The sequence below is a fragment of the Variovorax sp. OV084 genome (genome assembly GCF_900111625.1).
In the GTDB taxonomy this organism is placed as follows: Bacteria; Pseudomonadota; Gammaproteobacteria; order Burkholderiales; family Burkholderiaceae_C; genus Variovorax.
In genome coordinates this window covers 168,861-281,731 of sequence record NZ_FOII01000004.1, presented here as the reverse complement: position 1 = coordinate 281,731, position 112,871 = coordinate 168,861, and the positions used below count along the sequence as shown (strand labels likewise).

Annotated in this window: 102 protein-coding genes (2 of these 102 cut by a window edge); 52 read left to right on the top strand and 50 right to left on the bottom strand. The window is 67.0% G+C overall.

Annotated features, from left to right (window positions below; all coding sequences use genetic code 11):
• From BMW87_RS14080 to BMW87_RS14060, 5 genes are all read right to left on the bottom strand, one after another.
• Positions 1-102: the start of an ABC transporter permease subunit gene (locus BMW87_RS14080; protein WP_093053963.1), read on the bottom strand. Its footprint begins 903 nt before the window's first position; only the first 102 of its 1,005 coding nucleotides appear in the window; it begins with the start codon at positions 100-102; the stop codon falls past the left edge of the window.
• Positions 103-165: 63 nt separating this feature from the next.
• Positions 166-1,845, bottom strand: a complete 1,680-nt coding sequence (locus BMW87_RS14075) for a long-chain-fatty-acid--CoA ligase (protein ID WP_093076935.1) — start codon at positions 1,843-1,845, stop codon at positions 166-168.
• 102 nt (positions 1,846-1,947) lie between these two features.
• Positions 1,948-3,372 carry an NAD(P)(+) transhydrogenase (Re/Si-specific) subunit beta gene (locus BMW87_RS14070; protein WP_093076933.1) on the bottom strand — a complete coding sequence of 475 codons (1,425 nt, stop codon included), beginning with the start codon at positions 3,370-3,372 and terminating at the stop codon, positions 1,948-1,950.
• Complete coding sequence (locus BMW87_RS14065) at positions 3,369-3,701, bottom strand: NAD(P) transhydrogenase subunit alpha part 2 (RefSeq protein ID WP_093053957.1); 333 nt, start codon at positions 3,699-3,701, stop codon at positions 3,369-3,371. Before BMW87_RS14065 ends, BMW87_RS14070 begins: the two co-directional genes overlap by 4 nt.
• Positions 3,702-3,721: 20 nt before the next feature.
• Positions 3,722-4,852 carry a Re/Si-specific NAD(P)(+) transhydrogenase subunit alpha gene (locus tag BMW87_RS14060; RefSeq protein ID WP_093076932.1) on the bottom strand — a complete coding sequence of 377 codons (1,131 nt, stop codon included), beginning with the start codon at positions 4,850-4,852 and terminating at the stop codon, positions 3,722-3,724.
• Between the two features lie 441 nt (positions 4,853-5,293).
• On the opposite strand from BMW87_RS14060, the gene BMW87_RS14055 reads away from it, so the two are divergent.
• The 3 genes from BMW87_RS14055 to BMW87_RS14045 all read left to right on the top strand — a co-directional run bounded on the left by BMW87_RS14055 (position 5,294) and on the right by BMW87_RS14045 (position 7,030).
• Complete coding sequence (locus BMW87_RS14055) at positions 5,294-6,007, top strand: response regulator transcription factor (RefSeq protein ID WP_093053953.1); 714 nt, start codon at positions 5,294-5,296, stop codon at positions 6,005-6,007.
• Positions 6,008-6,083: 76 nt separating this feature from the next.
• A complete protein-coding gene (locus BMW87_RS14050; protein WP_093076930.1) occupies positions 6,084-6,518 on the top strand; it encodes a DUF4019 domain-containing protein in 435 nt (144 codons plus the stop codon).
• A 23-nt stretch (positions 6,519-6,541) separates the two neighbouring features.
• The gene (locus BMW87_RS14045) at positions 6,542-7,030 is read left to right on the top strand and encodes an NUDIX hydrolase (protein ID WP_093076929.1); all 489 of its coding nucleotides are present in this window, start codon (positions 6,542-6,544) and stop codon (positions 7,028-7,030) included.
• A gap of 4 nt (positions 7,031-7,034) precedes the next feature.
• Here BMW87_RS14045 and mnmA read toward each other — a convergent pair whose 3' ends face one another.
• Positions 7,035-8,135: a tRNA 2-thiouridine(34) synthase MnmA gene (gene mnmA, locus BMW87_RS14040; RefSeq protein WP_093076927.1), complete on the bottom strand. Its 1,101-nt coding sequence runs from the start codon at positions 8,133-8,135 to the stop codon at positions 7,035-7,037.
• Positions 8,136-8,280: 145 nt separating this feature from the next.
• Here mnmA and BMW87_RS14035 point away from each other — a divergent pair, with 145 nt between their 5' ends.
• A complete protein-coding gene (locus tag BMW87_RS14035) occupies positions 8,281-10,008 on the top strand; it encodes a long-chain-fatty-acid--CoA ligase (protein ID WP_093076926.1) in 1,728 nt (575 codons plus the stop codon).
• Between the two features lie 3 nt (positions 10,009-10,011).
• Here the strand turns inward: BMW87_RS14035 and BMW87_RS14030 are convergent, their stop codons facing one another.
• Genes BMW87_RS14030 through BMW87_RS14010 form a run of 5 tightly spaced genes read right to left on the bottom strand, consistent with a single transcriptional unit; the run spans position 10,012 to position 15,786 of the window.
• Complete coding sequence (locus BMW87_RS14030; protein ID WP_093054262.1) at positions 10,012-11,007, bottom strand: LLM class flavin-dependent oxidoreductase; 996 nt, start codon at positions 11,005-11,007, stop codon at positions 10,012-10,014.
• A 45-nt stretch (positions 11,008-11,052) separates the two neighbouring features.
• Entirely contained in the window at positions 11,053-12,735 is a 1,683-nt protein-coding gene (locus tag BMW87_RS14025; RefSeq protein WP_093076924.1) for an FxLYD domain-containing protein, read from the bottom strand.
• A 45-nt stretch (positions 12,736-12,780) separates the two neighbouring features.
• A complete protein-coding gene (locus tag BMW87_RS14020; RefSeq protein WP_093076923.1) occupies positions 12,781-13,377 on the bottom strand; it encodes a hypothetical protein in 597 nt (198 codons plus the stop codon).
• A gap of 13 nt (positions 13,378-13,390) precedes the next feature.
• On the bottom strand, positions 13,391-15,184 hold the full coding sequence (locus BMW87_RS14015) for a VanW family protein (RefSeq protein WP_256216759.1): 1,794 nt from the start codon (positions 15,182-15,184) through the stop codon (positions 13,391-13,393).
• Positions 15,181-15,786, bottom strand: a complete 606-nt coding sequence (locus tag BMW87_RS14010; RefSeq protein WP_093053937.1) for a DUF6891 domain-containing protein — start codon at positions 15,784-15,786, stop codon at positions 15,181-15,183. The genes BMW87_RS14015 and BMW87_RS14010 overlap by 4 nt, the downstream gene beginning before the upstream one ends.
• Positions 15,787-15,992: 206 nt before the next feature.
• Between BMW87_RS14010 and BMW87_RS14005 the strand changes: the two genes are divergently transcribed.
• Positions 15,993-16,754, top strand: a complete 762-nt coding sequence (locus BMW87_RS14005; RefSeq protein ID WP_256216758.1) for a hypothetical protein — start codon at positions 15,993-15,995, stop codon at positions 16,752-16,754.
• 85 nt (positions 16,755-16,839) lie between these two features.
• Here BMW87_RS14005 and BMW87_RS14000 read toward each other — a convergent pair whose 3' ends face one another.
• Positions 16,840-17,220, bottom strand: coding sequence for a helicase SNF2 (locus BMW87_RS14000; protein ID WP_093076920.1), 381 nt, complete (start codon positions 17,218-17,220; stop codon positions 16,840-16,842).
• Positions 17,221-17,471: 251 nt separating this feature from the next.
• Here BMW87_RS14000 and BMW87_RS13995 point away from each other — a divergent pair, with 251 nt between their 5' ends.
• Positions 17,472-17,948, top strand: a complete 477-nt coding sequence (locus BMW87_RS13995) for a DUF6314 family protein (protein WP_093076918.1) — start codon at positions 17,472-17,474, stop codon at positions 17,946-17,948.
• A 1-nt stretch (position 17,949) separates the two neighbouring features.
• On the opposite strand, the gene BMW87_RS13990 is transcribed toward BMW87_RS13995, so the two are convergent.
• The 5 genes from BMW87_RS13990 to BMW87_RS13970 form a co-directional block, all read right to left on the bottom strand.
• Entirely contained in the window at positions 17,950-18,543 is a 594-nt protein-coding gene (locus tag BMW87_RS13990) for a biotin transporter BioY (RefSeq protein ID WP_093076917.1), read from the bottom strand.
• Between the two features lie 31 nt (positions 18,544-18,574).
• Positions 18,575-19,168, bottom strand: a complete 594-nt coding sequence (locus tag BMW87_RS13985) for an energy-coupling factor transporter transmembrane component T family protein (protein ID WP_093076915.1) — start codon at positions 19,166-19,168, stop codon at positions 18,575-18,577.
• A complete protein-coding gene (locus BMW87_RS13980; RefSeq protein WP_093076914.1) occupies positions 19,161-19,907 on the bottom strand; it encodes an energy-coupling factor ABC transporter ATP-binding protein in 747 nt (248 codons plus the stop codon). The genes BMW87_RS13985 and BMW87_RS13980 overlap by 8 nt, the downstream gene beginning before the upstream one ends.
• Positions 19,908-19,949: 42 nt before the next feature.
• On the bottom strand, positions 19,950-20,786 hold the full coding sequence (locus BMW87_RS13975; protein ID WP_093076912.1) for an isocitrate lyase/PEP mutase family protein: 837 nt from the start codon (positions 20,784-20,786) through the stop codon (positions 19,950-19,952).
• 95 nt (positions 20,787-20,881) lie between these two features.
• The gene (locus tag BMW87_RS13970; protein WP_093076911.1) at positions 20,882-22,585 is read right to left on the bottom strand and encodes a M14 family zinc carboxypeptidase; all 1,704 of its coding nucleotides are present in this window, start codon (positions 22,583-22,585) and stop codon (positions 20,882-20,884) included.
• Positions 22,586-22,697: 112 nt separating this feature from the next.
• On the opposite strand from BMW87_RS13970, the gene BMW87_RS13965 reads away from it, so the two are divergent.
• The 4 genes from BMW87_RS13965 to BMW87_RS13950 all read left to right on the top strand — a co-directional run bounded on the left by BMW87_RS13965 (position 22,698) and on the right by BMW87_RS13950 (position 25,028).
• A complete protein-coding gene (locus BMW87_RS13965; protein ID WP_093076909.1) occupies positions 22,698-23,411 on the top strand; it encodes a YebC/PmpR family DNA-binding transcriptional regulator in 714 nt (237 codons plus the stop codon).
• A 21-nt stretch (positions 23,412-23,432) separates the two neighbouring features.
• Positions 23,433-23,831 carry a GFA family protein gene (locus BMW87_RS13960; protein WP_093076908.1) on the top strand — a complete coding sequence of 133 codons (399 nt, stop codon included), beginning with the start codon at positions 23,433-23,435 and terminating at the stop codon, positions 23,829-23,831.
• A 139-nt stretch (positions 23,832-23,970) separates the two neighbouring features.
• Entirely contained in the window at positions 23,971-24,669 is a 699-nt protein-coding gene (locus BMW87_RS13955) for an HAD-IA family hydrolase (RefSeq protein ID WP_093076906.1), read from the top strand.
• Between the two features lie 5 nt (positions 24,670-24,674).
• Positions 24,675-25,028, top strand: coding sequence for a cupin domain-containing protein (locus BMW87_RS13950; protein WP_093076905.1), 354 nt, complete (start codon positions 24,675-24,677; stop codon positions 25,026-25,028).
• Positions 25,029-25,043: 15 nt separating this feature from the next.
• Here BMW87_RS13950 and BMW87_RS13945 read toward each other — a convergent pair whose 3' ends face one another.
• The 7 genes from BMW87_RS13945 to BMW87_RS13915 form a co-directional block, all read right to left on the bottom strand.
• On the bottom strand, positions 25,044-26,201 hold the full coding sequence (locus BMW87_RS13945; RefSeq protein ID WP_093076903.1) for an NAD(P)/FAD-dependent oxidoreductase: 1,158 nt from the start codon (positions 26,199-26,201) through the stop codon (positions 25,044-25,046).
• Positions 26,198-27,613 (bottom strand): FAD/NAD(P)-dependent oxidoreductase, encoded by a 1,416-nt coding sequence (locus tag BMW87_RS13940; protein ID WP_093053913.1) that lies wholly within the window; start codon positions 27,611-27,613, stop codon positions 26,198-26,200. The genes BMW87_RS13945 and BMW87_RS13940 overlap by 4 nt, the downstream gene beginning before the upstream one ends.
• Complete coding sequence (locus tag BMW87_RS13935; RefSeq protein WP_093076901.1) at positions 27,610-27,990, bottom strand: (2Fe-2S)-binding protein; 381 nt, start codon at positions 27,988-27,990, stop codon at positions 27,610-27,612. Before BMW87_RS13935 ends, BMW87_RS13940 begins: the two co-directional genes overlap by 4 nt.
• 19 nt (positions 27,991-28,009) lie before the next feature.
• On the bottom strand, positions 28,010-28,504 hold the full coding sequence (locus BMW87_RS13930; RefSeq protein WP_007828485.1) for an Lrp/AsnC family transcriptional regulator: 495 nt from the start codon (positions 28,502-28,504) through the stop codon (positions 28,010-28,012).
• Positions 28,505-28,582: 78 nt separating this feature from the next.
• Entirely contained in the window at positions 28,583-29,986 is a 1,404-nt protein-coding gene (locus BMW87_RS13925) for an aspartate aminotransferase family protein (protein ID WP_093076900.1), read from the bottom strand.
• A gap of 162 nt (positions 29,987-30,148) precedes the next feature.
• Complete coding sequence (locus BMW87_RS13920; RefSeq protein ID WP_093076898.1) at positions 30,149-31,081, bottom strand: 2-hydroxyacid dehydrogenase; 933 nt, start codon at positions 31,079-31,081, stop codon at positions 30,149-30,151.
• A gap of 93 nt (positions 31,082-31,174) precedes the next feature.
• Positions 31,175-32,053 (bottom strand): GNAT family N-acetyltransferase, encoded by an 879-nt coding sequence (locus BMW87_RS13915; protein ID WP_093076896.1) that lies wholly within the window; start codon positions 32,051-32,053, stop codon positions 31,175-31,177.
• 222 nt (positions 32,054-32,275) lie between these two features.
• Here BMW87_RS13915 and BMW87_RS13910 point away from each other — a divergent pair, with 222 nt between their 5' ends.
• The 9 genes from BMW87_RS13910 (at position 32,276) to BMW87_RS13870 (ending at position 43,806) form a co-directional block, all read left to right on the top strand.
• Entirely contained in the window at positions 32,276-33,757 is a 1,482-nt protein-coding gene (locus BMW87_RS13910) for an aldehyde dehydrogenase family protein (protein WP_093076895.1), read from the top strand.
• Between the two features lie 216 nt (positions 33,758-33,973).
• Positions 33,974-34,639 (top strand): haloacid dehalogenase type II, encoded by a 666-nt coding sequence (locus BMW87_RS13905; RefSeq protein WP_093076893.1) that lies wholly within the window; start codon positions 33,974-33,976, stop codon positions 34,637-34,639.
• 31 nt (positions 34,640-34,670) lie between these two features.
• Complete coding sequence (locus tag BMW87_RS13900; protein ID WP_093076892.1) at positions 34,671-35,963, top strand: NAD(P)/FAD-dependent oxidoreductase; 1,293 nt, start codon at positions 34,671-34,673, stop codon at positions 35,961-35,963.
• A gap of 71 nt (positions 35,964-36,034) precedes the next feature.
• Positions 36,035-37,657 (top strand): ABC transporter substrate-binding protein, encoded by a 1,623-nt coding sequence (locus tag BMW87_RS13895; protein WP_093076890.1) that lies wholly within the window; start codon positions 36,035-36,037, stop codon positions 37,655-37,657.
• A gap of 10 nt (positions 37,658-37,667) precedes the next feature.
• Positions 37,668-38,624, top strand: a complete 957-nt coding sequence (locus BMW87_RS13890) for an ABC transporter permease (protein ID WP_093053887.1) — start codon at positions 37,668-37,670, stop codon at positions 38,622-38,624.
• A 61-nt stretch (positions 38,625-38,685) separates the two neighbouring features.
• Positions 38,686-39,558: an ABC transporter permease gene (locus BMW87_RS13885; RefSeq protein ID WP_371258809.1), complete on the top strand. Its 873-nt coding sequence runs from the start codon at positions 38,686-38,688 to the stop codon at positions 39,556-39,558.
• Entirely contained in the window at positions 39,558-41,204 is a 1,647-nt protein-coding gene (locus BMW87_RS13880) for an ABC transporter ATP-binding protein (RefSeq protein ID WP_093076887.1), read from the top strand. The genes BMW87_RS13885 and BMW87_RS13880 overlap by 1 nt, the downstream gene beginning before the upstream one ends.
• 11 nt (positions 41,205-41,215) lie before the next feature.
• Positions 41,216-42,304: a tartrate dehydrogenase gene (locus BMW87_RS13875; RefSeq protein ID WP_093076886.1), complete on the top strand. Its 1,089-nt coding sequence runs from the start codon at positions 41,216-41,218 to the stop codon at positions 42,302-42,304.
• A gap of 17 nt (positions 42,305-42,321) precedes the next feature.
• Positions 42,322-43,806: an NAD-dependent succinate-semialdehyde dehydrogenase gene (locus BMW87_RS13870; protein WP_093076884.1), complete on the top strand. Its 1,485-nt coding sequence runs from the start codon at positions 42,322-42,324 to the stop codon at positions 43,804-43,806.
• 15 nt (positions 43,807-43,821) lie between these two features.
• Here BMW87_RS13870 and BMW87_RS13865 read toward each other — a convergent pair whose 3' ends face one another.
• The 3 genes from BMW87_RS13865 to BMW87_RS13855 all read right to left on the bottom strand — a co-directional run bounded on the left by BMW87_RS13865 (position 43,822) and on the right by BMW87_RS13855 (position 48,714).
• Positions 43,822-46,059: a LamG-like jellyroll fold domain-containing protein gene (locus BMW87_RS13865; protein ID WP_093076883.1), complete on the bottom strand. Its 2,238-nt coding sequence runs from the start codon at positions 46,057-46,059 to the stop codon at positions 43,822-43,824.
• A 178-nt stretch (positions 46,060-46,237) separates the two neighbouring features.
• The gene (locus BMW87_RS13860) at positions 46,238-47,497 is read right to left on the bottom strand and encodes an NAD(P)/FAD-dependent oxidoreductase (protein WP_093076881.1); all 1,260 of its coding nucleotides are present in this window, start codon (positions 47,495-47,497) and stop codon (positions 46,238-46,240) included.
• 74 nt (positions 47,498-47,571) lie between these two features.
• Positions 47,572-48,714 carry a saccharopine dehydrogenase family protein gene (locus BMW87_RS13855; protein WP_093076879.1) on the bottom strand — a complete coding sequence of 381 codons (1,143 nt, stop codon included), beginning with the start codon at positions 48,712-48,714 and terminating at the stop codon, positions 47,572-47,574.
• A gap of 419 nt (positions 48,715-49,133) precedes the next feature.
• Between BMW87_RS13855 and BMW87_RS13850 the strand changes: the two genes are divergently transcribed.
• The 7 genes from BMW87_RS13850 to BMW87_RS13820 all read left to right on the top strand — a co-directional run bounded on the left by BMW87_RS13850 (position 49,134) and on the right by BMW87_RS13820 (position 56,522).
• A complete protein-coding gene (locus BMW87_RS13850; protein WP_256216757.1) occupies positions 49,134-49,937 on the top strand; it encodes a transporter substrate-binding domain-containing protein in 804 nt (267 codons plus the stop codon).
• Between the two features lie 10 nt (positions 49,938-49,947).
• Positions 49,948-50,751 carry an amino acid ABC transporter permease gene (locus BMW87_RS13845; protein ID WP_093076878.1) on the top strand — a complete coding sequence of 268 codons (804 nt, stop codon included), beginning with the start codon at positions 49,948-49,950 and terminating at the stop codon, positions 50,749-50,751.
• Position 50,752: 1 nt separating this feature from the next.
• A complete protein-coding gene (locus BMW87_RS13840) occupies positions 50,753-51,562 on the top strand; it encodes an amino acid ABC transporter ATP-binding protein (RefSeq protein ID WP_093076876.1) in 810 nt (269 codons plus the stop codon).
• 88 nt (positions 51,563-51,650) lie between these two features.
• Entirely contained in the window at positions 51,651-52,103 is a 453-nt protein-coding gene (locus BMW87_RS13835; RefSeq protein WP_093053860.1) for an Lrp/AsnC family transcriptional regulator, read from the top strand.
• A gap of 15 nt (positions 52,104-52,118) precedes the next feature.
• Positions 52,119-52,811, top strand: coding sequence for an aspartate/glutamate racemase family protein (locus tag BMW87_RS13830; protein ID WP_093076875.1), 693 nt, complete (start codon positions 52,119-52,121; stop codon positions 52,809-52,811).
• Positions 52,812-53,174: 363 nt separating this feature from the next.
• Positions 53,175-54,938, top strand: coding sequence for a branched-chain amino acid transaminase (locus tag BMW87_RS13825; protein WP_093076873.1), 1,764 nt, complete (start codon positions 53,175-53,177; stop codon positions 54,936-54,938).
• An 18-nt stretch (positions 54,939-54,956) separates the two neighbouring features.
• Entirely contained in the window at positions 54,957-56,522 is a 1,566-nt protein-coding gene (locus BMW87_RS13820; protein WP_093076872.1) for an acetolactate synthase large subunit, read from the top strand.
• Between the two features lie 8 nt (positions 56,523-56,530).
• Here BMW87_RS13820 and BMW87_RS13815 read toward each other — a convergent pair whose 3' ends face one another.
• The 3 genes from BMW87_RS13815 to BMW87_RS13805 are packed head-to-tail and all read right to left on the bottom strand — an operon-like array spanning position 56,531 to position 60,961.
• Entirely contained in the window at positions 56,531-57,997 is a 1,467-nt protein-coding gene (locus BMW87_RS13815) for an aminotransferase-like domain-containing protein (protein WP_256216756.1), read from the bottom strand.
• 7 nt (positions 57,998-58,004) lie between these two features.
• Positions 58,005-59,459, bottom strand: coding sequence for a dihydropyrimidinase (hydA, locus tag BMW87_RS13810; protein WP_093076869.1), 1,455 nt, complete (start codon positions 59,457-59,459; stop codon positions 58,005-58,007).
• 2 nt (positions 59,460-59,461) lie between these two features.
• Positions 59,462-60,961, bottom strand: a complete 1,500-nt coding sequence (locus BMW87_RS13805; protein ID WP_093053841.1) for an NCS1 family nucleobase:cation symporter-1 — start codon at positions 60,959-60,961, stop codon at positions 59,462-59,464.
• Between the two features lie 226 nt (positions 60,962-61,187).
• Here BMW87_RS13805 and BMW87_RS13800 point away from each other — a divergent pair, with 226 nt between their 5' ends.
• On the top strand, positions 61,188-61,958 hold the full coding sequence (locus tag BMW87_RS13800; RefSeq protein ID WP_093076867.1) for a FadR/GntR family transcriptional regulator: 771 nt from the start codon (positions 61,188-61,190) through the stop codon (positions 61,956-61,958).
• A gap of 75 nt (positions 61,959-62,033) precedes the next feature.
• Here BMW87_RS13800 and ssb read toward each other — a convergent pair whose 3' ends face one another.
• Positions 62,034-62,591 (bottom strand): single-stranded DNA-binding protein, encoded by a 558-nt coding sequence (gene ssb / locus BMW87_RS13795; protein ID WP_093076866.1) that lies wholly within the window; start codon positions 62,589-62,591, stop codon positions 62,034-62,036.
• A gap of 108 nt (positions 62,592-62,699) precedes the next feature.
• On the opposite strand from ssb, the gene BMW87_RS13790 reads away from it, so the two are divergent.
• Together BMW87_RS13790 and uvrA are read left to right on the top strand one after the other, a co-directional pair.
• Complete coding sequence (locus BMW87_RS13790) at positions 62,700-64,088, top strand: chloride channel protein (protein WP_256216755.1); 1,389 nt, start codon at positions 62,700-62,702, stop codon at positions 64,086-64,088.
• A gap of 18 nt (positions 64,089-64,106) precedes the next feature.
• On the top strand, positions 64,107-67,223 hold the full coding sequence (gene uvrA / locus BMW87_RS13785; protein WP_093053828.1) for an excinuclease ABC subunit UvrA: 3,117 nt from the start codon (positions 64,107-64,109) through the stop codon (positions 67,221-67,223).
• Positions 67,224-67,242: 19 nt separating this feature from the next.
• On the opposite strand, the gene BMW87_RS13780 is transcribed toward uvrA, so the two are convergent.
• From BMW87_RS13780 to BMW87_RS13770, 3 genes are read right to left on the bottom strand one after another with little or no spacing between them, the layout of a single operon-like run.
• Positions 67,243-67,998 carry a GntR family transcriptional regulator gene (locus tag BMW87_RS13780; RefSeq protein WP_093053825.1) on the bottom strand — a complete coding sequence of 252 codons (756 nt, stop codon included), beginning with the start codon at positions 67,996-67,998 and terminating at the stop codon, positions 67,243-67,245.
• Positions 67,995-69,764 (bottom strand): glycerol-3-phosphate dehydrogenase/oxidase, encoded by a 1,770-nt coding sequence (locus BMW87_RS13775; protein WP_093076864.1) that lies wholly within the window; start codon positions 69,762-69,764, stop codon positions 67,995-67,997. Before BMW87_RS13775 ends, BMW87_RS13780 begins: the two co-directional genes overlap by 4 nt.
• On the bottom strand, positions 69,761-71,248 hold the full coding sequence (locus BMW87_RS13770; RefSeq protein WP_093076863.1) for an FGGY family carbohydrate kinase: 1,488 nt from the start codon (positions 71,246-71,248) through the stop codon (positions 69,761-69,763). The genes BMW87_RS13775 and BMW87_RS13770 overlap by 4 nt, the downstream gene beginning before the upstream one ends.
• Before the next feature lie 181 nt (positions 71,249-71,429).
• Between BMW87_RS13770 and BMW87_RS13765 the strand changes: the two genes are divergently transcribed.
• From BMW87_RS13765 to BMW87_RS13710, 12 genes are all read left to right on the top strand, one after another.
• On the top strand, positions 71,430-72,476 hold the full coding sequence (locus BMW87_RS13765) for a substrate-binding domain-containing protein (protein WP_093076861.1): 1,047 nt from the start codon (positions 71,430-71,432) through the stop codon (positions 72,474-72,476).
• The gene (locus BMW87_RS13760; protein ID WP_093076860.1) at positions 72,473-73,996 is read left to right on the top strand and encodes a sugar ABC transporter ATP-binding protein; all 1,524 of its coding nucleotides are present in this window, start codon (positions 72,473-72,475) and stop codon (positions 73,994-73,996) included. The genes BMW87_RS13765 and BMW87_RS13760 overlap by 4 nt, the downstream gene beginning before the upstream one ends.
• Positions 73,993-75,027 carry an ABC transporter permease gene (locus BMW87_RS13755; protein ID WP_093053814.1) on the top strand — a complete coding sequence of 345 codons (1,035 nt, stop codon included), beginning with the start codon at positions 73,993-73,995 and terminating at the stop codon, positions 75,025-75,027. Before BMW87_RS13760 ends, BMW87_RS13755 begins: the two co-directional genes overlap by 4 nt.
• 11 nt (positions 75,028-75,038) lie before the next feature.
• Positions 75,039-76,019 (top strand): aldo/keto reductase, encoded by a 981-nt coding sequence (locus BMW87_RS13750; RefSeq protein ID WP_093077166.1) that lies wholly within the window; start codon positions 75,039-75,041, stop codon positions 76,017-76,019.
• 46 nt (positions 76,020-76,065) lie between these two features.
• Complete coding sequence (locus tag BMW87_RS13745) at positions 76,066-76,917, top strand: class I fructose-bisphosphate aldolase (protein ID WP_093076858.1); 852 nt, start codon at positions 76,066-76,068, stop codon at positions 76,915-76,917.
• 190 nt (positions 76,918-77,107) lie between these two features.
• Positions 77,108-81,817 (top strand): Ig-like domain-containing protein, encoded by a 4,710-nt coding sequence (locus tag BMW87_RS13740; RefSeq protein WP_093076857.1) that lies wholly within the window; start codon positions 77,108-77,110, stop codon positions 81,815-81,817.
• Positions 81,818-81,962: 145 nt separating this feature from the next.
• The gene (gene atpE / locus BMW87_RS13735) at positions 81,963-82,202 is read left to right on the top strand and encodes a F0F1 ATP synthase subunit C (RefSeq protein WP_012745530.1); all 240 of its coding nucleotides are present in this window, start codon (positions 81,963-81,965) and stop codon (positions 82,200-82,202) included.
• Between the two features lie 155 nt (positions 82,203-82,357).
• Positions 82,358-83,563 carry an ABC transporter substrate-binding protein gene (locus BMW87_RS13730; RefSeq protein WP_093053805.1) on the top strand — a complete coding sequence of 402 codons (1,206 nt, stop codon included), beginning with the start codon at positions 82,358-82,360 and terminating at the stop codon, positions 83,561-83,563.
• Between the two features lie 128 nt (positions 83,564-83,691).
• Complete coding sequence (locus tag BMW87_RS13725; protein ID WP_093053802.1) at positions 83,692-84,612, top strand: branched-chain amino acid ABC transporter permease; 921 nt, start codon at positions 83,692-83,694, stop codon at positions 84,610-84,612.
• A complete protein-coding gene (locus BMW87_RS13720) occupies positions 84,609-85,592 on the top strand; it encodes a branched-chain amino acid ABC transporter permease (protein WP_093076855.1) in 984 nt (327 codons plus the stop codon). Before BMW87_RS13725 ends, BMW87_RS13720 begins: the two co-directional genes overlap by 4 nt.
• Complete coding sequence (locus tag BMW87_RS13715; RefSeq protein ID WP_093076854.1) at positions 85,589-86,344, top strand: ABC transporter ATP-binding protein; 756 nt, start codon at positions 85,589-85,591, stop codon at positions 86,342-86,344. The genes BMW87_RS13720 and BMW87_RS13715 overlap by 4 nt, the downstream gene beginning before the upstream one ends.
• Complete coding sequence (locus BMW87_RS13710; protein WP_093076852.1) at positions 86,341-87,060, top strand: ABC transporter ATP-binding protein; 720 nt, start codon at positions 86,341-86,343, stop codon at positions 87,058-87,060. The genes BMW87_RS13715 and BMW87_RS13710 overlap by 4 nt, the downstream gene beginning before the upstream one ends.
• Before the next feature lie 55 nt (positions 87,061-87,115).
• Here BMW87_RS13710 and BMW87_RS13705 read toward each other — a convergent pair whose 3' ends face one another.
• The 12 genes from BMW87_RS13705 to gtdA form a co-directional block, all read right to left on the bottom strand.
• Complete coding sequence (locus BMW87_RS13705; RefSeq protein ID WP_093076851.1) at positions 87,116-87,727, bottom strand: methyltransferase domain-containing protein; 612 nt, start codon at positions 87,725-87,727, stop codon at positions 87,116-87,118.
• A 160-nt stretch (positions 87,728-87,887) separates the two neighbouring features.
• On the bottom strand, positions 87,888-89,345 hold the full coding sequence (locus BMW87_RS13700) for a SulP family inorganic anion transporter (protein WP_093076849.1): 1,458 nt from the start codon (positions 89,343-89,345) through the stop codon (positions 87,888-87,890).
• Positions 89,346-89,581: 236 nt separating this feature from the next.
• Positions 89,582-90,295: an SDR family oxidoreductase gene (locus BMW87_RS13695; RefSeq protein ID WP_093076848.1), complete on the bottom strand. Its 714-nt coding sequence runs from the start codon at positions 90,293-90,295 to the stop codon at positions 89,582-89,584.
• Positions 90,296-90,457: 162 nt separating this feature from the next.
• Positions 90,458-91,066 (bottom strand): glutathione S-transferase, encoded by a 609-nt coding sequence (locus BMW87_RS13690; protein ID WP_093076846.1) that lies wholly within the window; start codon positions 91,064-91,066, stop codon positions 90,458-90,460.
• 39 nt (positions 91,067-91,105) lie between these two features.
• A complete protein-coding gene (locus tag BMW87_RS13685) occupies positions 91,106-91,996 on the bottom strand; it encodes an acyl-CoA thioesterase (RefSeq protein ID WP_093076845.1) in 891 nt (296 codons plus the stop codon).
• Between the two features lie 90 nt (positions 91,997-92,086).
• Positions 92,087-92,776 carry a hypothetical protein gene (locus tag BMW87_RS13680; RefSeq protein ID WP_093076843.1) on the bottom strand — a complete coding sequence of 230 codons (690 nt, stop codon included), beginning with the start codon at positions 92,774-92,776 and terminating at the stop codon, positions 92,087-92,089.
• A gap of 54 nt (positions 92,777-92,830) precedes the next feature.
• Positions 92,831-94,186 (bottom strand): FAD-dependent oxidoreductase, encoded by a 1,356-nt coding sequence (locus tag BMW87_RS13675; protein WP_093076842.1) that lies wholly within the window; start codon positions 94,184-94,186, stop codon positions 92,831-92,833.
• Positions 94,186-95,166, bottom strand: a complete 981-nt coding sequence (locus BMW87_RS13670; protein ID WP_093053766.1) for a Bug family tripartite tricarboxylate transporter substrate binding protein — start codon at positions 95,164-95,166, stop codon at positions 94,186-94,188. The genes BMW87_RS13675 and BMW87_RS13670 overlap by 1 nt, the downstream gene beginning before the upstream one ends.
• Positions 95,167-95,250: 84 nt before the next feature.
• Positions 95,251-96,228: a Bug family tripartite tricarboxylate transporter substrate binding protein gene (locus BMW87_RS13665; protein WP_093053763.1), complete on the bottom strand. Its 978-nt coding sequence runs from the start codon at positions 96,226-96,228 to the stop codon at positions 95,251-95,253.
• 56 nt (positions 96,229-96,284) lie between these two features.
• Positions 96,285-97,547 (bottom strand): 3-hydroxybenzoate 6-monooxygenase, encoded by a 1,263-nt coding sequence (locus BMW87_RS13660; RefSeq protein ID WP_093076840.1) that lies wholly within the window; start codon positions 97,545-97,547, stop codon positions 96,285-96,287.
• Positions 97,548-97,571: 24 nt separating this feature from the next.
• Positions 97,572-98,276: a fumarylacetoacetate hydrolase family protein gene (locus tag BMW87_RS13655; RefSeq protein WP_093076839.1), complete on the bottom strand. Its 705-nt coding sequence runs from the start codon at positions 98,274-98,276 to the stop codon at positions 97,572-97,574.
• A gap of 66 nt (positions 98,277-98,342) precedes the next feature.
• On the bottom strand, positions 98,343-99,404 hold the full coding sequence (gene gtdA / locus BMW87_RS13650) for a gentisate 1,2-dioxygenase (RefSeq protein WP_093076837.1): 1,062 nt from the start codon (positions 99,402-99,404) through the stop codon (positions 98,343-98,345).
• Between the two features lie 121 nt (positions 99,405-99,525).
• On the opposite strand from gtdA, the gene BMW87_RS13645 reads away from it, so the two are divergent.
• The 6 genes from BMW87_RS13645 to BMW87_RS13620 all read left to right on the top strand — a co-directional run bounded on the left by BMW87_RS13645 (position 99,526) and on the right by BMW87_RS13620 (position 103,601).
• On the top strand, positions 99,526-100,422 hold the full coding sequence (locus BMW87_RS13645) for a LysR family transcriptional regulator (RefSeq protein WP_093053751.1): 897 nt from the start codon (positions 99,526-99,528) through the stop codon (positions 100,420-100,422).
• A gap of 113 nt (positions 100,423-100,535) precedes the next feature.
• Entirely contained in the window at positions 100,536-100,985 is a 450-nt protein-coding gene (locus BMW87_RS13640; RefSeq protein WP_093053749.1) for an acyl-CoA thioesterase, read from the top strand.
• Between the two features lie 97 nt (positions 100,986-101,082).
• Positions 101,083-101,562 (top strand): phasin family protein, encoded by a 480-nt coding sequence (locus tag BMW87_RS13635; RefSeq protein ID WP_093053746.1) that lies wholly within the window; start codon positions 101,083-101,085, stop codon positions 101,560-101,562.
• Positions 101,563-101,708: 146 nt separating this feature from the next.
• Positions 101,709-102,431, top strand: a complete 723-nt coding sequence (locus tag BMW87_RS13630; protein ID WP_093053744.1) for a TetR/AcrR family transcriptional regulator — start codon at positions 101,709-101,711, stop codon at positions 102,429-102,431.
• Positions 102,432-102,436: 5 nt separating this feature from the next.
• Entirely contained in the window at positions 102,437-103,276 is an 840-nt protein-coding gene (locus BMW87_RS13625) for a tetratricopeptide repeat protein (RefSeq protein ID WP_093076836.1), read from the top strand.
• A gap of 67 nt (positions 103,277-103,343) precedes the next feature.
• The gene (locus BMW87_RS13620; RefSeq protein WP_007835415.1) at positions 103,344-103,601 is read left to right on the top strand and encodes an acyl-CoA-binding protein; all 258 of its coding nucleotides are present in this window, start codon (positions 103,344-103,346) and stop codon (positions 103,599-103,601) included.
• Between the two features lie 21 nt (positions 103,602-103,622).
• Here BMW87_RS13620 and BMW87_RS13615 read toward each other — a convergent pair whose 3' ends face one another.
• From BMW87_RS13615 to BMW87_RS13600, 4 genes are all read right to left on the bottom strand, one after another.
• A complete protein-coding gene (locus BMW87_RS13615; protein ID WP_093053738.1) occupies positions 103,623-104,537 on the bottom strand; it encodes a DNA/RNA non-specific endonuclease in 915 nt (304 codons plus the stop codon).
• A 55-nt stretch (positions 104,538-104,592) separates the two neighbouring features.
• Entirely contained in the window at positions 104,593-104,844 is a 252-nt protein-coding gene (locus BMW87_RS13610; protein WP_097200545.1) for a hypothetical protein, read from the bottom strand.
• On the bottom strand, positions 104,841-106,370 hold the full coding sequence (locus BMW87_RS13605) for a S8 family peptidase (protein ID WP_256216754.1): 1,530 nt from the start codon (positions 106,368-106,370) through the stop codon (positions 104,841-104,843). Before BMW87_RS13605 ends, BMW87_RS13610 begins: the two co-directional genes overlap by 4 nt.
• Positions 106,371-106,556: 186 nt before the next feature.
• On the bottom strand, positions 106,557-107,795 hold the full coding sequence (locus BMW87_RS13600; protein ID WP_093076833.1) for a CaiB/BaiF CoA transferase family protein: 1,239 nt from the start codon (positions 107,793-107,795) through the stop codon (positions 106,557-106,559).
• A gap of 253 nt (positions 107,796-108,048) precedes the next feature.
• Here BMW87_RS13600 and BMW87_RS13595 point away from each other — a divergent pair, with 253 nt between their 5' ends.
• From BMW87_RS13595 to BMW87_RS13575, 5 genes are all read left to right on the top strand, one after another.
• Positions 108,049-108,939 (top strand): helix-turn-helix domain-containing protein, encoded by an 891-nt coding sequence (locus BMW87_RS13595; RefSeq protein WP_093076831.1) that lies wholly within the window; start codon positions 108,049-108,051, stop codon positions 108,937-108,939.
• A gap of 110 nt (positions 108,940-109,049) precedes the next feature.
• Positions 109,050-109,970 (top strand): ABC transporter substrate-binding protein, encoded by a 921-nt coding sequence (locus tag BMW87_RS13590; protein WP_093053723.1) that lies wholly within the window; start codon positions 109,050-109,052, stop codon positions 109,968-109,970.
• Between the two features lie 25 nt (positions 109,971-109,995).
• Positions 109,996-111,507, top strand: a complete 1,512-nt coding sequence (locus tag BMW87_RS13585; RefSeq protein WP_093076830.1) for a sugar ABC transporter ATP-binding protein — start codon at positions 109,996-109,998, stop codon at positions 111,505-111,507.
• A gap of 96 nt (positions 111,508-111,603) precedes the next feature.
• Positions 111,604-112,584, top strand: a complete 981-nt coding sequence (locus tag BMW87_RS13580; RefSeq protein WP_093076828.1) for an ABC transporter permease — start codon at positions 111,604-111,606, stop codon at positions 112,582-112,584.
• Between the two features lie 36 nt (positions 112,585-112,620).
• Positions 112,621-112,871: the 5' portion of an alcohol dehydrogenase catalytic domain-containing protein gene (locus BMW87_RS13575; RefSeq protein ID WP_093076827.1), read on the top strand. Its footprint extends 880 nt past the window's final position; 251 of the gene's 1,131 nt are visible here — the first part of the coding sequence; it begins with the start codon at positions 112,621-112,623; its stop codon lies beyond the right edge, outside the window.

Below are 112,871 nucleotides of genomic sequence, written 5' to 3'. Positions count from 1 at the left end.
GGGGTCTCCCGGCACGAGCCGGATGAGGAAGAAGGCGAGCAGTGTCATGCCGATGAAGGTCGGCACCAGCAGGCTCACACGGGTCAGTAGGAATCGAAACATCGACCCGCGAATATGCAAGATCGATGCCGTGGCCCTACCCGGGCCGAACCCTTACTTCAGCGCTTACTTCTTGGCGTCGCGCAGCTCGCGGCGAAGGATCTTGCCGACCGGCGTCTTCGGCATGTCGCTACGAAACTCTACGATTCGCGGCTGCTTGTAACCCGTAAGGTTTGCTCTGCAGTATTCGCGCACCTGCGCCTCGGTGAGCGAAGGGTCTTTCTTCACGATCACGAGCTTCACGGCCTCGCCGGTCTTGTCGTCGGACACGCCGACCGCCGCGCATTCGAGCACGCCCGGAATCAGTGCAACCACGTCTTCGATCTCGTTCGGGTACACGTTGAAGCCCGACACCAGGATCATGTCCTTCTTGCGGTCGACCACCTTGAAGTAGCCGCGCTCGTCGACCACGCCGATGTCGCCGCTCTTGAAGTAGCCGTCGGGCGTCATGACCTTGGCGGTCTCGTCAGGGCGCTGCCAGTAGCCGGCCATCACCTGCGGGCCCTTGATGGCGATTTCGCCGCGCTCGCCGGCCGGCACTTCGTTGCCGTCGTCGTCGAGCAGCTTGAGCCAGGTGCTCGGCAGCGGCAGGCCGATGGTGCCGGTGTAGGCGGTGCTGTTGGTCGGGTTGCAGGTGGTGGACGGCGAGGTTTCCGACAGGCCGTAGCCTTCGCAGATCGGGCAGCCGGTTTTCTCGAGCCAGAGCTTCGCGACCGCGGCCTGCACCGCCATGCCGCCGCCGACCGAGACCTTGAGGTTCTTCCAGTTGACGGTGTTGAAGTCGGGGTGGTTCGCCAGCCCGTTGAACAGCGTGTTGACGGCAGGGAAGCTGTGGATGGTGTGCTTCGACAGCTCCTTCAGCACGCCGGGAATGTCGCGCGGATTCGGAATCAGGATCAGCTTGCCGCCCGTGCGCATGTTCAGCATCATGCCGACCGTGAACGCGAAGATGTGATACAGCGGCAGCGCGCACACGCTGGTGGGCTGCTCGTTGGCCGGCACCTTGTTCATGACCGGCTCGTTCCAGGCCTCGGACTGCAGCACGTTGGCGATCACGTTGCGATGCAGCAGCACCGCGCCCTTCGACACGCCGGTGGTGCCGCCGGTGTACTGCAGCACCGCCACGTCGTCGGGGCCGATGGCCACGGGCTTGAGCGATGCGCTCGCGCCCTTGTCGAGCGCGTCGTTGAAGCGCACCGCGCCCGGCAGGTTGAACTGGGGCACCATCTTCTTGACGTTGCGCACCACGTAGTTGACGAGCGCGCCCTTCAGGAAGCCGAGGCGGTCCCCCATGGAGGCCAGCACGATGTGCTTGACCGGCGTGGCCCCGATGCATTGCTGCAGCGTGGTGCCGAAGTTCTCCATGATGATGATCGCCTTCGCGCCGGAGTCCTTGAGCTGGTGCTCGAGTTCGCGCGGCGTGTACAGCGGGTTCACGTTGACCAGGATCAGCCCGGCGCGCAGGATGCCCGCAACCGAGATCGGGTACTGCGGGCAGTTGGGCATCATGACCGCCACGCGGTCGCCCTTGGCGAGGCCCAGGCCCTGCAGGTAGCCCGCGAAGGCCTTGCTCTGCCTGTCGGTCTCCGCGTAGCTGATGTCCTTGCCCATGAAGCTGTAGGCCGTGCGGTCTGCGTACTTCGTGAAGCTCTCTTCCATGAGCGCGACCAGCGAGGGGTACTGCGAGGCATCGATATCGGCGGGCACACCCTGCGGGTAGCTGCTGAGCCAGGGACGATCGGTCATTGGATTTGTCTCCTCCGGGAAGTCGGACTTGTTGAAAACGAAAACGGCGCTCGAAGTGGCGCCGCGAAGAACTCGCCCGCCGTGCGGGCAGGGACCTTCGGCCTATTCGATGGCCTTGCCCATATCTTCCACTACTTTTTTAGCATCGCCAAAGACCATCATGGTCTTGTCCATGTAGAAGAGCTCGTTGTCCAGCCCGGCATAACCGGCGGCCATGGAGCGCTTGTTCACGATGACGGTCTTCGCCTTGTAGGCCTCCAGGATCGGCATGCCGTAGATCGGGCTGCCCTTGGTGTGCGCGGCGGGGTTCACCACGTCATTGGCGCCCAGGATGATCGCCACGTCGGCCTGGCCGAACTCGCCGTTGATGTCTTCCATCTCGAACACCTGGTCGTAGGGCACTTCGGCCTCCGCCAGCAGCACGTTCATGTGGCCGGGCATGCGGCCCGCCACCGGGTGGATCGCGTACTTCACGGTGATGCCCTTCTCGGTGAGCTTGGCCGCAAGTTCCTTCACCGCATGCTGCGCGCGTGCGACTGCAAGGCCGTAGCCCGGCACGATCACCACCGTCTCGGCATTGCCGAGCACGAAGGCCGCATCGTCGGCGCTGCCGGTCTTCACCGGGCGCTGCTCCTTGGCCGCGCCGCCGGCCGTGGCCGCCTCGCCGCCGAAGCCGCCCAGGATCACGTTGAAGAACGAGCGGTTCATGGCCTTGCACATGATGTAGCTCAGGATCGCACCCGAAGAGCCCACCAGCGAACCGGCCACGATCAGCATCGCGTTGTTCAGGCTGAAGCCGATGCCCGCGGCCGCCCACCCCGAGTAGCTGTTGAGCATCGACACCACCACCGGCATGTCGGCGCCGCCGATCGGGATGATGATGAGCACGCCCATCACGAAGGCCAGCGCCAGCATCGCGAAGAAGGCCGGCCAGCTTTCGGTGAAGACGAACACCAGGCCCAGGCCGATGGTGGCCAGGCCCAGAACGAGGTTCAGCATGTGCTGGCCCGCGAACTGCACCGGCGCGCCCTGGAACAGGCGGAACTTGTACTTGCCCGAGAGCTTGCCGAAGGCGATGACCGAGCCGCTGAAAGTAACGGCGCCGATGGCCGCGCCCAGGAACAGCTCGAGCCGGTTGCCGCTCGGGATCGGGTCGCCCTTGATCGCGATGCCGAAGGCATGCGGCTCGGCCACTGCGGCCACCGCGATGAACACCGCGGCCAGGCCGATCATGCTGTGCATGAAGGCGACCAGCTCGGGCATCTTGGTCATCTCGACCTTGTTGGCCATGTAGGCGCCGAGGCCGCCGCCGAGCACCAGCGCGACCAGCACGTAGGCCAGGCCGTTGAGGTTGCCGCTGGCGAGCTTGTAGATCAGCGCGCCGGTGGTCAGCACGGCGATTGCCATGCCAGTCATGCCGAAGATGTTGCCGCGGATCGAGGTGGTCGGATGGCTCAGGCCCTTGAGGGCCTGGATGAAGCAGATGCTGGCAACGAGGTACAGCAGCGTGACGAGGTTCATGCTCACTTGGCGGCTCCCTCTTCAGCCTTCGGTGCGACGGCCTTCTTTTCTTTCTTCTTGAACATCTCCAGCATCCGCCGCGTGACGAGGAAGCCGCCGAAGACGTTCACCGCGGCCAGCGCCACGGCCAGCACGCCCATGGTCTTGCCCAGCGGCGTGTCGGTGAGTGCGGCCGCCAGCATGGCGCCCACGATCACGATGGCCGAGATGGCGTTGGTCACTGCCATCAGCGGCGTGTGCAGCGCTGGCGTGACGGTCCACACGACGTGGTAGCCGACGTAGATGGCCAGCACGAAGATGATCAGGTTGATGACTGTGTGCGAAACGATGTCCATGTTCTTCTCCTCGGCGGGCGTTATTTCTTCGTGACCTGGCCGTCTTGCGTGACGCGGCAGGCGGCGACGATGTCGTCCTCGAGGTCGATCTTCAGCGCGCCCTCCTTGGTGACGATGAGCTTGAGAAAGTCGAGCACGTTGCGCGCGTAGAGCGCCGAGGCATCGGCCGCCACGAGCGCCGCGAGGTTGGTTTCACCGACGATGGTCACGCCGTGCTTCACCACCGTCCTGTCGGCTTCCGACAGCGGGCAGTTGCCGCCCACGCCGCCCGCGCCCTTGCCTGCGGCGATGTCGACGATCACCGAACCCGGCTTCATCGACTTGACCATGTCCTCGGTGATGAGGGTCGGCGCGGCACGGCCCGGAATGAGGGCAGTGCTGATGACGACGTCGGCCAGCGCCACGCGCTTGGCGACTTCGACCTGCTGGCGCGCGAGCCAGCTCGGGGGCATCGGCTTGGCATAGCCGCCGACGCCGACCGCGGCTTCTTTTTCTTCATCGGTGTCGTACGAGACTTCGATGAACTTGCCGCCGAGCGATTCGATCTGCTCCTTGACGCTGGGGCGCACGTCGGATGCCTCGATGACAGCGCCCAGGCGCTTGGCCGTGGCGATGGCCTGCAGGCCCGCCACGCCCACGCCGAGGATGACGACGCGCGCGGCCTTCACCGTGCCGGCCGCCGTCATGAGCATCGGGAAGAAGCGCTGGTACTTGTCGGCCGCGATCATCACGGCCTTGTAGCCGGCGATGTTGGCCTGCGACGAGAGCACGTCCATGCTCTGGGCGCGGGTGGTACGCGGTGCGGCTTCGAGCGCGAACCCGACGACGCCTGCAGCCGCCAGGCGCTGCAGGCCGGCCGCGTCGAAGGGATTGAGCATGCCGATGACCACGGCGCCGGACTTCAGCAGCGCGGTTTCGGCATCGGTGGGCGTGCGCACCTTGAGCACCATGTCGGCGGAGAAGGCCCCGGCCTGGTCGGTGATCTCGGCGCCTGCGGCCTGGTACGCGGCATCGGTGACGCTGGCTGCAACGCCGGCCCCCGACTGCACCCGTATGGAGTGCCCTGAGGCGACCAGTTTTTTCACCGTCTCAGGTGTAACAGCCACGCGGGTTTCGCCAGCCAGTGTCTCGGCGGGCACGCCTATCAGCATAGAGATCTCCTCAGAGCAAGGGGGCACAGGGAATGCGGGCAGAGCTTACAGCAAGATTACAGCCGCCCGCCGTCGCCAAAACGCTCTGTGGTTTTGACCCCAAAGTGCCGATGAATGCTGTCGGCATCGCTATTCAATTGATAGCAAATTCGGGTATTCGATAGCCGCCTCGCGAAGACCGCGGCACGTGTCCAACCTCGCGCAGGCCGGACTCCAGGCGGTTTGTCCAGCGAGCAGTTGTCGATGTCCACCCATAACGCCTTCCACTCAGGATCTCGATTTGTATTCAACTGCCGTTAACTTCGTTAACAAGTGAACTGAAAACCTCGATTTGCGTGCATTAGTTGCAATTCAAAAACTTTACGTTAGTCGCAGATAGATACACTTCAGCCCAATCGCCAGTTCACAGAGACTGACGAAGGGGAGGAAGAAGGGGATGGAATGCGAATCGCGGTACTCAATGACGGTGTAGATCAATTCAAGCGAATCAATCGAACCATGGCGGCACTCGAGCACGAGTGCCATCCCTACACGGAAGGAAAAGCGCTGTTGCAGGCAATGCGCCGGCAGACCTTCGACCTGCTGATACTCGACTGGAACCTGTCCGACATGGAGGGCCCGGACGTGGTGAGGTCCATCCGTCACGAACTCAACAGCCGGCTTCCCATTCTTTTCGTGACCGACAAGCGTGACGAGGCGGACATGGTCGAAGGCCTCAACGCGGGCGCGGACGACTTCATGGTCAAGCCCACCCGTGCCGGCGAACTCGAAGCGCGTGTGAACGCGCTGCTGCGCCGGTCCTACCCGGCCCAGCACGAGATGGAACTGGTCTTCGGCCCTTACCACTTCTATCCGCCCTCGCGCGTTCTGAAGGTTCGCGGCGTGCAGGTCGAGCTGAAGAACCGGGAGTACGAGCTCGCGCTGTTCCTGTTCCAGAACGTCGGGCGACTGCTTTCGCGGGAGCACCTGCACGAGGCCGTCTGGGGCCTGGGCATCGAGGCGCTGTCGCGCTCGCTCGACACCCATGTCTCGCGCCTGCGAACCAAGCTCGACCTGCGCCCCGCAAACGGCTTCCTGCTGCTGGCCATCTACGGCCTGGGCTACCGGCTGGAAACAATCGAAGCCGATGCCCTGTCCAGCATCAGCGCGCGCTGAGTCGGGAATCTCCGGCACGCTACAGTCTCCAACGGCACCCCGCCGTCATGTGCTTGCGCCACAAGGAATGAGACGAATGAATTCGATGATCCGGTTGCTGCTCGCCGCCACGTTGTTCTGGAGCTGGTTCAGCCCGGCCGCTGCGCAGGAGGTCGAAGCCAGCGACATGGTGCGCGGCGGCATGCTGGCGATCCAGATGATCGACCAGGGCAAGGCCGGCGAACTGTGGGACGGCGCCACCCCGGCCACCCGCAAGCGCGTGACGCGCGCCGACTTCACCAGCCAAGTCGCCAGGAGCCGCGCCCCAATTGGCGCACCGCAGATGCGCACCTGGGTGGCAGTCAATCGCCAGGTCGTGGCCGACGCGGACAGCGAGACGGCCGGCCAGTACGTCAGCGTCGAATACGAGACCCGCTTCACGAACAAGCCTGACGGCACGCTGCGCGAACTCGTGAGCTTTCACCTCGACAGCGACCGCGTCTGGCGCTTCAGCGGCTACGTGCTGAAATAAGCGCCCAAAACACGGTAACTCCCATGGCAAGCCCGCGCTGGAAACCCAACGTCACCGTGGCTGCGGTAATCGAGCGCGACGGGCACTTCCTGCTGGTCGAGGAGCAGACCAGCGACGGCCTGCGGCTCAACACACCCGCAGGCCACCTGGACCCCGGCGAATCCCCGGCCGAGGGCTGTGCGCGCGAAACCCTCGAAGAAACCGCCCACCATTTCACGCCAACAGCGCTCATCGGTGTCTATATGGCGCGTTCCCGCCCGCTGGCCGAGCGCGGCGAAGACACCACCTACATGCGCTTCGCCTTCACAGGCATCCTGGGTGCATTCGAAGAAGGCCGACCGCTCGACGAAGGCATCGTGCGCACCATCTGGATGACGGCGGACGAAATCCGCGCCAGCGTGGCGCGGCATCGCAGCCCGCTGCTGCTGCAGTGCATCGAAGACCATCTGGCCGGCAAACGCCACCCGCTGGATCTAGTCCACGTCGACGAATCGGTGCGGTCAGCGCCCTGAATAGTCAGACGATGACGCCACCGCCAAGGCAGCGTTCGCCGTCATAGAGCACGGCCGACTGCCCCGGCGTCACAGCCCACTGCGGCTCGCCGAAGCGCAAGCCGAACGCAGCGGCATCACCAGCATCCATCTCGCAAGCCGCATCGGCCTGCCGGTAGCGCGCCTTCGAGCCGTAGCCGCCCGGCACCGGCGCCTCGCCGGAGACCCAGCTCGCATCATCCGCCTTCAGCACCGACGACAGCAGCCACGGATGGTCGTGCCCCTGCACCACCCACAGCGTGTTCTTCTCGACGTCCTTGCGCGCCACGAACCACGGCGAGTGGTCGCCCGAGCCGCGCTGCGCGCCCTTCTCCTTCACACCGCCAATGCCCAGCCCCTGCCGCTGCCCCAGCGTGTAGAAGCTCAGCCCCTGGTGCTCGCCCAGCTTGCGGCCGCGGTCGTCCTTGATCGGGCCCGGCTCCTTGGAGATGTAGCGGTTGAGGAAATCGCGGAACGGCCGCTCGCCGATGAAGCAGATGCCAGTCGAGTCCTTCTTCTTCGCGTTGGGCAGGCCGATTTCCTCGGCGATGCGGCGCACCTCGGTCTTGTGCAGCTCGCCCACCGGGAACAGCGTCTTCGACAGCTGCGCCTGGTTCAGGCGGTGCAGGAAGTAGCTCTGGTCTTTCGAGGGATCGAGCCCCTTCAGCAGCTCGTGCTTGCCGGTGGCCTCGTTCAGGCGCACGCGCGCATAGTGCCCGGTGGCGATCTTCTCAGCGCCCAGCCGCATGGCGTGGTCGAGAAAAGCCTTGAACTTGATCTCGGCGTTGCACAGCACGTCGGGGTTCGGCGTGCGGCCGGCCTTGTATTCGCGCAGGAACTCGGCGAACACGCGGTCCTTGTAGTCGGCCGCGAAGTTGACGTGCTCGATCTCGATGCCCAGCACGTCGGCCACGCTGGCGGCGTCCACGAAGTCGATGTTCGACGAGCAGTATTCGCTGTCGTCGTCGTCTTCCCAGTTCTTCATGAAGATGCCGACCACCTCGTGCCCCTGCTGCTTGAGCAGGTGCGCCGTGACCGCGGAGTCCACTCCGCCGCTCAGTCCCACCACGATCCGTTGCTTTGCCATAAGCCCGCCATTGTCCCAGCCCGGCGGTAGGGGCTTCCCGTGTGTGGGAAATCGGGAAAACCCCTGTCGCCGGCTTGTCAGCTACCGCCCCACGATGCGAAAGGCCGGCGCTAAAGTGCCGCAAAGCACAGCGGAGACAAGACGCATGGCCACCCCCTCCCCCGCCGCCCTTTCCGGCGACAACACCCCCTGGACACGCGCCTACCCGCCCGGCATGCGCTGGGACGCCGAACTGCCCGTGAAGCCGGTGCAGCAGATGCTCGACGAGGCCGTCGAGCGCTGGCCCGACCACTCCGCCGTCGAGTTCATGGGCCAGGCCATCACCTACCGCCAGCTCGGCGCCGCGGTCGACCGTGCCGCCAAGGGCCTGCAAGACCTGGGCGTGAAGCCTGGCGTGCACGTCGGCCTCTACCTGCCCAACACGCCTCACTACCCGATCGCCTTCTTCGCCGTGCTCAAGGCCGGCGGCACGGTGGTGAACTACTCGCCACTCGACGCCGAGCGCGTGCTGGCCCACAAGATCGAGGACAGCCGCACCGACATCCTCATTACGCTGGACCTCGTCAACCTGTACCCGCAGATGGCGCGCCTGCTCGACAACTCGCGCCTGCAAAAGCTCGTGGTCGGCAGCCTCGGCGACTACGGCGCGATGGGCGACAAGGTGCAGGCCCAGCTGCAGGGCGCAGGCCAGATCGCTCCCGTGCCCACCGACGACCGGCATGTGCGCTTCACCGAGCTGCTGAAAAGCGAAGGCACGCACAAGACCCACCCGATTGGCGACCTCGCCGAAGAAATCGTGGTGCTGCAGTACACCGGCGGCACCACCGGCCTGCCCAAGGGCGCGATGCTCACGCACGCCAACCTCACGTCGGCCTCGGCGCAGTACTACGAGTCGACCAAGGGCGACCCGCCCATCCTGGCCGAAGGGGCGGAACGCTTCCTGGTCGTGCTGCCGCTCTTTCACATCTTCGCGCTCAGCGCCGCGATGCTGCTCGGCGTGCGCCTGGGCGCGGCGCTGGTGCTGCACACGCGCTTCGATGTCGACGCGGTGATGAACGAGCTCGCGGCCAGCAAGATCAGCGTGTTCCCCGGCGTGCCGACGATGTACACCGCGATCCTCGCGCACCCCAAGGCCAAGGAGATGGACCTGCGCTCGCTCAAGTTCTGCGGCTCTGGCGGCGCGCCGCTGCCGGTGGAGGTGGAGCAGCGCTTCTTCGAGCTCACCGGCTGCCACCTCAACGAAGGCTGGGGCATGACCGAGACCTCGCCCGTGGGCACCTTCACGCCCGCACGCGGCGTGCGCAAGGCGGGCTCGTGCGGCATGCCGCTGCCGCAGGTGCGCATCAAGCTCGTGAGCCTGGACGATCCGGCGAAGGACGTCACCGCGTTCGGCGAGCCGGGCGAACTGTGCATCAAGGGCCCGAACGTGATGAAGGGCTACTGGAACAACCCGAAGGCAACCGCCGAGTCGATGACGGCCGACGGCTATTTCCGCAGCGGCGACGTCGCGAAGATGGACGCCGACGGCTACTTCTACATCGTCGACCGCACCAAGGACATGCTGCTGTGCGGCGGCTACAACGTCTACCCGCGCGTGCTGGAAGAGGCGGTGTACGAGCACCCCTCGGTGGCCGAGGTGTGCGTCATCGGCATCCCCGACGAGTACCGCGGCCAGTCGCCCAAGGCCTTCGTGAAGCTGAAGGAAGGCGCGAGCGAACTGACGCTCGATGCGCTCAAGGCCTTCCTGAAGGACCGCCTCGGCAAGCACGAGATGATCGGCGCGCTGGAGATCCGGCCTGAGCTGCCCAAGACCGCCGTGGGCAAGCTCTCGAAGAAGGACCTCGTGGACGAGGAAGCCCGCAAGCGGGCCTGAGCTTTACTGCTTCGGCGCCTGTCCGAACGCGTTGGCCAGCAGCTCATAAGAGCGCAGCCGGGCAGCGTGGTCGAACACCTGCGAGGTGATCATGAGTTCGTCGGCACCGGTGCGCGCGACGAACGCTTCCACGCCCTTCTTCACCGTCTCGACCGAACCCACCGCGGAGCACGACAGCACCGAGTCGAGCAGCGCGTTCTCCGCGGGCCCGACCTTCTGACGATAGTTTTCCACCGGCGGCGGCAGGCGCCCCGGCCGGCCGCTGCGCAGGTTCACGAAGGCCTGCTGCCACGAGGTGGCGCGGAACTCGGCCTCTTCATCGGTGTCGGCCGCGAACACATTGAAGCCCAGCATCACATACGGTTTCTGCAGCTGTGCCGACGGCTTGAAGGTCTCGCGATAGATCTGGATGGCCTGCATGATCTGCTGCGGCGCGAAGTGCGAGGCAAAGGCGTAGGGCAGCCCCAGGTGCGCCGCGAGCTGCGCGCCGAAGGTGCTGGAGCCGAGGATCCACACCGGCACTTCGAGCCCCGCGCCGGGCACGGCCCGCACTGGCTGCTGCGGCGTCTTCGACATGAAGTCCATCAGCTCGATCACGTCCTGCGGAAACTGGTCCGCGTCCGATTCGAGGTTGCGCCGCAAGGCCCGCGCGGTGCGCTGGTCGGAGCCGGGCGCGCGCCCCAGGCCCAGATCGATGCGCCCCGGGTACAGCGATTCCAGCGTGCCGAACTGCTCGGCAATCACCAGCGGCGAATGGTTCGGCAGCATCACGCCGCCTGCACCGATGCGGATGGTGGAAGTGCCCGCCCCCACGTGCGACAGCAGCACGGCAGTGGCCGCGCTCGCAATGCCCGGCATGCCGTGGTGCTCGGCCAGCCAGTAGCGCGTGTAGCCCAGCTTCTCGCCATGCTGCGCCAGCGAGAGCGAGTTGCGGAACGACTGCGCGGCGTCGCTGCCCTCGGTGATCGGGGAAAGGTCGAGGATCGATAACGGAATCATGGGCGCGATCATGGCGCGAACCGCCCAACGCCGTCGCCCGAGGGGCTATTCGGTTTGGTATAGCGTCGTCACGCTCGCGAAGTCGCGGCCGTTCTGCTCCACGTTCACCTGGAACGGCACGCTCTCGCCCGGCGCGATGGCCGGCAGGTTCTCCACCAGCTTGAAGCCCGTGAGCTGCCCGTTGCGGTCGCGCAGGCTGACCCACAGCCGCACCTTGCCGACGATGCCCGTGCCCGGGTTCTTCACGCTGCCCGTGACTTCCACGCTCTTGTAGTTGAAGCGCTGGCTGAAGTTGAGCAGCACGCTGCCGGTTTCGGCCTTGGTGCCCGTCACCTTCACCTCCAGCGGCTTGCGCGGACCCGGCAATGCCGCGCGGCGCATCGGCTTCCATTCGATGCGAGTCGCGGTGATGCGCTCCATGTCCTCGGGCTCGAGGAAGATCGGAAAGCGCTCGCCCGGATAGAGATACGCCAGCCCCGCGATGTTGGTCGTGCCATGCGCCTTGCTGCCGCTGAAGCGCGAGATCACGCCGCCCGGCGCGAGCACCACTGCATCGGTGCTGCGGTTCACCAGCTCGCCCAGGAACAGCCGCTGCTGGATGTTGTTGCGCCCGTCCACCAGCGGCAGCAGTTCGAGCTGCTTGTCGTCGAAGCGCTCGCTGTCGTCGGCCAGCAGGTCGTCGGTGCCCAGGCGCAGCTCGGGGTTGAAGGACTCGGGGCCGCCCACCGTGCGGATCACGCGGTCGGCGTTCAGCACCGGCGTGCGCGTGCCCGACGACTCGACCGTGCTGTAGCCGATGCGGTAGTCCCATGCCGCAATGGCCGTCGCGCGGCCGAAGCGCGCGATGCTCACGTCCATCGAAGTCCGCGTGCCCGGCTGGATCTCGTTGGCCTGCCCGTAGCCGTGGCCGAAGCCGATCACCTGCCCCGCGTCGTCGTACAGCGTGACCAGCACCTCGAAGCCGCCGAGCACCGTGGCGTCCTTGCGGTCGTTGGCGATGCGGCCCACCAGCCGCACGCGCTCGCCCTGCTGGATGAGCCGCACGCGCGAGAAGGCCATGCGCGGCCCCTGCACCGCGCTGTAGGGCTCGGCCAGCTTCTGCACGCGCAGCTCCTGCCGAGTGACGTTCTTGCCGCTGGGCATGTCGATCAACACGGGCGCACTTTCGCCGGGCTCCAGCACGGACACCGGCAGCATCTCGCTGCGCTCGTCGAGCTTGCTGTCGCCGTCGTAGTACGTGGCGCGAATGCCCGCGCGCGACAGCGACTTGCCGGTTTCGTTGCGCGCCACCACCAGCAGCTTGGGCATGGCCGAACTGCCGCTGCCCACCAGCACCTGGCGCGGCTCGTTGAGCTTCAGGCCATCGACGGGAATGGTGCGGTCGACCGCAGCGGCCACCACGGACCGCGGTGCACCGGACGCGGCGTCGCGGGAGTCGAAGAGAAACAGCCCGACCACGCGAAACACCAGCACCACGCCCAGCAGGATGGCTATGGCTATGCCGACCTTGCGCAGCATCAGCTTCTGCCTCAGAGCCTCTTCAGCCGCGAGCCGGCGGCCGGCTTCATTCTTCACCTGGTTGAGCACGCGCTCCAGCCGGTCGGACACGTTGTCTTCCACCAGCGTGACCGAGCCGCAGTGGTCGCAGGTGTATTCGTTGAGGCCGGTGCGCTTGAGCACGCTGCTGCCGCATTCGCCGCACTTGAGCGTCTGGAGGTCGATGGTCATTGAAGTGCTGCTCCCGTATTGTTTTTCCTGCGGCGCGCCAGCTGACTACCAGTCGAACAGGTCCGCGATGTCGCCGGCCTCGCTGGCGCCAATCAGCGGCGTGAGCCGCTCGATCAGGCGCGCGCGGTGCACCGGGTTGACGGAATCGTCGTCCATGAAGATGTCCTCGCCCGCCTCGTCCCACACGTGGCCGATAGTGCCGAGGCACGCGGCCATCTCGAGGATGTCGGCAAAGATCGGTGCATCGTCTTTCCACACACCCTCGCCATGCCGGGCGAACTGTATCGCGCCTGTGTTCAGGTCGAAGATGAAGGGGTCCGCGCCCTGGTCGGCCACCACCAGCCAGTGATCGGGCCAGTCGGCAATGCGCTCGCCGGTGATGCCGTGCCAGCGGTAGCCGGCCTGCAGCTCCCACAGGCGCGCGAGCGTCGGAATGCTGAAGGGGTTGCCAGCGGTCGGCACCGTGAGGCCCGCATGGCCCACGCGGTCGTTGATCCACTCGCCGAGCGGGCCGACCTGTGCGTAGAAGGTTTCGATGGCGGCCGGCAGAGGGATCTCTCCGCGCCAATGCTCGGCGGCGGATTGCGGCGCCAGCGCGCCATGGGAAGCCAGCGCCGCGCGGGCCTGTTCGATCGATGCCATCTGTCCTCTCCGTTCAGGGGATGCAAGCAGCCTGCAATGCGGCGCGCAGGGCCTTGACGTCGCCCGGTGCTACCTCGCGCACGCCGGTCGAGCCTGCGAGGCCGCATGCGGTCGAGGCCACCACGGGCACCCCGGCCGCCACGGCGCGCAGCACCGCGCGCGGTGCGTGCTCGACGTGCGCGGGCAGCACGACGACGCTGGCGCCGGCCAGCCAGTCGCCTTGCCAGTTCATGTGTTCGATGTGCGCGATGCCGCGCCAGAGCTGCGCGTCATCCGAAGGCGAGCCCAGCACGCGCAGCCGGTACGGCCAGCCTTGCAGCGCCGCGGCAAGTTCGCGCGCGCCCTTGCGTGCCAGTGCGCTTGCGGCGAACACGACGAGCGGCGGCCCCCTGCGTTCGATGAAAGCAGCAGCCTTGACCGGGGGCAGCATCCAGTCGAACCGCGTCAATGCTGCTTGCGGTGCCAGCTTGGCGAGCTGCCGGGCGACATCTGCATGCGGCGTGACCACGGCCTTCGCGCGGGCAAGCGCCAGCGTCTCGGCGCGCACCAGCGACGGATCTGCGCGGAAGTCGCGCAGCGTTCCGTCACCGGGCCAGTGCCGGGCCGCGGCATCGAGCCGATGTTCGATTTCGGCCATCGGCAACGCGCTGGCCAGCACGGTGACGCGGCGCCCGTCGAGCGCACCGATGCGCTGCAGGTGCGGCAGCAGAGCCTGCTCGACCACCAGTTCGGTGTGCTCCGGCGTCAGTCGGCTTGCCAAGGCTTGCGCGAGCCAGCGCTGGCCGTCGATCAGGCTCGCCTGCCTCCGGCCTGCATGCCGCGCCCAGAGCCGCTGCCACAGCGCGCGACGCAAGCTCACGGCCCACAGTGTCTGCGCGGGCACTGCTGTCTCACGGTGCCAGCCGGTCGCGGGCAGACGCCAGAACGCAAGCCGCAGCGGCGCCGGCTGCAGGCGCTGCGCGTGTGGATGTTCCTCTCGCAGGTAGCGAGCGAACTCCGGCGTCCAGCCATCGACCAACACCGCCGCGCGGCCCTCGGGGCCGACGTCGACCTGGGGACGATGGCGAAAGCAGGAGGTCTGTTCGCAACTCAGGCAACCGCGCGCCAATGGCAGTGCTGCGCCCGCGTCGTCATACGTTCGGCGCAGCACGACTGGCGCAGCCGGTGCCGCCAGCGCAGAACGCGCGCGGATGCGCAGCACCAGCTCGCTGTCGGTCAATTCCACTTCGAGCCGCCACGCATGCTTTGCGCGCAGCTTGAGATCGACGTAGTTCCAGAACACCGTCGCATCGACCGCGTCACCGTCGGCCGCGCCGGCCTGCTCGATGCGCGCCGTGTGCCCGTGGCGCTCGACCAGCTCGAAGCCCGCGCGCACCGCCACGGTGGCGAGCGCGTTCGACAGCTGGCAGAGCCCGCCGGCCAGCGTCGGCACCACGCAGCCGCCGCGCAGCTCGCGGCCCTGCACGAAGCCGCGCCATGCGCCCGGCCGCCCCAGCTGGCGCCAGAAGCTCAGCACTTCGCCTGCCGGCACCTCGATGGCATCGAAGGCACGGCGCGCCACGCGCAGGTTCTGCACCTTGCCGGCCACGAGCGGAAATTCTTCGGCGCGGCCGTCGGACCACAAGGGAGTGCGGTATTGCGCGAGCACCGGCGCGTCGGCCAGTGCGCTGTCGCCGCCGTGCCAGCGCCGGGCCGAAGGCCGCAGTGTCTCGCGCAACGCATGGGCCGTGGCCAGCAGCCGCGAGCGCAGCCAGAAATCGATCGCGTCGATGCGGCGCGGCGGCTGCCAGGCCTGTTGCACGCTCACGCGGAGGGGCCGCGCTTGCGCCATTGGCCGAGGTCGGCTTCGATGCGCTGGTCGATGTTGCCGCTCCATTGCACGCCGAAGCCGGCCGCACGCAGCAGCTCGGCGATGCGGTGGCCCACCACCACGGTGTTGGCTTCGCGCTGCTCGATCTCGGGGATCATGCCGCCGCTGAAGGCCAGGTGCAGGCGGCCGGTGCGCACCGCCGCATCGAGGTCTTGCGCGTGATAGAAGCAGCAGCCGCGAATACCCGAGTCCATGCGGCCCGCGGCGCGCCATTGCTCGCGCACGTCGTCGTGGCCATCGGCGAGCGTGTTGCCTGCGCGATGCAGCGCAATGATCTTTTCGCTGCGCAGCTGCGCGAACACGGCTTCGAGCCGGTCGTATTCGGTCTGCGCGGGCCACCCGGCCTCGGCCGCGCGCTTGGCGGCGCATGCACTTGCGGCCTCGGCCTTGACCCAGGCCCGGTCTTCGGCGGTGATCTCATCGGGATCGAGGTACTCGTCGGTGATCAGCCATTCGACATCGGCGTCGGGATAAAAGCCGCTCCACACCAGGTCGTGGATGCGTCCGCGCGTGTCTTCGGGGTCGAGAGTAAGGGCCATGCGTGTTGGGTTGCCGCCTCGGCTGCAACGGGATCATGCTTTCTTTTTTCCTTACGGAAGCGTGCTCGTATTTTCACCCGGCCGCACCACGATGACGCACTAATGCGAAAGCATGAAGTCTTGCGGCCACCCCTTCCGCGCCGCGCAATCATGAAGGATGCGCCGTGGCAAGGCAATGCGCCTTTTGGCGAAGGCAGCTCCGCCACATGGCCGGGGGCCGCACCGGCGTGGTGCTGCCTGCTTGCTGCGCGACTGGCTATGCTCGGCGGCTCTTCATGCTGCAGCGCCATTCATCCATCGACCCGATCGCCCAGCCGGACGACGAAAGGCTGCCCACCGAATGGACCTCGCGCGCGCCGCAGGCCACGGAGCGCGCGCCGAAGTCGGCCGCCGACTGGGCCGCATGGCTGGTCGCGCTCGCGGTGCTGGTGTTCATGGCGGTCTTCGGCTTCCAGGCAATGACCTGGGCGCTGGCCGGTGGCTGGCAATGGCTCTGGCTGGCGGTGGGTCTGCCGTTCTTCGGGGTCTTCTCGGTGTCGGCGGTGCTGCTCGTCGTCACGAGGCTGCGCGAGCGCCGCCGGGTGCGCGTGGCGCTGGAGAACATATCGCTGGAGCGCGGGGAAGGCTTTCGCGTCGGCGAGCCGTTCGAACTGCGGCTGCGCGCGACGGTGCCCATTGCGCGGGAAGGCGAACGCACGGTGGCGCCGGAACGCATCGTCATGCGGCTGATGCGACGGTCCCTCGTCGATGCGCCCGATGGCACGGGGTCGCTGGTCGATGAGTGCTGCGATGAAGCCATCGCGTCCCGGGAGGATGCGCGGGCAGGGCGGCTGCTCTATGCCTGCGAACTCAGCGCAGGCTCCGGATACGGCAACGCCGCGCAATGGTTCGTCGAACTGCACGACCCGACCGACGACGACAACGCGCCTTTCCTCATCGCCGCGCTGCGGCCGCTGCCCGCGCGCTGACCAGGCGCAGCAAGCCAGACGCAAAAAGGCCGGGCCATGCATCGCATGGCCCGGCCTTTTGTCTCAGCCCCTGTCGGGGGAGTGATTACAGCGGCAGTGCGTCACCGCGAGCGGCAGCGCGGGCTGCGGCACGCACCGCGGCGCGGTCGACCGTGCTTGCCACGACCGGTGCGACACCAGCGGCAGCGCCTTCGGCATAAGGGTCAGCGCTGTGTGCAGCGGCAACTGCATCGGCGCGAACGGCGGCACGGCTGGTCGTCGAGACGGTCACGCGAGCGGGGCCTGCGTCGGCGCCGGTGGCATAGGGGTTGGCGCTATGGGCTGCAACCACGGCCTGGCCGGCAACGTCGGCGCGGCTGGCGGCCGAGGTCACTTGGTGCACGCCTTCATACGTTTCAGCGTGTGCGGCACCGGCAGCGGCCAGCAGGGCGATGGAGATAGCGGAGAGGAGCTTAGAGGCGGTCATTTGGATGTCCTTCAATTCGTTTCAGTTCTTTGGATGATTTCGAACCGGTCTTGGGTGGGTCACCGTCCCTCCGGGGGCGGCCACCTCGCTCGGGGCCCTGTTCACCCAGATCGGCTTTGGGGCCGGTCTGTGAGATGAATTGTGCGCCGTTGTCTAAGTAAAAACCCTTAGAGAAAAGAACCACGGCGTTCACGAAGTGGAAACAATCAGCTGCTCCAAAGGGAGATCAGGGCTTGTCGTAGAGTCTTTGCATGAGCGCGCCGGCCCCTGCCTTTCCACCCCCGCCCCCCTGGGGCACTGCGGACACTGTCTTCGACAGGCTGGTGGGTGCATGGGACCTGGAACGAACCATCGAGGGCCAGGCCTCCATGACCGGCACAGCCGTGCTCACGCCGCTCGAGACAGGGATGCTGAAGTACCGCGAAGAGGGCCGGATCCGCCTTGCCGACGGCAAGGAATTCGACGGCCACCGCGAATACCTCTTCGAGCGCGCCCCGGGCGGCTTCGTGGTGCACTTTGCCGAAACCCCGCCGCGCCTGTTCCACGCCATCGGCATCATGCGCGACGGCGATGCGCTCGCCGGTTCGGCCACGCACCTGTGCACGCCCGACACCTACGACAGCAGCTACCGCTTTCTGGCGGACGGCTCCTTCGCCATCCGCCACACGGTCCACGGCCCGCGCAAGGACTACCTCTCGGCCACCGTGTTCAGGCGACGCGGCAAGTAGCTCAGTCGCGGTCGAGCCGCCAGCCCGGCATGCCGCGCATCACCGTCTGCACGAGCATCGCGCAGATGCCGCACTTGATCAGGTCGCCGGGAATGAACACCAGCATGGCCAGCGCGGCCTGCGGCAGCGACATATGGGCGATCAACGAAAGCCCGACGATGCCGAAGCCGTAGACCACGACGATCCCGCCGACCACCGACGACACAAAAGCCCCAACCAGCAGCCCCACGCCCGTGGCCCCGGCCATGCGACGCACGGCAAGGCGCATCAGCAAGCCGCAGGCAAGGGCCCCGAACATCCAGCCGAACAGGAAGCCCCCGGCCGGCGCCACGAACACGCTCAGGCCGCCGCGGCCGCCGGGCAGCAGCGGCAGGCCCAGTGCCACCGCGAGCAGGAACAGCGCAATCGCCAGGAACCCACGGCGCGGCCCGAGCAGGCAGCCCGCCAGCATCACGCCCAGCGACTGCAGCGTGATCGGCACGCCGAACGGCAGGTCGATCTTCGGGATCAGGCCGAACACCGCCATCAGCGCTGCGAACAGCGCGATGTACGACAGGGAGCGGGACGAAGTGAGGGAGCCTGAAGTGGTGGTCATGGCAATCGCTATCTAGGAAAAGGAAGGAAGCTCAGCGCCCGAGCCGCGCGGCCAGCGCATCGGCCACGCGCTCCGCCGTCTGCAGCGTGCGGATGGTCAGCGGCGCCAGCAGCCGCAGGCCGCCGCCGTGGCCTGAACGCGCGCGGTAGGCGTCGTCGAGGCGCTGCCACTGCACATAGAAATTTTCGGCGAAGCGCAGCATCAGGCCAAGGCCCAGTGCGATCCGCTCGGTCGGCACGCCAAGGCGCTGCAGCGGATGCAGCACCGCTTCGAGCACCGCCAGCAGGTCTTCGAAGCGCGTGGTCAGCGTGAGCATCAGCGCGAGCGTGGCCGCGCTGGCAAGGCGCAATGCGCTGGCCACGCCGAGCGGGGTCGTGCCCATCGCCCAGTGGAAGCCGACGATCAGCCCGCCAGCGACCGCCACGCCGACCAGCATGCGCACCCGGCGCCACGCAGGTGGCCCGAGCGAGACGAAGATCAGCAGCACCACCGCACAGGCAACGGCCAGATGCACCGGCCGCTCGACCAGCACCAGCAGCGTGCCGCACACCGACAGCACCGCGAGCTTGACCCACGCCGCAATCGCATGCATCCACGTCGGCTGCTCCGAATAGAGGCTACGCATGGCGACCCCGCTCTGCCGCAGCGCGCTCGCGCACGTTCTCGGCATAGGCCTCGCACACTTCGCGGCCCGGCCCGTCGGCGCGCACCTTGCCTTGTTCGAGCCACAGCACGCGTTCGAAGTCGTAGACGTGTTCGAGCAGGTGCGTGGACACGAGGATCTGGTGGTCGCTCGCCTCGAGCTGCGCGGCCAATCGCGCCTGGCTCAGCAGGTCGAGGCTGGCAAAGGGCTCGTCGAGCAGCAGCGTGGCGGGCTCGCTGATCTGCAAGGCCAGCAGGCACACCTGCTGGCGCTGCCCCTGGCTCAGCTCGCCCACGGCGCGCCCGGCCCAGGCTTCGAGCCCGCGCTGCGCAAGAAAATCGCGCGCCTGCTGCCGCGCCGCCTGCCGTGTTTCACCGCGCGCCGTGAGGCTGAACGCCAGTTCCTCGGCCACGGTCGGAAAGATGATCTGGTCGTCGGGGTTCTGGAACATCAGCCCCACGTGCTTCGACAGCTGCCTGCGGTCGGCCTGCGTGTCGCAGCCATGCACGACCACGCGCCCCTGCTGCGGCTGATCGAGTCCGCTGATGAGGCGGAACAGGCTGCTCTTGCCGGCTCCGTTGTCGCCGATCAGGCCAATGCGCGTCTCCTGCAGGCTGAGCGTCAGCCCCTCGAAGACATGCTGGTTGCCGCGCACCAGCGTCACCGCCTCGAGGCGGATGCTGTGCGGGGAACTGGTTTCGGGCGGGGTCGGCTGCGGCAAGGGGCGCCCACTGTACCCGAACGCGCCATGGGGCCAAGGAGCTCAGGCAGTGGCGGCAAAAAGCCCGTTGATCTCGCCAACCGACAGCATGCCCTCGCCCATCGTGCCGAAGCGGCCATGCTCGAAGGCCTCCTTGGCGATGCGGTCCACAAGCCCCAGCGCCGACTGCAGCGGGCCGCAGCCCAGGCTGATGCGCCGTGCACCGGCGCGTGCCAGGCCATCGGCCGAGGGTGCGCCGGCATAGCCCGCGTACACGTTCACAGGCAGGCTCAGCGCGCCAGACAGCCGCTCGATTTCTTCAAGATTGGACATGCCGGGCACGAAAACGCCGTCCGCGCCCGCCGCCGCGTAAAGCTGTGCGCGGCGCAGCGCCTCTTCGAATCGTGCCACCGGGTCGTTCCAGGGCACGAAGTAGACGTCGGTGCGCGCGTTGATGAAAAAGCGCGCATCGAGCTTGCGGATGGCGGCGATGCGCTCGCACATCACCTCGGGCGCCGCCAGCTCGCGCGTGCCCGGCCGTGTGCCGTCCTCGATGTTGATGCCGGCCGCGCCCATGCCGATCAGCGCGCTTGCCACGTCGCCCACCGCCTGCGTGCTGTCGCCGTAACCCTGTTCGATGTCCACGCTCACCGGCACTCCCGTCACGCGGCAGATGCGCTCGCAGGCTGCGATCAGCTCGCTGACGGGCATGCGCTCGCCGTCCGCGTAGCCAAGCGACCAGGCCATGCCCGCGCTGGTGGTTCCGATGGCGCTTGCGCCGGCGCGCTCGACGATGCGGGCGCTGGCGGCGTCCCAGGCGTTCACGAGAACCAATGGATCAGGGCCGGCGTGCAGCCGGTGAAAGGCATCTGTCTTCTGTTGCGCGTCGCTGGATCGCATGTCTGGTCGTTCCAAAGGAGTTGAAGGATGACCGCAGCCTAGACGCAATGCGCCGCCGGGACTTGGAAAAAACTGCTGTCCGCGCCGCGACCTGCCTACATCAGCCCGACCACCGGATAGCGCCGCCACCCCGGCTCCGCATGGCGCCGGCCGTGCGCAAAGAGAAAGCCCAGCACAGCCTGCTGGTCAGACAGCTTCTCGGGGTTGTCCGCCTTCCACTGCTCGAACTGGCGCTTCAGCGCGGGCTCGTCCTCCAGCATGCGCAGCGCGGTGTCCTCGAAGACATAGGCCGAGAAGTTCTCCTTCTTCTCCAGCACGCTATTAAAGAAGCCCCAGCGGAAGAAGCTGTCGTGGGCTTCGGGCTCCAGCGTCTCGACCGCGTAGCGGGCGTTGGGTTGGTCCAGTGGCACCAGCACGTCGCCCACGCGCGCCTGGAAGCGCTCGGTGTGCGTGGCGAGCACCAGCTGGTCATGGAACATGTGGCCTTCGTAGGCGCTCGCGCGCGAGGTCACGCTCTGCACGCGGTACACCCGGGCTGCATCGAACAACTGGTCCGCTTCCAGGCGCCGCAGCTCGACGCCGTTCCATTGCAGGCGCTCGATCACTTCGCGCCAGGCCTGGGGCACCAGGTAGGCCTTGGGCGCCGCGACCGCCAGGTCTTCCACGCAGCGATCGAAGTGCACGATGTCTTTCTCCCAGGGCTGGCTGCGGTCGTAGGCCAGGCGCTCGTAGTTCCCGAGCCGGCTCGGCGTGCGAACCGCGCGATAGCCCTTGAAGCGAAGGCTCGCCGGCCGGCTGCGGTCGTTGCGCCATGTCAGCGGCCAGCGCGCCTGCTGCGCTGCAGCAGCCTTGGCGTCGCGGCGCAGATTCTGAATCTGCGCCGCATGCGCGACGGTGAATTCCAGCACCACATCGACCAGCGTCCGCATGGAAGCCACGCGGTCGGCAAAGGGCTTGAGCATGTGGGTCTCGGGCATGAAGCCGATGGTGTGGTGCAGCGCCGCATAGCCGGTGGAAAAGCGCGGCAGGTCGAGGAAGTCCTCGATGCCGTCGTCGGGCGTCTCGGCCAGCAGGTTCATGTACGGGCAGGTGAGCCAGCCGCGTTGCGCCATATCGCCGTAGATCGCAGGCAGCATGCTTTCGCGCAGGAACTGCCCGAGCCCGCCGCCCAGCTTGTCGGGCTGGGTCGGGATCAGCGTCATGGTGTAGCTGTAGTCCGCGCCGTTGGAGGTGTGGGTGTCGACCATCACATCCGGGTCCCACGCGGTGAAGAAGCGGTTGAACACCTGCGCGGCCAGGCTGTCGCACTTGATGAAGTCGCGGTTCAGGTCCAGGTGCCGGCCGTTGCCGCGGAAGCCGAAAGATTCGGGCCCGAGCTGGTTCACGCGCGAGGTGTTCTGCCGGTTGATACAGCCGTCCACGTTGTAGACGGGAATGAACAAAAACACCGTGTCGCCCAGCGCCGCCAACCGCCCGGGCTGCGTGCAGAAATCGCGCACCAGCGCCATGCAGGCGTCGATGCCCTCGGGCTCGCCGGGGTGGATGCCGTTGTTATTGAAGAACACCGGGCGGCGCTGCTGCTTGAGCGTGTCGCGATCGAACACGCCGTCGGCAGTGACCACGCCGGCGTGAAGGGGAACGCCGGTGTCCGACACGCCGATCTCGCCCCAGCGCAGCACGCCGGGAAATTGCCCGGCCAGCCGCTCGTAGAAGGCGATGCATTCGGCCCAGGTGGTGGTCTGGTTGCCGTTGCCGGACTCGAACGGCGTGGGGTACTGGTTTTCGTGTGCAGCAGTCATGGGAAGAAGGCTACAGTAGTCGCCCCGATCCGGTCATCCAGCCCTTCTTTCTGCAAAGCCAGGAGCCTGCCAGACACGGCCGCACGCACAACACACATTCAAGGAAACAGACATGGGCGCCCAATGGAAAGCGAAACACAAGGATCTGGCGGCCAATGCCAAGGGCCGGCTGTTCAGCAAGCTCGCCAAGGAAATCATGATGGCCGCGCGCAACGGCGCCGATCCGGCCTCCAACTCGCGTCTTCGGCTGGTCGTGGAGCAGGCGCGCAAGGCCTCGATGCCCAAGGACACGCTCGACCGCGCCATCAAGAAAGGCGCGGGCCTCACTGGCGAGGCCGTGCATTTCGAGCATGTGATGTACGAAGGCTTCGCGCCGCACCGCGTGCCGGTGATGGTCGAGTGCCTGACCGACAACGTGAACCGCACCGCGCCTGAAATGCGCGTGCTGTTCCGCAAGGGCCAGCTGGGCACCTCGGGCTCGGTGTCGTGGGACTTCGACCACGTCGGCATGATCGAAGCCGAACCCGCCAAACCCGACGCCGACCCCGAAGTGGCCGCCATCGAAGCCGGCGCCCAAGACTTCGAACCGGTCAGCGAAGGCCACCCCGCGGTCTTCCTGACAGACCCCACCGACCTCGACCTCGTGAGCCGCGCGCTGCCGGCCCAGGGCTTCACCGTGCTATCGGCCAAGCTGGGCTACAAGCCCAAGAACCCGGTCGATCCGGCGAGCCTGAGCGCGACAGACCTGGAAGAAGTCGAAACCTTCCTGGCGGCCATCGACGCGAACGACGACGTGCAGAACGTGTTCGTGGGCCTGGCGGGCTGAGGCAGCTTCTTCATCGGCCGCATGCTCGCGGGAAAGTGCCTCTGCGGCGCCGTCCACTACAAGGTGGCGGATGAATTCGCCTACGCCCTGAACTGCCACTGCTCGGACTGCCGGCGCGCGACCGGCTCGGCCTTCAAGCCCTTCGCGGGCATCGAGCGCGGCAAGCTCGCCATTACGCAGGGCGAAGACGCGGTGATGATCTACGGCAAGAAGGACGCGGGCGATATTCACTGCGCAAAGTGTGGCTCGCTGCTCTATTCGGTGGTGCGCGACGGCCAGTTCGTGCACGTCACCCTGGGCACGCTGGTCGATGCGCCAGCGATTCGCCCGACCGCGCACATCTTCGTCGACTCGAAGGCGCCGTGGTTCACGATCACGGACGACCTGCCGCAGCACAAGGGCCACGTCGGCGAGAACTGAGCGCTGCCGCGCAAGAAGATGCCACCGCGGCGCCGACAACCGCATCCTGTGCCGTGACGCGGCCCAAGTTCGGGCCCGCGCCCGCAGGGTGCGCACCTATGCTCGATGAAGTCCTCTTCTTCATCCTCGGAGCTTTTCCATGTCCCTGCAAGATTTCAAGGTCCTCACCTTCGACGTCGTCGGCACGCTGATCGATTTCGAGGGCGGCATGCTCGCCTACCTGCGCAGCGCGGCGCCCGATGCCGACGTGAGCGACGACGACTTCCTCGCCGCCTACCGGCGCGCGCGTGCCGACGGCAATGCCGGCTGGTACCCCGACGACCTGGAGCGCTGCTGGCACGCCGTCGCGCCGGCGCTTGGCTTGCCCGACACCGACGCCATCGCGCAGGGCCTGCGCGACTCGGTCGCGCAATGGCCGGCGTTCCCCGATTCGGTGGAAGCGCTGAAGCGGCTCGGCAAGCGCTTCAAGCTGGTGACGATGACCAATGCGCAAGCCTGGGCACTGGCGCATTTCGACAAGACCCTGGGCTCGCCCTTCGACATGCTGCTGAGCTGCGACGACGCGCTGTGCGAGAAGCCCGACGCGCGCTACTTCGCCTATGCCCGCGGCCGCTTCGAAGGCGCTTGGGGCTACAAGCAGGCCGACAACCTGCACGTGGCGCAAAGCCAGTACCACGACATCGGCATCTCCAAGCAATTGGGCATCACCACCTGCTGGATCGAGCGACGGCATGCACAAAAGGGTTCGGGCGGCACCATCGAGTCGAAGCACACCGTGCCCGACTACCACTTCCACACGCTGGCCGAACTGGCCGATGCGGTCGAGGCCGGACGTTGAGCACCATGGGCATCACCATCCTTCGCCAGTCGGCCACCATCGGCGGCCTGCAAGACCAGGGCACGCCCGCACGCCCCCTGAGTCAGCCACCCTGCCGGCTGAGCGGCATCGACGTCGAGCTCGCCGGCGCAGGTGACAACAAGAGCGGCATCTGGCAATGCGAGCCCGGCCGCTTCGAGCGCCAGCTGGCCAACGCCGAGGTCATGCACATCCTCGCCGGTGCCTGCACATTCACGCCGACCGATGGCGCCGCGCTGGAGATTCGCGCGGGCGACACGCTGTTCTTTCCGGCGCACACCACCGGCGAGTGGCATGTGCACGAGACCCTGCGCAAAGTCTTCGTCGTGATGGCGCAGTAGCGGGCAGCAGCGGCCTCAGGCCGCCTGCTTCGTCAGCTCATTCGCGAACCGGCCGATAGAGAAGCTCTCGATCGGCGTCGACGTCTGGCCGGTTGCGATCAGCTCGGCCATCGTCTCGCCCACGCCCGGGCTGATCGCAAAGCCCTCGCCATTGAAGCCGAAGGCATAGTGCAGGCCCGGCACGCGGGCACTCGGGCCCATCACGGGTTGCCAGTCGGCGGTGTAGCCCTCGATGCCGCTCCACACGCGGATCAGTTGCACGTGCTCGAAGGCCGGCACGAAGCGGCGCAGCTCGCGCAACTGGCGCAGCACGTTGTCGGGCTTCACGTAGGCGCGGATGTGCTGCGCATGCGCCGGCCCCTTGAGCCCGCCGCCGAAGACGATGTTGCCGCGCGCGATCTGCCGGAAGTACAGGCCCTCGTGCTCGATGGGCGAAGAGATGCCGATCGACGGCCCGATGGCGTAGGGCAGCGGCTCCGTCACGCCCATCTGCGGCCCGCGCGCATCCATCGGCACGGCTTCGCCGAACTGTTCGGCCATGCGGTTCGACCACGCGCCGCAGGCTACAAAAAGCTGCGCCGCGCGAAAGCGCCGGCCGTCCGCCGTGTGGGCGACGAAGCCCGCGCCATCGCGCTCGACCTGCATCACCTCGGCCTGCTCGACGATGTTCGCGCCCGCGCGCCGCGCGGCGCGTGCGAAGGCCGGGCCGGCCAGGCGCGGGTTGGCGTGGCCGTCGTTCGGCGACAGCGATCCGCTCACGATGCCGGGCGCGAAGATGCCCCAGCGCCGGCGCAGATGCTCCGCATCGAATAGTTCGAGATCGAGGCCGAGCGGCCTCACGTCTTTCGCGTGCTGCTCCAGCACCGCAGCCTGCTGCTCTGTGTAGCAGACGCGCAGGTGGCCGTAGGGCACGAACTCCAGGTCTTCGCCGAGCAGTTCCTTCACGCGGCCCCAGACGGCGCGCGCACGGTTGGCCAGCGGCATCTGCGCCAGCGCGCGGCCCTGCCTGCGCACATTGCCGAAGTTGGTGCCGCTGGCCTGGCGGCCCACGAGCTCGCGTTCGAGCAGCGTGACCGACAGGCCATGCTGGCGGCGCAGGAAGAAGGCGGCGGTGGTGCCCATCAGGCCGCCGCCGAGCACCAGCACGTCGGTGGTGGTCGTCGTATCGCTCATGCCTGCACCTCGCGCGTGTTCATCATCAGCGGCTTGACGGGTGCCTGCGAGCGCAAACGCCCCACCAGTTGCACCGGCACGCCGCTGGCCTGCGCCACGATCTCGGCCGAGGCGTGGCCGCAGAAGCGGCCCTGGCAGCGCCCCATGCCGACGCGGCTGAAGGCCTTGGCGCGGTTGACTTCATGGCTGTCCATCTCGTTGACGCAGCGGCGCAGTTCGCCTGCCGTCACCGCCTCGCAGCGGCACACGACCGCGTCGTCGGGCAGTGCCGCAGCCTGTGCATGCGGCCATGGAAAGGCACGCGCCAGGCCTTCGCGGAAGCGATTCATCTGCGCCAGCGTGCGACGCAACGCGGCGGACTCGGCGTCGTAGAGCGCACGGCCCGGTGCATGGCCGAGATCGGCCAGCGCGGCGAGCGCTGCCAGTCGGCCGGCCGCTTCGGCACCATCGGCGCCGAGGATGCGAACGCCGTCGCCCGCCAGGTACACGCCCTTGGTGCTGCTGCGGCCATCGGCGTCGATGCGCGGCAGCCACTGCCGGCTCAGCGGCTCGAATTCGAAGTCGCAACGAGCAATGTCGGCCAGCTGCGTTTCGGCGCGCAGGTGCCAGCCGAGGCCCACGGCATCGCACTCGAAGCGCTGCTCGCGCCCCTGGGCATCGCGCACGGCCACGGCCTGCACGCCCAGGCTGTCGTCGCCGTCGATGCGCTGCGGCGCCACGCCCTGCAGCACCGGCACGCCCGCGCGGCGCAGGCCGCGAATCAGCGCGAGCCCGCGCAGTGCCAACCGCGGTCTTGCAAGCAAACCGGCCACGGCGCCCCAGGGCTTGGCGGCCGGTGCGGTGTCGAGCACCGCTGCCACCCGCGCGCCGGCCTGCACGTACTGCGAGGCCACGAGGTACAGCAGCGGGCCGCTGCCCATGAAGACGACGCGCGAACCTATGGCGCAGGCCTGCGCCTTCAGCGCGATCTGCGAAGCACCAAGGCTGTAGCAGCCGGCGCGGTGCCAGCCCGCCACGGGCATCAGCCGATCGGTCGCGCCGCTGCACACCAGCAAGGCATCGAAGGGCAGCGTCTGCGGCTCGCCGGCATGCACGACATGCAGCGCGCCTTCGCTCACGTTCCAGGCCAGCGTGTCGCCGCGGTAGTCGACATGGTCGCGCAGCGCGTCGAAGTCGCTGTGCAGCGCCTGCGCTTTTTCGGCCTCGGTGCCGTAAAGCTTGGCATAAGGGCGCTTGAATCCCTCGGGCTGGCGGCGGTAGATCTGGCCGCCGTCGCGCCGGCTTTCGTCGACGACGATGGGCCGCACGCCAGCGCGCACCAGCGCCTGCGCGGCGCGCACGCCGGCGGGGCCGGTGCCGACCACGACGATGCGTGGCGAAGCAGAAGGAAAAGAAGGAGGCGCCCCGCTCATGCCCCACCCTCCGGCGCATGGCGAGCCAGCGACTGCTGCAGGTCCGGTGTCGGCAACCAGTGGTCCGCCGGCGGGCGCGTGAACACCGACATGCCCTCTTCCACCGGCGTCGAGCAGGCGCGCAGGCGCTCGCCGGCCGGTGTCCACACCCAGCAGTCCTGGCAGGCGCCCATCAGGCAGAAGCCGGCGCGCGGCCCGTCGCCGAACTCGCTGTCGCGCACGCGTCGTCCGTTGCTCAGCAGCGCCACCAGCAGCGTGTCGCCGGCCAGCGCGGTGCGGGCTTCGCCGTCGATGTGCAGGGTCAGCGCGGGCCGGTCGGTTTCCGCGAGCCGCACGAAGCGGGCTGGCGGCTGGAAGCGAGGCTTTGGTTCAGGCATGGACGGTCGAAGGCGCCGGTCAGCGCTCGTGAGGAAAAAGCCGTTCGATCGGACAGTGCGTCTTGATGAACGGCGACTTGATGACGATGTAGCTGAAGTACTTCGCGATGCCGATGTTGCGTTCGAGCAGCCCTTCGATCACTTCCTGGTAGTGATTCACGCCGCGGGTGAGAAAGCGCAACAGGTAGTCGTAGCCGCCGCTGACCAGGTGGCATTCGAGTACCTCGTCGACCTCGCGGATCGCAGCCTCGAAGCGCACGAAGTCCTCGCGGTGGTGGTCAGACAGCGTGACCTCGGTGAACACGGTCAGCGTGTCGCCGAGTTTCTCGAGCCGAAGGTGCGCGCCGTAGCCGGCGATGTAGCCGGCCTGCTCCAGCCGCTTCACGCGAATGAGGCAGGGGCTGGGCGAGAGCCCCACCGCATCCGCCAGGTCGACGTTGGTCATGCGCCCGTTCTTCTGCAACTGGGCCAGGATGCGAAGGTCGAGTCGGTCGATCTTGAAAGCTTCTGACATGGCGGTGCCTGATAACGAGAGAAAGCCCGATTCTGCGTCGTTGGCCGCCGGTCTTGCGGGCTTTGCGTGCCTGTTCGCTCAGGCCGCCATCGCGGCGCGGACGTCGGGTGCTTCCAGCACTTCGTCGAGCGTCTTCTTCAGCCGCGCGAACATCTGCGCAAACTCGTCCTCGGTGAAGGTGAGCGCAGGCGCAAAGCCGAGGATGTGGTCGCCGAATGAGCGGAACACCAGGCCGTTGCGGTAGCCGGCGGCGAAGATGCGGTCGGACAGCCCCAGCGCCGCATCGAAACGGCGCTTGCTGGCCTTGTCGCTCACCAGCTCCAGCGCGCCCAGCAGGCCGCGGTGGCGCGAATCGCCCACCAGCGGATGCGCGAGCAGCGCATCGAGCCCGGCGGCAAAGTGCGCCGCGCCGCGCTGGCCGTTGGCAAGGATGCCGCCTTCCTCGTAGAGCCGCAGCACTTCGAGCGCAACAGCGGCGCCGACCGGGTGCGCCGAATAGGTCGCGCCGTGGCCGACGGAGGCGCCCTCGGGCGCGCCGTCGGCGATGCCGGCGTAGACCTTCTCCGACATCATGGTCGCGCCCATCGGCACGTAGCCGGCCGTGAGGCCCTTGGCCATGGTCATCAGGTCGGGCTCCACGCCTTCGGCTTCGCAGGCGAACATGGGACCGGTGCGGCCGAAGCCGGTGATGACTTCGTCCACGACGAAGAGGATGTCGAGCTCGCGCGCGGCCTCGCGCATGGCCTTCAGCCAGCCCTTGGGCGGCACGATGACGCCGCCCGAGCCTTGGATGGGTTCGCAGAAGAAGGCAGCCACGTTGTCCGCGCCCAGCTCGGCCACCTTGGCGCGCAAGGCCGCGACCGACGAGGCGATCAGCGCCTGCGGGTCGGCGCCGTCGGCATGGCGATAGGCGTAGGGCGACGCAATGTAGTGCTGCGTGGGCAGCGGCAGGTCGAAGCCGCGATGAAAGGCCGGCAGCGCCGTGAGGCCCGCGCCGGTGGACGACGAGCCGTGGTAGCCGCGCTCCAGCGAAATGAACTGCTTTTTCGACGGCCGGCCGGTCGCGTTGTAGTACTGCACGATGAAGCGCACGGCGGCATCGACCGCCTCGGAGCCACCCAGCGTGAGGTACACGCGGGTCAGCGAGGCGGGCGTGATCTGCACCAGTTTTTCAGCAAGGCGGATGGCCGGCTCGCTGCTGAAGTGGAAGTAGCCGGTCGCGTACGGCAGCTTGCGCATCTGCTCGGTGGCGGCCTGCACCACGCTCTCCTGCCCGTAGCCCACGTTCACGCACCACAGGCCCGCAAAGGCGTCGAGCAGTTCGTGGCCGTTGCCATCGGTCAGCCAGGCACCACGGCCCGAAGACAGCACGGTGGGGCCGCGCTGCTCGTGCACGCGCCAGGGCGAGACGGGGTGGATGAGATGCGCGCGGTCGATTGCGTCGAGCGCGGCTTGGTGGGGCAATGCGGTGGGGTGCGTCATGGCAGTGTTGGAGGGAGCGAGAGCGAAGGAGCTTTCGATGCCCTCAGCTTAGGCGGCGCACCGCACGAGGTGGTGCTGCTTTGGGGGTGCCGCACAAAGCAGGCTGCGGTTGTGTGCATGGCACGCAGCAGATCGTGCGGTCGGTCTTCCTTCTTCCCGTCTTCAATACCCACGCGCGCGATCGACCAGCCCGAGCATCGGCTCGCCGGCTTCGAAGCGCTCGAGGTTGTCGAGCACCACTTCCGCCGCGCTCAGCGGCTGCGTCATGCTCGCGATGTGCGGCGTGAGCTGGATGCGCGGATGGCGCCAGAAGGCGTGCTCCAGCGGCAGCGGCTCGGGGTCGGTCACGTCGAGCACCGCATCGCCGATCTGCCCGCTTGCGAGCGCGGCCAGCAGGTCGGCATCCACAAGCTGCGGCCCGCGCCCCACATGCACCAGCCCGGCGCCCGTGGGCAGCAACGAAAACAGCCGCGCATCGAGAAAGCCGCGTGTCGAATCGGTCAGAGGCAGCAGGCACACGAGGATGTCGGTGCGCGCCAGAAAGGCCGGCAGCTCATCGGCGCCGGCATGGCATTGCACGCCGTCGACCTCGTGCCGCGAACGGCTCCACCCTGCGCAGTCGAAGCCCAGCGCAACAAGCTGCGCCAGCACGGCCTGCCCGAGCGAGCCCAATCCGAGCACGCCGATGCGCCGTTCACCAGCGGGCCGCACGGGCAGCGGCCTCCACAGGCCCTCCTGCTGCTGGCGCCGGTATTGCGGCATGTCGCGATGCAGGCCAAGCACAGCATGCGTCACGTACTCGACCATGCCGCGCACGATGCCGGGCTCCACCATGCGCACGATTGGCAACGAGGCCGGAAGCGCTGCGAAGTCGAACTGGTCGACGCCCGCGCCGGAAGAAAACAGCACTTCCAGATTGGGAAAGCGCGTTGCCAGATCTTCCGGCGGCTCCCAGGCTGCGAGGAAGCGCACCTGCGCTGGGTCGCCGATGTCGGGCCAGATGCGGAAGTCGATGTCGGGGGCGCGGCGGCTGAACACTTCGGCCCACAGGCGGCCTCTTGCCGGGTCGGATTTGTAGAGGAAGGTAGTTTTCATGATTGACTGGACTCAGCTGGGAACACGTTCAGGGTGCGTGCGAATGACACCGGGTACTCCCGTCGGCGTGATCGCACCCCGAACAGCAAGCGCTCATCCAACAGCCTGAGTAACGATGGCAAAGAGCGAAGGACCACCCGCCGGAGTGACAAGCGGCGCACCACGCACCATCGTCGTAGGCGCATCCACACGCAGCAGCCCGATGCTCTCCAGGCACTCAGACAGCCCACTGTCGAAGTCGATGTCGATGCGCGTGAAGTGCCCGGCATTCACACTGGCCAGATGCGCGACCAACGCCTTCGCACCGTCGACATCAGGCGCAACCACCGGCCCGATCGAATGCCCGCGCCCGAAGCGACGCAGCATCGCAAAGCCGCGCGGTTCGTTGTCATGGTCGAGCACCACGCAGGCATCGGCGGTGGACAGCAGGTCGGCAATCAATGCATCGCGCGGCATGCCACGCGCCGCCGCGTCGAGGGCCTGCAGCGCTGCTGCCTCGTGAACACCGGCAGGCCGCAGACGCCAGCCTGGCTGCAAGGCCACCAGCGGCGCCGACTGCGCGATGCCCTGGTGCTGCCGCAATTCGCCGGTGCGCACGAACCCCAGCCGCTCGTAGAGGCCGCGACCTTCGGCGGTGGCATGCAGCAGCACCGTGCGGTCTTCCAGGCCGTCGAGCAGTGCGCTCATCAGGCGATGCCCGATGCGCCGCCCCTGGCAGGCTGGCGTCACGACCACGAGGCCGAGGGTGGCGTGGCGTTCGCCCCAGAGCCAGCGCAGGGCACAGCCGATGATCTCGCCGTCGCGCTCGGCCACGATGCCCTCGGCATGCGCGAACACCTGCGCCCAGTCCGCCAGCCGATGCGGCCAGCGCAACAGGTCGGTCAGCGCCTGTGCGAACGGCAGGTCGGCAGGCGTCATCGGTCTCAGCACCACGCCGTCTCCGGTGGGTGCATTCGGGGTCTGATCGGGCATTGAAAGGTCTCGGTAGCGAAGAGGATGTTCCTTCCATCTTGGACGACATCGGCGCACGGTGCCAGACCGAAATCGACGTTCACTGCAACTTGCAAGCTTCGGCTGCAACGTGCCCGGGTTTTGCAATTCGCTGCGGTGCGGTGCCTGCGTACGCATACAAATGCTGTGCCAACCTGCCTAGGATCGATCGCCGCTCTTGCGGTGTTCTCGCAACCTACGCCCATGCAAGCCTTCGACCCGCGACAGATCCACGTGCCTTCGGGCCATTTCATCGGTGGGCGCCTCGTGCCCGACGCCGGCCGTATCGTGGTGCACAGGCCCTCCGATGCGCAGGCGCATGCCGAGCTTCCACTGGCCGACGCCGACACGGTGGACGCCGCCGTGCGCGACGCATGGAATGCCTGGCGCCACAGCGACTGGGCACGCCGTGCACCGCGTGAACGCGCTCGCGTGATGCGCCGCTGGGCTGAACTGATCGAGGCCGATGCGGCAAATCTCGGCCCGCTGGAAGCCGTGTGCTCCACGCGGCCGGTGCGCGACGCCATCGCGTGGGACGTTCCATTCACGGCCGAGGGCCTGCGCTTTTTCGCCGAGTACGCGGACAAGCTCGGCGGCGAGGTCGCGGCAACGCGCCACGACCACCTCGGCATGGTGGTGGCCGAGCCCTACGGCGTCATCGGTGCGATCACGCCGTGGAATTTTCCGCTGGTCATGGTGTCGTGGAAGGTCGGCGCGGCGCTCGCGGCCGGCAATGCGGTGGTGCTCAAGCCATCGGAGCTCACGCCCTGGTCGGCGCTGCGGCTGGCCGAGCTGGCCATCGAGGCCGGCGTGCCGTCCGGGCTCTTCAACGTCGTGCAGGGTGATGGCCGCATCACTGGAGACGCGCTCTCGCGGCACCCGCTGATATCGAAGATGACCTTCACCGGCTCCACCCGCACCGGCGCCGCCATCATGGCCGCTTGCGCCATGACCGGCCCCAAGCCGGTAACGCTGGAACTCGGCGGCAAGAGCCCGCAACTGGTGTTCGACGATGCACCCGACATCGACCGCCTGGCCGGCATGATCGCCGGCGCCATCACCGGCAACGCGGGGCAGGTGTGCGTGGCCGGGTCGCGGCTGATCGTGCAGCGCGGCATTGCCGAGGCGCTGGTGGAGCGCATCGCGGCGCGCTTCGCGGCGATGCGCCCGGGTGCGACCTGGGACGACACGGCCACGCTGCCGCCCATCATCTCGACGCCGCAGGCCGGCCGCATCCTGGAGATCGTCGATCGCGCGCGCGACGCCGGGGCCACCGTGCGCTGCGGCGGCGGCCTGTTCGACGGCGGGCCGGGCGGCGCCTACTTCCAGCCCACGCTGATCGAGGGCGTTGACGGCGCCAACCCCGCGGTGCGCGAAGAGATCTTCGGACCGGTGCTCACGGTGCAGACCTTCGCCGACGAAGAAGAAGGCCTGGCGCTTGCCGCGCACGAGCACTACGGGCTGGCCAGCGGCGTGCACACCGCCGACATCGGCCGCGCGCTGAGGGCGATGCGCGGCATCAGTGCCGGCACGGTCTGGATCAACCGCTACGGCCGCAGCGCCGACTTCGTGATTCCCACCGGGGGTTATCACCAATCGGGCATCGGCAAGGACCTGGGGCGCCAGGCGGTCGAGGCCAACCTGCGCTTCAAAAGCGTGCTCATCGACTTCGCCGCGACGCACTGAGGTGCGCCGCCGCACGCATGGAGGGCAGACCGCATGGCATGCCGCCACGCCCCCTTCAAACCGCAGCTTTGTCGCGGCGGGCAACGTTTTTCCCTACAACTCCGGAGCGGCTGCGTGCTGCAATCAATTCGTAATGAGCTTGTCGCAATTGCCATCCAAAGCAAGCGACCCGACCCGGCCGGCGACCGGTTTGAATGAACCCAAGGATTCGAGACCATGACCTTCAAGCCCAAGTACGTGACCTTCGACTGCTACGGAACGCTGACGCGCTTCCGCATGAAAGAGATGTCGCATGATCTCTTCGCCGATCGCATTCCGGCCGAGCACATGGAGCAGTTCATCGCCGACTTCGCGGCCTACCGCTTCGACGAGGTGCTGGGCGCCTGGCAGCCCTACGAGGTGGTGCTGAAGAACGCAGTGCGCCGTCTGTGCCGCAAGTGGAAGATCCAGTACTTCGACCTGGACGCGCAGAAGATCTACGACGCGGTGCCCACCTGGGGCCCGCACGCCGACGTGGCCGCCGGCCTGGCCAAGGTCGCGAAGGAAATCCCGCTGGTGATTCTGTCGAACGCATCGGACGACCAGATCCAGAAGAACGTCGCGATGCTCGGCGCTCCCTTCCACCGCGTCTACACCGCGCAGCAGGCCCAGGCCTACAAGCCGCGCCTGACCGCCTTCGAATACATGCTCGATTCGCTCGGCTGCAACCCGGAAGACGTGCTGCACGTGTCGTCCAGCCTGCGCTACGACCTGATGTCGGCGGACGACCTGGGCATCGTCAACAAGGTGTTCGTGAATCGCGGCCATGGGCCGGGCAACCCGGCGTACCGCTACACGGAGATCCAGGACATCGGCGGCCTGCCCGGCGTCGTCGGCCTCTGATCTTTCTTTCTTGCAGCACCAGCTCCACGCCATGAAGCTCGACTCCTACTGGACCGATTCGGCGCCAGCCTTCGCCCCCGAGGCACATGAGTTGCCGGCGCAGGTCGACGTAGCCATCGTCGGCGGCGGCTTCACCGGCCTGTCGGCGGCGCTGGCACTGGCCCGGCGTGGTGCCCGCGTCGCGGTACTGGAGGCCGGTGAGCGCGTGGCGGCAGAAGCCTCGGGGCGCAACGGCGGGCACGTCAACAACGGGCTGGCCGTCGACTACGCCGATGTGGCGGCCAAGGTCGGCGTCGAGCGCGCGCGCGGCTGGTATCACGCTTATGACGCGGCAGTCGATACGGTGGCGCGGCTGGTGCGCGACGAGGCCATCGACTGCGACTTCATGCGCCACGGCAAACTCAAGCTCGCCACGCGGGCGAACCAGATGGCCGCGCTCGAACACAGCGCCCGACGCCTGGTCGACGACGGCGTGGACTGCGACGTCGAACTGCTCGACGCGGCGCGCGTGCGCGCCGAGGTGCAGAGCGAACGCTTCCACGGCGGCCTGCTCTACAAGCGCAGCGGCCAGATGCACATGGGCCGCTTCGCGCACGGACTGGCGACGGCCGCGCAGCGCAACGGCGCACAGATTCACACCGCCACCGAGGTCAGCCGCATCGAACGCATCGGCCAGGGCCATGCACACCGGTTGCACACCGGGCGCGGCGTGGTCACGGCGCAGCAGGTGCTGCTGGCCACGGGCGCGACGCGCCATGGCGGCTACGGCAGCTTCGGCTGGCTGCGCCGGCGCATCGTGCCGATCGGCAGCTTCATCGTCGTCACCGAGCCGCTGGGCGCCGAGCGTGCGCAGGCGCTGCTCGCGGCGCGGCGCACCTACACGACCATCGCGAACATCCACCACTACTTCAGGCTCACGGCCGACCACCGGCTGGTGTTCGGCGGGCGCGCGCGCTTCGCGGTCTCCAGCCCGCAGTCGGATGCCGCGAGCGGCGACATCCTGCGCGCGGGGCTGGCCGAGACATTTCCGCAGCTCGGCGCGGTGCGGCTCGACTATTGCTGGGGCGGACTGGTCGACATGACACAAGACCGCCTGCCGCACGCCGGCGAACGCGACGGCCTCTACTACGCCATGGGCTACAGCGGCCACGGCACGCAGATGTCGGTGCACATGGGTGAACGCATGGCCGCCGTGATGGGCGGCAATGCGGGCGCCAACCCCTGGCAGGGCCGCGAGTGGCCCGCCATTCCCGGCCACTTCGGCCCGCCGTGGTTCCTGCCGGCGGTGGGCTTCTATTACCGGCTCAAGGACAGACTGGCCTGAGGGCTTGCAGTCATCTCTTTCGTTCGTTTCCGATTTTTCTTCCACCCCACGGCCCCTCAGGAGCACCCACCATGAGCGACAGCAGCAACAAGAGCTTCGAAAACCTCGTCGGCCCCGACGAAAGCCTTCGCGTGATGGCATCGCTGCGACGCGGCGCCTCGCGGCGCGACATCCTGACGATGCTGATGGCCGGCGGCATGCAGGCCACGCTGGCCGGCAGCCTGGCGGGCATGGCGGTGTCGGCCCACGCGCAGACGCCGCGGCGCGGCGGGCGCATCCGGGTGGCGGGGGCCACCGCTGCCGCGACCGACACGCTCGATCCGGCCAAGCAGTCGAACCAGACCGACTACTCGCGCTGCAACATGATCTACAACGGCCTGACGACGCTCGACGGCAGCCTGACGCCGCAGCCCGCGCTGGCCGAATCATTCACCACCAAGGATGCCAAGACCTGGGTGTTCACGCTGCGCAAGGGCGTGCTGTTCCACGACGGCAAGGCGCTCTCGCCCGCCGACGTTGTCTTCTCGGTGATGCGCCACAAAGACCCGGCCGCGGCCTCCAAGGCCAAGGTGCTCGCCGACCAGATCGAGAGCGTGAAGGCCACGGGCCCGAACGAAGTGACGGTGGTGCTGAGCGCGCCCAACGCCGACCTGCCGGTGATCCTGGGCACCTTCCACTTCCACATCGTCAAGGACGGCACCACCGACTTCAACACCGGCATCGGCACCGGCCCCTACAAGCTCAAGGAGTTCAAGCCCGGCATCCGCTCGCTGGTGGTGCGCAACGAGGCCTACTGGAAACCCGGCAAGCCGTACCTCGACGAGATCGAGTTCGTCGGCATCGGCGACGAGAGCGCACGCGTCAACGCGCTGCTGTCGGGCGGCATGGACCTGGTGGGCTCGGTCAACCCGCGCTCGGTGGAACGCGTGAAGGGCACGCCCGGCTTCGGCATCTTCGTGACCCAGTCGGGCCAGTACTCCGACCTGGTGATGCGCAAGGACGCGGGCCCCGGCGCCAACCCGGACTTCGTGCTCGGCATGAAGCACCTGTTCGACCGCGAGCAGATGAAGAAGACCATCGCGCTCGACTACGCAGTGGTCGCCAACGACCAGCCGATCGACCCGACCAACCGCTTCTACTTCGGCGGCCTGCCGCAGCGCCCCTTCGACCTGGACAAGGCGAAGTTCCACCTGCAGAAGGCCGGCGTCACCGGCAAGGTGCCGGTGGTGGCGTCTCCCGCGGCGCTCTACTCGGTGGAGATCGCGCTGATGCTGCAGCAGACCGCGCAGCGCGCAGGCCTGGAGCTCGACATCAAGCGCATGCCGGCCGACGGCTACTGGTCGAACCACTGGCTCAACAGCCAGGTGGGCTTCGGCAACGTCAACCCGCGCCCGAGCGCCGACGTGCTGCTCACGCAGTTCTTCCAGTCGGGTGCGGCCTGGAACGAGTCGCGCTGGAAGAGCGAGAAGTTCGACCAGCTGCTGCTGGCCTCGCGCGCCGAGACCGACCTGGCCAAACGCAAGCAGATGTACGCCGACATGCAGACCATGATCCACCAGGACGCCGGCATCGGCATTCCGCTTTTCCTGGCGAGCATCGACGGCCACACTTCCAAGCTCAAGGGGCTGTCGCCGATTCCGCTCGGCGGCCTCATGGGCTACAACTTTGCCGAGAGCGTATGGCTCGAAGCATGAGCCCGCGGACATGAACCGACAGATCCTCAAGCTGCTCGGCCAGCGCATAGCGCTGGCGCTGCTGTCGCTGCTGGCGGTGTCGGTGATCGTGTTCTCGATCACCGCGGTGCTGCCCGGCGACGCAGCCCAGGAGCAACTCGGCCAGGACGCCACGCCGGAAGCATTGGCCGCGCTGCGCGCGCAGATGGGCCTGGACGTACCCGCGCCCAAGCGCTATGCGCAGTGGCTGCTCGGCATCGCGAAGGGCGATCTCGGCCGCTCGGCCACCACGCAGATGCCGGTGTCGGAGCTGGTTGCCAGCCGCCTGCCCAACTCGCTGCTGCTGGCTGCTGTCACGGCACTGTTCTCGGTGCCGATCGCGCTGGCGCTGGGCATCGCCTCGGCGGTGTGGCGCGGCTCCTGGTTCGATCGCCTGGCCTCGACCTCGGCGGTGGCGGTGGTGTCGGTGCCGGAATTCCTGGTCGCGACGCTGGCGGTGCTGGTGTTCGCGGTCAAGCTGCGCTGGCTGCCGGCACTTTCCTTCGTCAGCGACATCGATTCGCTGGGCCAGATGCTGCAGGCCTTCGCGATGCCGGTGCTGGTGCTGTGCTGCGTGATCGTCGCGCAGATGATGCGCATGACGCGCGCCGCCGTCATCGACCAGCTCGAGGCGCCCTACATCGAGATGGTGCGGCTCAAAGGCGCCTCGCCCATGCGCATGGTGCTGGCGCACGCGCTGCCCAACGCGGTAGGCCCGATCGCCAATGCGGTGGCGCTCAGCCTGTCGTACCTGCTCGGCGGCGTGATCATCGTCGAGACCATCTTCAACTACCCGGGCATCGCCAAGCTGATGGTCGACGGCGTATCGCAGCGCGACATGCCGCTGGTGCAGACCTGCGCAATGATCTTCTGCTGCGCCTACCTGATCCTGGTGACCGCTGCCGACATCTGCGGCATCGTCGCCAACCCGCGGCTGCGGCACCGCTGAAGAAGAGGCAGCAAGCATGGAATCGTCCACCTCCCCCTCCTCTTCTCCGGCTGTGAACGCCATGGCCTCCATCGCGGCCGCGCCGCTGCCCGAGCCGAAGCGCGGCCGGTTGCACTGGCTCGCAGGCTTCGGCGTCTCCGGCCTGCTCGGCCTCGCGGTGCTGCTCTTCTGGATGCTCGCTGCGATCTTCGGCCCCTGGCTGCTCTCGTACAGCACGGCATCCACGGGCACCTCGAACGTCTTCATGCCGATCGGCGCGGCGCATTGGCTCGGCACCGACTACCTCGGCCGCGACATGCTGGCGCGCGTGATCGAAGGAGCGCGCTACACGGTCGGCGTCGCGCTGCTCGCCACGCTCGTGGCCAGCGGCACCGGCACCGTGCTGGCGCTGCTGGCAGCAGCCAGCGGCCGCTGGATCGACGCAACGCTCAGCCGCTGCCTCGACACCCTCACGGCAATCCCGAGCAAGATGTTCGCGCTCATCATGGTGGCGGGCTTCGGCTCCTCGGTGCCGATGCTAGTCTTGACCGCGGCCATCATCTACGTGCCCGGCGCCTACCGCATCGCGCGCTCGCTGGCCGTGAACATCAACGCGCTCGACTACGTGACCGTGGCGCGCACGCGCGGCGAAGGCACGCTCTACATCATGCTGCGCGAGATCCTGCCCAACATCGTCGGCCCGATGCTGGCCGACCTGGGGCTGCGCTTCGTCTACACCGTGCTGCTGCTGGCGAGCCTGAGCTTCCTCGGCCTGGGCATACAGCCGCCGGCCGCCGACTGGGGATCGCTGGTGCGCGAGAACATCGGCGCGCTGGCCATGGGCGGCGCCTCGGTGATCGTGCCGGCGCTGGCCATCGCGAGCCTGACCATCGCGGTCAACCTCGTCATCGACAACCTGCCTGGCGGCGCCGCCCGCGAAAAAGGAACACGCTGATGGGAGCACCACTCACAGTCCAGGGCCTCAGCATCTGCGCTGGCGCAAGCACGCTGGTCGACAACCTGAGCTTCTCCGTGCAGCCCGGCGAGGTGCTGGCGCTGATCGGCGAGTCGGGCTCCGGCAAGACCACCACCGCGCTGGCGCTGATGGGCTATGCGCGCCACGGCTGCCGCATCTCGGCGGGCAGGGTGCAGATCGGCGACACCGACGTGCTGGCGCTCGATGCCCGCGCACAGCGCGCGCTGCGCGGGCGCACCGTGGCCTACATCGCGCAGAGTGCGGCGGCATCCTTCAACCCCTCGCGCACGATCATGGACCAGGTGGTCGAGCCGACCGTGATCCACGGCCTGTGCAAGCGGGCCGAAGCCGAGGCGAAAGCGGTGCAGCTGTTTCGCGAACTGGCGCTGCCCGATCCGGAAAGCATCGGCACGCGCTATCCGCACCAGGTGTCGGGCGGCCAGCTGCAGCGGCTGATGGCGGCGATGGCGCTGATCGGCGACCCCGACCTCGTGATCCTCGACGAGCCGACCACCGCGCTCGACGTGACCACGCAGATCGAAGTGCTGCGCGCCTTCCGCCGCGTGGTGCGCGAGCGCCGCGCCACCGCGGTGTACGTGAGCCACGACCTGGCGGTGGTGGCGCAGATGGCCGACCACATCCTGGTGCTGCGCAACGGCCGCATGCGCGAGATGAACGCGACCGGGCAGATCCTCGCCGCGCCGGCCGACGAATACACGAAGAGCTTGCTGGCCGCCGCGCGGCCGGTGCCGCGTGCTTCAGCCGGGGCCACCGACGACGGCCGCGAACTGCTGCTCGAAGTGCGCCAGCTCTCGGCCGGCTACGGCCCGGTGGATGCGCAGGGACGCCCGGCCAAGCCGATCCTGCAGGACATCGACCTGAAGCTGTACCGCGGCCAGGCAATCGGCGTGATCGGCGAATCGGGCTCGGGCAAGACCACGCTGGCGCGCGCGGTGGCGGGCCTGCTGAAGCCCAGCCATGGCAGCGTGCTGTTCCACGGCCGCGAACTGAAGCCCACGCTGCAGCAGCGCGAGCGCGACGAACTGCGCCGCATCCAGATCGTGTTCCAGATGGCCGACACGGCACTGAACCCATCGCAGACCATCGAGCGCATCCTGGCGCGGCCGCTGGAGTTCTACAAAGGCCTGCGCGGCGAACCGCTGCAGAGGCGCATCCGTGAACTGCTCGACCTGGTGAAGCTGCCCCAGACCGTGGCCGGTCGCCTGCCGGGTGGCCTCTCTGGCGGGCAGAAGCAGCGCGTGAACCTGGCGCGCGCGCTCGCGGCCGACCCCGACCTGATCCTGTGCGACGAAGTCACGTCGGCGCTCGACACCGTGGTCGGCGCGGCGGTGCTGGACCTGATGGCGGAGCTGCGGCGCGAACTCGGCGTGTCTTACCTCTTCATCAGCCACGACCTGCACACGGTGCGCGCCGTGTGCGACGAGATCGTCGTGATGCAGCATGGCCGCAAGCTCGCGCAGGTGGCGCGCGCCGACTACGACCGCGGCCCGCACCACCCCTACTACGAGCTGCTGGCGCGCTCGGTCCCCGAGTTGCGCCAGGGCTGGCTCGACGAGATGGACCGCGCGAATCACGTGGACCGCGCCACGGCCCTCACATCATGAGAAAGACCGAAATGACACCGACCTTCCGCATCGCGCTGATTGCCGGCGACGGCATCGGCAAGGAAGTGATGCCCGAGGGCCTGCGCGTGGTGCAGGCCGCCGCGGAGCGCTTCGGCTTCGAGCTCGACTGCCGCACCATCGACTGGGCCAGCGCCGACTACTACGCAGCGCACGGCCAGATGATGCCGGACGACTGGAAGGAACAGCTCAAGGGCGTCGACGCACTGTTCTTCGGCGCCGTCGGCTGGCCCGCGACCGTGCCCGACCACGTCTCGCTCTGGGGATCGCTGCTGAAGTTCCGCCGCGAGTTCGACCAGTACATCAACCTGCGTCCGGTGCGCCTGTTCGAGGGCGTGCCCTGCCCGCTGGCCGGCCGCAAGCCCGGCGACATCGACTACCTCGTGGTGCGCGAGAACACCGAGGGCGAATACACCTCCCTCGGCGGCGTGATGTACGAGGGCACCGAGCGCGAAATCGTGATCCAGGAATCGGTCTTCTCGCGCCACGGCGCCGACCGCGTGCTGCGGTACGCCTACGAGACCGCGCGAGCGCGCAAGCGCAAGCACCTGACGGTGGCCACCAAGAGCAACGGCATCGCGATCAGCATGCCCTGGTGGGACGGACGCGCCGACGCGGTGGGCCTCGACTTTCCTGACGTGACGGTCGACAAGCAGCACATCGACATCCTGTCGGCGCGCTTCGTGTTGCAGCCCACGCGCTTCGACGTGGTGGTGGCGAGCAACCTGTTCGGCGACATCCTCTCCGACCTCGGGCCCGCGACCACCGGCACCATCGGCCTTGCGCCGTCGGCCAACCTGAACCCCGAGCGCAAGTTTCCGTCGCTGTTCGAGCCGGTGCACGGCTCGGCGCCCGACATCTACGGCCAGAACATCGCCAACCCGATCGCAATGATCTGGTCGGGCGCGCTGATGCTGGACTTCCTCACGCAGGGGCAAGGCGCGGGCCGCGCGGCGCACGACGCGATCCTGGGCGCGATAGAGGCGGTGCTGCGCGACGGTCCGCGCACGCGCGACCTCGGCGGCTCGGCAAGCACCACCGAAGTGGGCATCGCGATTGCAGAGCGCGTCGCGGCGGCCTGAAGAAAGACTTTACGACCATGACGACACTCGAACTCGAACACAAAGACCTGATGCCCGGCCGCCAGCTCATCGGCGCCGATTGGCGCGAGGCTGGCGACGCCCGCCGCCTCGACGTGACCAACCCCGCCACCGACGCCGCCTTCGCGAGCGTGCCCGACGGCACGGCCGCCGACGCACGCGCAGCCGTCGATGCCGCGCACGCAGCCTTCCCAGCTTGGCGTGCGGTGCCTGCCAAGCAGCGCGCGCAGATCCTCAAGCGCTGGAACGACCTGATGCTGGCGCATCAGCAAGACCTGGGCCGCCTGGTTTCGCGCGAACAGGGCAAGCCGTTGGCCGAGGGGATCGGAGAGATCGCCTACGCGGCCAGCTACGTCGAGTGGTTTGCCGAAGAAGCCACGCGCGCCAACGGCGAAGTGATTCCCGCGCCGGTAACGGGCCGCCGCATGCTCGCGTTGAGAGAGCCGGTGGGCGTGGTCGCGGCGATCACGCCGTGGAATTTTCCGGCCGCCATGATCGCGCGCAAGATCGCACCGGCTCTCGCGGCGGGCTGCACGGTGGTGTGCAAGCCGGCCGAAGACACGCCGCTGACCTCGCTGGCCCTCGTGAAGCTGGCGCAGGAAGCGGGCGTGCCGGCCGGCGTGCTCAACATCGTGACCGCATCGCGCGAACGCACGCCCGAGGTGGTGGACGTGTGGCTGGCCGACGCGCGCGTGCGCAAGATCAGCTTCACCGGCTCCACGCCTGTGGGCAAGCACCTGGCGCGGGCTTCGGCCGACACGCTGAAGAAGCTCTCGCTCGAGCTCGGCGGCAATGCGCCCTTCATCGTGTTCGACGACGCCGACATCGACGCCGCGGTGGAAGGCCTGATGGCCTCCAAGTTCCGCAATGGCGGCCAGACCTGCGTGTGCCCGAACCGCGTGTTCGTGCAGGCCCGGGTGCACGATGCATTCGTCGACAAGCTGGCCGCGCGGGTCGGTGCGCTGCGCGTGGGCCCGGCTACCGAGCCAGACTCGCAGATCGGCCCGATGATCAACGCGCGCGCGGTCGACAAGATCGAGCGCCATGTGCGCGATGCGGTCTCCAGGGGCGCGCGCATCGTGGTCGGCGGCGAGCGGCTGCGCAATGCGCGCTGCGACGGCCCCAACTACTACGCACCCACCGTGCTGGTGAATGCCGACTCGACGATGGAATGCAGCTGCGAGGAAACCTTCGGCCCCGTGGTGCCCGTCACTCGCTTCGAGACCGAGGCCGAAGTGATTGCCGCCGCCAACGACACGCCCTTCGGGCTCGCGGCGTACTTCTATTCGACCGACGTGCGCCGCATCTCGCGTGTGGCCGATGCACTGGAGTCGGGCATTGTCGGCATCAACGAAGGCGCTCTGGCGGCCGAGGCCGCGCCCTTTGGCGGTGTGAAGGAATCGGGCTACGGCCGCGAAGGCTCGGTGCATGGCCTGGAGGACTACATGCACATCAAGTACGTCTGCCAGGGCGGGCTGGGCTAGACGCTACCGGATCGCCTACTGGGCCAGCGCCGCCACGTCCGCGCTGCCCAGCGCGCCGCTGTAGATGCGGAAGTCGTCGATGCGCCCCTTGAGATACGAATCGCCGGAGAACTGCGAACGCCCCAGCCAGTTCTGCGTTGTCGAGCCGAGATCGAAGGGCCCCAGGCTCATCTGCGCATTGGAGCCGGCCTCGACGCCGTCCACGTACAAGGTGCCGAGCGCGCCGGACACGGTCACTGCAACGTGCACCCACTTGCCGGTCGGCAGCGCCGCCGATCCGTCGATCACCTGCTCGTTGTAGCCGTGGACGGTGGAGATCGCGAAACGCGGCGTGCCGCTGTTGCTGCGGGCGGTCAGCATCATGTAGCGGCGCTCGCCGGAGCCGAAGTCGAAGACCCGCGACCACGTCGCGAGGCTGTCGATGTACAACCATGCGGTGATGCTGAAGTCGGCAAGGTCTTTCGACACCACGCCCGCAGGCAGGGCGACATAGCTGCCGGCCTTGCCGTCGAGCACAACTGCATTGCCTTCGCGTCCGGCAACCCAGGCCGCGCCGCCTTGCAATGCGCTGGCGCCGAACTGGCCGGTCGCGTCGGCAGCTGTGGTGCCGCTCGCTTCATCGAACTTGAGCTGCATCAGCAGCTCGGCCTTGATCGCGGCCCTCTCTTCATTGGAGGCAGCGCTCTCTCCCGACGCGGTTACCGCAACGATCACGTAGTACCAGACTTCTCCGGCAACGACGCTGCTGTCCGTGAACGTGAGCGTGTCGGTGATGTCCGGGGCGATGGTGGCGTACGGCCCGCCGGCGGTGCTCGCGCGCTTGACCGAATAGCTCTGCGCGTCGGGGCAGCCCCACCATGACAGCACCACCTGCGTGCCGCGCACCCGGGCCGTGAGCCCGCTCGGCTTTCCCGGTGCCGCGAGCGGATCGCGCGTGAAGGTCAGCGTGCCGAAGCCCAACTGGTCGCCGTTGCCACCGTCCCCCTCAGGGTACATCTGCGCGACCTGCAGGGCGGTGTAGGGCGTCGCGATGCCCAGGCGATTCGCGTAGTGGTTGTGCACGCTTTCCCATATGCCGCGCCGGTGCCCCTGGCCGGCAGTCGACAGCACCGACTGCGTGCCCTGCTTGTTGATGTTGGTGAAGAAGGGCACGGTATAGAAGTCGCCGTTGCTGTCGCGCAGGTTGGACTTCGCCACGTACTCGGCGCCGGCGAGAAAGCGGTTGTTCTCGTAGCCGTATGTGTCGTCGCCCTGGTTCCACGCCATTTCGTGGAACGCGCCCGCAAGGCCGATGCCCAGGGTGCAGTGCCCCTGGTCGCGCCCGCTCTCCTGCCACTGGCCGAGGTAGCCCGGATGCACCTGGTAGACCGCCTGCAGGCCGGCCCCGTTGCCCTGGCCGGTCTTGTAGTAGCTCATCGCCTCGTCGTAGATGTCCTGCCGGTCGCACAGCACACCGATGGCCAGCATCGCGGCCAGGGTGCACTGGTCCCAGTTGGCCCAGTAGTTGGTGATCTGGGCGCCGTTGTGGTTGGTCAGGAAGCTGTGGTTCAGCGGATAGAACACGGTGAGCATCATGTTCTGGAAACGCGCGAAATCGGCGGCCGCCCAGCCCTCGTAGGTGCGCATGATCTCGGCCGCATTGGCGAACTGGTAGCCGTAGATGCCGGCGGCCAGGAAGCGGTCCGCATTGCCGGTGAGCGTGGTCAGCGTGGACGACCATTCGTTCAGGAAGACCACGGCCAGATCGGCATAGCGCGTGTCCTGCGAGACCTTCCAGCGCAGCGCCAGTTGATAGGCGCGCGCGATGTCGATGTACATCTGCGCGAAATTGGAGTCGTCGCCGCCGCGGATCACGGTGGCCAGCGGGCGCGGCTTCGCACCAAGCTGCGCGCGGCCATTGCCCGTCAATGCGTTCCAGCCGTCGAGCCAGGGTTGCGCCTTGTCATTGACCTTCTGGCGCATGCGCTCGAAGTCGGCTTCGGTGTGCAGCAGGCCGGGGTGGACGAACTTGCGCGCTTCCACGGATGGAGTCGTCGATTCGGGGACAACGACATCGGCAACGGCCACTGCATCGGCCGACGCCGCCGCGGCCGTTCCCTGCTGTGCGGCGCCAGAGCCCGCCGCTACCGAGAAACCACCGCCTCCCCCACCGCCGCAAGCCGTTGTTCCCAATGCGAGGGCGCTTGCCGTGCCAAGAAAAAATACGCGGCGGTCCAGGGAGAAGCCGTTCTTGTCGTCCAACGAATTTGCCATCTGCCGAATTTTTTGTAAAAATTTAATTCAGCAACATGCATGCCATTCGCTTTGCGCCGTGCAACCGCGTGCCATTGGTAGCACGGATGAATGCATTGGACCTGGATTGCGTTGGCGAATCGCGCAATCCCATGACATTGATGTCACAGGCGGCTTGCGACTGCGCCAGAAATGTCGGCTATCGAAGAAAGCGGCCGGGCGCGAACGGCAGTGGATCGATGTCGCAAGGCTCGCCGTGCATCAGCGATGCCAGCAGGCGGGCCGTTCCCGGAGCGGTGTTGAAGCCGATGTGCTGATGGCCGAACGCAAGCCACAGGCCGGGACGCTGCGGGCATTCGCCGACGATCGGCCGGCTGTCCGGCAATGTGGGCCGGCTTCCCATCCAGGCCTCCGGTTCGAGGCGGCTGTCCAGCGGGAAAGCTTCGCGTGCCGCGCGTTCCGCAAGTTCGAGTTGAACGAAGTTCTTCGGCGCATCGCGCTGCGCGAGCTGCACGCCGGTGGAAAGGCGCAGGCCCTGCTCCATGGGCGACAGCACATAGGCGCCGCCGGTGTCGTACACGGGCCGTCCGAGCGAGGCGTTGCCCACCGCGCTGTAGTGCATGTGATAGCCGCGCTCGAACGCCATCGGCACGGAAATGCCGAGCGACTTCTTCGCGAACTCCCGGGTCCACGGCCCCAATGCGAGCACGACCTTCGATGCCTCGTGCACCGAGCCGCTCTCCTCGCGGAGCTGCCAGGCATCGGCTGAATCGGAGTAGCCGATCCCGCCGATCGACGCCTGCATGACCTGCCCTCCGCGCGAGACGAAAAGCCTGGCGTACGCCTCCACGACGCGGCCCGGGCTGTCCACCGAATCGGTGTCCTGGATCCACAGCGCGCGCGGAAAGAGAGGCTTCAGATGAGGCTCGAGGTCCGAGAGCTCTTTCGCATCCAGCACGCGCGTGGCGACGCCGAAGCGATCGAAGGTCTCGCGCGAAAGACGGCTGCCGGCAAAGCCTTCTTCGCTGCGGTAGAGAAACAGCCACCCGTTGGTGCGCAGGCGATGCGCCGCCCCTGCTTCGACGAGCAGGCGCCGGTGTTCCGACGTCGAGAGCCGGATCAGCGCATCCAGCGCGGTAGTGGTCTCCTGGAACACGCTGGCGCGCGCGCTGGCGAGAAAGCGCACGGCCCACGAAAGATTCTTCGCAAGGAACGCGGCGTCGTAGCGAAAGCTCGCCGCGGTGTTCTTCAACAGCTTCGGCAGCACCGACCACAGCCCGGGATGATTGAACGGCATCAGCGAGCTGCGTGCGATCACCCCGGCGTTGCCATACGAGGTCTCGCGGCCCGGCGCCGTGCGGTCGAACAGCGTGACCTCATGCCCTCTGCGTTGAAGCTCGAGGGCGCACGATACGCCGACGATGCCGGCGCCCAGAATGGCAACAGTGTTCTTGTTCATTCCCTCGATTTTCGTCGGCGGCGAGGGCCAAGCCAGGTGCGTAGCGCACTCGGGCTGCGAGATGGACGGATCGATCAGGCGTGCGCAGGCTCGCCCTTGGGCCTTGGCGCGGGAGCGAACGACGCCACGCCCAGGCCCTGGTAGTAGTGGCCGACCTTGGTGGCAAGGAACTGCCCGAGCGGTGCCTGCTCCTGCCCGACGAAACCGTGCGCGGGAAGCTGGCCCTGCCGCAGCAGTTCGAACACGCCGACGACGCCGGCGGCCGTGGTCAGCTCGATGGCGGTGCGGTCCTTGCCGCGCAGCGGCGCTCCGAACACGCGCCCGACGCGCGTCTCCTGCTCGAAGCGGCCATTGCGCATGCCCGAGGCCGATGCAAACAGGATCACCACGTCTTCGCGGCTGTGTGGCACTGCATGCTCGAGCACCTGGCGCAGCAGGTCGCGCCGCTCGATCAGGCGCAGGTCGTGCAGCAGGAAGTTCATCGCGTCGCGATGGCCGGGATAGCGGATGGTCTTGTAGTCGAGATTGCGGACCTTGCCTTCGAGCGTCTCGCACAGCGTGCCCAGGCCGCCTGAGGTGTTGAAGGCCTCGAAGGCTTCGGCATCGAGCGTGAAGGTCTCGTGCCCTTCCATCGGCTGCACCGACACCAGCTGGCCGTTCACGATGGCGTCGCACGGGTTGCAGTACTCGTTGATGACGCCGTCGATGCTCCAGGTGAAGTTGTAGCGCAGGCTGTTGGTGGCATTGCGCGTGAGTGCGCCCACGCGCAGGCGCAGGTCGTAGAGCTCGTCGAAGCGGCTTGCGAGGTAGCCGCCGAGCATGCCGATCACGCCGGGCGCCAGGCCGCTCTGGGGCATGAGGACCGAGGTCGCCGTCTTCGAGATCTCGCGGATGGCCTTGGTTGCCGCCACGTCCTCTGTCAGGTCGAAGTAATGCACGCCGCATGCAGCAGCCTCGGTGGCCACGCGCTGCGCGAGGAAGAACGGCAGGCAGTTGATCACCACCGAGTGCGCGCGCAACGTGGTGCGCAGGTCTTCGGTGCTCTCCACGTCGAGCGCGATGCGCTGCACCAGCGGGTCTTTTTCGTCGCCGCGGCCCGGCCTCACGTCGGCCAGCGTCACGGGCAGGCGGTGGTATTCCGCAATCATGTCGGCCACGGTGCTGCCGACCTTGCCGGCACCCAGAACCAGGACTTTCTCAATCTTCACTTTGGTCATTTCATTTCTCCTGCGGGGCACCGTTGCCCTGTAAAAGAACTGTAAAAGTGAGTCCTGGCAGTTGATAGAGAGCAGATCGGCGAAAGGGCTGCGCGCTTCGTCGATACGACGACGCCGTTCGTCAGCTTGGACTGTCGGCACAGGGGCAATGACTTCCAGGCCTGAAGTCGCCGCGCGCAACGAAGCGCCGCATGCCCGGCCGAAACCGTCGAAACGACGCGCCAGACTGCATATCGCCGAAGACTCTGACGGTATGACGAGAGAAATCCGTCGTCCTGACGATGTGCCGCGTTGCTTGTGACAGTCCGCACTTCTAGACTCGGACTCGGGCTGGGAAGCGATACTTTCCTTTTCTTTTTATGGCGAGCTTCTTGCTTGGAGTGAACGTGCTTACCAAACGAATCCTTTTCCGTGCCCTCGTGGCTGTGACAACCGTCTGCGCGCTGGGCTCGGCCTTCGCGCAGGAATCAGCAGAAAGCTCGCTGGCCCGGGTGCAGCGCACCAAGGTATTGCGCGTCGGCGCCGTCGCAGGCGCCATTCCGTATTTCGCCAAGGACATCACCACCGGCAAGTGGGAAGGCTTCGGCCCCGACTTCGCGGAAAGCCTGGGGCAGAAGCTCGGCGCCAAGGTCGAGTACGTCGAGACCACCTGGGGCAACGCGGTGCTCGACCTGCAGTCCAACAAGATCGACGCCATGTTCGGCATGGCCCCCACGCCGGCCCGCAAGGAAGTGGTGGGCTTCTCCGACACGCTCTTCGACAACACCTACACGGTGGTGTGCAAGAAGGGCATTCCGCAGAAGACCTGGGAGCAGCTGAACTCGCCCGACATGAAGATCGTGGTGGACGTCGGCTCCAGCCACGACCAGCTGGCAACGCGCGTGCTGCCCAAGGCCGATGTCTCGCGCCTGGAAAACTCCGGCGCCGCCACGATGTCGCTGCAGGCCGGCCGTTCCGATTGCCAGGTGCTGGTGATCCTGTTGGCCCAGCCGCTGCTCGCCAAGCGCGGCTCCATCGGCACCATGTACATCCCGCAGCCGGTCTACACCGCCCCGGTGAGCATCGGCCTGCGCAAGGAAACCGACACCGGCATGCAGAAGGCCGTCAACGCCTGGCTGGCCGATGTCCGCGCGAAGGGCGAAGTCCGCAGCGTCATCCTGAAGAACATGGAGAAACTCGCGGGCGTGCCCGCCAGTGCCTTCCCGCCCGAAATCAAGTTCTGAGGACGCCCCGATGGACAGCGTGGAATCTTCGAGCGAGCCGAAGAGCCGCTCCCAGCTCGGCACGGCCCTGCTGATCGTCCTGGCCCTGGCGGGCGCCTGGGCAGCGCTGAAGCACTTCTCGGGCGGGGCCCTGGGAGGCAGTGCAGGCAGCTACGACTGGGACTTCGGCGTGCTCTGGAAATACCGCAGCCTGCTGGTGTCGGGCCTGCTCTACACCCTGCTTTTCACGGTGATCTGCGTGGTGCTGGGGCTGTTCGTCGGCCTGGTGACGGGCCTGGGCCGGCTGTCGAGCAACCCGCTCATCACCGCGCCGCTGCGCGCCTACATCGAAGTCTTCCGCTGCACGCCGGTGCTGGTGCAGCTCGTGTGGTTCTACTACGCGCTGCCGGTGCTGACCGGGCTCGAGATGTCGGCGGTCGTGGCCGCCACGCTGTGCCTGTCGCTCTACGGCGGCGCCTTCTATTCGGAGATCGTGCGCGGCGGGATCATCTCGATCGACGCCGGCCAGACCGAAGCCGCCAAGGCACTGGGCATGACGCGGCTGCAGCTGCTGCGGCGCGTGATCCTTCCGCAGGCGTTCAAGAAGATGGTGCCGCCGCTGATGAACCAGTCGATCATGCAGCTGAAGAACACCTCGCTGCTGTCGGTGCTGGCCGTTCCCGACCTGCTATACCAAGGCCAGGTCATCGCGCACGACACCTACCGGCCGCTGGAGCTCTACACCTTCATCGCGATCGCGTACTTCGCGGTTCTGCTGCCCATCACGATCTGGGCCAAGCGCATGGAATTCGGCTCCGGCCCGAAAGAGGTTTGACATGGCCAGCCCCCTGATCGAAATCGCCAACCTGAAGAAGGCCTTCGGGCAGAACGTCGTGCTGAAGGACATCTCGCTGCAGATCGAACGCGGCCAGGTGGTCGCGATGATCGGGCCCTCGGGCTCCGGCAAGTCGACGCTGCTGCGGTGCATCAACCTGCTGTCGATACCGAACGCCGGGCGCATCACGGTCGGCGAGCAGACCATCGAGTTCGACGGCGCGCGCACCACGCTGCCCAGCGAGCGCAGCCTTGCGCGCTTCCGGGCCTCGACCGGCATGGTGTTCCAGCACTTCAACCTCTTCCCGCACATGACCGCGCTGCGCAACGTGATGGAAGGACCGGTCACCGTGCTGAAGACGCCCAAGGCGCAGGCCGAGGCCGAGGCGCGCGCGCTGCTGGCGAAGGTCGGCCTCCTCGACCGGGCCGACTATTACCCGGACAAGCTGTCGGGCGGACAGAAGCAGCGCGTTGCGATCGCGCGTGCGCTGGCGATGAAGCCCACGGTGATGCTGTTCGACGAAGCGACCTCCGCGCTCGACCCGGAACTGGTCGGTGAAGTGCTCAACGTCATCAAGGGCCTGGCCCGCGAAGGCATGACGATGATCCTCGTGACGCACGAGATCGGCTTTGCGCGCGAAGTGGCCGACCAGGTGATCTTCATGCGCGACGGCGTCGTCGCCGAATGCGGCCCGCCGGGCGTGGTGATCGACAACCCGCAGCAGGAATCGACGCGTGCCTTCCTCGGGCGCTTCAAGGCTTCGTCGGAAGCCGCCAGCAGCAGCAACAACGTCGTCACGGCCGTGGCGTAAGCGGGCGATGGTCCCCGCCATCGAGATCTCAGCGTACGACGGCCGCGACGCGGCGGCACAATCCACTCATTTCCGCTGCAGGGCCGCCATGGACCTACGACTCGACGACCTGGACCGTCACCTGTTGACGCTGCTGCAAGCCAACGCCCGCGAGCCCGCCGCCAACCTCGCTCGCAAGCTCAAGGTCGCCAGGACCACCGTGGTCGCACGCATCGCGCGGCTGGAGCGCGATGGCATCGTCTCGGGGTACGGGGTGCGCCTCGGCCAGCGGCTGGAGCAGGCTGCGGTGCGGGCCTTCTGCGGCCTCAGCGTCAATGCGAAGAGCGCCCCCGTGATCATCAAGGCGCTCGGGCGTTTGCCCGAAGTGGAAGAAGTGTGGGCCGTGAGCGGCCAGTTCGACTACATGGTCCTGCTCCGGTGCAGCAGCCCCGAACAGCTCGACACCCTTCTCGACCAGATGGGACAGATCGACGGCGTCAACCAGACGCAGACCTCGATCGTGCTGAGCCGCAAGATCGATCGCCGCAGCACGGTGGAGTGACGGCAGGCCCCCACGATGACAACGACCCGCGACGCCGGTGCCTTCCTTGGCGTGCTGATGCTCGACACGCGCTTTCCGCGGCCGCCGGGCGACATCGGCAATCCTGAGACCTTCAGCCGCCATGGCATCCCGGTGCGGTTCCAAGTGGTCAGGGGCGCTTCGCCCGAGCGCATCGTGAAGCAGGCCGACCCTGCGCTGCTGCAGCCTTTCGTCGATGCCGCGCGGGCGATGGTCGACGAGGGCGCAGCGATGATCACGACCAGCTGCGGCTTTCTGGCCGCCTACCAGGACACGCTGGCCGACGCGGTGCCCGTTCCCGTCGTCACTTCGAGCCTGCTGCAATGCAGGGGCTTCGCGCGGCCGGGCATCCTGACCTTCGATGCGGCTTCACTGAGCCCCGCCATCCTGGCCATGGCCGGCGTACCGCAGGCGACGCCCGTGCAGGGCGTGGAGCCGGGGTGCGAGTTCCATCGGCGCATCCTCAACAACGAAACGCAACTCGACCTCGAAGAGGCCGGCCGGGATGTGGTCGACGCCGCATGCCGCCTCGTGGAGCTGTCGGCCTCGGTCGAGGACATCGTGCTCGAGTGCACCAACATGCCGCCCTACCGCGAGGCGATTGCGCGCGCGACAGGGCGGCGCGTGCACGACATCGAAACCCTGCTGGTCGCGCGTTGGGCGGGGCGCGGGAAGCCCCACAGCAAATAAAGGCGCGCCGCAAGCCGGCCGCCTCTTCCCCCCCTGAATTCCTGACTGCGGGCACGCCATCGGCGGCAGCCCGGGCAGCGCCGACGGCCGAATTGCGCCACCAATACAGCCCCCACTTTGGTGCCAATACAGTTATTTATAACGATTTGAACCGTAAATGGAATGCCTTCGACAAGGCACCGTACGATCCGCTCGGCTTCAATTGTTTTTATTCTTCAATCTTCTTTTCGAGCAAATCCGGACAATTAATCCTTTTTAATTAATTCGACAAATCACCAATCCCGACAGGGACCTTTTGGCCCAACCGATGCCGAAGGCTGTTTATCGCCTCGGATTTTCCTTTCTTCATCTCCTGGAGATTTTATGGACAGCAATTCCGGTCGATCGATATTTCCAGCACCGCACCCCAGCATCGCGTGGATGGACGGTGAATTTGTCAATTGGGAGCAATGCACTTTGCATGTTCGCACCCAGGCTGGATTTTTTGGTGCAAACATATTCGAAGGGCTTCGGGCTTATTGGGACGAATCCACTCAAAAATCGTACATCTTCCGCCTGGACGACCATCTGAAGCGGCTCGAGCAGTCGATGAAGATCATGCGGATGAAGTCGCGCTTCGATACGCCAACGCTCCGGCAGGCGACGATCGAGTTGCTGAGCCGCTGCGAATTCCAGGCGCACGCGCAAATCAACCTGTCGACGTATTTCAGATATTCCGGCCCCGGCGAGCCATTGGTTGCTACCGAAGACACGGGCGCACACATTACCGCAATTCCGCTGCCGCGCTCCCCGAAGATAGAAAAAGGAGTTGCCGCTGCAATTTCCACCTGGCGCCGAATTTCGGACGACTGCATACCGCCGCGCGCCAAGGTAGCAGCCAATTACCAAAACAGCCGTCTTGCACAAAACGAAGCGCGCGATAACGGTTTTGATATCGCAATCATCCTGAATAACAGGGGCAAGGTGTCCGAAGGCCCGGCGGCGTGCCTTTTCATCATCAGAGACGGCGTCTTGATCACGCCTCCGACATTCGCCGATATCCTGGAAAGCTTGACCCGCGACACACTGATCGTGCTGGCCAGGGAGAAATTGGGGTTGCAAGTCGTGGAGCGCGAAATCGACCGCACCGAATTGCTGATTTCCGACGAAGTCCTGATGTGCGGCACCCTGTTCGAGATACTCCCGGTGACTTCCGTCGATCGCCTGCCCATCGGCGACGGCGAGGTGGGGCCCATCACCCGCCAGCTGCAGGCGCACTACCTGACGACGGTGACGGGCGGATACCCGGAATATTCGTCCTGGTGCACCGAGGTGGCTGCGCCGCCCGCGGCGCTTCCACCCAAGGTCACGCTGACTCACCAGGAGGCCATCGAATGGGTGGACAGCGCCGACAACGCCTACCACGCCTACCCATGGGCCAAGGCGAGCCTGGACGATTTCAGCGGCTACCTGCGGGAGCCGAGCAAGTTTCCATGCAACTTCGCACGCGCGGCGTTCCGCACGAACACGCTGCATTTCGTCTTCGCGGGCTCCGACACCGATCCGCTCGAACTCGCTCGCGTGCGCCAGGGGCTGCGCGAATACCTGAAGACGGTCTCGGTGATGACGGGGATCGAGGAATCCATGAACGTGCTGGTGATCCTGTTCAAGCCCGAAGCACAGGAGCAGGCGCTCGATCACTACCACCAGACCGCCTGGCGCGTGATGCAGGACTGGGTCGACAACGATCCCGAACCGTGGCCGCCCGAGATCCCCACCGACCCCGAGCAGCCGTTCTGGAGCCTGTGCTTCGCGGGCGTTCCGCTCTTCATCAACGTCAGCGCGCCGGCGCACCGGCACCGCAAGAGCCGCAATCTCGGTCGTTCGCTGGCCATGGTCACGCAGCCGCGGGCGGGCTTCGACCTGCTCGCCGGCCCCACGCCGGAAGGCGACAAGGTGAGGCAGCGAATCCGCCGGCAGGTGGAGCTGTACGACGGGCAGCCGGCGCCGGACGTCGTCGGCACCTACCACCGGGGCGACCTCGAGTGGAAGCAGTACGTCTTCACGGACACCAACGACGAGAAGCTGACCCGCTGCCCGCTGCACATCGACGCCGCAGCACCCACGCAGCAACGCCGCACGGGCTGAAGAAAAAAGGAGAACGAATTGAACGGTTCCGATGTCATTTGCGAAACCTTGATCGCCTCGGGCGTCGAGGTGTGTTTTGCCAACCCGGGAACCTCCGAGCTCCACCTCGTGGCCGGCATGGAACGCCGGGCGGACCTGCGCTGCGTGCTGGGCCTTTTCGAAGGCGTGGTCACGGGCGCGGCCGATGGCTACGGGCGCATGACCGACAAGCCCGCCGCGACCCTGCTGCACCTGGGCCCGGGCCTGGGCAACGGGCTGGCGAACCTTCACAACGCCAGGCGCGCCAGGACCCCCATCGTCAACATCGTCGGCGACCATGCGACGCACCACCTGCCCTTCAACGCTCCGCTGACCTCCGACATCGAAAGCCTCGCCAGGCCGATGTCGAACTGGTACGGACGCATCGGCTCCGTGCATGACATTGCCTCGAGCGTTTCCGACGCGTGCCGGGCAGCCAGGTCGCTGCCCGGTGTCGCCACGCTGGTCGTGCCCGCGGAAGTCACCTGGGGCGATGCCGACCCGGTGCAGCCACCGAGTCTCACAAGATTCGCAGACTCACCGCCGCCTCCCGATCGCGAGAAGGAACAGCGGGCAGTGGCCCTGCTGCGCAGCGACCGGAAGACGGCGTTGTTTCTCGGTGGCCGCGCACTGCGGCAGGAAACCCTTGCGCTCGCTTCCGAGATCGCGCGCAAGACCGGCGCCAGCCTGCTGGCCCCCTTTGCGAATGCGCGCATGGCACGCGGGGCAGGAAGGCCCGCCGTGCCGCGCGTGGCCTACGCGACGGACCTGGCCGTGGCCCAGCTGGGGCAGTTCGATGCGATCGTCATGATCGGTGCCGAGCGGCCGGTGGCATTCTTTGCGCATCCGGGCATGCCGAGCCGCCTGCTTCGCGACGATTGCGAAGTGATCGAGCTGTGCGAACCGGGGGGCGATGTTGCTGCGGCCATCGAAGGTCTCGCGGAATACTTCGCTTCGGCCCGGTTGGCCCTGGACGAGCCCCCGCCCGCAAGACGCCGCGACCAGCCACATCTTCCACTAGGCCCACTCACGAACGAAGCGCTCGCGGAGCTGATTGCCCGGCTGCTGCCGGACAACGCCATCGTCTGCGACGAGGCTCTGTCTTCCGTGACGCAGCTTTTTGCCAAGTCGTACGACGCGGCACCGCACGACTGGCTGCAGATTACCGGCGGCTCGATCGGCATCGGGATTCCGCTCGCAACGGGCGCTGCCATCGCCTGCCCCGACAGAAAGGTGATCACGCTTCAAGCCGACGGCAGCGGCATGTACACGCTGCAGGGGCTCTGGACGCAGGCGCACGAGAACCTAGACGCGATCACGATCGTTCTGGCCAACAGGAAGTACGCGCTGCTGATCGACGAGATGCGGCGCATGGGCGTGAAGCCCCCCGAGCACCAGACGCGCGGCAGCTTCGACCTCACCGATCCCATTCTCGATTGGGTCTCGCTGGCAAAGGGCATGGGCGTGGAAGCCGCGCGTGCTTCCACGGCGGAAGAGTTCATCAAGGTCTTCGTCGGCGCGCTGAAGCGCAGGGGGCCTTTTCTTATCGAGGCGGTTCTCTCATGAGAACGCGCTCATAGCGCGGACAGGAACTGCCAGAACCTGTCCGTGTCGCAATAGGCCACGTTGAAACGGAACCAGGCGCTGGCGGTGTCCGATGCGCTGAAGTACATGCCCGGGGCGAGCCAGATGCCCTGCCTGAGTGCGCGTGCCGTCACTTCCCTGGCCTCGGCAGGATCGATCGGCAGGCGCCCCCAGAGAAAAAGGCCTCCGCGCGGGCGATGGAACAGTTCCACGCCGGCAGCGCAGAGCTTTCGCTCGATCTGCGTGTGCACATCCGCCAGGCGATGGCGCAGCCGTTCGAGATGCTGGCGATAGGCGCTGTCGACAAGAATCTGGTGAACGGCCTTTTCCGTGACCGCGGAAGAAGTGAGCCCCGTGACCATCTTCAGGTGCACCAGCGCTTCCAGGGTGGCCGCATCGGCCGCGATGAAGCCCACGCGCAGCAGCGGCGAAATGGTCTTTGAGAATCCGCCGATGTGGATGACCGGCCCGAGGCCCGCCATGGCGGCCAGCATCGGTGTGTCGGGCGGAGCGAGCCCCCGGCTCACGTCGTTCTCGACGATGAGCATCTGCGTGCGCTGCGCAATCTGGAGCACCTTGTAGGCCATCGGCAAGGTGATCGACGTGCCCGTGGGGTTGTGCAGCGCGGAGCTCACGAAGAGGGCCTTGGGCTTGTGCTTCTGCACCAGGGCCTCCAGCACGTCGGTGTCCAGGCCGGCCGGCGTGCGAGGCACGAACAGCAGCTGCACGCGCGCCAGCTTCAGCCGTTCGAGCAGGTTGCAATAGCAGGGGTCCTCGACCACGACGACGTCGCCTGGCTTGAGGAGAAAGCGGATGACGAGGTCGATGGCCTGCGTGGCGCCCTGCGTGATCAGCACCGAGTTGATGTCGGCAGGCACGCCGAAGCGCGCCAGCTCGAAGGCCACGCGCGACCGCAGGCTGGCATCGCCGAAGGGCTGGCCGTACCCGCCGACCTGGCTCTTCATGGTGCGGCTCAGCGATCGCAAGGCCCGACCGAATTCGATGCCGTCGAGCCAGCCCGATGGAAGCCACCCGCAGCCGGCCTTGATGGACGCCGTCTGGTCGGAGAACACCTCCGACAGGAGCCATGCATCGTTGGGGCCGGACGGTGGCACGCGCGGCTGCGGTGCAGGCTCCATCGTGACCTGGCTCGCCACGATGAATCCGGCGCCGGGGCGCGACGCGATCATGCCGAGCGACACCAGCCGCTGGTACGCCTGTGCAATGGTGAAGGTGCTGAGCTGCAGATGCATTGCCATCTGCCGCACGGATGGCAGCTTCTCGCCGGACAGAATCTTGCGCTGCCCGATCGCCTCGGCAATGCCGTCCACAAGCTGGCTGACCAGCGAGCTTGCGCGGCCTTTGCGGCGATCGATGGAGAGCTTCAACCCATGGTCGCTCAGCTCCACTGCGTCCCCACCGGCCATGGCTTGCGCGCAGCGCCGGGGTTCGAGCACAGCCTGCTCAAGGCTTCGCCGCCATTGGAGCGAACTGCTGCTTTGCACGTTTGTCGAGCGCCTGGAAGTTGGCACCAAATGCAGGGCGCGGCAGATAGCGGCCCGCGCCCCGCTCTGCGCGCAGGTCACCGTTGGCATACACCACGCGCCCCTGGCTGATCGTGTGCGTCGGAATGCCGCGCACGGTGCGTCCTTCGAAGATGTTGAAGTCGCCCCTGGAGTGCTGCGTTGCCGCCGAAAGGGTCTTGGAGGCCTGCGGGTCCCACAGCACGAGGTCGGCATCGGCCCCCTGGGCGATCAGGCCCTTGCGGGGATACAGGTTGAAGAGCCTGGCCGCATTGGTCGATGTGACGGCGACGAATTCGCTGGGCGTCAGCCGACCGGAGTTGACGCCAGCGTCCCAGATCACGGCCATGCGTTCCTCGATGCCGCCGCAACCGTTCGGTATCTTGGCGAAGTCGTCCTTTCCGGCGGCCTTCTGGGCCGCGCAGAAGGTGCAGTGATCGGTCGCGGTGGTCTGCAGGCTGCCCGACTGGAGGCCGCGCCACAGAAACTCCTGGTGCGCCTTCGAGCGGAATGGCGGGCTCATCACGTGTGCAGCAGCGCTGGCAAAGTCTGGCGCGCGATAGACGCTCTCCTCGACCACCAGGTGGCCTGCAAGGACTTCGCCGTAGACCCGTTGCCCGGCCGCGCGGGCGCGCGCAATTGCGTCGGCGGCCTCCATGCAGGACACGTGCACGACGTACAGGGGAACGCCCAGCACGTCGGCGATGGCAATGGCCCGCTGGGCCGCCTCGGCCTCGACCGCGGGCGGGCGCGACCGCGGGTGGCCCTCGGGTCCGGTTACGCCCTTGCGGGCCAGCTCCTGCTGGAGAAAGTAGACAAGCTCGCCGTTCTCGGCATGCACCGTGGGCATGGCACCGAGTTCGAGTGCGCGGCGAAAGCTCTTCACCAGGATCTCGTCGTCGCACATGATGGCGTTCTTGTAGGCCATGAAGTGCTTGAAGCTGCTCACGCCTTCTTCATTCACCAGGGTGCCCATGTCGCGGTGCACGCTCTCGTCCCACCAGGTGATGGCGACGTGGAAGCCGTAGTCCGCGGCGGACTTGCGCGCCCATTCCCTCCACGTGCCATAGGCTTCCATCAGGGACTGCTGCGCGTTGGGGATCACGAAGTCGAGGATGGTCGTGGTCCCGCCGGCCAGGCCCGCGGCCGTGCCGGTGAAGAAATCGTCCATCGTGACCGTGCCCATGAACGGCAGCTGCATGTGCGTGTGAGGGTCGATGCCGCCGGGCAGCACGTACTGCCCGGAAGCGTCCAGCTGCACCGCGCCGGCCGGCGCCTGGCGTGCGGCATCGGCGCCGATGGCGGCAATCTGCCCTTCGACGCACAGCACGTCGGCTGTGAACTCCCAGTCGGCGTTGACGACGATCCCGCCTCGGATCAAGAGCGCGTTCGTCATGCTCAAGCCTCCGAAGGCCTGGTCTGTTGCGGCACCGTCGCCTGCTTCTGCAGCCGCATCGACGCAACGTACACGACGGTCGAGATGGCGATGCCCGCGAACCATGCGTAGGTGTAGATCGTCTTGAAGACTTCGGGCACGGTCGGAAAGACGCTCGGCAGCGCCGCATTGAGGAACCCGGGGAGATTGGGCAGGACACCGGCGATGAACGCTGCGATTGCAGCAGGGTTCCACCCGTTCCTGTACCGGTACTCGCCATGGTCGCTGTACAGGTCGTTCACTTGCAGCTGCGTGCGGCGGACGATGTAGTAGTCGGCAATCAGGATGCCGGCGATCGGCCCGAGCAGCGCGGAGTAGCCGATCAGCCACGTGAAGATGTAGCCCTGCGTGGATTCGAGCAGCTTCCACGGCATCATCGCGACCGCGATACCGGCCGTGATGTAGCCCCCCGTGCGGTACGAGATGGCCCGCGGATTCAACGCCGAGAAATCGTAGGCCGGGCCCACCAGGTTGGCCGCCAGGTTGACGCTGACGGTATCGACCAGCAGCACGATCAGCGCGATGAGCACGGCCGCGCCCGTCATGCGGCTGGCCAGGTCGACCGGGTCCCAGATCGCCTTGCCGTAGATCACAACCGTGGCGGAGGTGACGACCACCGCAAGGGCCGCGAGCAGCCCCATGGGAACGGGCAACCCGACCGCCTGCCCGACGATCTGGTCGCGCTGCGATTTCGCGAAGCGCGTGAAGTCGGGAATGTTCAGCGCAAGGGTGGCCCAGAAGCCCACCATGGCCGTCAGCGACGGCCAGAAGACCGCTGCGAACTGACCCGCCTTCTTGCCGCCTTCGACGAACTGCGATGGCTGCTGCAGGATCGGGCCCAGGCCTCCGGCGCGGTTGAGCGCCCACGCCAGCAGCACGAAGCAGATGAGGATCTTCAGCGGCGCCGTGTACGTCTCGAGCTTGCGGATCGATTCGATGCCGTGAATGACGAAATAGAACTGGAGCGCCCAGAAGACGAGGAAACTCGCCAGCTGGAAGAAGTTGATGCCCAGCCAGGCGATCTTCTCGCCTTCGAGCGGATGGCCGATCAGCACGCCGACCAGCGTGTAGATCATCATCCCGCCGAACCAGGTCTGGATACCGTACCAGCCGCATGCCACGAGCGCACGCAGCAGCGCCGGTATGCGGGCGCCCCGGGTGCCGAACGAGGCACGCGCGAGCACCGCGTAGGGAATGCCGTACTTCACGCCCGCATGCCCGATCAGCAGCATCGGGATCAGCACGATGAAGTTGCCCAGGAAGACCGTGCCGACGGCCTCGGACCAGGACATGCCGGACTCGATCAAACCGGCGGCAAGGGTGTAGGCGGGAATGCACATCACCATGCCCACCCAGAGCGCGGCGAAGTGATACCAGCGCCAGGTGCGCTGCTCGGGCCGCGTGGGCGCCAGGTCGTCGTTCCAGAGTCTCGAGTGGGCTTGCAAAGGTTCGCTTGATTTCATGATTTTTCCTTTGAGAGAGTCACGTGGGCTGGGAATCGAGCTTCTTCGATATGTCTACTATTTATCCGTATAAAACATATAAATAGGAGCATTACATAGCAAGTTCGATGCCCGAACAAGCCCGATCACCGGCCTATTGCGCATGTTTTTGACTCAATTGCATTCAATTGCATCGATTTATCATGGGCGATCGGCTCCGCTCGGGAGCTTCCCCAAGGAACAGGGCATGCCCATTGGTCAACGCGCAAGAAAACGCCCCAAGCTCTCGGACCTCGTCGTCGAAGACGTGAAGCGCTGGATCGTTACGGAGCGCAAGCAGCCGGGCGACCGGCTACCGAACGAGAAAGAGCTCGTCGAGCTTTTCGGCGTCTCGAAGAGCACCATGCGGGAGGGATTGAAGGCACTGGAAGTGCGCGGCCTGATCAAGACGCGCACAGGCCCGGCCGGCGGCGCCTATCTCCAGCAGGTCTCGCTGGATCACGCATCAGAGCCGCTGAGAAACTTCCTGCACTTCCACCACCTGGACGGGCATCACATCTACCAGCTGCGCAAGATCCTGGAGCCCGAACTCGCGGTCAGCGTCGTCGGCCGGCTCGACGCGAAGCAACTGGACCTGATCGAGCAGACCATCCGCCTGTGCGAGCAGGAGCCTCGCAACGACATCGAGTTGCGTGCACAACGCGTCGCCGAGCTGGAGTTTCACAACCTGCTGGCGGACAAGTGTCCCAACGCCCTGCTCGCCTTCATGTGCCGCTTTCTCAACGACCTGCTGCGCGACCTCATGGTCTACAAGAATGCGTGGGAGCACCGCCACTTCGGCGAAGCCAACCTGGGCTTTCACACCAGGCTGCTGCAGGCCTTCCGCGATGAAGATGCCGACGCCGTGCACCGCCTGATGACCGAGCACATGGTCGATGCCGAAACGCACATGCACGAAATGGAAGTGCACGTCGGCGTGCAGCAGTTGCTGATGCCCGCGGGTCGGCGCCACGCGTGACTGGCCTGCCCAAATAGAAAGAGCCGCTCCCTTTCGGGAAGCGGCTCTTTGCTTGTGAACCTGCGAAGGTCCGGATCAGAACGGAATGTCGTCGTCCATGTCGTCGAAGCCCGACGACGACTTGGCCGGTGCCTGGCGCGGAGCCGGCGCCGCAGCGCGCGGAGCGGCTGCCGGCGCGCGCGGGGCGTAACCGCCGCCGCCACCACCACCGCCATTGCCGCCTTGCGAATAACCACCGCCGCCACCCTGCGAGTAGCCGCCGTCGTCCTCGGGACCGCCCGACGGGCCGCCCTGGCCCTGACGGCTGCCGAGCATCTGCATCTGGTCGGCGCGAATTTCGGTGGTGTACTTTTCGATGCCGTCCTTGTCGGTCCACTTGCGCGTGCGCAGGCTTCCTTCGACATACACCTGCGAGCCCTTGCGCAGGTACTGGCCGGCGATTTCGGCCAGGCGGCCGTTGAAGACGATGCGGTGCCACTCGGTGGCTTCGCGCATTTCGCCGCTTTGCTTGTCTTTCCAGCGATCGGTGGTGGCCACTGTGACGTTCGCGACCTGGTCGCCGCTCGGGAAGGTACGCATTTCGGGGTCGCGCCCCAGATTGCCGACGACGATGACTTTATTGACCGATGCCATATGCACTGCCCCTGATAAGTAGATGAAGGAGGAGGTTGAGAAGAACCCTCGATTGTGCCCCAAGGCGATCGGCCGCACTCCCGCCAGGTGCCAGAATGGGCCTCTCCGATGAACCGCGAACCAGACTTTTTCGAGCATCTGCGCGCCGAGCTGTCGAACGGCCGCGTCTGGCTCGACCGGGCGATCGTGCTGGGCTACGCCATCGCAGCCGGGCTGTTCGTGGTGGGCTTCACGCTGGCGAGCGACCGGGTCTTTGGCGAATTCCACCACTTCTACGCCGCCTGGCCCTGGGCGGTGCTGCTGACGACACCGCTGCTCACGGCCGGCATCGTCTGGTTCACATTGCGCTTCTTCCCCGGCGCAGGCGGTTCGGGCATTCCGCAGATCAAGGCGGCCCTGAATCCGGCCCTGCCCGAAGAGCGGCGCTTCGTTTTTGCCTCGCTGCGGCTCACGGTCGCCAAGATCGGGCTGGGCGCGGCGGGCTTCGCGGCCGGCCTTTCGATCGGGCGAGAGGGGCCTTCGGTCCAGGTGGCGGCGGGGGTCATGCAGCATGCGCGCCGCTGGCTCTCGCCCAACACCACCATCGATGGGCGGGCGCTGCTGGTGGCTGGCGGAGCGGCCGGTATCGCGGCCGCCTTCAATGCGCCGCTGGCGGGCGTGGTCTTCGCCATCGAGGAGCTGTCGGGCCGGCTCGAGGCGCGCTCCAGCGGCCTGATCATCACGGCCATCGTGCTGGCGGGCCTGGTGGCGGTGTCGGCCTTCGGCAATACCAGCTACTTCGGCGTGATCCGCGTACCCCGGCTGGGCTGGGACGTGCTCGGACCCGGCCTGCTGGTCACCCTGCTGAGCGGCGCGGCCGGCGGGCTGTTCGCGCGGCTGCTGATCGCCTCGCTCACGGGCGCGGCGGGGCGCTTCAACCGCTGGCGGGCGCGCTTTCCGGTGCGGTTCGCGGCCTGCGGCGGGCTGGCCGTGGCCGTCATCGGGCTGGCGACGGGCGGCGTCACCTTCGGCGCGGGCTCCGAGGCGGTCAAGCAGATGCTGCAGGGCCACGACGAGCTCACGCCGCTCTACACCGTGCTCAAGTTCATCGCAACCTGGCTCACGGCCTGGTGCGGCGTGCCGGGCGGCATCTTCGCGCCGTCGCTGTCGATCGGCGCGGGCATCGGCGACGCAGTGGCCCGGCTGGCCAGCAGCGACCAGGGGCCGGCGCTCATCGCCATGGGCATGGCCGGCTTCCTGGCGGCGGTGACGCAGGCGCCGCTCACCGCCTTCATCATCGTCATGGAGATGGTCGACGGCCACTCGATGGTGCTGAGCCTGATGGCCGCGGCCATGCTGGCCAGCCTGGTCTCGCGGATGATCAGCCGCCCGCTGTACGACACGCTGGCCGAGCACATGGTCGGCCGGGCCATGAGCAGTACGGGCAGTACGGGCAGCGGGGGCAGCACCGGGCCGGTGCATCCACCCAGGCCTGCAGAGCCCGGCCACTCGCCATGAAATGCGCGGCGGTCTATCATGTCCGGTTGCCCTCGGACGATCGCCCCCTTGAATTCAATATCCACTGAAGACACCGCAGCCGACGCCGAAAGCGCACGCGATGCGGAGCGCGAACGCGCCACCTACCTCGGCGCAGTGCTCGCGCAGCAGCGCATCAGCATCCGCGGCGCGCGCACCCACAACCTGAAGAACGTCGATCTCGACATCCCGCGCAACAAGCTGGTGGTGATCACCGGCCTGTCGGGCTCGGGCAAGTCGAGCCTGGCCTTCGACACGCTGTATGCCGAAGGGCAGCGGCGCTACGTCGAGAGCCTGTCGGCCTATGCGCGGCAGTTCCTGCAGCTCATGGACAAGCCCGACGTCGACGTGATCGAGGGCCTGTCGCCCGCCATCAGCATCGAGCAGAAGGCCACCAGCCACAACCCGCGCTCCACCGTGGGCACGGTGACCGAGATCCACGACTACCTGCGCCTGCTGTACGCCCGCGCCGGCACGCCCTACTGCCCCGACCACCACCTGCCATTGCAAGCGCAGACGGTCTCGCAGATGGTCGATGCCACGCTGGCCTTGCCCGGCGAGCCGCGCCTGATGATCCTGGCACCCGTGGCGCGTGAGAAGAAGGGCGAGTTCCTCGAACTCTTCGCCGAGATGCAGGCGGCCGGCTACGTGCGCTTTCGCGTGGACGGGCAGACCTACGAATACAACGACCTGCCCAAGCTCAAGAAGACCGAGAAGCACGACATCGACGTGGTCATCGACCGCCTGCGCGCGCGCGCCGACATGCAGCAGCGCCTGGCCGAGAGCTTCGAGGCTGCGCTGCGCCTGGCCGAAGGCCGCGCCATTGCGCTCGAGCTGGGCGCCGAGGGTGCGGCTGATAAAGAGCACCTGTTCAACGCCAAGTTCGCCTGCCCGATCTGCCACTATTCGCTGTCGGAGCTGGAGCCGCGCCTCTTCTCGTTCAACTCGCCCGTGGGCGCCTGCCCCAGCTGCGACGGCCTCGGCCACCGCGAGGTGTTCGACCCGGCGCGCGTGGTGGCCTTTCCTTCGCTGTCGCTGGCCAGCGGCGCCATCAAGGGCTGGGACCGCCGCAACGGCTACTACTTCAGCATGATCGAGAGCGTCGCGAAGCACTACAAGTTCGACGTCGACGCGCCCTTCGAGTCATTGCCGGCCTCGGTGCAGCAGGTGCTGCTGCACGGCTCTGCCGCCGAGGAGATCAAGTTCAACTACACCATGGAATCGGGCAACTTCGCGGGCAAGAAGCTCACGAAGAAGCATCCCTTCGAGGGGATCATCCCGAACATGGCGCGGCGCTACCGCGAGACCGATTCGGTGATGGTGCGCGAAGACCTCGCGCGCTTTCGCAACCTGCAGCCCTGCCCCGATTGCGGTGGCTCGCGCCTTCGCCCCGAAGCGCGCAACGTGTTCCTGGTCGACGAATCGAACCGCCCGGCCGACGGCAGCGAACCGCCGCGCATGGCGATCTTCGAGCTCAGCCGCCTCACGCTGCGCGATTCGCTCGCCTGGTTCCACACGCTCAAGCTGCGCGGCGCCAAGGCCGACATCGCCGACAAGGTGGTGCGCGAGATCGGCCTGCGCCTGAAATTCCTGAACGACGTGGGCCTGAACTACCTGAGCCTGGACCGCAGCGCCGAGACGCTCTCGGGCGGCGAGGCGCAGCGCATCCGGCTTGCGTCGCAGATCGGCTCGGGCCTCACAGGCGTGATGTACGTGCTCGACGAGCCCAGCATCGGCCTGCACCAGCGCGACAACGACCGCCTCATTGGCACGCTGAAGCATCTGCGCGACATCGGCAACAGCGTGATCGTGGTCGAGCACGACGAGGACATGATCCACGCCGCCGACCACGTGATCGACATGGGCCCCGGCGCGGGCGTGCACGGCGGGCGCGTGATGGCGCAGGGCACGTATGCCGAGGTTTCATCCAACCCCGACTCGCTCACCGGCCAGTACCTGTCGGGCACGCGCAAGATCGAAGTGCCGAAGCACCGCACCGCATGGCTGCCCGTGGTGAGCAAGCCTGCATTCAACGAAGGCAAGAAGGCCTCGCGCTTTCCGCCGAGCCCCGCGGCCGAACGCCGCGCCGCACGCGAGGCTGCTCACCTGGCCACGCAGACCGACCTGCAGGAAATTCGCGTCGTCGGCGCCACCGGCAACAACCTGAAGAACGTGAGCGTCGCCTTCCCGGTCGGCCTGCTGACCTGCGTGACGGGCGTCTCGGGCTCGGGCAAGTCGACGCTGGTGAACGACACGCTCTACACGGCAGTGGCGCGCACGCTGTACCGCGCGCACGAAGAACCGGCTGCGCACGAATCGGTCGAGGGCATCGAGTATTTCGACAAGGTCATCAACGTCGACCAGAGCCCCATCGGCCGCACGCCGCGCAGCAACCCGGCCACCTACACGGGCCTGTTCACGCCCATCCGCGAGCTGATGGCCGAGACCAACACCGCGCGCGAGCGCGGCTACGGCCCGGGCCGCTTCAGCTTCAACGTGGCGGGCGGGCGCTGCGAGGCCTGCCAGGGCGACGGCGTGGTGAAGGTCGAGATGCACTTCCTGCCCGACGTGTACGTGCCCTGCGAGGTCTGCCACGGCCAACGCTACAACCGCGAGACGCTCGAGGTTTTGTACAAGGGCAAGAACATCGCGCAGATCCTCGAGATGACGGTAGAGACCGCGCACGAGTTCCTGAAGGCCGTGCCGACCATCGAGCGCAAGCTGCGCACCCTGCTCGACGTGGGCCTGAGCTACATCAAGCTCGGCCAGTCGGCCACCACGCTGTCGGGCGGCGAGGCGCAGCGCGTGAAGCTGGCGCTGGAGCTCAGCAAGCGCGACACCGGTCGCACGCTGTACATCCTCGACGAGCCGACCACCGGCCTGCACTTCGCAGACATCGAGCTGCTGCTGAAGGTGCTGCACCAGCTGCGCGACGCGGGCAACACCATCGTCGTGATCGAGCACAACCTCGACGTCATCAAGACGGCCGACTGGCTGATCGACATGGGCCCTGAAGGCGGCGCCGGCGGCGGCATGGTGGTGGGCGAAGGCACGCCGGAAGACATCGCGGCGAACGAGGCGAGCCATACGGGGCGCTATCTGAAGCGGCTGCTGTAGCCGCTTATCGTCATCACCCTCAGGTCGTCGTCTGCACGTGCAGGCGGCTGGTCTTGCAGCGGTGGAGCGCGCGGTAATGCTCCAGCGGCCGGCCGTTGGCGCCGTAGGCGATCGATTCGATGCGCAGCAGCGGCTCGGGCTGCGGCAGGTTCAGCAGCTGGCAGGTCTCGGCGTCTGGCAGCACCGCATCGATCCAGCGTTCGGCGCGCACCAGGCGCAGGCCGTACTGGCGGCGCAGCACGTCGTACAGCGAGCGGTCGTCCAGGCGCGTGCGGTGTAGGCCCGGCGCAAGGTCGGCGGGCACCACGGTTTCGACCAGCAGGCGCAGCTCGCCGTCCACGCTGCGCAGGCGCTTCAGCGCGACCACCTGCGTGTCATCACTCAACCCAAGTGACGCGGCTTCCTGCTCGGTGGGCGCGCGCAGTTCCTGCGTGAGGATCTGCGTGCGAACCGAGCGGCCCTTGCGCTCCATCTCGTCGGAAAAGCCGAGCACGGTAGAGACGAAATCCTCGTCGCGCTCGCGTGCCGACACGAACGCGCCGCGTCCCTTGATCTTGTAGATGAGGTTGTTGCGCACCAGGTCGGCCAGCGCCTCGCGCACCACGATGCGCGAGATGCCGAACTGCTCGCCGAGCTCGGCTTCGGACGGCAGCTTGGCGCCGATGGGCAGCGCGCCCTGCAGGATCTGCAGTCGAAGCGCATCGCGGAACTGGGCCCACAGGGGCGACTCGGAGTCGCGGTCGAGCACGGTCGAAGTTTCGGTCGAAGAGTTCACGTTGAGGGCTGGCCCAAGGCCTGAGGAGTCATCAATGATGCATCGAAAGACGGCGGCGCATCGGCCACCACCGGCGAAAGCCGCACGCCGTGGCGCTCGCGCAGGGCGGCGGAGCAGGCTTGCAGTTCGTGGTGCGCCTGCGCTGCGTCCCAGCCGAGCGCCTCGGCTGCGATGCCAGCCATTTCAGCCAGCGCGGCATCGGTGACGAGCCCGCGAATCGCCAGCAGCGTGCGGCGGATCACGAGGTCGTCGAGATGGACCACGCCGGTTTCGAGGCAGAGGTACGAGAGTTCGGCAACCGAGTAATCGGGCGCGTGCTGCAGCGGCACGTCGCCCGAGGCACCGAGGCGCTGCGCCAGCGGCAGCGCCTTCGATCCGTAGCGGCGCAGCAGCACCTGTGCGCGCGTGCGGCCCAGGCCGGAGGTGGCAACCATGCGATCGACGAAGCGCTCCGTCGCCTGTGCATCGGCAGGCAGCTCCGCACCGCCGCCGATGGGCAGCAGTTCGGTCGATGCGGTGCGCGGGCGGCCCAGCTGCTGCAGCACTTCGTTGGTGGCTTCTTCAGCAAGTGCACGAAAGGTCGTCCACTTGCCGCCGACGAGGCCGACGATGGGAATGTCGCGCGTCGCATTCGGCGGGTCGAGCACCACCGAATGGTCGCGCGAGATCTGGCCCGGCTTGTCGGCGTCGGAGCGTGCGAGCGGCCGCACGCCGACATAGGTGTAGACCACGTCGCCGCGCCCGAAGGAGAGGTTCGGGAACACCTCGGCCAGCACGTCGAGCAGGTAGTCGACCTCTTCGGGCTCCGTGCCGATCTGATCGGGGTCATCCACCGGAATGTCGGTGGAGCCCACCAGCACGCGGTCGAGAAAGGGATAGACGATGCACACGCGCCCGTCCACCGCCTCGAAGTAAGCCATGCGGCCTTCGAGTGCATCGCGCAGCGCGGGGTGGTCGAGCACGAGGTGCGAGCCCTTCGTGCCCATCACGCGTGAGCCCGCGCCGCCGAGCACGGCCGTGCTTCGGTCGAGCCACGCACCGCTGGCATTCACCACGGTGTCGGCCGTCACGCGCACCAGCGCGCCGGTGATCTCGTCGCGCAGCGTGAGGATGTTGCCCGCGCAGCCCATCACGCGGCAGTAGTTGGCGGCGGCCGAGCGCGGCTGGTCGCGGCAGGCGTCGCCGATGAGTTCGAGGATCAACCATTCGGGGTGGCTGATCCACGCATCGAAGAAGGTGGCGGTCCAGCGCACCGCGGCGCGGAACAGGCTGCGGTCGTTCTGCGGCACGCGGCTGATGCGGTGGTTGGGCATCACGCGCTGGCGGCGGCCCAGCAGGTCGTACAGGCGCAGGCCCGCCGCCACGGCCAGCAAGCCGCGCGTGCGCTGCGGCGGCGTGCGGCCGAAGAACTTGAGCGCGCTGCTCATGAGGCCGCCGAAGAAGCTCGACAGCGGCACCACCGTCTTCAGCGGCTGCACTAGGTGCGGCGCGTTGCGCAGCAGCAGGTTGCGCTCGCGCGTGGCTTCGGCCACCAGCGAGAAGCTGCCGTTCTCCAGGTAGCGCAGGCCGCCGTGGATCATGCGCGAGGGCGCGCTGCTGGCACCCGCGCTGAAGTCGCCCTTGTCGACGATGAGGCAATCGACGCGCTGCAGGCACAGGTCGCGGAACACGCCCACGCCGTTGATGCCGGCGCCGACGATCACTGTCGAGAAATGACGATCCGCCAGCGAAGCCGGACGCACGAAAGGCAGTTGCCAGGCGCTCATTTCGCAGCTCCCGACAGATGGGAAAACACAGGAGACATGGTGTCGATCAGTTCGTTGAAGCCGGCGTTGAAATCGGCATGGGCGCGTGCCTCGGCGGCATCGGGTTCGACCGTGTCGCAGGGTGCGAGCAAGGCGCTGCCCTGCGCGGCGTGGTCGATGCCTTGCGACATGGCGGCGTAGATGGCTGCGCCGCGCGCGCCGGTTTCGTCGTCGGCGCAGCGTTCGACCGGGTGAGCCAGGAAGCCGGCGAGCAGGCGCACGAGGCGCGTGTCGCTCGCACCGCCGCCGAGCACGGTCGATGCGGACACGGGCAGGCCGCAGGCTGCAAGGCGCGCGGTGTGCCGCGCGTGCAGCGCGGCGACCGAATCGACCACCGCGCGCGCCATGTCGCCGCGCGTGTGGTGGCTCTTGAGCCCGACGAAGCCCGCCGTCACGCCGCCACCGCCGTTGACGAAGGGCAGGAAGCGCAGGCCGCCCGCGCCCAGCGGCACCGACATCGCCAGGTCGACGACAGCGCGCGAATCGGGCAACCCGAGCACGCCAGCCAGCCATGCGATGTTGGCCATCGACGACGGGCTGTTCTCCATGTAGAGCCGCTTGTCCTCGCGGCCGAAGTTCACGACGGCGGCAACATCGGGCTTGGGCTCGATCACAGGGCCGATCACCGCGTTCACACACCAGGTGCCGAAGACCGACACCGCGCGGGCACGCCCTTCCGCGCAGATCGCGGTCATCGAGGCGAGCAGGTCGATCGCGCCCATCGCCACGGGGATGCCGGCGGGCAGGCCGCACAGCGCGGCTTCGGAAGGCCGCAGCTTGCCGACGACCTCGCCGCTCGGCACCAGCGGCCCGAAGACGTGCGGCCCGAGGTCCGCGATGCCCGATGCATCGAAGGCCGCCTGCGACCACGTGCCCGTTGCGATCGACACCAACCCGGCAGTGCTTGCATCACTGGCATCGGTCGCGATCTCGCCTGTCAGCAGAAAGCCGAGATAGTCCTTCGCGAACAGCAGCCGGCGCACCGCCCCGCGCTGCACGGCATCAGTGCCCAGCAGCTCGGCCGCGACCACGGTGGGCTGCCCCGGCCACGGCCTGCAGCCGACATCCGCGAACAGAGCGTCGCCATGGCCCAGTGAGAGCGAACGTGCACGCGCATCGGCGCGCTGGTCGGTCGACGCCACGGCCCGCCCGCCCACGAGTTCGTTGCGCGCATCGAGCGCATAGAGCCCCGCGCCGTGGCCCGTGCAGCCGATGGCGCGGACCTCGGCCACGCGGGCGCCGAGCTGATGGGCGACGTCGCGCAGCACGTGGGTCAGGGCCGCGCGGATCGCTGTCGCGGCCACTTCGCATCCCCCTCCAGGCAGCCGGTCGTGCGGCAGTGGCATTCGGGACAGGGCGATGGAGCGGCCGCTCCCGGCTTCGAGGGCCAGGGCTTTCAGGCTGCTCGACCCCATGTCGATGCCGATCAGTATGTTTGGCTTCATGTCATAACAGCTTCGGCGGAATAAAAGCGCGTTGCCAGTAGCGTTTCCCCTAGTTATCCCGTCAAACGGGCAGCGCGTACATTCTAGCCTGTCATAACAACTGTCGTGACGCAGAGGATCAAAGCGCTGCCCTGAAAAGCAGCATTGCAAGCTGAGCCCACCCAACGTGAGGAGACAAAAAATGAGGCGTAATTTCCTGAAGTCCGCCGCGGCAGCCGGCATCGGCCTGGCCGGCGCCAGCGCATTCGCGCAGCAGCAGGCCGCGGCACCCGCCGCGGGCGGCGGACTGCGCGGCAACCCCAGCGACGTCTACGTGATGAACGTGATGGTGTCGGGGGTCGAGTACTGGTTTCCGGTCTACGAAATGATGAAGCAGCTCGGCCGCACGCTGGGCGTTCGCACCCGCTACACCGGCACGCCGGAGTACGACGTGAACAAGCAGCTCGCATCGTTCGAGCAGGAGCTGGCGCGCAAGCCTGCCGGCATCCTGCTGCACCCGATGAACCCCGACCCGTTCATCGAGCCGATCAACCGCGCGGCGGCGATGGGCATCCCGGTCGTCACCTTCGCGGCCGACTCGCCGAACTCCAAGCGCACCTCTTTCATCACGTCCGACAACGACCGCGAAGGCACGCAGGCCGCCGACGCCATCGCCGCATCGCTGGGCGGCAAGGGCGAATACGCCGTGCTGGAGAACCCGGGCCAGGACAACCACGACCGCCGCATCGCCGCATTCGTGAACCGCATGAAGGCCAAGCACCCGGGCATGAAGCTGGTCGGCCGCGCCGCCAGCAACCAGGACCCGAACAAGGCCTACCAGGCGGTGCTGAGCCTGGCGCAAGCCAACCCGAACCTGGGTGCCCTCTTCATGCCCGAGGCCAACTCGGCGCTCGGCGCGGCGCAGGCCAAGGTCGAGACCAAGAAGAACATCAAGGTAATGTGCTGCGACGTGAACGCCAAGATCCTCGACATGATCAAGTCGGGCGACGTGTTCGGCGCCATCAACCCGAACCAGGGCATGCAGGGCTACATGGGCATGATGATGCTGTTCCTTGCGAAGAACCCGACACTCATCGACCCGATGAACGACGCCAAGCGCAACGGCACCAACCCGATGGCCGTGCCCTTCCTGGACAACGGCCTTGCCGTGGTCAGCAAGGCCAACGCCGACGACTTCTACTGGGACAAGTACCTCGCCCGCCGCGGTACCAAGGGAATCGGCGAGTGAACGCAGTGAGCGCATTGCTCGAACTGAAAGGGATCAGCAAGCGCTTCGGCGCTTCGCGTGCGCTCTCGGGCGTGGACTTCTCGCTGCACCGCGGCGAGATCCACGCCCTGTGCGGCGAGAACGGCGCGGGCAAGTCCACGCTGATGAACATCATCGACGGCATCCACCAGCCCGACGAAGGCACGATCTCGCTCGACGGACAGAAGGTCGTCATCGACGGCCCGGCGCACGCCATGCGCCTGGGCATCGGCCTGGTGCACCAGGAGATCGCCCTGTGCGGCGACGCCACCGTGGCCGAGAACATCTTCATGCCGGAGATCAACGCCGGCAAAACAGCGTGGATGAACTACGCGAGCCTCAACGAGCGCGCCGCCAAGGTGCTGCAGCGACTGGGGCAGGACATCGATCCTTCCGCGCTGGTGAAGGACCTGAGCATTTCCACGCAGCAGCTCATCGAGATCGCCAAGGCGCTCACGCTGAACTGCAAGGTGCTGATCCTCGACGAACCGACGGCCGCGCTGACCGACAACGAATCGGCCGCTCTCTTCAGGGTGCTGCACGACCTCAAGACGCAGGGCATCGGCATCATCTACATCAGCCACCGCATGGCCGAGATCTTTGCGCACGGCGACCGCGTCACCGTGCTGCGCGACGGACGCGACGTACACAGCGGCCCGCTCGCCGAGCTGAACGCCGACGACCTGGTGCGCCGCATGGTCGGGCGCGACCTGGGCAACTACTACCCGCCGAAGCAGGAAGAGCCTGCATCGGACGAACACGTACTCGAAGTGACCGACATCGCCGACGGCGAGCGCGTGCACGGCGTGTCCTTCACGCTGAAGCGCGGCGAGATCCTCGGCATTGCGGGCCTGATGGGCGCCGGCCGCAGCGAGCTCGCCGAAACCGTGTGCGGCCTGCGCCCCGCGCGGCGCGGCACCGTGCGCCTGCGCGGCAAGCAGCTCACGATCCGCAAGTACAGCGACGCATTGCGCGAAGGCATCGCCTACCTCAGCGAAGACCGCAAGGCAGCCGGTGTGTACCTCGACCTGCCCATTGCGCAGAACATCGCATCGATGGCGCTGAAGCGCGTCAGTTCGCGCTTCGGCCTGCTTCAACGCTCGGCCGAACACAGGCTGGCCGTGGAGCTCGGCACCAAGCTCAAGCTGAAATCCGACGGGGTCGACATCGACGTGGCGAGCCTGTCGGGCGGCAACCAGCAGAAGGTGGCCATCGCCAAGCTGCTGGCCACCAACCCCTCGGTGCTGCTGATGGACGAGCCCACGCGCGGCGTGGACGTGGGCGCCAAGTCGGAGATCCATCACATCCTGCGCGAGCTGGCCAACCAGGGCGTGGGCGTGATCGTGATCTCTTCGGAGCTGCCCGAGATCATCGGGCTGTGCGACCGCGCGCTGGTGATACGCGACGGCCGGCTGGCCGGTGAAGTGCAAGACAACGAAATGACGGAAGAGGCGCTGCTGCGGCTGGCCTCCGGACTTTGCGAAGAGGAAACGACAGCATGAACTACCCGGCACAACTCGATGCGGGGGCCGCCCCAGGCCTCCAGCCGCGACCACAGACTGGAGGAGGAGGCCCCGTGAAACCCGCCAGCAAACTCGGCAGCATGCGCGAAATGGGCTTGCTGCTCATCATCGCGGCGCTGTGCGTGGGCATGAGCTTCGCGTCGCCCTACTTCCTCACGTGGGACAACGTGCGCGCGATGCTGCTGTCGTTCTCCATCGAGGGCATCGTGGTGGTGGGCATGACGATCCTGCTGATCGTCGGCGGTATCGACCTGTCGGTGGGCTCCGTCGTGTGCTTCGCGATGGTGGTCACGGGCAAGCTCTTCCTCATGGGCTTCGACCCGTGGACGGCGGGGCTGGTGGCCATCGGCGCAAGCGCGCTGATCGGCGCGATGATCGGCGGCTGCGTCACGCGCATCGGCCTGAACCACTTCATCGCCTCGCTGGCCTTCATGGTGATCGTGCGCGGCCTGTGCCTGGCGCTCACGCAGGGCACGCCGCAGTCGCTGTTCTCGCTGCCTGCCGAGTTCAAGTTCATCGGCCAGGGCACGCTCTTCGGCATTCCGGCCGTGATCCTGATCTTCCTGGCGATCGTGGTGGCGAGCGACTTCGTGCTGCGCCGCTCCACCCTGCTGCGCCGTGTGTTCTACACGGGCAGCAACGAGAAGGCCGCGCTGTACTCGGGCATTCGCGTGGGCAACGTGAAGTTCTGGGTCACGGTGCTGTGCTCTGCCTCCGCGGGTCTTGCCGGCGTGATCTACACGGCCCGCTTCGGCGCCGCCACGCCCACCTTCGGCATGGGCATGGAGCTCAACGTGATCGCCGCCGCGGTGATCGGCGGTGCCAGCCTCAAGGGCGGCTCGGGCACGGTGCTGGGCGCTGTGCTGGGCCTGGCGCTGCTGTCGGTGGTGACCAGCTCGCTGATCCTGCTCGACGTGTCGCCTTACTGGCAGGACGTGATCAAGGGCCTCATCCTGCTCGCAGCCGTGACCATCGACCACCTCATGAACACGAGAAAGACCAAGCGATGAACAACGCATCGATGAAGAAGACCACGCTCGGCCCTTCGGGCATCGAATGCTCGGCCATCGGCCTGGGCACCTGGGCCATGGGCGGTTGGATGTGGGGCGGCGGGGACAACGCCGCCGCCGTGCTGGCCATACAGGCTTCGCTAGACGCGGGCGTGAACCTGATCGACACCGCGCCGGCCTACGGCCTCGGGCGCTCCGAGAGCATCGTCGGCACCGCGCTCAAAGGCCGCCGCCACGAGGCCGTGATCGCCACCAAGTGCGGGCTGGTGTGGCACACGCAAAAGGGAACGCACTTCTTTGAAGAAGACGGCCACCCGGTGTACCGCTACCTCGGACGCGAGTCGATCATCCACGAGGCGGAAGAAAGCCTGAAGCGCCTGCAGACCGACTACATCGACCTCTACATCACGCACTGGCAGGACAGCACCACGCCGGTCGAGGAGACGATGAGCACGCTGCTCGAACTCAAGAAGCAGGGAAAGATCCGCGCCATCGGCGTGAGCAACGTGAGCCCCGAGACGCTCGCCGAGTACCTGCGCTACGGCCCGGTCGACGCGGCGCAGGAGCGCTACAGCCTGATCGACCGCGAGATCGAGCAGACGCTGGTGCCGCTGTGCAGCGAGAACAACGTAGCGGTGCTGGGCTATTCGTCTCTGGCGCTCGGCCTGCTCGCCGGCCCCATCGACCCCGAGCGCAAGTTCAACGGCGACGACCAGCGCGCGAGCAACCCGCGCTTCAGCGCCGGGAACCGCGGAAAGCTCAAGGCCTTCTTCGAAGAGATCGAGCCGCTGCGCAAGCAGCTCGAATGCTCGTTCGGCCAACTGATGATCGCGTGGACGCTGGCACGCGGCAGCGTCTCGGTGGCGCTGTGCGGCGCACGCGTCAGCAAGCAGGCCATCGAGAACGCGGGCGCCGGCTCGGTACACCTGCGCGACGACGCGCTGCAGCTCATCGACACGGCGGCCAGCAGGCATCTGCTCGCGCTGGCCTGAACCGTCTTTTCTGTCCCACAACCAAACAAGCAAGGATTTCTTTCGTATGTCGAAGGACAAGACCGCACGCCTGAACCGGCTGCTGAACAACGGGCGCTGCCTGGACATCGCGCTCGACCATGGCGTGTGCAACGAGCCCTCGTTCCTCAACGGGCTCGAGGACATGCCGGCGGTGATCGACAAGCTCGTGGCCGCCGGCCCCGACGCGATCCAGCTCAACTACGGCCAGGCCGACCTGCTGCAGGACCGCCCCGGCCGTGACAAGCCCGCACTGGTGCAGCGCATCGACATGGGCAACCCCTACAACGCCACCGCGCACCGCGTGATGTGGGCCGTGCTGCAGAACGAGCATGACCCGGTGCTGCCGGCCGTGCAGCGCGACGCCGCCTGCGTGGTCGTCAACCTGTTCATGCTGCCCGACGAGCCCGACCTGTTCCGCCAGTGCGTGCAGAACATCGCGCGCGTGCGCGCCGACTGCGACCGCTACGGCATGCCGCTGATGATCGAGCCGCTGGTGATGCAGTCGCCCACGCCCGGCAGCCGCTACATGGTCGACGGCGACGCCGAGAAGATCGTCACGCTGGTGCGCCTGGCGCGCGAGATGGGCGCCGACATCGTCAAGGCCGACCCGACCAGCGACCCGGCCGACTTCCACCGCGTGGTGCAGGCCGCGCGCTGCCCCGTGCTCGTGCGCGGCGGCGGGCGCGAGGACCTGCAGCAGGTGTTCGCGCGCTCGCGCGTGCTGATGGACGAAGGCGCCGTCGGCATGGTGTACGGGCGCAATGTGTACCAGCACGCCAATCCGTCGGCGGTGGTCGATGCGCTGATGGCCATGATCCACCGCGGCGCGAGCGCCAAGGAGGCGTGGGACATCTATGAATCGGGCGGCGTGAGATGAGCTGACGCCACCCGATCAAGGAGAGAGCGAGAGAGGGAAGAAGAGGAAGCAAAGGCTGTACGGCGGGCGACGCATGCGTCGCCCGCCGGGGTGCGTCCTGCGCGCGAGCTTTTGCCAGAAGAAAAAAGACGGAGCGAGTTGGCCGAGAAAAAGGGTTCCCCTGCGGACTTCAAACAACCTGGAGGCAACGATGAAAATCCGGTATTACTTGATGGCGTTCCTGCTGCCGTTCGTCACGCTGCTGACGCACGCGGCAATCACCGGGGTCAGTCCGATGACGACCCTGAACAACATGGCGGCGGCGGTCTCCGCGGCCGTCGCCGACCCGCTCCCGCTGCAGGGGCCGGGCCTGGGTAATCTCACCTACACGTCGGCCGAGCTGTTCAAGCCGGTGTCGATGATCACCAGCCCCGCGCACCCGCTCGATCCGGCGCACAGCAGCGCCTACGAATCGCGCGAGGTGCCCGCCACCTACCCGGGCCGCAAGGACTACGGCATGAACGCGGGCATCATGGTCAACGGCTACTTCCTCACCTCCTTCGCGCCGGACAGCGGCCTGGGCCCGGGCGGCTTCCTGCTGTACGACGTGTCGAACCCGCGCCAGATCCAGCTGGTCAAGAAGATCTACGAACCCGAGGCCCGCACCAAGGAGTTCCGCGAAACGCACTCCTTCGGCACCGCGAAGATCGGCGGCAAGACGTACGTGGTGCTGCCCAGCATCAACGGCGTCGAGTTCTGGGACTTCACCGACGTCAACGACATCAAGCAGGTGAAGAAGCTGGCGCTGCCCGGCGTCAATGGCGGCGACTACGAGAACGTGGCCTGGCAGCTCTGGTGGCAGGCACCCTACCTGTACGTGGCGTCGGCGGGCCGGGGCATCTTCATCGTCGATGCCAGGGACCCCGCGAACGCCGTGATCGCGAACCGCGGCGCCGGCAAGCCCAATCCGGTGCCCACCGGCGAGCTCGGCGGTTTCCGCATCGGCCCGATCTTCACGATGGGCAACCACATGGTGCTGACCGCGATGGAAAGCAACGGCGGCTTCGCGAGCCTGGACATCTCCGATCCGCTCAACCCCAAGGTGCTCGATTCCATCGTGGGCACCACGCCGTTCTACTACGCGACCTGCTTCGACGGCCGAAACCTGCATGCCTCCGCGCGCAACAGCGGCGCCAGGATGTACAGCTACGACCTGAGCGACCGCTCGCACTTCGTGGCCGAGGACAACCGGCTCGTCATCGACGAACAGCTGTACTGCGCCACGCAGGACAACTACGTCATCCAGGGCGCGCAAACCCGCATCCACAAGGTCGACGTGAGCAATCCGCTCAACCACGTGGAGGTGGGCCGAGGCAGCATCCTGCGCGAGGACGACCCGAACTTCACGCATTCGGACAACGGCCAGGTCGCGATGTTCGGCAATCTCGTCTTCGTGGGCAACGACCATGGCTCGGGCAGCGGCTTCGTCGTGCACTCGGTGGACCCCGACACCACGAAGCCCGAGGTCAAGCAGGTCTCGCCCGCCAACGGAGCGAAGCAGCAGGCGCTGACATCGCGCATCGGCCTGGGCATGACGGACAACATACGGCCCGAGAGCGTGAACTCCAACACCTTCATCGTGCGCCCTGTCGGCGGCAACACGCTGGCCGGTACCTACAGCGTGCAGTTGGGCATCATCAACTTCCACCCCGACCAGCCGCTCTCGCCCGGCACCAGCTATGAAGTGTTCCTGCCGGCCAACGGCGTGAAGGACTATGCGGGCAACGCCATCGGCGCGGACTACAAGTCGACCTTCAACACCGGCAACGCGACCGACATCAACCTGATGCACTACTGGACGCTGGCGGGCAACCTCTCCGACCAGATCGGCGCCAACAACGGCACGCCCGCCGGCGGCGACGCGTTCGAGAGCATCGGCATGAACTTCGCGAACCGCACCACCGGTGTGCCGCTGAAGAACGACAGCGTGGCCACCGTGCTCGGCGGCACCGCCTCGCTGAGCTTCTACATGAAGACCACGCAGGCGGGCGGACCCAACTCGTGGACCGCGCCCGGCATCTTCGGGCGCGACCAGTCCGGCGGCGCGGACGACGTGTTCTGGGGCTGGCTCGACAACGGCGGGCGCATCAAGCTGTCGATCGGCAACGATGCGGGCACCACCTCCACCGCAGCGGTGAACGACGGCGGCTGGCACCACGTGGTGATGACGCGCGACGCGGCCTCGGGTGCGCAGGCCGTGTACGTCGATGGGGTGAAGACCACATCCACCGGCCCCACCGGCAACAAGGGCCTGTCGAACAAGTTCAACCTGCTGGGCCAGATCCAGGGCAATGCGGCGCTCTTCAAGGGCACGCTGGCGGAGGTGCGCGTCTACGGCCGCGTGCTCAACGACAGCGAGGTGAGCACGCTGCGCGGCCAGGCCATCATCGGCGACCCCGGCATCGGCGGCGGACCGAAGATCGTCAACGGCCAGCTGGTGTTCAACCCGGCCACGCTGGGCAGCAGCGGCGCGCAGTTCCGCTGGAACTTCGGCGACGGCACGCAGACGGCCTATTCGAGCCAGCCGAACTACACCTACACCTACACGCGCCCCGGCCACTTCACGGTGACGCTGACGGTGAAGGACAGCAGCGGCCGCGAGACCTTCTACACCTACAACCTCACGGTGATCGTTCCGACCACGGCGCGGGCGCCCACGCACACCACCAACATCGCAGGCGACGCGAACTCGGTGTATTCGGTCAACCCCGACAGCGGCACGGTCGCCGCCATCAACGCGCAGACCCTGGCCAAGCTCTGGGAGACCCGCGTGGGCGATGAGCCGAAGACGCTGGCAGTCGGCCCCGACGGACGCATCTGGGTCACGGTGCAGGGCGAGGACAAGCTGGTCGCGCTCAACGCGGCAGACGGCGCCATCTCCGCCACCGTGGCGCTCGCCTACGGCAGCGGCCCCTACGGCGTGGCCTTCACGCCCGATGGCGCGAAGGGCCTGCTGACGCTGGAGAGCAAGTCGGTGCTGATGAGCTTCGACCCGAGCAACGGCGCCACAACCGGTGCGGTCGCGCTCGATGGCGCGCTGCGCGGCATTGCCGTCAACTCCGACTCGCAGGTGGCCTACGTCACGCGCTTCAAGTCGAAGATGACGGGCGGCCAGCTGCACAGGGTGAACCTGCAGAGCATGAGCGCCATGACCACCATCGCGCTGCCGGTGGACACCACCACGGTGGACACGGAGAGCCGTGCGCGCGGCGTGGCCAACTACCTGAGCCAGGTCGTGATCTCGCCGGACGGCAAGCGGGCGGTGCTGCCTTCGAAGAAGGACAACATCGTGCGCGGCAAGTTCAGGGACGGCAACAACCTGGTGCACGACCAGACGGTGCGCTCCATCCTGTCGCAGGTCGACCTGCAGGCGGCGGCGGAGAAATTCGACGAGCAGATCGACTTCGACGACCGCGCACCGGCGCGCGCCGCGCTGTTCTCCGCCTCGGGCGACTATCTGTTCGTTGCGCAGATGGAAGGCAACCGCGTCGCCATCGTCGATCCGTACAGCCGCTCGGTACGCGGCGAGATCAACGCCAGCAGCGCGCCGCACGGCCTGTACCTGGACTCGGCGCGCAAGCGGCTGTTCGTCAACAACTTCCTGGCGCGTTCGGTGTCGGTGCACGACGTGGCCTCGGTGCTGAGTTCGGAGACCAATGCCCCGACCTTCCTGCAGAACGTGTCGACGGTGGCGCAGGAGCCGATGGCGGCCGCGGCGCTGCGCGGCAAGCAGGTGTTCTACAACGCCTCCGACCGGCGCATGAGCAAGGACAACTACATCTCCTGCGCGAGCTGCCATGCGGACGGCGGCGATGACGGCATGGTGTGGGACTTCACCCAGCGCGGCGAGGGCCTGCGCCGCACCATCAGCCTGCAGGGCCGGCGCGGCATAGGCCACGGCAAGCTGCACTGGACGGCCAACTTCGACGAAGTGCAGGACTTCGAGAACGACATCCGCAACGAGTTCGGCGGCACCGGCTTCCTGACGAATGCGGACTTCGCGGCCACCTCCGACCCGCTGGGCGCGCCCAAGGCCGGCAAGAACGCGCAGCTCGACGACCTGGCGGCCTACCTGGGCTCGCTGAGCAAGTTCATGCGCAGCCCGGCGCGCAACGCGGACGGCAGCCTGAGCGTGGATGCGACGCGCGGCCAGACGCTGTTCAGCTCGGCGCAGTGCGTGACCTGTCACTCGGGCGGCACCTTCCGCGACGGCCTGCGGCACGACGTGGGCACGATCCAGGCATCGTCGGGCAAGGGCATGAACCAGCCGCTGGCGGGCGTGGGCTTCGACACGCCGACGCTGTCGGGCACGTGGAACACCACGGCGTTCTTCCACAACGGCCAGGCGGCCACGCTGCAGGACGTGCTCACCAGCGGCCACGGCAACGCCAACAGCCTGCCGGGGGCCGACCAGGTGGCGATCCGCGAGTACGTGCGCTCGCTCGACACCGCACCGGCCGTCGTCGCGCGCATCCGCTCCGACCTGAACCCCACGATGTGCGTGAACATCAAGGGCGCGGCAACCACCAGCGGCACGACCGCCGTGCAATGGCCGTGCGGCAACGCCGGCAACGAGAAGTTCACGGTGAACAGCCTGACGGGCGGCTACGTGCAGTTCGTGGCAGAGCACAGCGGCCTGTGCCTGGCGCAGAACGGCACCGCGACGACGAATGCGCCGGTGGTGCAGCTGGCGTGCACCGCCGGCGACACGACGCAATGGAGCCTGGTCGGCGGGACGGTTCGCAACCGCGCATCGGGTTCATGCCTCGATGTGCCGAACGGCTCGACGACGCAGGACACGGCACTCATCACGTGGACCTGCAACGGCGGCAACAACCAGAACTGGACGCAGCTGCCCTGAGGCTCTGACGCTCCCCTGAAAGCCGGCCGCTTCTTGCGGCCGGCTTTTTTTCGTGCAGCCCATGACCTCCCACGTCATGGACCGTGCGCACCCTCTCTGGGAAAGTACCTCCATCGAATCAATCAACCAACCAGGAGAAAACACCATGACCGGCTTCAACATCCTTCCCCTCGCAGTCGCCCTGCTGATCGGCGTCGCGGCCCTCGGCTCCTGCCTCGGCATCGGGCTGGTCGGCCAGAAGTTCCTGGAAAGCACCGCACGCCAGCCCGAGCTGGTCGACACGCTGCAGACCAAGTTCTTCCTGGTGGCCGGCGTGACCGACGGAGCCTTCATCATCGCCACCGGCATCGGCCTCTGGTTTGCCACCGCCAACCCCTTCGGCTGAGCAGGAACGAGACGGCGCACTGGCACCATTCGTGCTAGCACTGTTGACACCGAATTGTTTACAGTTAAAGTATTTAGCTATCAACGGTTTGATGTCGCCGATGCCGCATGGGGCGGTACCGGTGCGTTGTTTCATCTTTCCCTGCCGGAGAACCCATGAGCCACCTGCCCCCGAAGTCGCCCGCGCTGCCGCGCACCCTGCTTTCGCTGCTGCTGTGCGGCGCAGCCCTCGGTACCGCGGTGTCGGCCGCTGCCGCACCCGTCAAGGTGGGCCTGGCCCTCGACATCTCGGGGCCATTCGCGGCATTGGGCGCCGAGGCGCGCGACGGCTTCGCGCTGGGCATCAAGCAGCTGGGCGGCAAGCTCGGCGGGCAGGACGTCGAATTCGTGCAGGCCGACATGGCCGGCAGCCCCGACCAGGCCAAGCAGCTGGTCGACCGCATGATCCAGCGCGACAAGATCGACATCTTCAGCGGCCCCATCGGCTCCAACGTGGCGCTGGCCGTGGGCCCGACGCTGTTCAACGCCAAGGTGCCGTACCTCTCGGCCAACGCCGGCCCCAGCCAGTTCGCCGGCGCGCAGTGCAATGCCTACTTCTTCGGCACCGCTTACCAGAACGACCAGTTCCACGAGGCCGCCGGCAAGTTCGCGCAAGACCGCGCCTTCAAGAAGATCGTGCTGATCGCCCCCAACTACCCGGCCGGCAAAGACGCACTGGGCGGCTTCAAGCGCCAGTTCAAGGGCCAGGTGGCCGACGAGCTCTACACCAAGCTGGGCCAGATCGACTACGCCGCCGAGCTCGCGCAGCTACGCGCGGCCAAGCCCGACTCCATTTACTTCTTCCTGCCCGGCGCGATGGGCATCAACTTCATCAAGCAGTTCGTGGGCGCGGGCCTGTCGAAGGACATCACGCTCGTGACCAGCGGCTTCTCGGCCGACGAGGACGTGATCGGCGCCGTGGGTGACCCGATGCTCGGCCTGTTCAACACCTCGCACTGGGCGCACGACCTCGACAACGCCGCCAACAAGGCCTTCGTGGCCGCGTTCCGCAAGGAATACAACGGCCGCTACCCGTCGGTGTACGCCGCGCAGGCCTATGACGCGATCCTCGCGATGGACGCTGCCGTGAAGCAGTCCGGCGGCAACGCGCAGAACCGCGAAGCCGTGGTGGCCGCGCTGAAGAAGGCCAACTACGCGTCGACGCGCGGCAACTTCAAGTACGCGAACAACCACTTCCCCATCGAGAACTTCTACCTGCGCGTGATCGGCAAGGATGCGCAGGGCAAGGTCACGAACAAGCTGATCAACACGGTTCTCACGAACTACGGCGACAGCTACGCAGACAAGTGCCCCCTGAAATAGGCTCGCCCCCAGGCTTCGCGCACTTCGTGTCGCTTCTCCTTCCCCCTACCGGGGGCAACACCTGAGGCCCGGCAAAGCCGGTTCCTCGGTGTTCCTCGAATGAAAACGCGAGCAATCCTTGTGATCCTATGAGTGGAATTCTTGTTCTCGAGCAGCTGCTCAACGGCCTCGGCTACGGGCTGATGCTGTTCCTGCTGGCTGCGGGGCTCACGCTGGTGTTCGGCATCATGGACGTGCTGAACCTCGCGCATGGCTCTCTCTTCATGGCCGGCGCATATGTGGCGGCCGAGGCGCACACGCGCACCGGTTCGTTCGCGGCGGCCATCGTCATCGCGGTGGCGGTCACCGTGGTGGTGGCGCTGCTGCTCGAAGCGCTGCTGATGCGCCGCCTCTACACACGCGACCACCTGGCGCAGGTGCTGGCCACCTTCGGCGTGATCCTGGTCGCCGACGACATCGTGACGATGGCCTGGGGCCCGTCGCCGGTGATGGCGCCGACGCCGGCCGCGCTCTCGGGGCCGGTCGAACTGATGGACGGCCTGCCCTACCCGGCCTATCGCCTCGTGATCCTCGTCGGCGGGCTGCTGGTGGCGCTGGCGCTGTACCTGCTGGTGAACCACACGCGCATCGGCATGCGGGTGCGTGCGGGCGCCTCCGACCGGCCGATGGCCGAGCTGATGGGCGTGCGCGTGGGCCGCATCTTCAACGGCGTGTTCCTGCTCGGTGCGGCGCTGGCCGCGCTGGCGGGCGCGCTGATGGGCCCGATCGTCGCGGTGCAGGTCGGCATGGGCGAGGCCATCCTGATTCCGGCGCTCGTCGTGCTGGTGATCGGTGGCATCGGTTCGGTGCGCGGCGCCTTCGTGGCTGCACTGCTCGTGGGCGTGGTCGACACCGTGGGGCGCGCCTTCGTGCCGATGCTGCTGCGTGCCACGCTGCCGCCGGCTACTGCAGCCGACCTGGGGCCGCTGTTCGCCGAAGTCGCGATGTACGCGCTGATGGTGGTGGTCCTCATCTTCCGGCCCTCGGGCCTTTTCTCGGCACGCGCATGAAGTCCTCACGCTACATCGGCCTCGGGCTGCTCGTCGTGCTGCTCGCGGCGTTTCCGCTGGTCGCGCCCGTCTTCGGGCTCGAGTTCTACATCGGCTTCGTGCGGCGCGTGCTCATCGTGGCGCTGGCTGCGGCAAGCCTCAACTTCATCCTCGGCTTCGGCGGCATGGTGGCGCTGGGGCATGCGGGCTTCATCGGCGTAGGGGCGTACACGGTGGTCGCGCTCAGCGACGCGGGCGTGATGTCGGCGTGGGTGATGTGGCCGCTGGCCGCGCTCGTGGCCGGCCTCGTCGCGGCGCTGATCGGCACGGTGGCGCTGCGCACGCGCGGCGTGTACTTCATCATGACCACGCTGGCCTTCGCGCAGATGCTGTATTTCGTGGTGGTGTCGCTGCGCCGCTATGGCGGCGACGACGGCTACACGCTGATGTCGCGACCCACGCTGCTGCCGGGGCTGGACCTGGGCAATGAAGCCAACTTCTACTGGGTGGTGCTGGCAATCGTGGCGCTCGCGCTCTGGTGGCTGCACCGTGCGACGCAATCGCGCTTCGGCCATGCGCTGATGGGCATCCGCGACAACGAGACGCGCATGCGGGCGCTGGGCTATCCGGTGTTCCGGCTGCAGCTGGTGGCGTTCGCGATTGCAGGCGCCATCGCGGGGCTGGCCGGTGCGCTGCTCGCGGGCGGCAACGGATTCGTGAGTCCGGCGACGATGCACTGGACGCAGTCGGCCACGCTGCTGGTGATGGTCGTCATCGGCGGGCTGGGGCGCAGCTGGGGCGGGCCGGTGGGCGCTGTTGTCTGGCTGTTGCTCGAAGAGGCGTTGAAGCAGCACACGGAGCATTGGCATATGCCGCTGGGGTTGTTGCTGATCGCTGTTGCGTTGTGGGCACCCAAAGGGCTTGCCGCCCTCTACAAGCGCCGCCTGCCCCTCACCCCAACCCTCTCCCCAGAGGGGCGAGGGAGTAAGACGACACCATGAGCCTTTTCAGAATCGAAGGGTTGGTCAAGCGCTTCGGCGGACTGCTGGCGACCGACCATGTGAACCTCACCGTGGAGCGCGGCGAAGTGCATGCGCTGATCGGCCCGAACGGCGCGGGCAAGACCACGCTGGTGAACCTGATCACCGGCCTGCTGAAAGCCGATGCCGGCCGCATCCTGCTCGACGAAGCCGACATCACGAAGCTGAAAGATCATCAGCGCGTGGCCGCCGGCATGTCGCGCTGCTTCCAGGTGACGCGCGTGTTCCCCAAAGAAACCGTGCACGACAACCTCGTGCTCGCAGCGCAGGCCCATGCGGGCACCAGCCTGCGCTTCATGGCGCCGCGCGCGAAGGAACGCGACCTCGTCGATCGTGCAGTGGCGCTTGCGGACCGCGTCGGCCTCGGCAGCGAACGCGAGCGCATCGCGGGCACGCTGCCGCACGGCGCGCAGCGCGCGCTCGACGTGGCGCTGGCGCTCGCGGCCGAGCCCAAGCTGCTGCTGCTCGACGAGCCGATGGCCGGCATGGGCCCGGACGAATCGGCGCGCATGGTGGAGCTGATCGAATCGCTGCGCGCATCGATGGCTATCCTGCTGATCGAGCACGACATGGACGCGGTGTTCCGCCTGGCCAACCGGCTCACCGTGCTGGTGCAGGGCAAGGTGCTGATGAGCGGCACGGCCGACGAAGTGCGGGGCCATCCCGACGTGCAAGCCGTCTACCTCGGCACGGAAGCAGAAGGCCATTCATGAGTACGGCATCCACATTGCTCGAAGCGAAATCCATCGAAGCCGGCTACGGCGCCAGCCAGGTGCTGTTCGGCATCGACCTCGACATCCGCCCCGGCGAAGTGCTCGCGCTGCTCGGGCGCAACGGCATGGGCAAGAGCACGCTGCTCAAGGTGCTGACGGGCACGCTCTCGCCGATGCGCGGCAGCGTGCACTTCGGCGGCGCGGCCATCGGCGGCCACAAGCCCGACGCCATCGCGCGGCGCGGCGTGGCCATCGTGCCCGAGGGGCGGCATGTGTTCCCGAATCTCAGCGTCGATGAGCACCTGCGCGCCTTTGCAAGACCGCGCCCGGGCAGCGCGCCGCGCTGGACGCTCGATGCGCTGTACGGCCTGTTCCCTCGCCTGTCGGAGCGCAAGGCCAACGCGGGCAACCAGCTCTCGGGCGGCGAGCAGCAGATGCTGGCCATCGCCCGTGCGCTGTCGACGCACCCGCGCCTGCTGATCCTCGACGAAGCCACCGAAGGCCTGGCCCCGGTGATCCGCGAGGAGATCTGGCACTGCATTGCCACGCTCAAGGCCGAAGGCGAGGCGATCCTGGTGGTCGACAAGTACGTGCAGCGCCTGCTGCCGCTGGCCAACCGCCATGTGATCCTCGAACGCGGGCGCGTGGTGTGGCAGGGCGACTCGGCTGCGCTCGATGCCGACCGGTCGCTGTGGACGCGCTACCTGGGCGTGTAGGGCCTCCGTTCGCCCCCTGGTTCGCGCGGCTTCACGGCGTTCACGGCGCTGTGTCTCATTGCGGACGAAGCGCGAGGAAGTAGACCCACGCTTCCTCGTTGCGGCCGATGCGCTCCATCTCCCAGTGCGTGCGCAAGCCGGCCTCTTCAAGCTGCGCGGCGAACAGGTCTTTCGCCCAGTACACGGTGTGACAGTCGCCATTCGTCTCGCCTTCGCCGACTCGCATGGAGACCAGGAAGGCACCGCCGGGCTCGAGTGCGTCGAAGACCTTGCGCAAGATCGGGCCGATCTGCGCGCGATCGACATGAATCAGCACGCACATCGCGAGGATGGCGTTGTAGGGCCCTCCCAGCGCATCCGTGATGACGTCGAGCAGTTCGCCCTTCTTGCCGCGCTCCGCCTGCAGGTCGAGAAATGCCTGTGCCGCATCGGTGCGCCTGACGACCCCGCCCAGGGACTCGATGAAGTCGGCGTCCCGCCCCGGACCGGAGCCGATCTCGAGCACGGTGCCGCCGGTGGGCACGAACTGCATCATCCGCCGCATCGCGTCCGCGATTTCGGGCTGCAGCGGGTGTTCGGCCACGATCGCGTTGTACTCGCGGGCAGAACCTTCGTAGGACTGGACGGTGCGGTGCGATTTCTCCAGCGCCTGTGCGGAGATTTTCATGAGCAGCCTTTCCGGCCCATCGGACATCCGGCGGGACCTGGATGGAAAGTCTAGGTCCAACGCGCCATCCGGCTCATGGGGAAAATCGCCTAGGCGCTGACCGGTGCCGTGGCGTGCGCGAGCCGCAGCGCGCGGGAAGGCACGGCGCCCGCCTGACCTTTCAGTCGGGCGCGGTATCGAGCTGCAGCACCAGGTCGCGGCTGGCCTGGTTCATGCCGGCCACGTCCACCACGCTGCCGTGCTTGCGCAATCGCTCGACCACTTTCTTCAGCGCGGCCACGGCGGTCACGTCCCAGAAATGTGCTTGCGACACGTCGATGCGCACCGCTGCACCGTCGATCTCGCGCACGTCGAAGGCGTCGACCAGCATGTCGGCGGAAGCGAAGAACACTTGGCCGGTGACGCGGTAGACGCGCGCGCCGTCGGCGTCCTGCGCTGCATGGACATGCAGCAGCCGCGCCACCTTGAATGTGAAGAACACGCCGCTGAGCATCACGCCCGTGGCTACACCCGCGGCAAGGTTGTCGGTGGCCACGGTGACGGCCACCGTGGCGAGCATCACCGCGCTCGACATGCGCGGATGCCGCACCAGCGTGCGCAGCGAGCCCCAGTCGAAAGTCGAGGCCGACACCATCACCATGATCGCGACCAGCGCCGCTACAGGCACCTGCGACACCCAGGGCTTGAGCAGCACCATGAGGATCAGCAGGAACGCGCCCGCGAAGAGCGTGGACAGCCGCCCGCGCCCGCCGTAGCGCACGTTGCTCACGGTCTGGCCGATCATTCCGCAGCCCGCAATGCCGCCGAAGAAGCTGGCCGCGACATTGGCCACGCCGAGGCCGCTGCACTCGCGGTTCTTCGAGCTCGGTGTGTCGGTCAGCTCATCGACCACGCTGGCGGTCATCATCGATTCGAGCAGCCCGACCATCGCGATGGCGAACCCCGGCAGCGCGATGATGCGCAAAGTCTCGAGCGTCAGCGGCACGTCGGGCAGCGCGAACGCCGGCAGCGCGCCGGGCAGTTGCCCGAGGTCGGCCACCGTCTTCAGCGGCAGCCCCAGCCAGTGGCCCACCAACGTCACCACCACGATGCACACCAGTGGCGAAGGCACGATCGTTGTGATGCGCGGCAGCAAATAGATGACGGCCAGCCCGAGCCCGACCATGGCCCAGGTCGCGGTGTTGGCACCGATGAAATGCGGCATCTGCGCCGCGAAGATCAGGATGGCGAGTGCGTTGACGAAGCCGGTACGCACGGACGACGAGACGAAGCGCATCAGCACACCCAGGCGCAGCAGGCCGAACACGATCTGCATTGCACCGGCGAGCACGCCGGCAGCCAGCAGGTACGGCAGGCCGTGCGCATGCACCAGCGGCGCGGCCACCAGGGCCACAGAGCCGGCCGCGGCCGACACCATGGCCGGCCGGCCGCCGGCGAAGGCTATGACGATGCCGATGACGAAGGAAGCGAACAGGCCGACCGCCGGATCGACGCCGGCTACAAAAGAGAAAGCGATGACTTCGGGAATGAGAGCGAAGGTGGCGACGGCACCAGCCATGAGCTCGCGGGGAATGCTGGGGCACCACTCGGTGCGCAGGCGACTGTGGGAAGAAGACATGGAAAAAGAAAAGCAGCCCGCATGCCACCGGCAAGGCGGTGCGGGAGATGGCAGGACAAGGGCCGGCGTGCGACCCGTGCGCGTCGCGTCGGCCGAAGCCGCCGCGCATCACTGCGCTCGCGTCAAGGAGGCGTCGGCCGCGAGCAACCCGACTGCCGGCGGCGAATGGGAAAGCGGGGCATCCTCGGGCACATGGGCGAGATTGTAGAGAGCGGCCTGTCGCCGGCCGCCGGGCTTCACACCGAGCGCGTGATGCCGCCGTCCACGCGCAGGTTCTGCCCGGTGATGTAGCCGGCGCCCTCCGACGCGAGGAAGCCGATGACGGCCGCGATCTCGCTGCTCTTGCCGTAGCGGCCCATGGGAATGCGGCCGCGGAATTCGGCCTTCTCGGGCAGGCTGTCGATGAAGCCGGGCAGCACGTTGTTCATGCGCACGTTGTCGGCTGCGTACTTGTCGGCAAAGAGTTTGGTGAAGGCTGCGAGGCCCGCGCGGAACACGCCCGATGTGGGGAACACCGGGTCGGGCTCGAAGGCGGCGAAGGTGGAAATGTTGATGATGGAGCCGCCGCCCTGCTTCACCATGAGCGGCGCAACGAGGCGCGCGGGGCGCACCGCGCTCAGCAGATAGACGTCCATGCCGCGGTGCCAGTCTTCGTCGGTGATGTCGAGGATGGGTGCGCGAGGGCCGTGGCCGGCGCTGTTGACCAGCACGTCGACGCGGCCCCACTGGGCAACGACCTTGTCTACGAGCCGCTTCAGGTCGTCGTTCGACTGGTTCGAGCCGGTCACGCCGATGCCACCGAGCTCGGCAGCCAGTGCCTCGCCCTTGCCCGACGACGAGAGGATGGCTACACGAAAGCCGTCGTCTGCGAGCTTGCGTGCTGCTGCGGCGCCCATGCCGCTGCCACCTGCGGTGACGATGGCTACTTTTTTCTGTTCTTCAGAAGACATCCGGGATTCCTTGGTTCATGCGGAACCTGCATTTAGCCAAGGAATCGGGGCTCTTGCCATTCAGGCTCTTGTCTTGTTGTTCAGGGCGAGTGCGAATGACACCGGGTACTCCCCTCCGCGAATGTCCCCCGTCGGCGTGAGCGCGCCCCGAACGAACGAAACCTAAACCGCAGGCAAAGTAGCCTGCATCGACGCACGCTGGTTGAACGCCTCGAACCACTTCGCGCTATTCGGCGCTTGAGCGCGCCAATCCACTGCGGGAAACCGGAAGTCCATGTAGCCCAACGCACAGCCGAAAGCGATGGTGCCGATATCGACACGGTCACCGAACGAAGGCGCTGCCGTCTCGAGCCATTCGAGACCGGTACGCACCTTGGCGAGCTGACCGTCGGTCCAGTCGGCCCAGCGCAGCTCCTCGGGACGCAACACGCTCTCGTAGCGAGCGAGCAATGCGGCGCCAGTCATGCCGTCGGCCAGCGCCAGTTCGGTCAGGCGCGCCCAGCGCACGGCGCCGTCGGCCGGAAAGAGCTTGCCCGACTGCATCGCGTTCAGGTACTCGCAGATCACGCGGCTGTCAAACAGCACCTGGCCGTCGTCGGTGATGAAGGTCGGCACCTGGCCGAGCGGGTTCTTCGGAATGATGGTGGCGTCGCGCTTCACGGGGCCGGCCGCGCTGGGCAGCTTCTCGATGCGGTCTGCAATGCCGAGCTCGTGCGCCACGACCATGCACTTGCGCACGAAGGGGGAAGCGGGAGAGAAGAAGATTTTCATGGTGATGAGAGCTTGTGCTTCGGGCTTGCGCTGTCGTGACTACGCCGGCTTCCTGATGCGCAGCATGCCCTCCTGCGCGGCCGAAGCCACGAGCCAGCCGTCGCGCGCATAGAGGCTGCCGCGGCACAGGCCGCGCGCGCCGCCCGCGCTGGGCGAATCGAGCACGTACAGCAGCCAGTCGTCCATGCGGAAATCGCGGTGGAACCACATCGCGTGGTCGAGGCTCGCGGGGCGCACCTGGCCGCTCATGAAGCTCAGGCCGTGCGGCAGCATCGCGGCGCGAAGCAGGCCGTGGTCGGAGGCATAGGCCAGCAGCGCGCGGTGCACCATCGGATCGTCGGGCAGCGGCGCGATGGCGCGCATCCAGATGGCGCTTTGCGACGCCGCCGGGCGCGGCAGCGGCGCCATCAGGTCTTCAGGGTCGACGCGGCGATATTCGATGCCGTGCGGCTGTATTGCCTTGGAGCGCCAGGGCTCGGGCAGGCGGTCGCCGAGGGCGATGCGCTGGTCGAGCTCGCTGACGAGACCCTCGGGGCCGGCCACTTCAGGCATGTCGAACTGGTGCTCGACGCCTTCGTCCACGGTCTGGAACGAGGCCGACATTTCAAAAATGATGCGCTCCTGCTGGCGCGCCACCACATGGCGGGTGGTGAAGCTGCGGCCGTCGCGCACGCGGTCGACGCTGTACTCGATGGGGGCATGTTCGCCCGGCAGCAGGAAGTAGGCGTGCATCGAATGCACCGGGCGCTCGGCGCCGACCGTGAGGCTGGCCGCCATCAGCGACTGGCCCAGCACCTGGCCGCCGAACACGGCGGGCGTGCCGATGTCCTCGCTCTGGGCCAGGAAGCGGTCGCCGCCCAGTGGCTCGAGCTGCATGAGCGCGACGAGTTCGTTGACGAGGTGGGCGGCGGTGGCGGAATCGGTGGTCATCGGGGGAAGGCTGTCAAAACAGGGCAGAAAGCAACCCTGGACCATAGCAAAGGCCGCGCCCGCGGGCTGTCGCGGGCCGGTCAGCGGCTGCTATCTGAAGAAGCAGATGTCCATGAAGCGGGCCCGGCAGCTGTAGTCCGTTCCGCCCTGCACCACCGACAACGGCGCCCCGCCCAGCACCAGCGAGCCGTCGGCGGCGCGGGCCAGCGGCGTCGGCGCGGCCTTGTCGGCAGGGCCGCTGGCCGTTTCCTGCTCCACGTACTTGAGGTACTGCGTCCGGGAGAAGTCGACCGCCTCGTCCTGCTTCAGCACGCCGGCCTCGTAGCGGCGGCCCTTCACGCTGCCGAAGTAGCGCAGCGCCGGCCCGGTGCGGTCGCCGTATTTCACTTCGGTCTTCGCGAAGCCGGTCTGGATCAGGAAGGCCTGGTCGTCAGGCGTCAGGTCGGTGTCGAAGGCCATCAGCACGTACTGGCCTTCGAGGCTCTGGTTGCGCGCCACCTTCAACTCGCCGACCAGGGCGGGCGAGATCTTGGTGCGCCCTTCCCACCGCAGGATGGTGGCCACGCCCGGGTCGCCGTCGAACACGTAGTGGTACTTCTCGCCGGCAATGACGAGCTTGCGGCCGTCCTTGCTCGCAAGAAAGCTCACCATCGCGTCCTTGCCATGAACCGGCTCGCCCTCGGGCGTGCTGGCGCAGCCCCACTGCATCAGGCCGAGCGCGGCGCACGAAAGAGCCAGGAAGCCGCGGCGCGCGGTGATCGACAACGAAAGAAGGTTCACGTTTCGTCCGGGGGTCGAGTTCATCTTGCCCCGGACTCTAGCGCGCCACCGTGCTCAGCGGTCGAGGTCGGCGCCGTCGGCGGCCAGCTTTTTCTGCAGGGCCGGCACATCGACCTTCGCGAAGGCCGTGCTGCCCAGCGACGCTGCCGCCGTACCCGCGGCCTGCCCCATGACGAAGCAGCCACCGCTCGCGCGCGCGGCCGACTGGCCCTCGTGCGTCATCGACGCGCAGCGGCCGGCCACCAGCAGGTTGTCGAGCGTCTGCGGCACCAGCATGCGCCACGGCAGGTGGTTGTAGGCGTTGGCTTCGTCGCGCGGAAAGGCCCATTCGATACGGCCGTCTGCGTGCATTTCCATCGGCCAGGCATTCAGGCCGATGTTGTCGTCGAACTTCGCCGAGCCCAGGATGTCTTCGCGCCCGAGCGCGTAGAGCCCCTGGATGCGCCGCGTCTCGCGAATGCCGACTTGCGGCGCGATCTCCACGATGGACGACTGCGCGAAGCCCGGCACCTCGGCCTTCAAAAACTTGAAGTACTCGCTGATCTGGCGGCGGCCTTCGAGCTCGCCCTCGGTGAGCTCGCGCGCATCGACACCGTTCATCGCGCGGCCCTGGGCGTTGCGGATCTGCGTGACGTTGGCGCGCCATTCGCGCGGGTCCTTGTTGGGCCGCAGGATGGCGCCTTCGCGCGGAAACTTGTAGACGCCCGGCTTCTGCTGTTCGGTGCGCGCCATGTAGTCGTTGATGGCCTTGAACTCGCCCACCGCCTCCAACGCGGCCGGCGCGTCGACCTGGCCGATGCGGAACATGGTGGTCGGGAACAGCCCGCTGCCGTGTCCGTCGCCCACCTCGAAGGGCACGCCGGCAAAGGCCGCCACGTCGGCGTCGCCGCTGGCGTCGATGAAGGCGTTGGCGCGAATGGCCTGGCGGCCCGACTTGGTCTCGACCACCAGCGCCGCGATGCGGCTGCCCTCGCGGATCACCGCGGCCGCGTACGCATGGAACAGCAGCTTCACGCCCGCGGCGTCGAGCAACTGGTCAGCGGCCAGCTTGTAGGCCGAGGTGTCGTACGAGCGCACGCAGATGCGCCCGCCCATGCCGTTCTGCGGCTGGTTCATGCCGTTGAGGCCGGCGATGCGGTCGATCAGCTCGTCGACCACGCCGTGCACCAGCTGCGTCATCTCGCCCTTGCGCTTGCCGTACAGGCCCGCGAAGTTGGTAACGCCGCCGGCCGTCCCCATGCCGCCGAGAAAGCCGTAGCGCTCCACCAGCAGCGTGTTGGCACCGTGGCGTGCAGCGCTCACGGCAGCGGCGATGCCGGCGGGGCCGCCGCCGACCACCACCACGTCGTATTCACCGAAGACCGGCAGCTCGCGCGCCGGTTCATGCAATGTTGTGGGAGACGTAGTCATCACTGGAGCTTGATTCCGCGTGCGGAAATGATCTTGGTCATGATCGCCGCCTCTTCGTTGACGCGCGTGCGCATCCCGTCCGGCGAGGTGCCCACGGCCTGCCAGCCTTGCTCGAAGAGCTTGCGGCGCACGTCCGGGTTCTTCATGACCACTTCGAGTTCGCGGCTGATGCGCGCCTGTGCCGCCTTCGACAGGTTGGCCGGGCCGAGCAGCGCCACCCACACTTCGAGATTGAAGTCCTTCACGCCGGCTTCCGACAGCGGCGGGATCTCGGGCACCAGCGCGCTGCGGCCGCCCGTGAGGCCGATGGCCTTGAGCTTGCCGGCCCTGATCTGCGGCATGGCCACGCCCGGCGGGATCAGGCCCATCTGCACCTGGTCGCCCAGCATCGCGGTAATGACCTGCGGGTTGCCCTGGTAGGGCACGTGCTCGGGCTTGAAGCCGGGCACGCGGGTCTTGAGCAGTTCCATGCCCAGGTGCCCGACCGAGCCGATGCCCACCGAGCCGTAGTTCCACTTGTCGCCGGCCTTGCGGCCCTCGTCGAAGAAGGCGGTGCCGGAGGGCAGGTTGTTCTGCGCCACCAGCACGAGCGGCGCGGTCGCGATCAGCGACAGGTAGGTGAAGTCTTTCACCGGGTCGTACGGCAGCCTGGCGTACAGCATCTTCGACGACGTGAGGTTGCCGTTGATGACGATGCCCAGCGTGTGGTCGTCGGTGGCCTTGGCCACTTGGTCGGCCGCGATGTTGCCCGAGGCGCCGGCCTTGTTGTCGACCACGATCGGTTGGCCCAGCGCCTTCGACAGCGGCTCGGCGATGGTGCGCGCCGCGATGTCGGGCGTGGAGCCGCCCGGGAAGCCCACGAGCAGGCGGATCGGCTTGGTCGGCCAGGCGGCGTTCTCTGCATTGGCGCTCAGCGGCAGCGCGGTGGCGGCGGCCGCCAGACCGCAGGCAATCAGGAGAGCTCTCTTGGTGGCTTGCATGAAAAGAAGTGTGAAAAAGTTGTCAAAAACTAAAGAGGGCCAGCTTAACTGTCGAGCAAGACACCGGGCAAGCCACGCCCCCCGCTATTCGAGGCTGATGTTGCCCCTGCGCACCAGCTCGCCGTACACCTTCGACTTGGCCTCGGCATTGCGCTCGATTTCCTCTGGCGACCAGGCCAGCGGCTCGAAGGCGAAGGTGTCGAAGCGGGCGCGGATCTCGGGGTCGGCGATGACCTTGGCCACGTCGGCATTGATCTTCGCCTTGATGGCTGCCGGCACACCCTTGGGCGCGAGCAGCGACACGAACGAATTGACCTCCAGCGAGGCCGGGCCGCCGGCCTCGGCCATGGTCGGCACGTCGGGCATCTGCGGGATGCGCTTGGGCGCCGCGATGGCCAGGTAGCGCAGCTTGCCCGCCTTGTAGATGCCCTGGCTCGACGGAATGCTCGCGAAGCTCCACGGCACCTCGCCCGCGCCCACGTTGGAGAACAGCTGCGACACCTCGCGGTACGGCGCATGACGCATGTGGATGCCGGTGAGCGCCTCGAGCTGCTGCGCACCCAGGTGGCCCGGGCTGCCCACGCCCCACGAGCCGTAGACGATGCCGTCGGGGTTGGCCTTGGCGGCGGCAATCAGGTCGCTCATATTCTTCCACTTCGAGTCGGTGCCCACGGCCACGAAGAAGGGCGTGCGAAAGAGCGATGCCACCGGGTCGAAGTGCTGCAGCGTCACGAAGTTGCGCGACTTGTACAGGTGCGGCAGCGCGGCGATGTGCTCGCTGTCGAGCTGCAGCAGCGTGTAGCCGTCGGGCGCGGCGCGGCGGGCCTGGTCGATGGCGATGAAGCCGCCGCCACCGGGCTTGTTGTCGATCAGCACGCGCTGGCCCCACAGGCGCGAGAGCTTGTCGGAGACCAGGCGCAGCACCGCGTCGGGGCCGCTGCCAGCCGCGAAGGGGGTGACGAGGGTCACGGGCTTGTTGGGGAAGTCGCCGGCTTGCGCCATGGCGCCTGTCGCCGCCGTCAAGGCGAGGACGCCTGCCAGAAGTGCGCGCGAAAAGTTCATGTCTTGTCTCCTGGGCCTGGGGCCTCGATGGTTATGAATGTTGGAAGCAACGGGTGTCAGTGCAGCGAAAGCGCGGCGGCCATGGCGGCCGCTTCGGCAGATGGCCGCAGCGCCTCGGGCGCATCGTCCAGGCAATGCTCGGGCCGCCAGGCGTACAGCCATTCGACCGCATCGTAGAAGCGCTCGGGCGAGCGGCCGATCCACAGGCTGTTGCGCACAAGGCGCTCCACGCCCTTGGCGTGATACAGCCGCCCCATCTCGCGCACCGACAGCACCACGCGCGCCGTGCGGGCGATGCGTGCAGCTTCATAGAGCTTGAACGCGGCGGTCATGTCGAAGCCGCAGGCCTTCACCGCCTCGCCGAGCGTCACCGCGTCTTCGAGCGCCATGCACGCGCCCTGCGCGAGGTACTGCATCATGGGATGCGCCGCATCGCCCAGCAGCGTGGCCGGCCCCTCGCTCCAGCGTTCGACCGGATCGCGATCGGCCGTGCTCCAGCGGCGCCACGAGGTCGGACGGTCTAGCAGCTGGCGCGGACGCGCGTGCACGCCCTCGAAGTACGAGAGCACTTCTTCCTTGCTGCCGTCGGTCACGCCCCACTCCTCCTGCTCGCGGCTGTGGAATGTGACGACCAGGTTGTATTGCTCGCCATGGCGCAGAGGGTAGTGCACCAAATGGCAGTTGGGGCCGGCCCAGACCACGGGCGCGTTCCAGCGCAAGTCGGCCGGCATGTCGGCCGCAGGCACCACGGCGCGGTAGACCACGTGGCCCGACACGCGCGGCGCATCGCCGATGAGTTTGCTGCGCACCACCGACTTCACGCCGTCGCAGCCGACGATGGCGTCGGCCTTGAACTGCCGGCCATCGCTCGTGACGGCAGTGACGCCCTGACCGCCCATATCGATAGCCTCGACCTGCGCCGAGGTGTGGAAGCGGATCAGCGGATGCTGCTTCACCGCCTCGTGGATTGCGCCATGAAGGTCGGCACGGTGACTCACCGCATAGGGATTCCTGAAGCGCGCGCGGAAGGCTTCGCCGACCGGCACCGAGGCCACTTCACCGCAATCGACCGCGTCCATCATCACCAGCCTGTCGGTGAACACCGAGCCCCGGCGCACCGCCTCGCCCACGCCCAGCGCGTCGAGCGCGGCGAAGGCATTGGGCCCTAGCTGCAGGCCGGCGCCGATCTCGCCGATGGTGGCGCTCTGTTCGAGCAGGTCGATGGAAACGCCCAGGCGCGCGAGCGCCAGCGCCGCGGCCATGCCGCCGATGCCGCCGCCGACCAGCAGCACGGTGGGAGGGTTCTTCGATGGGGTCATGGCGGGCCTGTGCGGTGAAGGAAATCAGTCGATGTGCACGGTCAGCGACGGCAGGCGGTCGATGCTCACCTTGATCGTCTGGCCGGGCTTCACCGCGCCCACGCCTTCGGGCGTGCCGGTGAAGATCAGGTCGCCGGGCTGCAGCGTGAAGAGCGTCGACAGGTTGGCGATGACTTCGTTCACCGACCAGATCAGGTGCGTGATGTCGCTGTTCTGGCGCACCTGTCCGTCGACTTCGAGCACGATGGCGCCGGCGTTGATCTCGCCCACGTCGGCCAGCGTGCGCAGCGGCGCGATGGGCGCGGAGAAGTCGAAGGCCTTGCCGATTTCCCATGGGCGGCCCTGCTCGCGCATCTTCATCTGCAGGTCGCGGCGGGTCATGTCCAGGCCCACGGCGTAGCTGTGGATGTGGCTTGCGGCCCGGTCGACCGGAATGTCCTTGCCGCCCTTGCCGATGGCAACCACCAGCTCGGCTTCGTAGTGGTAGTTGCTCGTGAGCGGCGGGTAGGGAATGGACGCGCCCTTGCCGTCGAACACCGGCACCACGGAAGCGTCGTCGTTCGGCTTGCAGAAGAAGAAAGGCGGTTCGCGGTCGGGGTCGAAACCCATCTCGCGTGCATGGGCCGCGTAGTTGCGGCCGACGCAGTAGACGCGGCGCACGGGGAACTGCTGGTCGGAGCCCACGATGGGCAGGCCGACGATGGAAGGAGGCGTGAAGACGAAGGACATGAAGGCTCCTGCCGCGCGTGGCGGCACACGGTCGAACAAAAAAAGAAAAGAAGGGTCGCCCGGGCTTCAGGCGTCTTCGAGAAAGGCTTCGCGCAGGATGCCCATGGCCTGCTGCACCGGGCGATCGGAAAAGCTGAAGAGCACGCTGTCTTCGCCCGGCGACGACAGCCGCAGCGGCGCCCACGAAGGCACCACGAAGGTGTCGCGCGGACCGAACTCGAAGCGCTGGCCGGCGATCTCGGCCGTGCCGTGGCCTTCGACCACGCTGTACACCGCGCCATCGGTCGCGCGGTGCGTCTTGCCCGCGAAGCCCTTTGGCAGCAGTTGCAGGTTGGTCGAGATGGTCGGCATCGGCGAGCCGCCCGTCAGCGGGTTGATGTAGCGCAGCTTGTGGCCCAGCCAGGCGTCGGGCGCTTCCTGCGTCTGCAGTTGCGCCAGCGCCTCGCGGCTGCGTGCGTAGGGGTAGTTGAAGATCGGCGAGGTGGCCGATGTGTGGTCGTGCCGCACCGGCACCATGTTGTGGCCGAAGCGCGCGAGGCTGTTGCCTTCGGGGCGCGACACGTGCTGCACCTTGGCGTCGTCGTTCTCGGCGAAGCCTGCGTCGAAGAAGCGCAGCATCGGAATGTCGAGCCCGTCGAGCCACACCACCGGCTCCACGCTGCCGCCGAGGCCTTCGTTGCCATGGTCGTGCCAGGCCCACGAGGGCGTGATGATGAAGTCGCCGGGGTACATGGTGGTGCGTTCGCCGCCCACCGTGGTGTAGGCGCCCTTGCCGTCGACGATGAAGCGCAGCGCCGACTGCACGTGGCGATGCGAAGGCGCCACCTCGCCCGGCATGATGAGCTGCAGGCCCGCGTAGAGCGACTGCGTGATCGACGAGTTGCCGGGCAGCGCCGGGTTCTCGAGCACCAGCACGCGGCGCACGGCCTCTTCGGCGGTGATGAGCTCGGCCGACTCCATCAGCAGCGGACGGATCTCGTCGTAGCGCCACAGCGCGGGCACGCAGGGCGTCTGCGGTTCGCGCGGCACCAGCGCGTGCAGCGATTCCCACAGCGGCGTGAGGTTCAGCGGGCGGATGCTGGCGTAGTAGTCGCGGCGTTCTGCCGCATTGGAAGGCGCGGGTTTCATGGCGTGGGTGTCTCCGTGGCGGCATTGTTGAGCCGCACCACTATTTCCTCAAGACCGATAGCCAATACACGGAATTCGAAATTTCGATAATGGTGCCTTTCACCGTACGCAGGAGCCCCCGATGTCCAAGCTCGATCTCGAATGGCTCGCCGTGTTCGACGAGGTCTACAAGACCGGCAACGTCTCGAAGGCGGCCGAGCGGCTGGGCATGGCGCAGGCCGCGGCCAGCACCGCGCTGAACAAGCTGCGCGCGCACTTCGACGACCGCCTGTTCACCCGCACCGCCCAGGGCATGCAGCCCACACCGCATGCCGAGCGCATCTATCCGAACCTGCGCGAGGCGCTGGCCCAGCTGGCGCAGGCCCAGGGCAACCGCAGCAGCTTCGAGCCCGCGCAGGCGCAGCGGCGCTTTCGCATCTGCATGACCGACATCAGCGAGGTGGTGCTGCTGCCCGGCCTGCTCGACCACCTGCGGCGCGCGGCGCCGGGGGTGCATATCGAGACCGAGATCATCTCGACCATCAGCGGGCGCCGCCTGCAGGACGGCGAGGTCGACCTGGCCGTGGGCTTCATGCCGCAGCTGGACGCGGGCTTCTACCAGCAGACGCTGTTCATGCAGAACTTCGTCTGCCTGGCGGCGCAGAACCATCCGCGCATCGGCGCGAAGCTCACGCGCAAGCGCTTCGAGGCGGAGGCGCATGCGGTGGTGTCGACCTCGGGCACCGGGCACGCCATCGTCGACACGACCATCGCGCGGCTGGGCCTGAAGCGCGACGTGGTGGTGCGGCTGTCGAGCTTCCTGAGCGTGGCGCGCATCGTGGCGCACACCGAGCTGATCGTGGTGGTGCCGCGCATCCTCGGCAAGGTGCTGGCCACGCAGGAGCCGGTGAAGCTGCTGGAGCCGCCCTTCACGCTGCCGGCCTATGCGGTGAAGCAGCACTGGCACGAGCGCTTTCATGCCGACCCGGGCAATGCCTGGCTGCGGCGCACCCTGGCCCAGCTGTTCAGCGGCAGCTAGCAGCCGACTGACTGAGCGTGCATGCCCGGACGACGGGCGGCATCCGCAAGCGTGCGCCCGCTCGCATAATCGCGGCTCCCCACCCCATAGCCATATCCGAAAAGGCGGCCCCCATGTCTTCGATCACCCTGCGTTTTCTCGCCGAGCCCAGCACCGTCAACTTCGGTGGCAAGGTCCACGGCGGCACGGTCATGAAGTGGATCGACGAGGCCGGCTACGCCTGTGCGACCAGCTGGGCCAAGCGGTATTGCGTCACCGCCTTCATCGGCAGCATCCGCTTTCACCGGCCGATCATGATCGGCGACCTCGTCGAGGTGGAGGCCCGCCTGGCCTACACCGGCAACACCAGCATGAACATCTCGGTAGAGGTGCGCAGCGGCGACATGAAGGGCGGCTCGATGGAAAAGACCACCGAATGCCTGATCGTGTTCGTCTCGGTCGACTCGCACGGGCGGCCGCTGCCGGTCGAGGCCTATGTGCCCGGCACGCCCGGTGAAATGGCGCTGGCCGAGCGCGCGAAGGCGCATCTCGACGCGAGCCGCGCGGCGGGCGCAACGCCCTGAGCCTTCCCGGGGAGGCTTGGCCTCATAGACGCGAAGCTCTAATGGGAAGCACGTCGAACGGCTAGAGTCGGCCGATTGTTTGCAAAGGAACATTCGCATGGCTACCCAGGACGACGACAGCAACGGCAAGGCCGCAGACCGCATCAAGGATTCCGCCCAGCAGATCTGGCTTGCCGGGCTCGGCGCCTTCGCCAAGATGCAGCAGGAAGGCAGCAAGGCCTTCGAGGCGCTGGTCAAGGACGGCGCCGGCATGCAGAAGAAGACCCAGCAGGCCGCCGAGGAAACCCTGTCCCAGGCCCAGCAACGCATGGCCGGCTTCGCCAGCGAGTTCGGCACCAAGGCCGCGGGCCAGTGGGGCAAGCTGGAGAACATTTTTGAAGAACGCGTGGCGCGCGCCCTCGAAAAGCTCGGCATTCCCAGCGCTGCCGACATGGCCGCGCTGCAGGCGCGCGTCGAGGCGCTCGAAGCACAGCTGAAGAAATCGCAGGGCGCCGCCGCCGCTCCCCGCAAGACCGCGGCCCGCAAGACGGCCGCGCCGGCCGCCAAGAAAACCTTGCGTCGCAGCAAAGCCGGCTGAGCCAGCCCGCGCCGTCTGCCGACCGGTCGGTATTGCGGCACTGCACAAAAAATCAGCGCGGCAAAACATGTCCCGCACCGTTCATGGTGCGGTGCACATGCGCTAGAGTGCCCCCAAGAGACCACGAGACAACCGGGGGCACCGACATGGCAAAGAAGGCGCCACGCCGCACGGCGCAACGCATCCTCGAAGCCGCATTGGATCTGTTCAACCGCTTCGGGGAGCCGAACGTCTCGACCACCCTGGTGGCGGGCGAACTCAACATCAGTCCGGGCAACCTGTACTACCACTACCCGGCCAAGGAAGAGCTGATCAACAAGCTCTACGAAGCCTACGAGACCGAACTCAACGAGCTGCTGCACGCGAGCGAAGGCGTCCACGACGTGGAGGACGCGTGGTTCTTCATGCACAGCCTGTTCGAGCTGATCTGGCGCTACCGCTTTCTCTACCGCGACCTCAACGACCTGCTCAGCAAGAACCGGCGGCTGGAAACCCAGTTTCAGCTGGTGCTGAAAAACAAGGCGCGCGCCATCCGCCAGCTGATCGCCGGCCTGAGCCGCGCCGGCCACCTCGAGATCGACGCGCACGAGGTCGACACGCTCGCGCAGAGCATGGTCGTGGTGCTGACCTACTGGCTCAGCTATGAATACGTGCGCAACCCGCGCGAGGCGCTGGAGCCCGCGCATGCGCAGGGCGCGCTGATGCGCGGCGGCCACCACACCCTGCACCTGCTCGCGCCCTACCTCGGGCGGGAACAACGGCGGCATCTGCTGACACTCAGCAATGCCTACAACGGCGAAGATTCCAGCAACAGCGGTGCCGGCAGCAGCGCAGGCGCCGCGGCTTCCCCGGTCGATATGGCGGTCTAGCAACCATGCCCCACCCCGATTTCAAACCGCTCTCGCTGATGTCTGCCAGCCCGCTTGCCACCGCCGACGCGGCCCCCTGGACGCCCCTGCCCTGGGCCGACGTGCCCCGTTTCGATGCCCGCAGCGTGCTGCTCCATTGGCCGCGCCTGCATGCCGGCCACGAGCTGCCGCTGCCGGCCGAAAGCTCTGCGCTCGCCGAAGGCTGGGCGCTGTACCACAGCGGCGAATTCGAACGCGCCGCCGCCATCGGCCTGCTGCAGGGCGCCGAAGGGCTGGCGCTGGCCAACCAGGCGACCGCGATCTACGCCAACTACGTCGAACCGCGCGAGGCCGTGCGGCTCGCGATGTTCCGCCAGGTGATCGAGCGCGCGAGCGCGCAGGCCGCTGCCGAGCCCGAGAACTGCCAGGCGCTCTACTGGCAGTCCTACGCACTGGGCCGCTACAGCCAGGGCATCAGCGTGGCGCGTGCGCTGGCGCAGGGACTGGGCAGCAAGCTCAAGGGAGCGCTGGAGCGCGTGATCGAGCTGCAGCCGCGGCACGCGGACGCGCACCTCGCGCTGGCTTCGTTCCACGCCGAGGTGATCGACAAGGTCGGTGCGCTGGTCGGGCGCATGACCTACGGCGTGCGTGCCGAGACCTCGCTCGAGCTGTTCGAACGCGGCCTCGAACTGCACCCCCATTCGGCCGCCGGAATGATGGAATACGCCCGCGCGCAGCTGATGCTGCACGGCGAATCGCGCACGGGCGAGGCAACGCGGCTATATGAAAGAGCTGCAGGGCTGAAGCCGGCCGATGCGCGGGAGCGGCTCGATGTGGAGCTGGCGCGGGCGGGGCTGAAGGACTGAATCTGGTACCACCGGGTACCGCGCAATTTAAGATGCACGGTTTCCGCTTTTCTTCAATTCGACCGCCATGTCTGATCTCAACGCCCAATTCGAAGCCGCCCAGGCCAACTCCAAGCTGCTCGCCGAGCGCCCCGACAACCCGACGCTGCTGAAGATCTACGGCCTTTTCAAGCAAGCCACCGAAGGCGACAACACCGCCAAGAAGCCCAGCTTCAGCGACATCGTCGCGCGCGCCAAGTGGGACGCGTGGACCGCCCAGAAGGGTGCGAGCGCCGACGAGGCCAAGCAGAAGTACATCGACCTGATCGAATCCCTGCGCGGCTGATCGACCGCGCCTTCGCGCCAGTCAGGCTGGAAGCTTCGTATCGGCGTAGCGCCGGATGGGCTGGACGAACGCGATGTCGACGCCATCGAGCACGTCACGCCCTTCGAGGCTTTCGAACTTGAGCCCGGTCTCTGCTTCGACGAACGCGAGCGGACGCTGCGATGTGTCGAAGTCCTCGAGGTCGCGCGCCACTCCTGAATCGAGATAGGTGCCTTGGCTCATCAGATAGGCGATGGCGCTCAACTCGCCCGTCGCCTCGCTGATGAAGGCCACCACCTTCCAGAAGTCCCGCGGGATCTGGATGCCGAATCTCTCCGGGTCGTCCAACCGGAGGATCGGGCCCGTGAAGACGCTGATGCGCTTGTCGTCGCCCTGGGCGTTGCCGAGGATGTAGTCCTCTAGATCGCCCCACAGCCCATCGTTGAAAGGCTGCCATTGCGGGCAGGCGTTGGTGGCAAAGAAGGTGTCGATGTTGGCCCGTTGCGCCGTTGCCAGCGAGCCCCAGTTCGGGTCCTGCCTGCGCGTCATGTGGCCGCGGGAAAATTTCTTGTCCTGCTCCGGGCCGTAGGCCTCCCGCAGCATCTGGTATTCCTTCTTGATGCGGCCGTCGTAGTTCCAGGTGTCATGGCGCGGAACGTTCTTCGACTTCGACCCGTCGATGTTGCACGCCGAGTAAAGCGGCACGCGCCGGGAAATGCATTGCACCGTGCTGAAGTGCTGGTACTTGAGTTCGAAGGAGCCGTCTTCAAGCTTTGCAATGTCGTCCATGGAGATGGCGTCGCCCATCGACGGCAGTTCCACTCGGTTGGCGTCCCCGAAGAACTCTGGTGCGTAGCCTTCACGGCCCCTGAAGAACTCAGGTGGCTTCGGCGTTGCGGCGACGCGCTGGATTCCGGCCCATGAATTGCTCACGACCTGGATGTCTGTATCGGACATGAAGCTCCCTATCCAAAAAACTCCATGACCACCAGCGGCCGTGGGCGCCTTGCGGCTATTTCGCGAGCTTGGCCCGTGCGTTTTTCAGATTGAAGACAGGTTTGCGGATTTCCGCGAAGCTAGGCTGGGACACGGCCCATTCCGGGTTCTGCTCGAGCGCCGCCAGTTGCTCCTCGTCGAGCTGGGCTTCCACCAGGGTGCTCGTCTTTGGCGTGAGCACCGCGCCCGGCACGCTGCGGCGCAGCCGTGCTTGCGCCGACAATTTCTTGCCGGGGCTGCCTGTGTAGGTCAACACGACGCTTGTCACTTCAGAACTCCAAAACCTTCATATTCGGCTGGCCAACCCACCTTTTGCGCTGTCTGAGACAGCATCTTGACGATGGCGTCGGCCTTTTCAGGACCGTTTGCCATGTTAAGCAGCTTCGAATTCCCTGACAACAGACGGGCCGCCATGCCCGAGGAGTACGGCGTGGCCATCGAGGTGCCGGACATCATTGCGTACTTTTCGCCCGGAAACGTCGACAGCACCGCCACGCCGGGGCCGATGAAATCGGTCGAAAGCCCGTAGTTCGAGAACTCGGCGACAAACTCTTTCTTGCGGCGGATCTCGCTCTCCTGAAAGCTCTCGGGGCAATCGGCCGGAAATGTCCCGTCGCGCCCCAGCGCACCGACGGCCAGTGTGTGGCTGTACCGGGCCGGGTAGCGCAGCAGGGGCTGGCCGTCGTTGCCGGTGGCCGCGAACACCACAACGCCGGCATCGCGCGCCTTCTGGAGGATGTCCGGCATCTCCGGCATCGGCTCCAGGCTGCCCATGCTGATGTTCACGATGTTGCAGCCGTCACTGATGGCGCGTTCGAGCGCGCTGGCAATGTCGGTCGATTTCGCGCGTCCGCGCTCGCCGGTCTTCGGACAGACGCGGTAGGCCAGCAGGCGGCAGGCCGGCGCAAGGCCATAGATGCCGGTGGCGGCCGCTTTCTTGCCCGCGATGATGCCGGCGACATGGGTCCCGTGCCCGATGCCGTTGTCGAGAAAATCCGCGGCATTCTCGCCAGTGACGAAACAGCCGCCGCCCGCCACGGCGATGTCCGCATGCGGCCCGACGCCGCTGTCGATCACGCCGACCGTCACGCCCGCTCCGGCCTGAGGGTCGTATGGCGCGTAGTTCGCCAGCAGCTGGAAGCTGTCGGGCACCAGCGACGTGGCCTGCACGTTCAATCGCTTCGGTGCCGCGACCCGGTCGAATCCCTTGATGAAGACCGACCAGTGCGTGTGTTCCGGCTCGACCAGGATCATTTCCACCCGCGGGTAGAGCACCGGAATTCCCAGGCTCGCGATTCCCTTGCTGTCGGTCACCGCGGGCACGTGTGCGCCGTCCCAATCGACGAGCGCCTTGACCCGGACGCCCGGCACGGGCTTGCCCTGCGGGTCCGCAAGATGCAGCTCGAAGCTCTTGACCTTGGCCCCCGGCGCGACCTGGATCGCGCTGGAATCCAATTCATCGCTCAGCGGCCGGATGTACTGTAGATAAGCCCATGCGGCAGGTGCAACCCGCAGCCCTGGCGTGTTGCGGCGCATCGCCAGCAGGGCGGACGAGTTGGCCTGCATCACGGACACGTCGTCGAGCTGCTTGATGAGCTTCATCCGGGGAATGCCGCGACCTTCCACTCTTTGACCGAGCGCCTCTGCCGCGTTGCCGAGATTGATTGCGCTCAGTGCCGCCATCTCTGCACCGCCAGCCACGGCGCTCCTGGAGGGCCACACGATGACGTCGTCGGAGAACTTGGGCTCCACGGCCACGCGGCGCAGACGCAGTTGCTGCAGCAGGCGCTCCACCTTCTCGCAGTCCGATTTCGACAAGTCCCATTTCGCAGTCCCGTAGACGCGTTCGGTTTCACGCGCAGGGGTGCTGCTGTTTCGCTTCGGGGCTTCCTGTCGCCTGTTCGCTGCTGCCATGGACTCTCCTTGTTGCCCGGTTTATCGCACGGAGGCCATTTCAGGCCCATGAATGGCCCGTATCGGCTAGCCCACTATTCCGCGCTCGTGCAGCGCGGCGATCTGCTCGGCGCTCAGGCCGATTTCCCTCAGCACCGCATCGGTGTCCGCGCCCAGCGCCGGCGCGTTGTGCCGGTGGCTGGCCGGCGTGAGCGACATCTTGGGCACGAAGCCCGGCACCGCGAGCGCAGTGCCGTCGGCCATCTGCACCTGCTGCAGCATGCCGCGCGCGGCGTAGTGCGGATCGGCCGCGATGTCGGCAATCGTGTAGATGCGGCCGCCCGGCACATGCGCCGCGTCGAGCGCGGCCAGCACCTCGTCGACGGTGTGCTGCGCGGTCCAGTCGCCGATGGCGGCGTCGAGCATCTCGACCTGCGCCACCCGGCCGGTGTTGCCGGCCAATGAAGGATCGGCCGCGAGGTCGGGCCGGCCGATGCACGCCATGAGCCGGCGAAAGATGCTGTCGCCGTTGCCCGCGACGATCGCGTAGCCGCCGTCCGCGCAACGGTACGCATTGGTCGGCGCAATGCCCGGCAGCGCGCTGCCGGCCGCCTCGCGCACAGCGCCGAATTCACCGTACTCGGGCAGCAGGCTTTCCATGCAGTTGAAGACGGCCTCGTAGAGCGCCACGTCGATCACCTGCCCGCGGCCCTTCGGGTATTCCGCACTCACCGTCGCATGCCGGTGCTGCATCGCCATCAGCACGCCGATCACGCCGTGCAGCGAGGCCAGCGTGTCGCCTATCGACACCCCCACGCGCACCGGCACGCGCCCCGGCTCGCCAGTGAGGTGGCGCAGCCCGCCCATGGCCTCGGCCACCACGCCGAAGCCGGGGCGGTCGCGGTACGGGCCGGTCTGGCCGTAGCCGCTGATGCGCAGCATCACGAGCGCAGGGTTGGCGGCCAGCAGCTCGTCAGGGCCGAGGCCCCAGCCTTCCATCGCGCCGGGGCGGAAGTTCTCGATCAGCACGTCGGCCTCGGCCGCGAGCTTGCGCACGACGGCCTGCCCCTCCGGTTCGCGCAGGTCCAGCGCCAGCGAGCGCTTGTTGCGCGACTGCACCTGCCACCAGACGGAGGTGCCGTCCTTCAGCAGCCGCCAGGTGCGCAGCGGATCGCCCGCGCCGGGCGGCTCGATCTTGATGACCTGGGCGCCGAAGTCACCCAGCGTGCGCGCGGCGAAAGGCCCGGCGATGAGCTGCCCGAGCTCGATGACCTTGAGGCCGGCCAGCGGGCCCGCTGCCGGAGGGGAGGAGCTTGTTGTCGTCATGACGCCAGAGTGTGCCCGGGCCTGCCGGGGCGGGAAAACACCTATGAATTCTTGACTCCGCGAATCCGGCACCTGCCGCAGCGCAGCAAATACCGCCCTCGCCCCCTCCTCTCCCCGAGGAGAAAGGAGTTTGCTGCGGCGCAATGCATGGCGCGGCATCGGCCATCCGGGCCTCCCCGGAAGTCAAAAAAGTATCGATTCCGGGCGCCATCTCTGGTTGTTGGCATCGGGAGCGGTTCGTACAGTCCGCCCCATGCAACCCGACCTGGAAATCGTTGAAGTCCGCGGTGACGAATCGTTCACCTGCTGGGCGCACGGCTACCCGTACCGCACGGTGCGCTGGCACTTCCATCCCGAGTACGAGATCCAGCTGATCGTCGAGACCCAGGGCGTGTATTTCGTGGGCGACCACGTCGGCCATTTCGAGCCGGGCAACCTCGTGCTGATGGGCCCCGACCTGCCGCACAACTGGATCAGCGACGTGCCCGCAGGCCAGAGCGTCGAGCGGCGCGGCATCGTGATCCAGTTCCCGGCCGGGCTGATGCAGAACATGGCCGGCACCTTTCCCGAGTTCGAGCGCATCGCGCCGCTGCTGGCCGAATCGGGCTCGGGCCTGCTGTTCTCGGTGGAAACCGCCGCCGCGGCCAAGCCGATCATGGAATCGCTGCTGCAGGCGCGCGGCCTGCGCCGCGTGATCCTGCTGCTGTCGCTGCTCGAACTGCTGGCCGACGGCAACGACCGCCAGCGCCTGGCCAGCCCCGCGTTCAAGCCCGACCCCAAGGCTTTCATGTCGCACGCAATCAACAACGTGCTGGCGCACATCGCGGCCAACCTCGGCGACGACCTGCGCGAGCCGATGCTGGCCGAGCTGGTAGGCCAGAGCCCGAGCGCGTTTTCGCGATCCTTCCGCAAGCACACGGGCCAATCGTTCGTGCGCTACGTGAACCGGCTGCGCATCAGCCGCGCCTGCGAGCTTCTCACCAACAGCGAGAAGCCGGTGCTCGACGTCTGCATGGACGTGGGCTTCAACAACGTGTCGAACTTCAACCGGCAGTTCCTGCTGCACAAGCGCATGCCGCCGACCAAGTTCCGCAATTTCCATCGCATGCAGGCCGCGGCCTCGCGTGCCGCCAACCCGCCGTAGCCGGGTTTCCGTGTTCCCCGTGTCGTCACCGACGCGGCCCTTCGGGCACCGCGTGGGGCGAGCCTTTGTCCGCGTTTTTCGACAGTCACAAACCCAAGGAGACAGCCACCATGAAGAACATCCTCAAAGCCACCGCCCTTACTGCCGCACTGGTCTGCGGCGCATCCGCCGCGCAGGCGCAGGCCCCGAAGCAGCCGCTGCGCATCGGCATGACCTTCCAGGAGCTCAACAACCCTTACTTCGTGACGATGAAGCAGGCGCTCGAAGAGGCAGCTGCCAGCATCGGCGCGACCGTGGTCACCACGGACGCGCGGCATGACGTGGCCAAGCAGATCGGCGACGTGGAAGACATGATCCAGAAGAAGGTCGACATCCTGCTGCTGAACCCGACCGACTCCACCGGCGTGCAGTCGGCCGTGCGCTCGGCCAAGAAGGCGGGCCTCGTGGTGGTGGCGGTGGACGCCAACGCGCAGGGCCCGGTCGATTCCTTCGTCGGCTCGAAGAACACCGACGCCGGACGCCTTGCCTGCGAATACCTGGCAAAGAGCATCGGCGAGAAAGGCGACGTGGCCATCCTCGACGGCATTCCCGTGGTGCCGATTCTGGAGCGCGTGAAGGGCTGCCGCGAAGCACTCGCCAAGTACCCCGGCATCAAGGTGGTGAGCACGCAGAACGGCAAGCAGGAACGCGCCACCGCGCTCACCGTGACCGAGAACATCCTGCAGGCCAACAAGGACCTGAAGGGCGTTTTCAGCGTGAACGACGGCGGCTCGATGGGCGCGCTCGCGGCCATCGAAGCCAGTGGCAAGGACGTGAAGCTCACCAGCGTGGACGGCGCACCCGAGGCCATCAAGGCCATGCAGAAGCCCGGCTCGAAGTTCATCGCCACCACCGCGCAGTACCCGCGCGACCAGATCCGCCTGGCCATCGGCATCGCGCTGGCCAAGAAGTGGGGTGCCAACGTGCCCGCCGCGGTGCCGGTCGACGTGAAGCTGATCGACGCCGAAGGCGCGAAGACCTTCACCTGGTAACCGACGCCAGAAGCAGCGCACGGCCATGAACGACACCGCCGAAATGCTGAGGCTCGAAGGCGTCTCGAAGAGCTTTCCGGGCGTGAAGGCGCTCGCGGGCATCGACCTCTCGATCCGCAAGGGCGAGGTGCATGCGCTGCTCGGCGAGAACGGCGCGGGCAAGTCGACGCTGATGAAGATCCTCGGCGGCATCTACCAGGCCGACGAGGGGCGCATCTTCATCGAAGGCAGCGAGCGAAAGTTCGCGGGCTACAACGATGCCATCGCAGCGGGCATCGGCATCATCTTCCAGGAGTTCAGCCTCATCCCGTACCTGAACGCGGTGGAGAACATCTTTCTCGGCCGCTACCTGAAGAACCGTTTCGGGCTGATGGAAAAGGCGGCGATGAAGCGCTCTGCGCAGGCGCTGTTCGACGAGCTGGGTGTGCAGATCGACCTCGGCGTGCCGATCTGCCGGCTCTCGGTGGCGCAGCAGCAGTTCGTGGAAATCGGCAAGGCGCTGTCGCTGAAGGCGCGCCTGCTGGTGCTCGATGAGCCGACCGCCACGCTCACGCCGAACGAGGCCGGCCACCTGTTCAAGATCATGCGGGAGCTGCGCGCCAAGGGCGTGGCGATGATCTTCATCTCGCATCACCTCGACGAAATTTTCGAGGTATGCGACCGCATCAGCGTGCTGCGCGATGGTGCCAATGCGGGGCATGCCGAGGTGGGCGCGACCGATGTGGATGCGCTGGTCGAAATGATGGTGGGCCGCCGCATCGAACACAACTTTCCGCCGAAGCCGGTGCCCGCGCCGCGCGGGCGCAAGGTGCTCGAAGTGCCGCACATCCAGCTAGCGAAGGGCGGCCCCATCAACGCCTTCGATCTGCATGAAGGCGAGATCCTCGGCTTTGCGGGGCTGGTCGGTTCGGGCCGCACCGAGTTGGCGCTGGGCATGATGGGCGCCGACCGCGTGCACCGCAAGACAGTGCTGCGCAACGGCAAGCCCGTGCGCCTGGACGACCCGACGCAGGCGCTGGAAAACGGCATCGGCCTGCTGCCCGAAAGCCGCAAGGTCGAAGGGCTGATCACCGACTTCACGATCCGCTTCAACATCTCGCTGAACAACCTCGGCAGGCACCGCAGCGCGGGGCTGGTGAGCCAGGCGTCGGAGAAGCAGGCGGCCGGTGAACTCTCGCGCCGCGTCGGTGTGAAGGCACCGAACATCGAGACGCGCGTGGCCACGCTGTCAGGCGGCAACCAGCAGAAGGTGGTGATCGCGCGCTGGCTCGGCCACGCCTGCGAAGTGCTGATCTTCGACGAGCCCACGCGCGGCATCGACGTAGGTGCCAAGGCCGAGATCTACAGCCTGATGCGCGAGCTCACGCGGCAAGGCAAATCGATCGTGATGATTTCGAGCGAGCTGCCTGAAATCGTCGGCATGTGCGATCGCGTTGCTGTGTTCTCGGGCGGGGCCATCGTGGCAACGCTCGAAGGCGACGCAATCAACTCGGGCGACATCATGCGTCACGCTACTTCATCCGGGGGCGCTCAATGACTGCGACAGAGATTTGTTCGGGGCGCGATCACGCCGAGAGCGCCCACTGTGCACAGGGCATCCCGTCTTCGCGCAATACCCAGTGGAGCACATGAAATGAACGCAACCGCAACCCACCCCACACCACCGGCACCTGCAGGCGGCTTCTTCACCCAGCTGCGCCGCTCCACAGCCTTCCTCCCACTGGTAGGCCTGGTCGCGATCTCGGTCTTCATGATCGTCGCGACCGACAACTTTCTCTCCTGGGGCAACCTGCAGAACATCGCGCTGCAGTCGTCGATCAACGCGATCATCGCGGTGGGCATGACGGCCGCGATCCTCACCGGCGGCATCGATCTTTCGGTGGGTGCGGTGGTGGCGCTGTCGGGCACGCTGGCCTCGGGAATGATGGTGCAGTTCGGGCTGCCGCCGATGCTGGCGGTGCCGCTCGGCCTGACCGTGGGTGTGGTGATCGGCCTGTTCAACGGCTACTGCGTAGCCTACCTGCGCATGCCGCCGATCATCGTGACGCTGGCCACCATGGGCATTGCGCGCGGCATTGCGCTGATCTACACGGGCGGCTATCCCATCGACGGGCTGCCCGATTCTTTCGCCTTTCTCGGCGGCGGCGTGCTGGCCGGCATCAAGGTACCGATCCTCATCATGCTGGCGACCTACCTCGTGGCCTACGTGCTGCTGAACATGGCGCCGTTCGGCCGCTACGTGTATGCCATCGGCGGCAATGAGGAAGCCACTCGACTCTCGGGCGTGCGCGTGTCGCGCTACAAGCTGCTCGTGTATGCGCTGAGCGGGCTGACCGCCGCCATCGCCGGCATCGTGCAGGCAGCGCGCGTGACCAGCGGACAGCCCGGCGTGGGCGTGGGCTTCGAGCTCGACGCCATCGCAGCCGTGGTGATGGGCGGCACATCGATTGCCGGCGGGCGCGGCGCCATCGTCGGCACGCTGGTCGGTGCGCTGCTGCTGGGCGTGCTGAACAACGGCCTCAACATGATCGGCGTGTCGCCGTACCTGCAATTGATCATCAAGGGCGGGATCGTCCTGCTCGCCATCTTCATCAGCCGCGAAGCCAAGCGCTGACTTCGCAACAGACACATTCCCTACTCCCCCAACCTCATGTCTTATCAAAAGCTCCAGCCCGGTACGTCCGGCGCCATCGCACAACTCGCTTCAATGCAGGCCGTCGTCTGCCATGGCCCGAAGGACTATCGCCTCGAAACAGTCGACATGCCGGCCATCGGCCCGAACGAGTTGCTGATCTCCATCGCCGCCTGCGGCATCTGCGCCTCCGACTGCAAATGCCACTCGGGCGCGAAGATGTTCTGGGGCGGCGACGGCCAGCCCTCATGGGTCAAGGCGCCGGTCAT

Excerpts from the sequence above, each read along its gene's own strand:
- BMW87_RS14075 (WP_093076935.1), bottom strand. The coding sequence starts at position 1,845 with ATGACCGATCGTCCCTGGCTCAGCAGCTACCCGCAGGGTGTGCCCGCC.
- BMW87_RS14065 (WP_093053957.1), bottom strand. The coding sequence starts at position 3,701 with ATGGACATCGTTTCGCACACAGTCATCAACCTGATCATCTTCGTGCTG.
- BMW87_RS14060 (WP_093076932.1), bottom strand. The coding sequence starts at position 4,852 with ATGCTGATAGGCGTGCCCGCCGAGACACTGGCTGGCGAAACCCGCGTG.
- BMW87_RS14055 (WP_093053953.1), top strand. The coding sequence starts at position 5,294 with ATGCGAATCGCGGTACTCAATGACGGTGTAGATCAATTCAAGCGAATC.
- BMW87_RS14050 (WP_093076930.1), top strand. The coding sequence starts at position 6,084 with ATGAATTCGATGATCCGGTTGCTGCTCGCCGCCACGTTGTTCTGGAGC.
- BMW87_RS14045 (WP_093076929.1), top strand. The coding sequence starts at position 6,542 with ATGGCAAGCCCGCGCTGGAAACCCAACGTCACCGTGGCTGCGGTAATC.
- mnmA (WP_093076927.1), bottom strand. The coding sequence starts at position 8,135 with ATGGCAAAGCAACGGATCGTGGTGGGACTGAGCGGCGGAGTGGACTCC.
- BMW87_RS14035 (WP_093076926.1), top strand. The coding sequence starts at position 8,281 with ATGGCCACCCCCTCCCCCGCCGCCCTTTCCGGCGACAACACCCCCTGG.
- BMW87_RS14030 (WP_093054262.1), bottom strand. The coding sequence starts at position 11,007 with ATGATTCCGTTATCGATCCTCGACCTTTCCCCGATCACCGAGGGCAGC.
- BMW87_RS14025 (WP_093076924.1), bottom strand. The coding sequence starts at position 12,735 with ATGACCATCGACCTCCAGACGCTCAAGTGCGGCGAATGCGGCAGCAGC.
- BMW87_RS14020 (WP_093076923.1), bottom strand. The coding sequence starts at position 13,377 with ATGGCATCGATCGAACAGGCCCGCGCGGCGCTGGCTTCCCATGGCGCG.
- BMW87_RS14010 (WP_093053937.1), bottom strand. The coding sequence starts at position 15,786 with ATGGCCCTTACTCTCGACCCCGAAGACACGCGCGGACGCATCCACGAC.
- BMW87_RS14005 (WP_256216758.1), top strand. The coding sequence starts at position 15,993 with ATGGCCGGGGGCCGCACCGGCGTGGTGCTGCCTGCTTGCTGCGCGACT.
- BMW87_RS14000 (WP_093076920.1), bottom strand. The coding sequence starts at position 17,220 with ATGACCGCCTCTAAGCTCCTCTCCGCTATCTCCATCGCCCTGCTGGCC.
- BMW87_RS13995 (WP_093076918.1), top strand. The coding sequence starts at position 17,472 with ATGAGCGCGCCGGCCCCTGCCTTTCCACCCCCGCCCCCCTGGGGCACT.
- BMW87_RS13990 (WP_093076917.1), bottom strand. The coding sequence starts at position 18,543 with ATGACCACCACTTCAGGCTCCCTCACTTCGTCCCGCTCCCTGTCGTAC.
- BMW87_RS13985 (WP_093076915.1), bottom strand. The coding sequence starts at position 19,168 with ATGCGTAGCCTCTATTCGGAGCAGCCGACGTGGATGCATGCGATTGCG.
- BMW87_RS13975 (WP_093076912.1), bottom strand. The coding sequence starts at position 20,786 with ATGCGATCCAGCGACGCGCAACAGAAGACAGATGCCTTTCACCGGCTG.
- BMW87_RS13970 (WP_093076911.1), bottom strand. The coding sequence starts at position 22,585 with ATGACTGCTGCACACGAAAACCAGTACCCCACGCCGTTCGAGTCCGGC.
- BMW87_RS13965 (WP_093076909.1), top strand. The coding sequence starts at position 22,698 with ATGGGCGCCCAATGGAAAGCGAAACACAAGGATCTGGCGGCCAATGCC.
- BMW87_RS13960 (WP_093076908.1), top strand. The coding sequence starts at position 23,433 with ATGCTCGCGGGAAAGTGCCTCTGCGGCGCCGTCCACTACAAGGTGGCG.
- BMW87_RS13955 (WP_093076906.1), top strand. The coding sequence starts at position 23,971 with ATGTCCCTGCAAGATTTCAAGGTCCTCACCTTCGACGTCGTCGGCACG.
- BMW87_RS13950 (WP_093076905.1), top strand. The coding sequence starts at position 24,675 with ATGGGCATCACCATCCTTCGCCAGTCGGCCACCATCGGCGGCCTGCAA.
- BMW87_RS13945 (WP_093076903.1), bottom strand. The coding sequence starts at position 26,201 with ATGAGCGATACGACGACCACCACCGACGTGCTGGTGCTCGGCGGCGGC.
- BMW87_RS13940 (WP_093053913.1), bottom strand. The coding sequence starts at position 27,613 with ATGAGCGGGGCGCCTCCTTCTTTTCCTTCTGCTTCGCCACGCATCGTC.
- BMW87_RS13935 (WP_093076901.1), bottom strand. The coding sequence starts at position 27,990 with ATGCCTGAACCAAAGCCTCGCTTCCAGCCGCCAGCCCGCTTCGTGCGG.
- BMW87_RS13930 (WP_007828485.1), bottom strand. The coding sequence starts at position 28,504 with ATGTCAGAAGCTTTCAAGATCGACCGACTCGACCTTCGCATCCTGGCC.
- BMW87_RS13925 (WP_093076900.1), bottom strand. The coding sequence starts at position 29,986 with ATGACGCACCCCACCGCATTGCCCCACCAAGCCGCGCTCGACGCAATC.
- BMW87_RS13920 (WP_093076898.1), bottom strand. The coding sequence starts at position 31,081 with ATGAAAACTACCTTCCTCTACAAATCCGACCCGGCAAGAGGCCGCCTG.
- BMW87_RS13915 (WP_093076896.1), bottom strand. The coding sequence starts at position 32,053 with ATGCCCGATCAGACCCCGAATGCACCCACCGGAGACGGCGTGGTGCTG.
- BMW87_RS13910 (WP_093076895.1), top strand. The coding sequence starts at position 32,276 with ATGCAAGCCTTCGACCCGCGACAGATCCACGTGCCTTCGGGCCATTTC.
- BMW87_RS13905 (WP_093076893.1), top strand. The coding sequence starts at position 33,974 with ATGACCTTCAAGCCCAAGTACGTGACCTTCGACTGCTACGGAACGCTG.
- BMW87_RS13900 (WP_093076892.1), top strand. The coding sequence starts at position 34,671 with ATGAAGCTCGACTCCTACTGGACCGATTCGGCGCCAGCCTTCGCCCCC.
- BMW87_RS13895 (WP_093076890.1), top strand. The coding sequence starts at position 36,035 with ATGAGCGACAGCAGCAACAAGAGCTTCGAAAACCTCGTCGGCCCCGAC.
- BMW87_RS13890 (WP_093053887.1), top strand. The coding sequence starts at position 37,668 with ATGAACCGACAGATCCTCAAGCTGCTCGGCCAGCGCATAGCGCTGGCG.
- BMW87_RS13885 (WP_371258809.1), top strand. The coding sequence starts at position 38,686 with ATGGCCTCCATCGCGGCCGCGCCGCTGCCCGAGCCGAAGCGCGGCCGG.
- BMW87_RS13880 (WP_093076887.1), top strand. The coding sequence starts at position 39,558 with ATGGGAGCACCACTCACAGTCCAGGGCCTCAGCATCTGCGCTGGCGCA.
- BMW87_RS13875 (WP_093076886.1), top strand. The coding sequence starts at position 41,216 with ATGACACCGACCTTCCGCATCGCGCTGATTGCCGGCGACGGCATCGGC.
- BMW87_RS13870 (WP_093076884.1), top strand. The coding sequence starts at position 42,322 with ATGACGACACTCGAACTCGAACACAAAGACCTGATGCCCGGCCGCCAG.
- BMW87_RS13865 (WP_093076883.1), bottom strand. The coding sequence starts at position 46,059 with ATGGCAAATTCGTTGGACGACAAGAACGGCTTCTCCCTGGACCGCCGC.
- BMW87_RS13860 (WP_093076881.1), bottom strand. The coding sequence starts at position 47,497 with ATGAACAAGAACACTGTTGCCATTCTGGGCGCCGGCATCGTCGGCGTA.
- BMW87_RS13855 (WP_093076879.1), bottom strand. The coding sequence starts at position 48,714 with ATGACCAAAGTGAAGATTGAGAAAGTCCTGGTTCTGGGTGCCGGCAAG.
- BMW87_RS13845 (WP_093076878.1), top strand. The coding sequence starts at position 49,948 with ATGGACAGCGTGGAATCTTCGAGCGAGCCGAAGAGCCGCTCCCAGCTC.
- BMW87_RS13840 (WP_093076876.1), top strand. The coding sequence starts at position 50,753 with ATGGCCAGCCCCCTGATCGAAATCGCCAACCTGAAGAAGGCCTTCGGG.
- BMW87_RS13835 (WP_093053860.1), top strand. The coding sequence starts at position 51,651 with ATGGACCTACGACTCGACGACCTGGACCGTCACCTGTTGACGCTGCTG.
- BMW87_RS13830 (WP_093076875.1), top strand. The coding sequence starts at position 52,119 with ATGACAACGACCCGCGACGCCGGTGCCTTCCTTGGCGTGCTGATGCTC.
- BMW87_RS13825 (WP_093076873.1), top strand. The coding sequence starts at position 53,175 with ATGGACAGCAATTCCGGTCGATCGATATTTCCAGCACCGCACCCCAGC.
- hydA (WP_093076869.1), bottom strand. The coding sequence starts at position 59,459 with ATGACGAACGCGCTCTTGATCCGAGGCGGGATCGTCGTCAACGCCGAC.
- BMW87_RS13805 (WP_093053841.1), bottom strand. The coding sequence starts at position 60,961 with ATGAAATCAAGCGAACCTTTGCAAGCCCACTCGAGACTCTGGAACGAC.
- BMW87_RS13800 (WP_093076867.1), top strand. The coding sequence starts at position 61,188 with ATGCCCATTGGTCAACGCGCAAGAAAACGCCCCAAGCTCTCGGACCTC.
- ssb (WP_093076866.1), bottom strand. The coding sequence starts at position 62,591 with ATGGCATCGGTCAATAAAGTCATCGTCGTCGGCAATCTGGGGCGCGAC.
- BMW87_RS13790 (WP_256216755.1), top strand. The coding sequence starts at position 62,700 with ATGAACCGCGAACCAGACTTTTTCGAGCATCTGCGCGCCGAGCTGTCG.
- uvrA (WP_093053828.1), top strand. The coding sequence starts at position 64,107 with ATGTCCGGTTGCCCTCGGACGATCGCCCCCTTGAATTCAATATCCACT.
- BMW87_RS13775 (WP_093076864.1), bottom strand. The coding sequence starts at position 69,764 with ATGAGCGCCTGGCAACTGCCTTTCGTGCGTCCGGCTTCGCTGGCGGAT.
- BMW87_RS13770 (WP_093076863.1), bottom strand. The coding sequence starts at position 71,248 with ATGAAGCCAAACATACTGATCGGCATCGACATGGGGTCGAGCAGCCTG.
- BMW87_RS13765 (WP_093076861.1), top strand. The coding sequence starts at position 71,430 with ATGAGGCGTAATTTCCTGAAGTCCGCCGCGGCAGCCGGCATCGGCCTG.
- BMW87_RS13755 (WP_093053814.1), top strand. The coding sequence starts at position 73,993 with ATGAACTACCCGGCACAACTCGATGCGGGGGCCGCCCCAGGCCTCCAG.
- BMW87_RS13750 (WP_093077166.1), top strand. The coding sequence starts at position 75,039 with ATGAAGAAGACCACGCTCGGCCCTTCGGGCATCGAATGCTCGGCCATC.
- BMW87_RS13745 (WP_093076858.1), top strand. The coding sequence starts at position 76,066 with ATGTCGAAGGACAAGACCGCACGCCTGAACCGGCTGCTGAACAACGGG.
- BMW87_RS13740 (WP_093076857.1), top strand. The coding sequence starts at position 77,108 with ATGAAAATCCGGTATTACTTGATGGCGTTCCTGCTGCCGTTCGTCACG.
- atpE (WP_012745530.1), top strand. The coding sequence starts at position 81,963 with ATGACCGGCTTCAACATCCTTCCCCTCGCAGTCGCCCTGCTGATCGGC.
- BMW87_RS13730 (WP_093053805.1), top strand. The coding sequence starts at position 82,358 with ATGAGCCACCTGCCCCCGAAGTCGCCCGCGCTGCCGCGCACCCTGCTT.
- BMW87_RS13725 (WP_093053802.1), top strand. The coding sequence starts at position 83,692 with ATGAGTGGAATTCTTGTTCTCGAGCAGCTGCTCAACGGCCTCGGCTAC.
- BMW87_RS13720 (WP_093076855.1), top strand. The coding sequence starts at position 84,609 with ATGAAGTCCTCACGCTACATCGGCCTCGGGCTGCTCGTCGTGCTGCTC.
- BMW87_RS13715 (WP_093076854.1), top strand. The coding sequence starts at position 85,589 with ATGAGCCTTTTCAGAATCGAAGGGTTGGTCAAGCGCTTCGGCGGACTG.
- BMW87_RS13710 (WP_093076852.1), top strand. The coding sequence starts at position 86,341 with ATGAGTACGGCATCCACATTGCTCGAAGCGAAATCCATCGAAGCCGGC.
- BMW87_RS13705 (WP_093076851.1), bottom strand. The coding sequence starts at position 87,727 with ATGAAAATCTCCGCACAGGCGCTGGAGAAATCGCACCGCACCGTCCAG.
- BMW87_RS13700 (WP_093076849.1), bottom strand. The coding sequence starts at position 89,345 with ATGTCTTCTTCCCACAGTCGCCTGCGCACCGAGTGGTGCCCCAGCATT.
- BMW87_RS13695 (WP_093076848.1), bottom strand. The coding sequence starts at position 90,295 with ATGTCTTCTGAAGAACAGAAAAAAGTAGCCATCGTCACCGCAGGTGGC.
- BMW87_RS13690 (WP_093076846.1), bottom strand. The coding sequence starts at position 91,066 with ATGAAAATCTTCTTCTCTCCCGCTTCCCCCTTCGTGCGCAAGTGCATG.
- BMW87_RS13685 (WP_093076845.1), bottom strand. The coding sequence starts at position 91,996 with ATGACCACCGATTCCGCCACCGCCGCCCACCTCGTCAACGAACTCGTC.
- BMW87_RS13675 (WP_093076842.1), bottom strand. The coding sequence starts at position 94,186 with ATGACTACGTCTCCCACAACATTGCATGAACCGGCGCGCGAGCTGCCG.
- BMW87_RS13670 (WP_093053766.1), bottom strand. The coding sequence starts at position 95,166 with ATGCAAGCCACCAAGAGAGCTCTCCTGATTGCCTGCGGTCTGGCGGCC.
- BMW87_RS13665 (WP_093053763.1), bottom strand. The coding sequence starts at position 96,228 with ATGAACTTTTCGCGCGCACTTCTGGCAGGCGTCCTCGCCTTGACGGCG.
- BMW87_RS13660 (WP_093076840.1), bottom strand. The coding sequence starts at position 97,547 with ATGACCCCATCGAAGAACCCTCCCACCGTGCTGCTGGTCGGCGGCGGC.
- BMW87_RS13655 (WP_093076839.1), bottom strand. The coding sequence starts at position 98,276 with ATGTCCTTCGTCTTCACGCCTCCTTCCATCGTCGGCCTGCCCATCGTG.
- gtdA (WP_093076837.1), bottom strand. The coding sequence starts at position 99,404 with ATGAAACCCGCGCCTTCCAATGCGGCAGAACGCCGCGACTACTACGCC.
- BMW87_RS13645 (WP_093053751.1), top strand. The coding sequence starts at position 99,526 with ATGTCCAAGCTCGATCTCGAATGGCTCGCCGTGTTCGACGAGGTCTAC.
- BMW87_RS13640 (WP_093053749.1), top strand. The coding sequence starts at position 100,536 with ATGTCTTCGATCACCCTGCGTTTTCTCGCCGAGCCCAGCACCGTCAAC.
- BMW87_RS13635 (WP_093053746.1), top strand. The coding sequence starts at position 101,083 with ATGGCTACCCAGGACGACGACAGCAACGGCAAGGCCGCAGACCGCATC.
- BMW87_RS13630 (WP_093053744.1), top strand. The coding sequence starts at position 101,709 with ATGGCAAAGAAGGCGCCACGCCGCACGGCGCAACGCATCCTCGAAGCC.
- BMW87_RS13625 (WP_093076836.1), top strand. The coding sequence starts at position 102,437 with ATGCCCCACCCCGATTTCAAACCGCTCTCGCTGATGTCTGCCAGCCCG.
- BMW87_RS13620 (WP_007835415.1), top strand. The coding sequence starts at position 103,344 with ATGTCTGATCTCAACGCCCAATTCGAAGCCGCCCAGGCCAACTCCAAG.
- BMW87_RS13615 (WP_093053738.1), bottom strand. The coding sequence starts at position 104,537 with ATGTCCGATACAGACATCCAGGTCGTGAGCAATTCATGGGCCGGAATC.
- BMW87_RS13600 (WP_093076833.1), bottom strand. The coding sequence starts at position 107,795 with ATGACGACAACAAGCTCCTCCCCTCCGGCAGCGGGCCCGCTGGCCGGC.
- BMW87_RS13595 (WP_093076831.1), top strand. The coding sequence starts at position 108,049 with ATGCAACCCGACCTGGAAATCGTTGAAGTCCGCGGTGACGAATCGTTC.
- BMW87_RS13590 (WP_093053723.1), top strand. The coding sequence starts at position 109,050 with ATGAAGAACATCCTCAAAGCCACCGCCCTTACTGCCGCACTGGTCTGC.
- BMW87_RS13585 (WP_093076830.1), top strand. The coding sequence starts at position 109,996 with ATGAACGACACCGCCGAAATGCTGAGGCTCGAAGGCGTCTCGAAGAGC.
- BMW87_RS13580 (WP_093076828.1), top strand. The coding sequence starts at position 111,604 with ATGAACGCAACCGCAACCCACCCCACACCACCGGCACCTGCAGGCGGC.